Origin of the sequence: Actinokineospora cianjurensis (genome assembly GCF_003663795.1) — a bacterium.
In the GTDB taxonomy this organism is placed as follows: Bacteria; Actinomycetota; Actinomycetes; order Mycobacteriales; family Pseudonocardiaceae; genus Actinokineospora; species Actinokineospora terrae.
In genome coordinates, this window is record NZ_RCDD01000001.1 from 2,350,021 (window position 1) to 2,464,873 (window position 114,853).

At 71.5% G+C, this 114,853-nt stretch carries 103 protein-coding genes (2 of these 103 running past the window's edge); 52 read left to right on the forward strand and 51 right to left on the reverse strand.

What is annotated here, in order from left to right; all coding sequences use genetic code 11:
- The 4 genes from CLV68_RS10715 to CLV68_RS10730 form a co-directional block, all read left to right on the forward strand.
- On the forward strand, window positions 1-665 hold the 3' end of the coding sequence (locus CLV68_RS10715; RefSeq protein ID WP_121390204.1) for a carotenoid oxygenase family protein. 838 nt of this gene lie to the left of the window's left edge; 665 of the gene's 1,503 nt are visible here — the last part of the coding sequence; the start codon falls outside the window, past its left edge; it ends in the stop codon at window positions 663-665.
- A gap of 123 nt (window positions 666-788) precedes the next feature.
- Window positions 789-1,727: a winged helix-turn-helix transcriptional regulator gene (locus tag CLV68_RS10720; protein WP_121390205.1), complete on the forward strand. Its 939-nt coding sequence runs from the start codon at window positions 789-791 to the stop codon at window positions 1,725-1,727.
- A gap of 96 nt (window positions 1,728-1,823) precedes the next feature.
- Window positions 1,824-2,279, forward strand: a complete 456-nt coding sequence (locus CLV68_RS10725) for a hypothetical protein (RefSeq protein WP_147459934.1) — start codon at window positions 1,824-1,826, stop codon at window positions 2,277-2,279.
- 124 nt (window positions 2,280-2,403) lie between these two features.
- A complete protein-coding gene (locus CLV68_RS10730; protein ID WP_121390207.1) occupies window positions 2,404-2,964 on the forward strand; it encodes a hypothetical protein in 561 nt (186 codons plus the stop codon).
- A gap of 57 nt (window positions 2,965-3,021) precedes the next feature.
- Here CLV68_RS10730 and CLV68_RS10735 read toward each other — a convergent pair whose 3' ends face one another.
- Together CLV68_RS10735 and CLV68_RS10740 are read right to left on the reverse strand one after the other, a co-directional pair.
- Complete coding sequence (locus CLV68_RS10735) at window positions 3,022-3,417, reverse strand: VOC family protein (protein ID WP_121390208.1); 396 nt, start codon at window positions 3,415-3,417, stop codon at window positions 3,022-3,024.
- Entirely contained in the window at window positions 3,414-5,075 is a 1,662-nt protein-coding gene (locus CLV68_RS10740) for a fumarate hydratase (RefSeq protein ID WP_170224198.1), read from the reverse strand. The genes CLV68_RS10735 and CLV68_RS10740 overlap by 4 nt, the downstream gene beginning before the upstream one ends.
- Before the next feature lie 288 nt (window positions 5,076-5,363).
- Here CLV68_RS10740 and CLV68_RS10745 point away from each other — a divergent pair, with 288 nt between their 5' ends.
- Window positions 5,364-5,774 carry a helix-turn-helix domain-containing protein gene (locus CLV68_RS10745; protein ID WP_147459935.1) on the forward strand — a complete coding sequence of 137 codons (411 nt, stop codon included), beginning with the start codon at window positions 5,364-5,366 and terminating at the stop codon, window positions 5,772-5,774.
- A gap of 181 nt (window positions 5,775-5,955) precedes the next feature.
- Here the strand turns inward: CLV68_RS10745 and CLV68_RS10750 are convergent, their stop codons facing one another.
- From CLV68_RS10750 to CLV68_RS10765, 4 genes are all read right to left on the reverse strand, one after another.
- Window positions 5,956-6,933, reverse strand: coding sequence for a sigma-70 family RNA polymerase sigma factor (locus tag CLV68_RS10750; RefSeq protein WP_121390211.1), 978 nt, complete (start codon window positions 6,931-6,933; stop codon window positions 5,956-5,958).
- Window positions 6,934-7,203: 270 nt separating this feature from the next.
- Complete coding sequence (gene dtd / locus CLV68_RS10755; RefSeq protein ID WP_121390212.1) at window positions 7,204-7,629, reverse strand: D-aminoacyl-tRNA deacylase; 426 nt, start codon at window positions 7,627-7,629, stop codon at window positions 7,204-7,206.
- A gap of 37 nt (window positions 7,630-7,666) precedes the next feature.
- Window positions 7,667-9,163, reverse strand: a complete 1,497-nt coding sequence (locus CLV68_RS10760; RefSeq protein WP_121390213.1) for a DUF7782 domain-containing protein — start codon at window positions 9,161-9,163, stop codon at window positions 7,667-7,669.
- A 67-nt stretch (window positions 9,164-9,230) separates the two neighbouring features.
- Window positions 9,231-9,734, reverse strand: a complete 504-nt coding sequence (locus tag CLV68_RS10765) for a class I SAM-dependent methyltransferase (RefSeq protein WP_170224199.1) — start codon at window positions 9,732-9,734, stop codon at window positions 9,231-9,233.
- Between the two features lie 81 nt (window positions 9,735-9,815).
- Between CLV68_RS10765 and CLV68_RS10770 the strand changes: the two genes are divergently transcribed.
- A complete protein-coding gene (locus CLV68_RS10770; protein ID WP_121391105.1) occupies window positions 9,816-10,151 on the forward strand; it encodes a DUF3099 domain-containing protein in 336 nt (111 codons plus the stop codon).
- Here the strand turns inward: CLV68_RS10770 and CLV68_RS10775 are convergent.
- Complete coding sequence (locus CLV68_RS10775) at window positions 10,138-10,980, reverse strand: carbohydrate kinase family protein (RefSeq protein WP_121391106.1); 843 nt, start codon at window positions 10,978-10,980, stop codon at window positions 10,138-10,140. The genes CLV68_RS10770 and CLV68_RS10775 overlap by 14 nt on opposite strands.
- Window positions 10,981-11,093: 113 nt before the next feature.
- Here CLV68_RS10775 and CLV68_RS10780 point away from each other — a divergent pair, with 113 nt between their 5' ends.
- Genes CLV68_RS10780 through CLV68_RS10790 form a run of 3 tightly spaced genes read left to right on the forward strand, consistent with a single transcriptional unit; the run spans window position 11,094 to window position 13,652 of the window.
- Window positions 11,094-11,894 (forward strand): ABC transporter permease, encoded by an 801-nt coding sequence (locus tag CLV68_RS10780; protein ID WP_121390215.1) that lies wholly within the window; start codon window positions 11,094-11,096, stop codon window positions 11,892-11,894.
- Entirely contained in the window at window positions 11,887-12,699 is an 813-nt protein-coding gene (locus CLV68_RS10785) for an ABC transporter permease (protein WP_246009753.1), read from the forward strand. The genes CLV68_RS10780 and CLV68_RS10785 overlap by 8 nt, the downstream gene beginning before the upstream one ends.
- Window positions 12,696-13,652 carry an ABC transporter ATP-binding protein gene (locus CLV68_RS10790; protein WP_121390216.1) on the forward strand — a complete coding sequence of 319 codons (957 nt, stop codon included), beginning with the start codon at window positions 12,696-12,698 and terminating at the stop codon, window positions 13,650-13,652. The genes CLV68_RS10785 and CLV68_RS10790 overlap by 4 nt, the downstream gene beginning before the upstream one ends.
- On the opposite strand, the gene CLV68_RS10795 is transcribed toward CLV68_RS10790, so the two are convergent.
- Together CLV68_RS10795 and CLV68_RS10800 are read right to left on the reverse strand one after the other, a co-directional pair.
- Window positions 13,634-14,548, reverse strand: a complete 915-nt coding sequence (locus tag CLV68_RS10795; RefSeq protein ID WP_121390217.1) for a pseudouridine-5'-phosphate glycosidase — start codon at window positions 14,546-14,548, stop codon at window positions 13,634-13,636. The two genes, CLV68_RS10790 and CLV68_RS10795, sit on opposite strands and share 19 nt — an antisense overlap.
- A gap of 59 nt (window positions 14,549-14,607) precedes the next feature.
- Entirely contained in the window at window positions 14,608-16,344 is a 1,737-nt protein-coding gene (locus CLV68_RS10800) for a DEAD/DEAH box helicase (RefSeq protein ID WP_121390218.1), read from the reverse strand.
- Between the two features lie 205 nt (window positions 16,345-16,549).
- On the opposite strand from CLV68_RS10800, the gene CLV68_RS10805 reads away from it, so the two are divergent.
- Together CLV68_RS10805 and CLV68_RS10810 are read left to right on the forward strand one after the other, a co-directional pair.
- On the forward strand, window positions 16,550-17,629 hold the full coding sequence (locus CLV68_RS10805) for a YihY/virulence factor BrkB family protein (protein ID WP_121390219.1): 1,080 nt from the start codon (window positions 16,550-16,552) through the stop codon (window positions 17,627-17,629).
- Between the two features lie 170 nt (window positions 17,630-17,799).
- Window positions 17,800-20,907 (forward strand): efflux RND transporter permease subunit, encoded by a 3,108-nt coding sequence (locus tag CLV68_RS10810; protein ID WP_121390220.1) that lies wholly within the window; start codon window positions 17,800-17,802, stop codon window positions 20,905-20,907.
- 52 nt (window positions 20,908-20,959) lie between these two features.
- On the opposite strand, the gene CLV68_RS10815 is transcribed toward CLV68_RS10810, so the two are convergent.
- Entirely contained in the window at window positions 20,960-21,202 is a 243-nt protein-coding gene (locus CLV68_RS10815; RefSeq protein WP_170224202.1) for a DUF3039 domain-containing protein, read from the reverse strand.
- A 60-nt stretch (window positions 21,203-21,262) separates the two neighbouring features.
- Here CLV68_RS10815 and CLV68_RS10820 point away from each other — a divergent pair, with 60 nt between their 5' ends.
- Window positions 21,263-22,042: a sporulation protein gene (locus CLV68_RS10820; RefSeq protein WP_121390221.1), complete on the forward strand. Its 780-nt coding sequence runs from the start codon at window positions 21,263-21,265 to the stop codon at window positions 22,040-22,042.
- Here CLV68_RS10820 and CLV68_RS10825 read toward each other — a convergent pair.
- Both CLV68_RS10825 and CLV68_RS10830 read right to left on the reverse strand, forming a co-directional pair.
- Window positions 22,039-24,489: an NB-ARC domain-containing protein gene (locus CLV68_RS10825; RefSeq protein WP_121390222.1), complete on the reverse strand. Its 2,451-nt coding sequence runs from the start codon at window positions 24,487-24,489 to the stop codon at window positions 22,039-22,041. The two genes, CLV68_RS10820 and CLV68_RS10825, sit on opposite strands and share 4 nt — an antisense overlap.
- Before the next feature lie 228 nt (window positions 24,490-24,717).
- Window positions 24,718-24,954, reverse strand: coding sequence for a hypothetical protein (locus tag CLV68_RS10830; protein WP_121390223.1), 237 nt, complete (start codon window positions 24,952-24,954; stop codon window positions 24,718-24,720).
- A gap of 536 nt (window positions 24,955-25,490) precedes the next feature.
- Between CLV68_RS10830 and CLV68_RS10835 the strand changes: the two genes are divergently transcribed.
- The 4 genes from CLV68_RS10835 (at window position 25,491) to CLV68_RS10850 (ending at window position 30,118) form a co-directional block, all read left to right on the forward strand.
- Complete coding sequence (locus CLV68_RS10835; RefSeq protein ID WP_121390224.1) at window positions 25,491-26,612, forward strand: sugar ABC transporter substrate-binding protein; 1,122 nt, start codon at window positions 25,491-25,493, stop codon at window positions 26,610-26,612.
- A 69-nt stretch (window positions 26,613-26,681) separates the two neighbouring features.
- Complete coding sequence (locus tag CLV68_RS10840) at window positions 26,682-27,455, forward strand: ATP-binding cassette domain-containing protein (RefSeq protein ID WP_121390225.1); 774 nt, start codon at window positions 26,682-26,684, stop codon at window positions 27,453-27,455.
- Window positions 27,456-27,501: 46 nt separating this feature from the next.
- The gene (locus CLV68_RS10845) at window positions 27,502-28,917 is read left to right on the forward strand and encodes a sugar ABC transporter permease (RefSeq protein ID WP_121390226.1); all 1,416 of its coding nucleotides are present in this window, start codon (window positions 27,502-27,504) and stop codon (window positions 28,915-28,917) included.
- A gap of 25 nt (window positions 28,918-28,942) precedes the next feature.
- Window positions 28,943-30,118, forward strand: coding sequence for an ROK family transcriptional regulator (locus CLV68_RS10850; protein WP_121390227.1), 1,176 nt, complete (start codon window positions 28,943-28,945; stop codon window positions 30,116-30,118).
- Window positions 30,119-30,222: 104 nt separating this feature from the next.
- Here the strand turns inward: CLV68_RS10850 and CLV68_RS10855 are convergent, their stop codons facing one another.
- The 3 genes from CLV68_RS10855 to ppgK form a co-directional block, all read right to left on the reverse strand.
- Window positions 30,223-30,405 (reverse strand): DUF7455 domain-containing protein, encoded by a 183-nt coding sequence (locus CLV68_RS10855; protein WP_092782351.1) that lies wholly within the window; start codon window positions 30,403-30,405, stop codon window positions 30,223-30,225.
- Window positions 30,406-30,862: 457 nt separating this feature from the next.
- Window positions 30,863-32,158, reverse strand: a complete 1,296-nt coding sequence (locus tag CLV68_RS10860) for an RNA polymerase sigma factor (RefSeq protein WP_121390228.1) — start codon at window positions 32,156-32,158, stop codon at window positions 30,863-30,865.
- Window positions 32,159-32,348: 190 nt separating this feature from the next.
- On the reverse strand, window positions 32,349-33,110 hold the full coding sequence (gene ppgK, locus CLV68_RS10865; protein WP_121390229.1) for a polyphosphate--glucose phosphotransferase: 762 nt from the start codon (window positions 33,108-33,110) through the stop codon (window positions 32,349-32,351).
- Window positions 33,111-33,185: 75 nt separating this feature from the next.
- Here ppgK and CLV68_RS10870 point away from each other — a divergent pair, with 75 nt between their 5' ends.
- Window positions 33,186-33,971, forward strand: a complete 786-nt coding sequence (locus CLV68_RS10870; protein WP_170224204.1) for an inositol monophosphatase family protein — start codon at window positions 33,186-33,188, stop codon at window positions 33,969-33,971.
- A 28-nt stretch (window positions 33,972-33,999) separates the two neighbouring features.
- On the opposite strand, the gene cei is transcribed toward CLV68_RS10870, so the two are convergent.
- Window positions 34,000-34,689 (reverse strand): envelope integrity protein Cei, encoded by a 690-nt coding sequence (gene cei, locus CLV68_RS10875; protein ID WP_246009754.1) that lies wholly within the window; start codon window positions 34,687-34,689, stop codon window positions 34,000-34,002.
- A gap of 485 nt (window positions 34,690-35,174) precedes the next feature.
- On the opposite strand from cei, the gene CLV68_RS10880 reads away from it, so the two are divergent.
- Window positions 35,175-35,483, forward strand: a complete 309-nt coding sequence (locus CLV68_RS10880) for a DUF4193 domain-containing protein (protein WP_075973168.1) — start codon at window positions 35,175-35,177, stop codon at window positions 35,481-35,483.
- A gap of 225 nt (window positions 35,484-35,708) precedes the next feature.
- On the opposite strand, the gene CLV68_RS10885 is transcribed toward CLV68_RS10880, so the two are convergent.
- Entirely contained in the window at window positions 35,709-36,233 is a 525-nt protein-coding gene (locus tag CLV68_RS10885; RefSeq protein ID WP_121390231.1) for a DUF3093 domain-containing protein, read from the reverse strand.
- Between the two features lie 24 nt (window positions 36,234-36,257).
- On the opposite strand from CLV68_RS10885, the gene dut reads away from it, so the two are divergent.
- Both dut and CLV68_RS10895 read left to right on the forward strand, forming a co-directional pair.
- Complete coding sequence (gene dut / locus CLV68_RS10890; protein ID WP_121390232.1) at window positions 36,258-36,746, forward strand: dUTP diphosphatase; 489 nt, start codon at window positions 36,258-36,260, stop codon at window positions 36,744-36,746.
- Window positions 36,746-37,384 (forward strand): DUF3710 domain-containing protein, encoded by a 639-nt coding sequence (locus CLV68_RS10895; protein ID WP_121390233.1) that lies wholly within the window; start codon window positions 36,746-36,748, stop codon window positions 37,382-37,384. Before dut ends, CLV68_RS10895 begins: the two co-directional genes overlap by 1 nt.
- A gap of 44 nt (window positions 37,385-37,428) precedes the next feature.
- Here CLV68_RS10895 and CLV68_RS35985 read toward each other — a convergent pair whose 3' ends face one another.
- A complete protein-coding gene (locus CLV68_RS35985; protein ID WP_425454829.1) occupies window positions 37,429-37,869 on the reverse strand; it encodes a hypothetical protein in 441 nt (146 codons plus the stop codon).
- A 367-nt stretch (window positions 37,870-38,236) separates the two neighbouring features.
- Between CLV68_RS35985 and CLV68_RS10905 the strand changes: the two genes are divergently transcribed.
- Window positions 38,237-38,617, forward strand: coding sequence for an OB-fold nucleic acid binding domain-containing protein (locus CLV68_RS10905; RefSeq protein WP_092782378.1), 381 nt, complete (start codon window positions 38,237-38,239; stop codon window positions 38,615-38,617).
- Between the two features lie 13 nt (window positions 38,618-38,630).
- Window positions 38,631-39,398 carry a DUF3159 domain-containing protein gene (locus CLV68_RS10910; protein ID WP_121390234.1) on the forward strand — a complete coding sequence of 256 codons (768 nt, stop codon included), beginning with the start codon at window positions 38,631-38,633 and terminating at the stop codon, window positions 39,396-39,398.
- Between the two features lie 138 nt (window positions 39,399-39,536).
- On the opposite strand, the gene CLV68_RS10915 is transcribed toward CLV68_RS10910, so the two are convergent.
- Together CLV68_RS10915 and CLV68_RS10920 are read right to left on the reverse strand one after the other, a co-directional pair.
- Window positions 39,537-40,193: a potassium channel family protein gene (locus CLV68_RS10915; protein WP_121390235.1), complete on the reverse strand. Its 657-nt coding sequence runs from the start codon at window positions 40,191-40,193 to the stop codon at window positions 39,537-39,539.
- Window positions 40,193-40,858: a potassium channel family protein gene (locus CLV68_RS10920; protein WP_121390236.1), complete on the reverse strand. Its 666-nt coding sequence runs from the start codon at window positions 40,856-40,858 to the stop codon at window positions 40,193-40,195. The genes CLV68_RS10915 and CLV68_RS10920 overlap by 1 nt, the downstream gene beginning before the upstream one ends.
- Before the next feature lie 124 nt (window positions 40,859-40,982).
- Between CLV68_RS10920 and CLV68_RS10925 the strand changes: the two genes are divergently transcribed.
- Window positions 40,983-42,986: an APC family permease gene (locus CLV68_RS10925; protein WP_121390237.1), complete on the forward strand. Its 2,004-nt coding sequence runs from the start codon at window positions 40,983-40,985 to the stop codon at window positions 42,984-42,986.
- Window positions 42,983-44,215 carry a class I SAM-dependent RNA methyltransferase gene (locus tag CLV68_RS10930; protein ID WP_121390238.1) on the forward strand — a complete coding sequence of 411 codons (1,233 nt, stop codon included), beginning with the start codon at window positions 42,983-42,985 and terminating at the stop codon, window positions 44,213-44,215. Before CLV68_RS10925 ends, CLV68_RS10930 begins: the two co-directional genes overlap by 4 nt.
- Here the strand turns inward: CLV68_RS10930 and CLV68_RS10935 are convergent.
- The gene (locus tag CLV68_RS10935; protein WP_121390239.1) at window positions 44,212-45,093 is read right to left on the reverse strand and encodes a hypothetical protein; all 882 of its coding nucleotides are present in this window, start codon (window positions 45,091-45,093) and stop codon (window positions 44,212-44,214) included. The genes CLV68_RS10930 and CLV68_RS10935 overlap by 4 nt on opposite strands.
- Before the next feature lie 252 nt (window positions 45,094-45,345).
- Here CLV68_RS10935 and dxs point away from each other — a divergent pair, with 252 nt between their 5' ends.
- Window positions 45,346-47,265, forward strand: coding sequence for a 1-deoxy-D-xylulose-5-phosphate synthase (gene dxs / locus CLV68_RS10940; RefSeq protein ID WP_121390240.1), 1,920 nt, complete (start codon window positions 45,346-45,348; stop codon window positions 47,263-47,265).
- 55 nt (window positions 47,266-47,320) lie between these two features.
- Here dxs and CLV68_RS10945 read toward each other — a convergent pair whose 3' ends face one another.
- Window positions 47,321-47,971, reverse strand: coding sequence for a class II aldolase/adducin family protein (locus tag CLV68_RS10945; protein ID WP_092782401.1), 651 nt, complete (start codon window positions 47,969-47,971; stop codon window positions 47,321-47,323).
- Window positions 47,972-48,026: 55 nt separating this feature from the next.
- On the opposite strand from CLV68_RS10945, the gene CLV68_RS10950 reads away from it, so the two are divergent.
- Together CLV68_RS10950 and CLV68_RS10955 are read left to right on the forward strand one after the other, a co-directional pair.
- A complete protein-coding gene (locus tag CLV68_RS10950) occupies window positions 48,027-48,707 on the forward strand; it encodes a response regulator transcription factor (protein WP_170224206.1) in 681 nt (226 codons plus the stop codon).
- The gene (locus CLV68_RS10955; protein WP_121390241.1) at window positions 48,704-49,831 is read left to right on the forward strand and encodes a sensor histidine kinase; all 1,128 of its coding nucleotides are present in this window, start codon (window positions 48,704-48,706) and stop codon (window positions 49,829-49,831) included. Before CLV68_RS10950 ends, CLV68_RS10955 begins: the two co-directional genes overlap by 4 nt.
- Here CLV68_RS10955 and CLV68_RS10960 read toward each other — a convergent pair.
- The 4 genes from CLV68_RS10960 to CLV68_RS10975 form a co-directional block, all read right to left on the reverse strand.
- On the reverse strand, window positions 49,828-50,169 hold the full coding sequence (locus CLV68_RS10960; protein WP_121390242.1) for an HNH endonuclease: 342 nt from the start codon (window positions 50,167-50,169) through the stop codon (window positions 49,828-49,830). The genes CLV68_RS10955 and CLV68_RS10960 overlap by 4 nt on opposite strands.
- 371 nt (window positions 50,170-50,540) lie before the next feature.
- Window positions 50,541-52,646 carry a 3-hydroxyacyl-CoA dehydrogenase NAD-binding domain-containing protein gene (locus CLV68_RS10965; protein WP_121390243.1) on the reverse strand — a complete coding sequence of 702 codons (2,106 nt, stop codon included), beginning with the start codon at window positions 52,644-52,646 and terminating at the stop codon, window positions 50,541-50,543.
- A complete protein-coding gene (locus tag CLV68_RS10970; RefSeq protein ID WP_121390244.1) occupies window positions 52,646-53,872 on the reverse strand; it encodes a thiolase family protein in 1,227 nt (408 codons plus the stop codon). The genes CLV68_RS10965 and CLV68_RS10970 overlap by 1 nt, the downstream gene beginning before the upstream one ends.
- An 83-nt stretch (window positions 53,873-53,955) precedes the next feature.
- Window positions 53,956-54,621, reverse strand: coding sequence for a TetR/AcrR family transcriptional regulator (locus CLV68_RS10975; RefSeq protein WP_121390245.1), 666 nt, complete (start codon window positions 54,619-54,621; stop codon window positions 53,956-53,958).
- 143 nt (window positions 54,622-54,764) lie between these two features.
- Here CLV68_RS10975 and CLV68_RS10980 point away from each other — a divergent pair, with 143 nt between their 5' ends.
- Entirely contained in the window at window positions 54,765-55,232 is a 468-nt protein-coding gene (locus tag CLV68_RS10980; protein WP_121390246.1) for a nitroreductase family deazaflavin-dependent oxidoreductase, read from the forward strand.
- A gap of 22 nt (window positions 55,233-55,254) precedes the next feature.
- On the opposite strand, the gene CLV68_RS10985 is transcribed toward CLV68_RS10980, so the two are convergent.
- On the reverse strand, window positions 55,255-56,499 hold the full coding sequence (locus CLV68_RS10985) for a ribonuclease D (protein ID WP_121390247.1): 1,245 nt from the start codon (window positions 56,497-56,499) through the stop codon (window positions 55,255-55,257).
- 98 nt (window positions 56,500-56,597) lie between these two features.
- Window positions 56,598-57,314 (reverse strand): response regulator, encoded by a 717-nt coding sequence (locus tag CLV68_RS10990; protein ID WP_035282988.1) that lies wholly within the window; start codon window positions 57,312-57,314, stop codon window positions 56,598-56,600.
- A 257-nt stretch (window positions 57,315-57,571) separates the two neighbouring features.
- Between CLV68_RS10990 and CLV68_RS10995 the strand changes: the two genes are divergently transcribed.
- On the forward strand, window positions 57,572-58,723 hold the full coding sequence (locus CLV68_RS10995) for a dipeptidase (RefSeq protein ID WP_246009755.1): 1,152 nt from the start codon (window positions 57,572-57,574) through the stop codon (window positions 58,721-58,723).
- 241 nt (window positions 58,724-58,964) lie between these two features.
- Window positions 58,965-61,418 (forward strand): M14 family zinc carboxypeptidase, encoded by a 2,454-nt coding sequence (locus CLV68_RS11000; RefSeq protein WP_425454846.1) that lies wholly within the window; start codon window positions 58,965-58,967, stop codon window positions 61,416-61,418.
- Between the two features lie 820 nt (window positions 61,419-62,238).
- Here the strand turns inward: CLV68_RS11000 and CLV68_RS11005 are convergent.
- Window positions 62,239-62,799 carry a DUF3000 domain-containing protein gene (locus tag CLV68_RS11005; protein ID WP_121390249.1) on the reverse strand — a complete coding sequence of 187 codons (561 nt, stop codon included), beginning with the start codon at window positions 62,797-62,799 and terminating at the stop codon, window positions 62,239-62,241.
- A gap of 140 nt (window positions 62,800-62,939) precedes the next feature.
- Between CLV68_RS11005 and hemE the strand changes: the two genes are divergently transcribed.
- The 4 genes from hemE to CLV68_RS11025 all read left to right on the forward strand — a co-directional run bounded on the left by hemE (window position 62,940) and on the right by CLV68_RS11025 (window position 67,912).
- Complete coding sequence (gene hemE / locus CLV68_RS11010; protein WP_246009756.1) at window positions 62,940-64,007, forward strand: uroporphyrinogen decarboxylase; 1,068 nt, start codon at window positions 62,940-62,942, stop codon at window positions 64,005-64,007.
- The gene (gene hemG / locus CLV68_RS11015; RefSeq protein ID WP_121390251.1) at window positions 64,004-65,407 is read left to right on the forward strand and encodes a protoporphyrinogen oxidase; all 1,404 of its coding nucleotides are present in this window, start codon (window positions 64,004-64,006) and stop codon (window positions 65,405-65,407) included. Before hemE ends, hemG begins: the two co-directional genes overlap by 4 nt.
- A gap of 559 nt (window positions 65,408-65,966) precedes the next feature.
- Window positions 65,967-66,659: a hydrogen peroxide-dependent heme synthase gene (gene hemQ / locus CLV68_RS11020; RefSeq protein WP_121390252.1), complete on the forward strand. Its 693-nt coding sequence runs from the start codon at window positions 65,967-65,969 to the stop codon at window positions 66,657-66,659.
- Entirely contained in the window at window positions 66,656-67,912 is a 1,257-nt protein-coding gene (locus tag CLV68_RS11025; RefSeq protein ID WP_121390253.1) for a CoA transferase, read from the forward strand. The genes hemQ and CLV68_RS11025 overlap by 4 nt, the downstream gene beginning before the upstream one ends.
- A 116-nt stretch (window positions 67,913-68,028) precedes the next feature.
- Here CLV68_RS11025 and CLV68_RS11030 read toward each other — a convergent pair whose 3' ends face one another.
- Complete coding sequence (locus CLV68_RS11030; RefSeq protein ID WP_147459936.1) at window positions 68,029-71,250, reverse strand: S8 family peptidase; 3,222 nt, start codon at window positions 71,248-71,250, stop codon at window positions 68,029-68,031.
- Window positions 71,251-71,539: 289 nt separating this feature from the next.
- Between CLV68_RS11030 and CLV68_RS11035 the strand changes: the two genes are divergently transcribed.
- Entirely contained in the window at window positions 71,540-72,298 is a 759-nt protein-coding gene (locus CLV68_RS11035; protein ID WP_121390255.1) for a VOC family protein, read from the forward strand.
- Window positions 72,299-72,630: 332 nt separating this feature from the next.
- On the opposite strand, the gene CLV68_RS11040 is transcribed toward CLV68_RS11035, so the two are convergent.
- The 6 genes from CLV68_RS11040 to hisS form a co-directional block, all read right to left on the reverse strand.
- Window positions 72,631-72,963: an SCO6045 C-terminal-like domain-containing protein gene (locus tag CLV68_RS11040; RefSeq protein WP_121390256.1), complete on the reverse strand. Its 333-nt coding sequence runs from the start codon at window positions 72,961-72,963 to the stop codon at window positions 72,631-72,633.
- Between the two features lie 31 nt (window positions 72,964-72,994).
- The gene (locus CLV68_RS11045) at window positions 72,995-73,798 is read right to left on the reverse strand and encodes an MbnB/TglH/ChrH family RiPP precursor modification enzyme (RefSeq protein WP_121390257.1); all 804 of its coding nucleotides are present in this window, start codon (window positions 73,796-73,798) and stop codon (window positions 72,995-72,997) included.
- Window positions 73,799-73,835: 37 nt separating this feature from the next.
- Window positions 73,836-74,732 carry a TIGR04222 domain-containing membrane protein gene (locus tag CLV68_RS34675; RefSeq protein WP_121390258.1) on the reverse strand — a complete coding sequence of 299 codons (897 nt, stop codon included), beginning with the start codon at window positions 74,730-74,732 and terminating at the stop codon, window positions 73,836-73,838.
- A gap of 196 nt (window positions 74,733-74,928) precedes the next feature.
- The gene (msrB, locus tag CLV68_RS11055) at window positions 74,929-75,351 is read right to left on the reverse strand and encodes a peptide-methionine (R)-S-oxide reductase MsrB (protein ID WP_121390259.1); all 423 of its coding nucleotides are present in this window, start codon (window positions 75,349-75,351) and stop codon (window positions 74,929-74,931) included.
- Window positions 75,352-75,400: 49 nt separating this feature from the next.
- Window positions 75,401-75,733 carry a hypothetical protein gene (locus CLV68_RS11060; RefSeq protein WP_246009757.1) on the reverse strand — a complete coding sequence of 111 codons (333 nt, stop codon included), beginning with the start codon at window positions 75,731-75,733 and terminating at the stop codon, window positions 75,401-75,403.
- Between the two features lie 35 nt (window positions 75,734-75,768).
- Window positions 75,769-77,022, reverse strand: a complete 1,254-nt coding sequence (gene hisS / locus CLV68_RS11065; RefSeq protein ID WP_246009758.1) for a histidine--tRNA ligase — start codon at window positions 77,020-77,022, stop codon at window positions 75,769-75,771.
- A gap of 89 nt (window positions 77,023-77,111) precedes the next feature.
- Here hisS and CLV68_RS11070 point away from each other — a divergent pair, with 89 nt between their 5' ends.
- Together CLV68_RS11070 and CLV68_RS11075 are read left to right on the forward strand one after the other, a co-directional pair.
- A complete protein-coding gene (locus tag CLV68_RS11070; protein WP_121390261.1) occupies window positions 77,112-78,152 on the forward strand; it encodes a DNA polymerase domain-containing protein in 1,041 nt (346 codons plus the stop codon).
- A 371-nt stretch (window positions 78,153-78,523) separates the two neighbouring features.
- Complete coding sequence (locus CLV68_RS11075) at window positions 78,524-78,718, forward strand: hypothetical protein (RefSeq protein WP_121390262.1); 195 nt, start codon at window positions 78,524-78,526, stop codon at window positions 78,716-78,718.
- Between the two features lie 194 nt (window positions 78,719-78,912).
- Here the strand turns inward: CLV68_RS11075 and CLV68_RS11080 are convergent, their stop codons facing one another.
- Window positions 78,913-79,152 (reverse strand): hypothetical protein, encoded by a 240-nt coding sequence (locus tag CLV68_RS11080; protein WP_121390263.1) that lies wholly within the window; start codon window positions 79,150-79,152, stop codon window positions 78,913-78,915.
- Between the two features lie 104 nt (window positions 79,153-79,256).
- On the opposite strand from CLV68_RS11080, the gene CLV68_RS11085 reads away from it, so the two are divergent.
- Entirely contained in the window at window positions 79,257-79,874 is a 618-nt protein-coding gene (locus CLV68_RS11085; RefSeq protein ID WP_121390264.1) for a DUF6319 family protein, read from the forward strand.
- A gap of 13 nt (window positions 79,875-79,887) precedes the next feature.
- Here the strand turns inward: CLV68_RS11085 and CLV68_RS11090 are convergent, their stop codons facing one another.
- On the reverse strand, window positions 79,888-80,787 hold the full coding sequence (locus CLV68_RS11090) for an EamA family transporter (protein WP_425454830.1): 900 nt from the start codon (window positions 80,785-80,787) through the stop codon (window positions 79,888-79,890).
- A gap of 140 nt (window positions 80,788-80,927) precedes the next feature.
- On the opposite strand from CLV68_RS11090, the gene CLV68_RS11095 reads away from it, so the two are divergent.
- Window positions 80,928-82,463: an alpha/beta fold hydrolase gene (locus CLV68_RS11095; protein ID WP_121390265.1), complete on the forward strand. Its 1,536-nt coding sequence runs from the start codon at window positions 80,928-80,930 to the stop codon at window positions 82,461-82,463.
- Here the strand turns inward: CLV68_RS11095 and CLV68_RS11100 are convergent.
- Window positions 82,374-84,449: a caspase family protein gene (locus tag CLV68_RS11100; protein WP_121390266.1), complete on the reverse strand. Its 2,076-nt coding sequence runs from the start codon at window positions 84,447-84,449 to the stop codon at window positions 82,374-82,376. The two genes, CLV68_RS11095 and CLV68_RS11100, sit on opposite strands and share 90 nt — an antisense overlap.
- A gap of 374 nt (window positions 84,450-84,823) precedes the next feature.
- Here CLV68_RS11100 and CLV68_RS11105 point away from each other — a divergent pair, with 374 nt between their 5' ends.
- The gene (locus CLV68_RS11105) at window positions 84,824-85,963 is read left to right on the forward strand and encodes a substrate-binding periplasmic protein (RefSeq protein WP_170224208.1); all 1,140 of its coding nucleotides are present in this window, start codon (window positions 84,824-84,826) and stop codon (window positions 85,961-85,963) included.
- Here CLV68_RS11105 and CLV68_RS11110 read toward each other — a convergent pair.
- Window positions 85,960-87,045 carry an ATP-dependent DNA ligase gene (locus CLV68_RS11110; RefSeq protein ID WP_121390268.1) on the reverse strand — a complete coding sequence of 362 codons (1,086 nt, stop codon included), beginning with the start codon at window positions 87,043-87,045 and terminating at the stop codon, window positions 85,960-85,962. The genes CLV68_RS11105 and CLV68_RS11110 overlap by 4 nt on opposite strands.
- 17 nt (window positions 87,046-87,062) lie before the next feature.
- Window positions 87,063-87,881, reverse strand: a complete 819-nt coding sequence (locus tag CLV68_RS11115) for a pyrimidine reductase family protein (RefSeq protein WP_121390269.1) — start codon at window positions 87,879-87,881, stop codon at window positions 87,063-87,065.
- Here CLV68_RS11115 and zapE point away from each other — a divergent pair.
- Window positions 87,880-88,905 (forward strand): cell division protein ZapE, encoded by a 1,026-nt coding sequence (gene zapE, locus CLV68_RS11120; protein WP_121390270.1) that lies wholly within the window; start codon window positions 87,880-87,882, stop codon window positions 88,903-88,905. The genes CLV68_RS11115 and zapE overlap by 2 nt on opposite strands.
- A gap of 23 nt (window positions 88,906-88,928) precedes the next feature.
- Here zapE and CLV68_RS11125 read toward each other — a convergent pair whose 3' ends face one another.
- Both CLV68_RS11125 and CLV68_RS11130 read right to left on the reverse strand, forming a co-directional pair.
- Entirely contained in the window at window positions 88,929-89,111 is a 183-nt protein-coding gene (locus CLV68_RS11125) for a hypothetical protein (RefSeq protein ID WP_143073599.1), read from the reverse strand.
- Between the two features lie 36 nt (window positions 89,112-89,147).
- The gene (locus CLV68_RS11130) at window positions 89,148-89,816 is read right to left on the reverse strand and encodes a phosphatase PAP2 family protein (protein ID WP_147459938.1); all 669 of its coding nucleotides are present in this window, start codon (window positions 89,814-89,816) and stop codon (window positions 89,148-89,150) included.
- Window positions 89,817-89,897: 81 nt separating this feature from the next.
- Here CLV68_RS11130 and CLV68_RS11135 point away from each other — a divergent pair, with 81 nt between their 5' ends.
- Complete coding sequence (locus CLV68_RS11135; RefSeq protein ID WP_211346464.1) at window positions 89,898-91,532, forward strand: ABC-F family ATP-binding cassette domain-containing protein; 1,635 nt, start codon at window positions 89,898-89,900, stop codon at window positions 91,530-91,532.
- Window positions 91,533-91,763: 231 nt separating this feature from the next.
- Here CLV68_RS11135 and CLV68_RS11140 read toward each other — a convergent pair whose 3' ends face one another.
- On the reverse strand, window positions 91,764-92,762 hold the full coding sequence (locus CLV68_RS11140; protein ID WP_121390272.1) for a S1 family peptidase: 999 nt from the start codon (window positions 92,760-92,762) through the stop codon (window positions 91,764-91,766).
- Between the two features lie 125 nt (window positions 92,763-92,887).
- Between CLV68_RS11140 and CLV68_RS11145 the strand changes: the two genes are divergently transcribed.
- Entirely contained in the window at window positions 92,888-93,853 is a 966-nt protein-coding gene (locus CLV68_RS11145; RefSeq protein WP_121390273.1) for a LysR family transcriptional regulator, read from the forward strand.
- Window positions 93,854-93,930: 77 nt separating this feature from the next.
- On the opposite strand, the gene CLV68_RS11150 is transcribed toward CLV68_RS11145, so the two are convergent.
- The 6 genes from CLV68_RS11150 to CLV68_RS11175 all read right to left on the reverse strand — a co-directional run bounded on the left by CLV68_RS11150 (window position 93,931) and on the right by CLV68_RS11175 (window position 100,867).
- Window positions 93,931-94,893 (reverse strand): LysR family transcriptional regulator, encoded by a 963-nt coding sequence (locus CLV68_RS11150; RefSeq protein WP_121390274.1) that lies wholly within the window; start codon window positions 94,891-94,893, stop codon window positions 93,931-93,933.
- Window positions 94,894-94,920: 27 nt separating this feature from the next.
- Window positions 94,921-95,568, reverse strand: a complete 648-nt coding sequence (locus tag CLV68_RS11155) for a class I SAM-dependent methyltransferase (RefSeq protein ID WP_121390275.1) — start codon at window positions 95,566-95,568, stop codon at window positions 94,921-94,923.
- A 132-nt stretch (window positions 95,569-95,700) separates the two neighbouring features.
- Entirely contained in the window at window positions 95,701-96,918 is a 1,218-nt protein-coding gene (gene rocD / locus CLV68_RS11160) for an ornithine--oxo-acid transaminase (RefSeq protein WP_121390276.1), read from the reverse strand.
- 125 nt (window positions 96,919-97,043) lie between these two features.
- A complete protein-coding gene (locus CLV68_RS11165; protein WP_170224209.1) occupies window positions 97,044-98,030 on the reverse strand; it encodes a TolB family protein in 987 nt (328 codons plus the stop codon).
- The gene (locus CLV68_RS11170) at window positions 98,030-99,274 is read right to left on the reverse strand and encodes an MFS transporter (RefSeq protein WP_121390278.1); all 1,245 of its coding nucleotides are present in this window, start codon (window positions 99,272-99,274) and stop codon (window positions 98,030-98,032) included. Before CLV68_RS11170 ends, CLV68_RS11165 begins: the two co-directional genes overlap by 1 nt.
- A gap of 174 nt (window positions 99,275-99,448) precedes the next feature.
- The gene (locus CLV68_RS11175) at window positions 99,449-100,867 is read right to left on the reverse strand and encodes a CBM96 family carbohydrate-binding protein (protein ID WP_121390279.1); all 1,419 of its coding nucleotides are present in this window, start codon (window positions 100,865-100,867) and stop codon (window positions 99,449-99,451) included.
- Between the two features lie 276 nt (window positions 100,868-101,143).
- Between CLV68_RS11175 and trpB the strand changes: the two genes are divergently transcribed.
- The 3 genes from trpB to CLV68_RS11190 all read left to right on the forward strand — a co-directional run bounded on the left by trpB (window position 101,144) and on the right by CLV68_RS11190 (window position 103,920).
- A complete protein-coding gene (gene trpB / locus CLV68_RS11180; protein WP_211346465.1) occupies window positions 101,144-102,334 on the forward strand; it encodes a tryptophan synthase subunit beta in 1,191 nt (396 codons plus the stop codon).
- Window positions 102,331-103,086, forward strand: a complete 756-nt coding sequence (gene trpA, locus CLV68_RS11185) for a tryptophan synthase subunit alpha (protein ID WP_246009760.1) — start codon at window positions 102,331-102,333, stop codon at window positions 103,084-103,086. Before trpB ends, trpA begins: the two co-directional genes overlap by 4 nt.
- Window positions 103,087-103,176: 90 nt before the next feature.
- Complete coding sequence (locus tag CLV68_RS11190) at window positions 103,177-103,920, forward strand: GntR family transcriptional regulator (protein WP_170224211.1); 744 nt, start codon at window positions 103,177-103,179, stop codon at window positions 103,918-103,920.
- Between the two features lie 413 nt (window positions 103,921-104,333).
- Here the strand turns inward: CLV68_RS11190 and CLV68_RS11195 are convergent, their stop codons facing one another.
- Window positions 104,334-105,425 carry a S1C family serine protease gene (locus CLV68_RS11195; RefSeq protein ID WP_246009761.1) on the reverse strand — a complete coding sequence of 364 codons (1,092 nt, stop codon included), beginning with the start codon at window positions 105,423-105,425 and terminating at the stop codon, window positions 104,334-104,336.
- A 135-nt stretch (window positions 105,426-105,560) separates the two neighbouring features.
- Between CLV68_RS11195 and CLV68_RS11200 the strand changes: the two genes are divergently transcribed.
- From CLV68_RS11200 to CLV68_RS11225, 6 genes are all read left to right on the forward strand, one after another.
- Window positions 105,561-107,633, forward strand: coding sequence for a S9 family peptidase (locus tag CLV68_RS11200; protein WP_121390281.1), 2,073 nt, complete (start codon window positions 105,561-105,563; stop codon window positions 107,631-107,633).
- A gap of 995 nt (window positions 107,634-108,628) precedes the next feature.
- Complete coding sequence (locus CLV68_RS11205; RefSeq protein WP_121390282.1) at window positions 108,629-109,585, forward strand: LLM class F420-dependent oxidoreductase; 957 nt, start codon at window positions 108,629-108,631, stop codon at window positions 109,583-109,585.
- Window positions 109,586-109,676: 91 nt separating this feature from the next.
- A complete protein-coding gene (locus CLV68_RS11210) occupies window positions 109,677-111,131 on the forward strand; it encodes a pyridoxal phosphate-dependent decarboxylase family protein (protein WP_121390283.1) in 1,455 nt (484 codons plus the stop codon).
- A complete protein-coding gene (locus CLV68_RS11215; protein WP_121390284.1) occupies window positions 111,122-112,390 on the forward strand; it encodes a lysine N(6)-hydroxylase/L-ornithine N(5)-oxygenase family protein in 1,269 nt (422 codons plus the stop codon). The genes CLV68_RS11210 and CLV68_RS11215 overlap by 10 nt, the downstream gene beginning before the upstream one ends.
- A gap of 41 nt (window positions 112,391-112,431) precedes the next feature.
- On the forward strand, window positions 112,432-114,132 hold the full coding sequence (locus CLV68_RS11220; protein WP_121391119.1) for an IucA/IucC family protein: 1,701 nt from the start codon (window positions 112,432-112,434) through the stop codon (window positions 114,130-114,132).
- Window positions 114,129-114,853: the 5' portion of a type I glutamate--ammonia ligase gene (locus tag CLV68_RS11225; RefSeq protein WP_170224213.1), read on the forward strand. 628 nt of this gene lie beyond the right edge of the window; only the first 725 of its 1,353 coding nucleotides appear in the window; the start codon lies at window positions 114,129-114,131; the stop codon falls past the right edge of the window. Before CLV68_RS11220 ends, CLV68_RS11225 begins: the two co-directional genes overlap by 4 nt.

Genomic DNA, 114,853 nt, shown 5'->3' on the forward strand with positions numbered 1-114,853 from the left:
AGATCCGCTGGTTCGAGGCAGAGTCGACCTTCGTGCTGCACTTCGTGAACGCCTACGAGGACGGCGACGAGATCGTCGTCGAGGGCTTCTTCCAGTCCGACCCCGAGGGCAAGGCCGCGCGGTGGCCGGGTGATCCCGCTTACGCCCGCCTGTTCCGCATGCTCTCCCTCGACGGCATGGGGACCCGGTTGCACCGCTGGCGGCTCGACCTGACCACCGGCCGCACCCGCGAGGAGCGGCTCAGCGACGACATCACCGAGTTCGGCGTGGTCGACCAGACCCGCGCGGGCCGCCCGAACCGGTACGCCTACGCCTCGACCGGCGAGCCGGGCTGGTTCCTGTTCGACGGGATCGTCCGGCACGACCTGCGCACCGGGGCCCAACAGCGGTACCGATACGGTGCCGGGGTGTTCGGCAGCGAGACGGCCTTCGCTGCCGGGAGTGGTGACGGTCACCTGGTCACCATGACGACCGACGTGGCCGCCGACCGCTCCGAGTGCCTGGTGTTCGACGCCGCTCGCGTCGAGGACGGCCCGGTGGCGCGGATCCGGCTGCCGGAGCGGGTGAGCAGCGGTACGCACGCCACGTGGGCGCCGGGGGAGTCGTTGCCCGGGTGGCGGGACGCGGACGACCCGGCGGCCGCCGTCGGGCTGTCGGGGCGGTGACGGCGGCGTGTCGGCCGGTGCGGCGGGTGGTACGCCGCGTGGTGAGGCAGCCGCGCGGGGCGACGGGGGATGTGACGTGGGGGAGAGAGCTGTGGTCGCGGGGTCAGGCACGGTGCGCGGGGCATGATCCATCCGCCGGATCGGTCCAGTGCTCTCGGCGCTGGTGGGGACAACGCCATCGCTTACGCGATCGGCACCGTTGCCGATGAGTGGACGCTGTTGATCCTGCGGCACGCGTTGCGCGACGGCACTACGCGCCCGGCGGACTGGCAGCGGTTGTTACCGATCTCTAACGCTGTCCTGCTGTCGCGGTTGCGGCACCTGAGCGATGTCGGGGTGCTCGTACCGGTCGGTGACCGGCCCGGTCGCCGCGAGTTCCGGTTGAGCCCGCGCGGTGTCGGGCTCTGGCCGTTCCTGTTGTGCGTGTGGGGGTGGGAGCTCACGTGGGCCGGGGGCGTGCGCCCCGACCTGACCGAGATGCGGCACATCGGCTGCGGGGCGGTGTTCCGGCCGGTCCTGGTGTGCCGGGCCTGCGGGGTGCAGGTCGAGCCGCGGGAGGTGGACGCCGAGTTCGGGCCGAGCGGCTCGTGGCCGAGGTCGACGCCGACGGCGACGTCGCGGCGGCGCTCCAGCGGGTCGACCAGCCTGGGCGGCGGGTTCTTCCCGGAGACCAGGGCCGTGGTCGGGAACCGCTGGTCGGCGATCATGCTCGGCGCCGCCTACCTCGGTGCCCGGCGGTTCCCGGACTTCCAGCGCAGGCTCGGCGTGCCCGCCACCGTCGTGGCCGACCGGCTGCGCACGTTCAGCGAGCTGGGGGTCCTCGCCCCGTCCGGCGACCCCGACCGGGCGACCCGGTCGAGCTACCACCTCACCGACAAGGGCCGGGCGCTGTTCCCGGCGGTGATCACCGCGCTGGAGTGGGGGCAGCGGTGGTTCGTCGCCCCGGAGGGGCCCGCCGTGCTGCTCGACCACGGGGGTCACCGGTTCGAGGCGGTCCTGGTGTGCTCTGCCTGCGACGAGGCGCTGGCGGGTCGCTCGATCGAGGCCGTGCCCGCGCGGTGATCGACCCGCTCGTGCAACCCCGGCGCGGCCGGGATCCGTCCCTGGGGCATGAAACGCCTAGGAACCATCATTGGCGCAGGCGTTCTGCTCACGGTGATGACCGCGTGCGCGGGACAGGAGACCGCAGGCAGCCCGGACCCGACGTCGGCTCCCCCGTCGTCGACCCAGCCCGCTGAGACGTCCCTGCCGGGCGCCGTGCCACCGACCGAGCCGGATCGCCAGCCCGCCGTGGCACCTCCCACCGGGGGCACCGAGGTCCCCGCGGCGCAGATCGACGCTACCGGTGTCGCACAGGACTATCCGACGATGGTGTGGACCGAGGACGGTGGCACTGACGTCGGCGTTGTCGCCCAGGAAGGTGGCTGCGGCAAGGCGAGCGCGGAGGTCACCGAGCAGACCGCGACCCAGGTCGTGATCACTCTCGTGGAGACGCAACCGCCCAAGCCCGCGCAGTGCACGATGGACCTGCGCTTCCCGAAGCTGTCCGTCCACTTGGACTCCCCGTTGGCCGATCGCAAGGTCGTGCTCAAGAGCGAGCAGCGGGTTCGGTAAACCGCGTACCAACGCCCAAAACGACCATCTCCCCCCTGGTGCCCCGGTCGGTATTGCCCCGCCGACCGGGGCACCGCTCGTGCGTTCGTGCAACCGGGACGGCGTCGGCTACCGTCCTTGGTTCATGAAGACCATTCTGTCCACGGCTGTCGCGGCCCTGGCCGCCCTCGCGCTCGCGGGGTGCGGCGGTGCGGCCGACACGGCCGACCAGGCGCCCAGCTCGGGCGCGACCCCGCCCAGTTCGGCAGCCCCCACCGAGGGCGGCGCCCCCAACTCGCAGCCGCCGCAGACCGGCCCCGCGCCGACCAAGCCCCCGGCGCCCCAGGTGACCGTCGCCCCCGACGGCAAGGTGACCGTCCCCGCGGGCTACCGCGAGGTCCCCGCCAAGCAGGTCGACGCGAAGGCGCTGCCGGAGTCGTACAAGGAACGCCGCGTGTGGACCTCCGAGGACGGCAAGGCGTTGCAGCTCGTCGGGATCGCCAGCGACTCGTGCGCGGGTGTCGACGCCCAGGTCGTCGAGTCCACCGAGGCCGTCGTCAAGGTGTCGCTGAGCGCCATGACCTCGCCCCAGGGCGGCGGTGAGGGCGGCAAGATGTGCGCCATGGTGGTCACCCCGCGCCCGGTCGAGGTCCCGCTGGAGCAGCCGCTCGGCACGCGCACCGTCATCGTCGTCGCGGGCAACTAGCACCCCACCCGTCCCCGAGGTCGGGGCAAGCACCCTGCCTGCCCCGACCCCCGCGAGCTACCGGGTGGGCCAACCCCCGTAGGGGACCGTGATGGCCTCCAGGTTGTGGCCGTCCGGGTCCAGGAAGTAGACGCCCCGCCCGCCGTCGTTGGTGTTGATCCGGCCGGGGCGCGAGTGCATCGGGTCGGCCCAGTAGTCGATGCCCCGCTCGATGATCCTGCCGAGGATCTCGTCGAACTCCGCCTCTCCCACCAGGAACGCCAGGTGCGTGCTGGTGAGCGGGAGGCCGTAGTCGGCGTGGTTGGCGTAGTCGAGCGTGACGCCGTTGTCCAAGGCGACCACGACGAACGGGCCGAACGCCCTCGGGGCCTGCCTGCCGAGCATCTCGGCCAGGAAGCCGGCCCCGGCGTGCTTGTCGCTCGCCAGGACCACGGTGTGGTTGAACTGGATCACTTGCGGAACGTCACCTGCAGCGTCGGCGCGCTGGTGCCCGCGAAGAAGTCGTTGCCCTTGTCGTCGACCACGACGAACGCGGGGAAGTCCTCGACCTCGATCCGCCAGACCGCCTCCATGCCCAGTTCGGCGTACTCCAGCACGTCGACCTTCTTGATGCAGTCCTGCGCCAACCGGGCCGCCGGGCCGCCGATCGAGCCGAGGTAGAACCCGCCGTGCGCGGCGCACGCCTCGGTCACCTGCTTGGACCGGTTCCCCTTGGCCAGCATGACCATCGACCCGCCAGCGGCCTGGAACTGCTCGACGTAGGAGTCCATCCGCCCGGCCGTGGTGGGGCCGAACGAGCCCGACGCGTAGCCCTCGGGGGTCTTGGCCGGTCCGGCGTAGTACACCGGGTGGTCCTTGAGGTAGGACGGCATCGGCTCGCCCGCGTCCAGCCGCTCCTTGATCTTGGCGTGCGCGATGTCGCGGGCCACCACCAGCGGACCGGTCAGCGACAGCCGCGTCTTCACCGGCAGCGTCGACAGCGTCGCCCTGATCTCGGCCATCGGCCTGGTGAGGTCGATGCGCACCACCTCGTCGGACAGGTCGTCGCCGAGCACCTCGGGCAGGAACCTGGCCGGGTCGCGCTCCATCTGCTCCAGGAACACCCCGTCCGGGGTGATCTTGGCCTTGGCCTGCCGGTCGGCCGAGCAGGACACCGCGATGCCGACCGGGCAGGACGCGCCGTGCCGCGGCAGCCGGATCACCCGCACGTCGTGGCAGAAGTACTTGCCGCCGAACTGCGCGCCGATGCCGAACTCGCGGGTCATCGCGAGCACCTGCTGCTCGAGGTCGACGTCGCGGAACGCGTGCCCCAGCGGGGAACCCCCGGTCGGCAGCGTGTCCAGGTAGCGCGCCGAGGCGAGCTTGGCGACCTTGAGGTTCTGCTCCGCCGACAGGCCGCCCACCACGACCGCCAGGTGGTACGGCGGGCACGCCGCGGTGCCCAGGCCGCGCAGCTTCTCGTCCAGGAACGAGGCCAGCCGCTGGGGGTTCAGCACCGCCTTGGTCTCCTGGAACAGGAACGTCTTGTTCGCCGACCCGCCGCCCTTGGCCATGAACAGGAACTCGTAGGCGGGGTCGGTGCCCGGCTTGGTGTGGATGTCGATCTGCGCGGGCAGGTTGGTGCCGGTGTTCTTCTCGTCCCAGAACGTCACCGGCGCCATCTGCGAGTACCGCAGGTTCAGCTCCTGGTACGCCTCGTAGATACCGCGCGCCAGCGCCTGCTCGTCGGTGCCACCGGTCAGCACCGTCTCGGTGCGCTTGCCCAGCACGATGGCCGTCCCGGTGTCCTGGCACATCGGCAGCACGCCACCGGCGGAGATGCACGCGTTGCGCAGCAGGTCCATCGCCACGAACCGGTCGTTGCCGCTGGCCTCCGGGTCGTCCACGATCGCCCGCAGCTGCGCCAGGTGCGACGGCCTCAGCAGGTGCTGGATGTCCTTGACGGCCTCCTTGGCCAGCAGGGTCAGCACCGCGGGGTCGACCTCGAGGAAGCGCCGCCCCGCCGCCTCGACCAGCCGCACCCCCTCCTGGCTGACCAGCCGGTACTCGGTCGCCCGGTCGGGGCCGAGCGGCAGGACGTCGGTGTAGTCGAAGTTCGTGGTGGTGGTCACGATGAGCGGGCTCCCTTGCACGCGTCCGGATCCTGCAGAACGTACTCCTGCGCACCGGTCCCGCCGGTGTGATCCGCACGTGGCACTGGCCACGCCCCCGGCGCGGCCATCCCTGCCGCACACAGCATCGGATCGCATTCCGGCGCGCTGTCGGCTATTGCCACCCCACCAATGGCAGCCTTATTTAAGGCGTGATTGACGACTGCTTTAATCCTACTGTCGGGCGTGTTTCTCCGAATTGCGCAGCCGCTATTCTTTGCACTCGGCAGCCGAGCGCGGAGGAGTCACGTGGCGGGCGTTGTGGGGGACTGGGACGCCGTGTCGACCGAGATCCGGCGCCTGATGCACGAGCGGGAAATGAACCAGGCCACCCTCATCGACGAATCCGGGATCTCGAAAGTCGTCGTCGCCGAACTCCAGTACAACCGGGTGCGGCGGACCCGCTCCGACCACGTCCTGCGGGCCTTGTCCAACGCGTTGGGCGTGCACCCCGAACACCTGCGGGATATCGCGCACGGCAGGCAGCCGCAGCCGCTCGGCGAACCGCCGATCCGCTCCGCGACCGACATCGCGGGCAGGCTGGACGCGCTGGACTACCGGATGGCCGAGCTGACGCAGATCCTGCGCAGGCTGGAGAAGGCGATCCTCAAGAGCGCCCCGCCGCAGGCGGTCGACGCCAGGACCCCCGACCGCGACTAGCGTGCCGGAAGGCCGGGGCGGCCCCCGGCCGTCCCGACCTCCCGTCGCAGGCAGCGGGAACTCCAGTATCGAGTCCCGCGCCGCGTGGTTCGTGTGGGGTTGTAGAAGACAACGCTGCCGTGACTGAGGTCACATGTCAATGCGGCTATCCGTGTGAATCGCACCGCCCGCCGCGGGGGCGTCAGCTGGCGTACGCGCGCAGCTTCTCGGCGCGCTCGCCCTGGCGCAGCTTCGACATGACCTCGCGCTCGATCTGCCGGACCCGCTCGCGGGAGAGGCCGAAGCGCTTGCCGATCTGGTCGAGGGTGCGCGGCTGGCCGTCGTCGAGGCCGTAGCGCAGCCGGATGACCGACTGCTCGCGGTCGTCGAGGGTGGCCAGCACCCGGCGCATGTCGTCCTGCAGCAGGCCGGAGATGACGGCGCTCTCGGCGTCGACGGCCTCGCCGTCCTCGATGAAGTCGCCGAGCGGGGCGTCCTCCTCGGCGCCGACCGGCATGTCCAGGCTCACCGGGTCGCGGGCGTGGTCGAGCAGGTCGGCGACCTTCTGCGTGGTCAGCCCGGCCTCCTTGGCCAGCTCGTCCTTGGTGGCCTCGCGGCCGAGCTGCTGGTGCAGGTCGCGCTTGATCCTGGCCAGCTTGTTCACCTGCTCCACCAGGTGGACCGGCAGCCGGATGGTGCGGCCCTGGTCGGCCATGCCCCTGGTGATGGCCTGGCGGATCCACCAGGTGGCGTAGGTGGAGAACTTGAAACCCTTGGTGTAGTCGAACTTCTCCACCGCGCGGATCAGACCCAGGTTCCCCTCCTGGATCAGGTCGAGCAGCGGCATGCCGCGGCCGGTGTAGCGCTTGGCCAGCGACACCACCAGGCGCAGGTTCGCCTCCAGCAGGTGGTTCTTGGCGGTGAGCCCGTCGGAGATGAGGGCGCGCAGCTCGGCCCGGCGGGCGGGCGAGAGCGCCGGGGAGGTGTCGAGCATGTGCTGCGCGAAGACCCCCGCCTCGATGCGCTTGGCCAGCTCCACCTCCTGGGCCGCGGTCAGCAGCGCGGTGCGCCCGATGCCGTTGAGGTACACGCGCACCAGGTCGGCCGCGGGCCCCTGGGCGTCGAGGTCGGCAACCTCGTAGGTGAGTTCTTCCGGCTCACGCTGCTGCGGGACCGTCATGGTGGCTCCCTCCCCCTGTTGGTGGTTCTGCCTGTCAAACGTGGCGGGGGGTGGATTCGTTCCCATGCCCTCCCACTGTGATGACGTCACCGGGAGCTCGGGCGTTGTTCCACTTTGCCTGAGGTTTCGCTGAGAACTCCGGGGGTAGTCACCCGAGCACGGTGACAGTGCGGCATCCGGTGTCGCATCACCCTTCGGGTGGACGAACGCGTCAGTCGAGTGGGGTAGGACGACTGTCTAACGGCGACGGTCAGTGGTGCGCGCCGGTGCTCAGAGGTCGATCAGAACGGTGAACGGACCGTCGTTCACGCTCTCCACCGCCATGGTCGCGCCGAACCTGCCGGTGGCGACGACGGCACCCCTGGCGCGCAGTTCGGCGACGGTCGCGGACACCAGCGGCTCGGCCGCTTCCGGTCGGGCGGCCGCGATCCACGACGGCCGCCGCCCCTTTCGGGTGTCGCCGTAGAGTGTGAACTGACTCACCACGAGTAGCGGTGCGCCGGTGGTGGCGCAGGACTGCTCGTCGCGCAGCAGCCGCAGTTCGTGCAGTTTGCGGGCCATCGCCAGCGCGGTGTCCGAAGTGTCGTCGACGCGCACCCCGAGCAGCACCAGCAATCCCGGCTCGGTGATCTCGCCGACCACCTCGTCCTCGACGGTCACCCTCGCCCTGGTGACCCTGGCGACGACGGCCCTCATCCCGCCCGCCGGTACGGACCTGGGTCCGGTTGCCCGGTCACGCGAGTTCCTTCGGCAGCAGCATCCCGTGCGTCACCAGGTCGGCGACGACCGGCAGCGCGGCGCGCACCACCGCGTCGGTCGGCAGCCCGTGCGCGGCCGCCAGCAGGGCGAGCAGGTCGCCGAGCGGGACCTGGCCGCGGCAGCCCGCCAGCAGCGCCGTCACCAGCTCGTCGGTCTCCTGCTGCCAGCCGGGACCGTCGGTGCGGTGCAGCCTGCGCACGAGTTCGCGCCAGCCGTCCTCGGCGGGCTCCGACACCCGCTCCAGCACCACGGTCGGCGCCACGGTGAACTCGGTGGCCAGTACCCGCGCGGGGTCGCTGTTGGCGCGCAGCCAGGCGACCCGGTCGAGCCAGGTGCCCGCCTCGGGGCCCAGCGGGTCGTCGTAGGCGTGCCGCAGGTCCTCGCAGGCCACCTCGGTGTCGCTGTCGGTGGCGCGCAGCGTGACGAAGCCGAACCCGACGCCGACCACGTCGTTGGCGTCGAACCAGTCCAGCCAGGCCGACGCCTTGGCCGAGCCCTCCGCCGAGCGGGGGTCGATGCCCGCGTCGCGCAGCCAGGTGCCCACGTACATCGCGGGCTCGGCCACGTCGCGCTGCACGAACCAGGCGTCGATCCCCTCGTCGGGCAGCCACCCGGTGACCCGATCGGCCCAGTCCTCACCGCGCCGGTGCAGCCACGACGCCAGCAGCTGCCCGACCCCGCCGGGGGCCAGCACGGCCGGGAGCCCGCGCACGACCAGCGCGCTCGCGTCGTCGCCTGCCAGGCCGGAGTCGCGGTACACGTAGTCCACCCGCGGCGGGCCGACCACGAACGGCGGGTTGCACACCACCTGGTCGAACCGCCGACCCGCGACCGGGTCGAACCAGGAGCCGCGCGCGGTCTCCACGTCGAGGCCGTTGAGCCGGAACGTCGCCGACGCCAGCGACAGGCAGCGCTCGGACAGGTCGGTCGCGGTGACCCGGCCCGCGTGCCTGCTCGCGTGCAGCGCCTGCACCCCGCAGCCGGTGCCCAGGTCCAGCAGCGTGCCGACCGGCCTGCGCACGGTGGCCCTGGCCAGGCTCAGCGACGCGTGCCCGATCCCGAGCACGTGGTCGGTGCCCACCGGCGATCCCGACTGGTCGGCGTCGAGGTCGGCCACCACCCACCACGAGCCCTCGTCGTCGCCGTAGGGGCGCAGGTCGAGCCCGGCGCGCGCGGTGTCGTCGTCGAGGCGCAGCAGTCCACTGGTGACGGCGTCCGCCTCGTCGACACCCCGCAGCGCGGCGCGGGCCTGGGCGGCCGGGACCCGGTCGCCGACGAGGAACAGCCGGATGAGCGTCGCCAGCGGCCCGCCGTCGGTGGTCGCGCGGCGGGCGGGCTCCGGCTCGCCGCGGCCGAGCGCGGCGTGCGCCTGGTCGCCCAGCGCCGCCACCACCCCGTCGGCGTCGTAGTCGGCCACCCGCAGCGCCTCGGCCAGGCGCGCGCAGAACTCGTCCGAGAAATGGGGGAGCACGCCGGAATGCTCGCACGTGACCGCGTCGTCGACCCGGATGGGCCGCGCCCGCCCGGCGGCGGGTTGTCTAGAGGCGGGTGATGAGGTGGAAGTGCCCGGGGAGGCGGTAGCGGGCGATGATTTCCGCACCCAGTTCGGTCGCGGCGTCCCTGGCCTGTCCCGCGGACGGCAACGGGCCCAACAGCGACAGCAGGCCACCGCACCGCAGCGGCGCGGTCACCGCCCGCAGCAACGCGACCGGGTCTTCCGCGTAGTGCAGCAAGTCGTGGCACAGCACCACGTCGAAGTCGCCCGCGCGGAACAGGTCCGGCGCGTCCTCGGCGCCCGCCTGGGCCACGCGCACCGTCACACCGCGCGTGTACGCGTGGGCTAAGGCGTCGGCCAACATCGCGCCAGCCGGGTCGAGGATGGTGACCTCGTGGCCCAGCGCGGCCAGCGGGACGCCGTCCTCGCCGCGCCCGCCCGCCACGTCGAGCAGCCTGCACGGCTCGGTGAGGTGGCGGGCCAGGTTGGCCTCGGCCATGCGGTGTCGGGTGGACGCGCCGAACCCCTCGACCGCGAATCCAGTCATAAACACTCTTTTTACCGGCATCCGGGGGGTTTCCGGTCCAGTTCTACCCGGATGGCGCAGTTCGCCCGCGCAGGTGAGAGGATGGCGGGTGGAGGTGGTGTCGTGAAGGGCTCCGAGCGGGACGACACCCCGGTTCTGATCACCGAGGCCGAGCCGTCGTACGAGGACCAGTTCGCCGCGCGCAAGCGCAAATACATGATCATGATGGGCCTGCGCATCCCGTGCCTGCTGTTGGCGGGCCTCACCTACCAGGTCTGGTGGCTGGCGCTGGGCTTCGTCGCGCTGTCGATCCCGCTGCCGTGGATGGCGGTGCTCATCGCCAACGACCGCCCACCACGCAAGTCGGAGAAGGTCAACCGCTACCAGCGCGACCCCAAGGCCATCGAGGCCGCGGACCGCCAGGTCATCGACGGCTGAGCGGCTGGGCCCCCACGCGCGACACGGCCCGCGCCCCGGCCTCGGCACCCGCGCGCAGCACCGCACGTGGTGCCGCTCCGCGTAGCCACGCCTGTAGCGCTCCCGCGTTGAAAGCGTCACCGGCGCCGGTGGTGTCAACGCACTCCGTTGGCACCGCGGGCTCCTCGACCACTCCGTCGCGGTCGACCCAGTACGCACCGTGTTCGCCACGCGTCACCGCGGCCGCGGAGACCGCGTCGAGCACGTTTCGACCGCCCAGCGCGAGGTACTCGTCGTGGTTGGGCAACAGCAGGTCGACGCCCTGGACCGCGTCGAGGAACGTGTCGTCGACGAGGGCGGCCGATTGCGGGTCCACCGAGGTCGTCAGGCCGGACGCGCGGGCAGCGGCCAAGATCGCCATTCCTGCTTCGCGGGTGGCTTTGTCCACGAGCACATAGCCGGACAAATGCAGGTGTCGAGCCCCATCGAGTGGCGGTAGATCTGTCAGGCGGAGAAGTGCGTTTGTTCCTCTATCCGGAAACATCGTGCGCTGGCCGATGGCATCAACGAGAACGACTACACACCCCGTGCTGGCAGTCGAATCTACTGTGAACACACACTGAACGCCCCTAGCGGTGAGTTCTGCCCTCGCCTGGGTGGCGGCCGCGTCATCGCCCACACGTGACACCAAGGTGACCTGTTCGCCGAGGTGCGCCAGCCACGCGGCCGCGTTCGCGGCGGCGCCACCGGAGCGCAGCGTGGTCTCGCCGAGCGTGTCGTCCCCCCAGGCGATGGGCGTGGCGTGCCGGACCACCACGTCCAGCGCCGTGTCGCCGACCACGACCACCAGACTCACGGACACCTCCGGGAACGCACTCGCGCGGACACGGGACCTTACGGTAGAAAGGCGCCCCGCTCAGTCTGCGGCAACCCCGCGAAGACGACCTCCCAAGGAGCCCGGTGATGGCGCGTGTGCAGACCGCGCTGGTCGCCGCCGGGTTCCGCCGCTACGCCACCTACCGGCAGGCCACCCTCGCCGGGGCGTTCACCAACACCGTGTTCGGGTTCTTGCGCTGCTACATCCTGCTCAGCGTCGCCGCGGCCGCGGGCGGGGCCATGGTCGGCTACACCCGCCCGCAACTGGTCAGCTACGTCTGGCTGGGGCAGGGGCTGCTCGCGGTGGTGAACTCCTGGACGATGCTCGACCTGGCCGAGCGGGTGCGCACCGGGGACGTCGTCGCCGACCTGCTGCGCCCGGTCGATCCACTGTGGACGTACCTGTGGACCGACATCGGCCGCGCCGCCTTCGCCGCGTTGACCAGGTTCGTGGCGCCGCTGGTCGTGGGCGCCATCGCGTTCGGGCTCTATGTCCCGCAGAGCCTCTTGACCTATCCGCTGTTCGTGCTGTCCACCCTGCTCGCGATCGTCGTGTGCTTCGCGTGCCGGTACCTGATCGGTCTGACCGCGTTCTGGTTGCTGGACATCCGGGGCGTCACGATGTTCTGGGTGTTCGTGTCCGGCGCCGCCAGCGGGCTGTACTTCCCGTTGGCCGTCCTGCCGGAGTGGTTGAGCACCGTGCTGTGGGTGGCGACCCCGTTCCCGTCCCTGCTCCAGGCGCCACTGGACATCGCGGTCGAGCGAGGTGGCACCGGGCACGCGCTCTTGGTCTGTCTGGGGCAGGTCATGTGGATGGTGCTCTTGTTGCTCGCCTGTCGCTGGGTCCAGACGCGCGCGGTACGGAAGCTGGTGGTGCAGGGTGGCTGACATTCTCGACACCGCGCGGGTCTACGGGAGGGTGCTCCGCGCGCAGGTTCGCAGCCAATGGCAGTACCGCACGTCGATGGTGCTGGAGATCCTCGGCAGCATGGTCGTCAACGGCTTGGACATCGCCACCGTCTTCGTCCTGTTCTCCGTCACCGGCGCGCTCGGCGGGTTCGCAGGCACCGAGGTGCTCCTGATGGCCGCGCTGTCGGCGGCCTCGTTCACCGTGGCCGACCTGGTGGCCGGCAGCGCGGACAAACTGCGCGAGTACGTCCGATCAGGGTTGTTCGACTCGCTGCTGCTGCGACCCCTGTCAGCCCTCTTGCAACTAGCGGTCATCACCTTCGCGTTGCGCCGTATCGGCAGGGCAGTGCAAGGGGTCGTGCTCTACATCATCGCGCTGTGCGTGGCGGACATCCCGTGGACGGTCGAACGCGCGCTGTTCGCCGCCATAGTCCCGATCTCGGGCGCCGTGTTCTTCGCCAGCCTGTTCGTCGGGGGTGCCACGGTGGCGTTCTGGTGGGTCGAGTCCGGCGAGGTGGCGAACGCGTTCACCTATGGCGGGCGCGACTTCACCTCGTACCCGAGCACCATGTACGGCGGCTGGTTCCGCGACCTGTTCACCCTGGGCATCGGGTTCGGCTTCGTCGCCTACTTCCCGAGCCTCGTCCTGCTCGGCAAACCGGACCCGTTGGGCCTACCCACCGCCGTGGCGTGGGGTTCGCCGTTAGTCGCGGTCATCGCCGCCTGCCTCGCCACGCTCTTCTGGCGCGTCGGCGTCCGCCACTACCGGAGCACGGGGTCATGATCATTTCGGCGCGCGGTCTGCGCAAGGAGTTCACCGTTTCGCGCAAGGTCGGCCGGTTCCGCAGGGAGCGCCACGTGGTGTCCGCTGTGGACGGTGTCGACCTCACCGTGGAGCGCGGCGAGCTGCTCGGGTACATCGGCCCGAACGGCGCCGGTAAGTCCACCACGCTCAAGATGCTCACCGGCGTGCTCACCCCGAGCGCGGGCGAGGTCAGCGTCTGCGGTCTGGAGCCGGTGGCCAAGCGCACCACTCTCGCGAGGCGTATCGGCGTTGTGTTCGGGCAGCGCTCACAGCTGTGGTGGGACCTACCGCTCGAAGAGTCGTTCTCCCTACTACGGCACATCTACCGGGTTCCAGAGGGCGATCACGCCGCTCGACTGAGGCAGTGCACGGACCTGCTGGGGCTCGACGAGTTCCAGCGCACTCCCGTGCGTCAGTTGTCGCTAGGGCAACGCATGCGCGGTGAGCTCACCGCCGCCCTCTTGCACGGCCCCGAGGTGTTGTTCCTCGACGAGCCCACGATCGGTCTCGACGTGCTCAGCAAACAGGCCGTGCGGACGTTCCTCGCCGATGTGGACAAGCGCGGCGACACAACGGTCGTGCTCACCACCCACGACCTGGCCGACATCGAGAAGCTCTGCCGCAGGCTCGTGGTCATCGACCACGGCCGCGTGGTGCACGACGGCACCCTGGACGAGCTGCACGCCCGCTACCGCTCACGCCGCACGATCGTCGCCGATCTGGACAACCCGTGGCCCGAGGGTCTTACCCTGCCGGGCGCCGTTGTCACCGCGGTGGAAGCGGACGCACGGAGGGTCACGCTCACGCTCGACGGAATGGCAGCAGGAGAGGTCGTCGCGGCTCTAGCGCAAGCCGTCTCGCTCAGAGACCTCTCGGTGCAAGAACCCGACATCGAGGACGTCGTCGCGCGGCTCTACCGAGACGAGAGCTGAACCGCGACCTCGGCGGCCACGCGGGCGTTGTCCGCCACCAGTTCAGTGTTGGCGCTCAAGCTCGCCCCACCGCTGCCGTTGTGGAAGAACTCCAACAGCGCGGGCGTGACGTCCTTGCCCCGGATCCCGCGCTCTTGCAGCAACGCCATGCCCTCGCTGAGGAGCCTGTCGTGGAGTTCGCGGTCGAGTTCGTACTCCACCGGCACGGGGTTGACCAGCAAGACGCCCGAGGCCGTGAACGTGCTGTGCGCCGCGATCACCGCGGCCGCCTCCGCGGGGGTGTCCACCCGCCACGGCACCGTGTGCGCTGACTCGCGCAGGTAGAACCCGGGGAAGTAGTCAGTGCGGTACCCGACCACCGGCACTGACTTCGTCTCCAGCACCTCCACGGTCGCGGCGATGTCCAGGATCGACTTCACGCCGGAGCAGACGACGGTCACCGGCGTGGTCGCGAGGACGTCCAGGTCCGCGGAGACATCCCAGGACGCGCTACCGGCAGGAACAGAGAGATGCACGCCACCGAGGCCGCCGGTCGCGAACACCTTGATGCCCGCCTGGTGCGCTAGCGCTGCCGTGCTGGCCACGGTGGTAGCGCCATCGCGCTTGAGTGCGTAAGCGGGCCCGAGGTCACGCAGCGACAGCTTCGCGAGACCAGGGGAACACACGCGCTGGAGCTGCTCCGGCGTGAGCCCGATGTGCGCCACGCCGTCGAGGACCGCGATGGTGGCGGGCACGGCGCCCGCGTCCCGCACGATCCGCTCCAACCGGGCGCCGACCTCCAGGTTGCGCCCCTGGGGCAGCCCGTGGGCCAGCAGGGTGCTCTCCAGGGCCACCACGGCCCGCCCCTCGGACCGGGCGGCGGTGACCTCATCGGCGATGACCAGGTGTGGGCTCATCCCGACATCATGGCAAACGCCGCGGTTCCCGACCCGCTCGTCAGGCGGGACAGCAGGCGCTACCAGGAACGCAGGGTGACGATGCGTTCCTCGAGCTGCTCGATCGTGGCCATCGCGGTCGGCGGACCGCCGCAGGCGCGGCGCAACTCGCCGTGGATGAGGCCGTGGGGCTTACCGGTGCGGTGGTGGGCCATGCCGACCAGCGCGTTCAGCTCCTTGCGGAGGTTCGCCAAGCGCTCTTGCACTGACTGCGGCTGCGCCCGCGCCGCCGGTTCCTCCGGCTTCGCCTCCGCGGCCCTCCTGGATCTCGCCGCCACCTGCTGCTCTTGCCGCTGTCTCAGCAGTTCACGAACCTGGTCCGGTTCGAGCAGCCCGGGCAGACCGAGGTACTCCTCTTCCTCGACCGTGCCCGCCATGGCCGCGGTGCCGAACGACGAACCGTCGAAGATGACCTGGTCCAGCTCGGCGGAGGCGCCCAGGGAGGTGAACGCCTTCTCCTCCTCGCCCAGCTCGTCCTTGGTCCGGTTGGCGTCGGCGACCAGCTCGTCGTCCCAGCCCTCCTTCTCCCGGTGCGGCTTGCCCAGCACGTGGTCGCGCTGCGCCTCCAGCTGGCTGGCCAGGTCGAGCAGCACCGGCACCGACGGCAAGAACACGCTGGCCGTCTCACCCTGCCTGCGCACCCGCACGTACCTGCCGATGGCCTGGGCGAAGAACAGCGGCGTCGAGGCGCTGGTCGCGTACACGCCCACGGCCAGCCGCGGCACGTCGACGCCCTCGCTGACCATCCGGACCGCCACCAGCCACCGCGAGTCCGAGTCGGCGAACTCCTGGATCCGCCCCGATGCCTTCGGGTCGTCGGAGAGCACCAGCGTCGGCGCCTGCCCGGTCATGGTCTCCAGGATCTGCGCGTACGCCTTCGCCGAGACGTGGTCGGAGGCGATGACCAGGCCACCGGCGTCCGGCACGTGGTGGCGGACCTGCGTCAGCCGGGTGTCGGCCGCGCCGAGCACCGAGGGCACCCACTCGCCGGACGGGTCGAGCGCGGTGCGCCACGCCCGCGCGGTCTGCTCCGGGGTCAGCGGCTCGCCGAGGCGCGCGGTGAACTCCTCGCCCGCGCTGGTCCGCCAGCTCGCCTCGCCCGAGTACGCCAGGAAGATCACCGGTCGGACGACGCCGTCGCGCAGCGCGTCGGAGTAGCCGTAGGTGTGGTCGGCGCGGCTGCGCTGGAAGCCCTCGCCGTCGGGCTCGTAGTCGATGAACGGGATGGGGGAGTCGTCGCTGCGGAACGGGGTGCCGGTCAGCGCCAGCCGCCGCGCGGCCGGGGTGAACGCCTCGCGGACCGCGTCGCCCCAGCTCTTGGCGTCGCCGCCGTGGTGGATCTCGTCGAGGATGACCAGCGTCTTGCGCTGCTCGGTGCGCACCCTGTGCAGGCTCGGGTGCGCCGCGACCTGCGCGTAGGTGACCGCGACACCGCGGAAGTCGCGCGAGGTGGCGCCCATCGAGTTGGTGAAGTTCGGGTCGATCGGGATGCCCGCGGCGGACGCGGCCGCCGCCCACTGGTGCTTGAGGTGCTCGGTCGGCGCGACGATCGTCAGCGTCTCCACCGTGCGGTCGGCCAGCAGCTCGGCGGCCACCCGCAGCCCGAACACGGTCTTGCCCGCGCCGGGGGTCGCGACCGCGAGGAAGTCCTTCGGGCGGGTCGTCAGGTACTTCGTCAGCGCGCGCCGCTGCCAGTCGCGCAGCGGCCGCGCCGGGGCGCTCGCTCGGGAGTCCGGTTCCACCTCGGCCCGGGTCACGGGATGCCCCAGCTCCTCTCCACCTGCTCCGGACACGGTGATGCCCTCAGCTGGTCGGCACGGCGTCGAGCGCGGGACCGGGGTGAGGGCGCCGTCGAGGATACCGCCCGCCCGGCCAAGATCGCCGCAGGCCGCGACACGCCGGGGCCCGCTCGACGCCGGTGATCAAGCCGATCGGGTGGTCATGGACCATGCTTGACCCGGTATGACCGCGCAGCCAGCACCCCAGGACGGCCGCGACGGCACCCCCGGCGGCCCGCCCGCGCGGCGTGGTCCGTCCCGGCTGCTCAAGCGCACCCTGTCCAAGGCGTGGGAAGGCAACATCTTCTCCGAGGCGGCCGAGGCCGCGTTCTGGCAGGTCCTGTCCCTGCCGCCGCTGCTGCTCGGGCTGCTGGGCAGCCTCGGGTTCGTCGCCGAGTGGTTCGGCCCGGACGTGGTGCTCGCGGTGCAGGCCGACCTGATCGACATCTCGCGCAAGGCGTTCAGCGAGAACGTGGTGACGCAGATCATCGCGCCGACGGTGTCCGACATCCTCACCGTCGGGCGCGGCGAGATCGTCTCGGTCGGCTTCCTGATCTCGCTGTGGGCAGGCTCGTCGGCGATGTCGTCGTTCGTCGACGCGATCACCGTCGCGCACGGTCAGTACGGGGTCCGCCACGAGGTGTGGCAACGGATCTTCGCGCTGCTGCTCTACATGGCCAGCCTGGTGCTGCTGATCATCGGCCTGCCGGTGCTCGCGCTCGGCCCCGACCTGCTGCCCAACCTGTTCCCGGAGTCCTGGCAGCCGACCATCAACGCGTGGATCGGCACCGCCTACTACCCGGTGATCGGCATCCTGATCGTGCTCGCGCTCACCACGCTCTACAAGCTCGCCCTGCCCCGCAAGCTGCCGTGGCACCGCGGCGTGCCCGGGGCGATCATGGCGATGGCCGTGTTCGTGCTGTCCAGCATCGGGTTGCGCCTCTACATCGGCTGGATCACCACCACCGGCTACACCTACGGCGCGCTCGCCACCCCCATCGCGTTCCTGCTGTTCGCCTTCTTCATCGGCCTGGCCGTCGTGATCGGCGCGTACTTCAACGCGGCCATCGAGGAGGTCTGGCCGTCGAAGCTGACCAAGCGCCAGCGGCGGCGGTGGCGGCGGTTGGAGATGGAGAAGGCGGCGGGCAAGAACCGGCAGCGCGACACCGGTGGGACGGCAGCGCGAGCACCGGGTGAACACCCGACCGCGGACCTGCCGACGGAGTCCACCCGGTCGTGGGATCGGGACCGCAGCCAGGGGTGAGTCATACTTTTGTATGACTCGGCGCTGGTGGGAATAGCCCCGTGGGCTGAGTCCCTCCTCAGGCTCCCTGTGCCAGGCTTCCCCCAATCCACCGGTGATGTGGCCCGCCGAGCGCGCGCCAGGGGGTCGCCGGTGTCCACAGTGCTCGTTGTCCGAGGGGAACTACGCAGATGTCCGTGCTGGCACGACTCAGCCTGGGCAACCGGGGTCTGGTGGGCTTGCTCAGCCTGCTCATCATCGGCTTCGGCGCCATCGCGTTGCCGTCACTGAAACAACAACTCCTGCCCTCCATCCAGCTGCCGGGCGCGGTCGTCATCGCCGCCTACCCCGGCGCGTCCCCGGATGTGGTGGACAGCCAGGTCGCCGAACCGATCTCGGCAGGCGTGCGCGGCGTCGCCGGTGTGGAGAAGATCACCACCCGGTCCGCGGAGAGCTCGTCGACCGTGCAGGTGCAGTTCGTCTACGGCACCGACATGGACACCGCGATCAGCCAGCTGCAGCAGGCGGTCAACCGCGTGCGCCCGCAGCTGCCGCAGGGCGTGGAGCCGACGATCATGCAGGGCAGCACCGACGACCTGCCCGTCGTCGTGCTCGCCGCGACCTCGGGGCCTGACGAGGTCTCCACCGCCGCCCGGCTGCGCGCCGACGTGGTGCCCGCGCTGGAGGGGATCAGCGGTGTGCGCGAGGCCGGTGTCAGCGGCGCCCGCACCCAGCAGGTCACGGTCACCGTCGACTACGCCAAGCTCGGCGCGGCAGGCGTCGACCCGTCCGCGTTGGCCGCCACGCTGTCCACCGCGGGCGCGACGCTCCCGGCTGGCGCGGTCACCGAGTCGGACAAGACGCTCACCGTCCAGGTCGGCGGCCCACTGACCAGTGTGGACGATCTGCGCGCGCTCCAGCTGCCCGCACAGGGGAAGCCGATCACCCTCGGCGAGGTCGCGACTGTCGAGTCAGGACTCGCGCCTGCCACCGTGATCACCCGCACCGACGGCAAGCCCACCCTCGGCGTCACGGTCACCATGACCCGCGACGGCAACGCGGTCGAGATCTCCAAGGCGGTCAACGACAAGCTCGCCGACCTGGAGCGCTCCTCGGGCTCCGACCTCACCGTGGTGTTCTCCCAGGGACCGGAGGTGGAGAAGGCGATCAGCGGCCTGACCACCGAGGGCATGCTCGGCCTGGCCTTCGCGGTGCTGGTGATCCTGCTGTTCCTGCTCTCCATCCGCTCCACGGTCGTCACCGCGGTGTCCATCCCGCTGTCGGTGCTCGTGGCGCTGCTGGTGATGTGGACCGGTGACCTGTCGCTGAACATGCTCACCCTCGGCGCGCTGACCATCGCGATCGGCCGGGTGGTGGACGACTCGATCGTCGTGCTGGAGAACATCAAGCGACACCTGGAGTACGGCGAGGAGAAGCTGCACGCGATCCTCGACGGCACCAAGGAGGTCGCAGGCGCGGTGACGGCGTCCACCCTGACCACGGTGGCGGTGTTCGCGCCGATCGCGTTCGTCGGCGGTATCGCGGGCGAGCTGTTCGGGCCGTTCTCGCTGACGGTCACCGTGGCCCTCGTCGCGTCGCTGCTGGTGTCGCTGACCATCGTCCCGGTGCTCGCGTTCTGGTTCCTCAAGCGCCCGGCGGTCTCCGCCGACCCGGCCGCCGCCGAGCGCGCTTTGCAGGAGGCGCTGGACAAGGAGCGGCGCAGCCCGTTGCAGCGCGCGTACGTCCCGGTGCTGCGCTTCGCCACCCGCCGCCGCTGGGCCACGATCCTCGCCGCGGTGATGATCTTCATCGCCACCATGGGCCTGGCCGCGCGGCTGGAGACCAACTTCATCGACGACGACGGCGGCACCTCGGTTCGGCTGACCCAGGAACTGGCGCCCGGCACCAGCCTCGCCGCGCGCGACGCCGCGGCCAAGAAGCTGGAGGACGTGCTCGCCGCCACCCCGGAGATCGAGGTCTACCAGGTCACCGTCGGCGTCGACGACTCGTTGGCGGGCTTCGGTTTCGGCGGCGACGGCAACACCACCGTCGACGCCACCCTCAAGGCCGACATCGACCGCGACGCCGTGCTCAAGGGCATCAAGGACCGGCTCGGCACCGGCGCCGGCACCCTGGAGACCGGGGCCTCCGCCGCGGCGGGCGCCTCCTCGTCCATCGAGGTCGTCGTGACCGCGCCGGACGCCGCCGGCCTGACCGCCGCGACCAAGACCGTCCAGGACGCCGTCGCGGGCACCCCGGGGCTCACCGACGTGACCAGCGACCTGGCCCGCAGCTCACCGCGGGTGGAGATCGTGGTCGACCAGCGCGCCGCGGCGGCCAAGGGCCTGAGCAACCAGGTCATCGGCCAGTTCGCCGCCCAGGCGCTGCGCGGCACCCCGGTGGCCGAACTGCCCATCGGCGGCGCCCGCCAGCAGGTCGTGCTGCGCACCGGCGCCGCGCCGACCGACGTCGCCGCGCTCAAGGCGCTGCCGCTGCCCAGCGCGGCGGGCCCGGTCACCCTCGGGCAGGTCGCCAGGGTGTCCACGGTCGACGGCCCGGTCCAGGTCACCCGCACCGACGGCGACCGTAGCACCACCGTCACCGCCAAGTCGACCTCGTCGGACCTCGGCGCGGTCACCAAGGACATGACCAACCGGCTGGGCAAGGTCGCGCTGACCGGCGGCGCGAAGTACTCCGTCGGCGGGGTGAGCGCCGACCAGGCCGACACCTTCGCCGACCTGGGGCTGGCCATGCTGGCCGCGATCGCCATCGTCTTCCTGATCATGGTGGCGACGTTCCGCAGCCTGGTGCAGCCGCTGATCCTGCTGGTGTCCATCCCGTTCGCGGCCACCGGCGCCATCGGGCTGCTGCTGATCACCGGCACCCCGCTCGGGCTGCCCTCGCTCATCGGCATGCTGATGCTGGTCGGCATCGTGGTGACCAACGCCATCGTGCTCATCGACCTGATCAACAGGTACCGGGCGGACGGGATGAGCGTGCGGGACGCGGTCATCGAGGGCGGTCGCAGGCGGCTGCGCCCGATCCTGATGACCGCGGCGGCGACGATCTTCGCGCTGCTGCCGATGGCGGCAGGCATCACCGGCGAGGGCGGGTTCATCGGCAAGCCGCTGGCCCTGGTGGTCATCGGCGGCCTGATCAGCTCGACGCTGCTGACCCTGGTGCTCGTCCCGACCCTCTACACGATGGTCGAGAACTCCAAGGAGCGCCGCAGGGCCAAGCGGGCCGCCAAGCACGCGCCGCGCCCGGCCGCGGACGAGCCGGAGTTGCAGCGGGTCTGACCTCCCGCGCTCCCAAGGGCCGCCCCGGTGATCCGGGGTGGCCCTTGCGCGGTCACGCCTTCATCGACTCGTAGATCTTCTGGCAGTCCGGGCACACCGGCGAGCCCGGCTTGGGCGACTTCGTGACCGGGAAGACCTCGCCGCACAGCGCGACCACCATGGTCCCGGTGACGGCGCTCTCGACGATCTTGTTCTTCTGCACGTAGTGGAACATCTTGGGCGTGTCGTCGCCCGTGGTCTCGGTGCCCTCTGGCCGCGTGTCGACTTCCGGCCGGGTCTGCGTTGGTGCGCTCACCCGACCATTCTGACACCAGAACCGGTCCCCGCGATCGCCTCGGCCTGGCAGGATGCGCGCATGTTCCAGAAGGTCCTCGCTGGTTTCGGCGCCGGAGGCGCCAAGGTCGACGCCCAGATCCTCGACCGGGCCACCCGGCCGGGTGGGCTGCTGCGCGGAGAGGTGCACCTGCTCGGCGGCAGCGTCGACCAGCAGGTCGACGCACTCGGCGTGGCGCTGCTGGCCAGGGTCGACACCCCCGACGGGCCGCGTGACCTGCCGGTGCAGCAGGTGCACCTGGCAGGCAGCGAGCTGGTCAGGGCGGGCGCCAGGGTCACCGTGCCGTTCGAGGTGCGGCTGCCCTGGGAGACACCCATCACCTCGGTGCTCGGCAAGCACCTCACCGGCATGGCCGTCGGCCTGCAGACCACCCTCGACCTGTCCGGCTCCGTCGTCGACGCCCAGGACGTGGACGCCGTCGCCGTCGAACCGCTGCCCGCCCAGCACCGCGTCCTCGACGCGCTGAGCCGCCTCGGCTACACCTTCCGCACCGCCACCCTCGAACGCGACCGCGTCGACGGCCTCGACCAGCAGCTCCCGTTCTTCCAGGAGATCACCTTCGACGCGCCCGGGCCGTCGGGCCTGACCTCGCTGACGGTCACCTTCCTGGCCGGGCCGCAGGAGGTGCAGGTCGTGCTGGACGCGGTGAAGCAGGTCAGGGTCGCCAAGGGCGGCGGTCTGGGTGGCCGCTCGCGCTCGTTCCTGGGCACCTTCCCGGTGCGGGACGTCAACGCGCCGTGGGAGCGCCAGCTGGAGGGGTGGCTGCGGCAGGTCGCGGCGCCGCGCGGGATCTTCGACTAGCGCCACCACCCACCCTCGTGGACCAGCGACGAGCCAGGCCCGGCCTGCTCGTCGCCCGCCCACGAACGCCCCGGCGGCTCCGCGACCCCGCTGACGCCCTGGGCGGCGGCCTGCTCGCCGACCACCCAGGACAGCACCAGCGGCGACGGCGTCCTGGCCCGCAGCCGCTGCTCGGCCAGGACCGGTTCCAGCTGCGCCATCTGGATGCCGTCGAGCCAGAACCGCAGGTCCTCCTCGGTCGCCGCGGTGTCCGGGTGCTCGGCGCCGAGCACCCGCAGTTGGCCGTCGCGGACCTGTTCGAGGTCGCGCACCGCGCCTGCCGGGTCGCCGTCGTGCCCCCGGCGGTTGGCGATCAGCCGCCGGGTGGTGAGGGCGTCCGGGTGGTCGGGGCCGAGCAGCCGCGCGAGGTCGGTGAGCAGCGCGCCGAGGTCGGTGTCGTCGTCGCCGGTCTCGGCCAGCGCGAAGGCCAGCCACGCCCGGGTGGTCACCGTGTCGACGTGGTCGGGGCCCAGGACGGCGCGCAGGTCGGCCAGCACCTGCGCCAGGCCGTCCACCGCGGCCCCGGTGTGCCCGGCCTTGCCGTGCCAGCGGGCCGCCTCCGCCCTGGCCCGCAGCACGTCCGGGTGCGCAGGCGGCAGCACGGCCGCGGTCTCCACGGCGTCCTCGAAGTAGGTGATCGCCTCCAGCACGTGCTGGGAGTGCCCGAGGTTGGCGCCGGTGCGGAACACCAGCTCGGTCTCCCCGCTCGTCCACAGCAGCGACCCGGCGTGCGCCTGGAGTGCGACGCTGTTGGCCCGCAACGACCGCGCCAACCCGGTGTCGCTGCCGGAGTCGACCGGCCACAGCTCCACCAGTGCCCGCGCCGCGACCCGCGCCACCCGGGCCAGGTGCCGCGGCGTCATCCGGTCCCGCGACACCCGCTGCACCAACGGGTGGGTCTGCACGCCGTGCTCGGGCCGGAACAGGTCCACCATGGACAGGTTCAACCGCTCCAGGCACCGCACGGCATCCCTGGCGTCGTCCTGCCCGACCCGGCGGCCGGACTCCTCGCCCAGGTACGCCAAGACCGCCCCGGTCGCGAACAGCTCCACCGGGGCACCAGCGGCGTCCAGCACCGACATCAGGTCCAGCAGCGGCTCGGCGACGCCCACCGGGTCCAGCTGGTTGGCCAGCTCGATCGACAGCGACCACGCCGCGGCCAGGGTGCCGTGCAGGTCGTCGCTGACCAGGTCGATGACCTTCTTGCGCCGGTCGTTCCACCGCCGCCGGTACTCCGCGTAGGACAGCTCCCGGTCCACCATGTACGCCGCGGCCTGCGACAACGCCAGCGGCAGGTACCCCAGGTCGCTGGCCAGCGCACGGGCCTGCCCGTCCGGGTCAGCCCGGCCGGGCAGCCGGTCGACCAGGAACTCCGCCGCCTCCGGCGGGGTGAACAGGTCGACGGTGACCACCTGCCTGCGCGCGGAGATCAGCTCGGCGTCGCGCCTGCGGGTGGTGATCACCACCTGGTTGCCCTCGGCGGTCGCCGGTTGCAGCCCCCGCAGGTCCCGCGGGTCCCACAGGTCGTCGAGCACCAGCAGCCACCGCCGCGCCGTGGTGTTGAGCCAGGTCAACAACTGCGCCGCGGCGTGCTCGGGGTCCTGCGGCGGCGCGTTGAGCAGCGCCACCGCCGTCTGCGCGTAGTGCGAGATGATCTGCTCCCGCGACCCGGCAGGCGTCCAGATGACCACGTCCACCAGGTCCTGCGCCCACACCCGCCGCGCGTGCGTCGCCGCGATCTGGCTCTTGCCGACACCGGCCATGCCCGAGAGCACGATCTCGCGGTGCCCGCCCGCCCGCTCGAAGAACCGGTCGACCTCGCGCCGCAGGTGGTGCGCGGGCGCGGTCGGCACGGAGCCGTCGAGCAGCCTGCGCTCCACCGGAGAGGCCACGATCCCGTCCTCGATCGCCCGCTCGTAGAGCTCGATCCTGGTCTTCGCCTGCCGCCCCAGCTTCTGGTACTTCTCCCGCACCCGCCGCAGGTACTGGTGCACCGTCGGCGCCCGCACGTCCAGCTCACGGGCGATCCTGGCCACCGGCACGTCCGCGACGAACCGGCGCACCACGTCGCTCTCCCGGGGGCTCAGCTCCGGCTTCCCGTCCTGGCGCGCCCCGGCCAGCCTGCGCGGCTGCTCCTCGGCGTCACGCCCCAGCCACCGCGCCGCGACCCCGGCGCACCCCGCGCAGACCGCGATGACCGCCCCGGTCGGCAACTCCAGCGCGCCGGACGCCGGGTTCCCGCACGGGATCCCGCAGACCACGAACTCACAGCCCCTGGTCTGACCGGCCGCCGCTTCCCGCTGCCTGCGGGCGGCCGACCGGCAGGTGGCCGAGCAGAACCGGCGCGGCCTGCCGCGGGGGTCGGTCCTGGGCGGCAACGGGCGGCCGCACCGCGTGCACCCGGCCATGACCCTCCCCGGTTATTCCGTGCCGCCGCCCGGTCTGGACGATGTCGTGTCCGTCGCGGTGAGCTGCGTGGACTCCATTATTCCGTGCCGCGAACGGCGGTTGCGAGTGATGTCTACTGGTAGCCGGTGCGGCGGGTGATACTGGTGCGACCTGCGCACAGATGCGTGCGTACCTCCTCATCCAGAGGGGGTGCGGACCCGCACCTGGTTTGGTGCGGGCCCCCCGGGCTAACGCGGCCCTTCGTTTCGAGGCGTTATGACCGCGTCGCCCAACATCACGAGCGCCCTCGCCACCATGGCGGGGGTTTCGTGCTTGGTGAGCACGCATCCCGCCTCGGCGACCAGCAGAAGCCCGCGCATCGGCTTCCACTTTCCGCGGATCACTCGCTCGAACCAGTGGAGCCATCGCACCGCCCGGTTTGGCGGGCACCGCTCCGACGGTTCGTTGTGTTCCTCGTGGTCCACTCGCGTCCTCCTCGTCGTTCGGCCGGACTCGGCTGACTGCCGAATTCGTGCCGCGAGACGAGCCCGACCGGGTGAGTCGGAGAAGCGGTTGCACCCGTGGGAACGCGCGACTCATGTGCGCGCGCACATGTGCCACGGGCAAACGATCCCGTAGTACGCGCGGGCGCACAAGGGACCCGTGGGGCGGCTGCGGTGGATGTGCTGCCGGAGGCGGGCGGGATGCGGTGACCGGTAGGTCTACCGCGATGACAGGCACGCAAAGTGATGTCCGTGTCCCCGTTGCGGCGGTGTCAACGCGGGTGAAACCGCGCTACTCACCGGTTCGAACCAGGCCCCGACGGCCACCCGAAGATGACCTGAGAGTTTCCTGAGGGTTACCGGCGTTACCGGATCGTGTCCGCGCGACCGTGTCTGAATCGAACAAGTATGCTTTCGCTCACCGGATCGGGGGCATATGTTGTGCGGCACAACATTCTCATCAAACGAAAACCGCCAGGGCCCAGGTGGTGCGTCGTGTACGCGGAAGGGACTTTCCCATGCGGTTGGCACATCTGGCGGCGGTTACCGTCTGTGCACTTTCCCTGGTGGCCTGCGGGGCCAACCAAGCCACCCCGTCGGCGCCACCGGCCTCCGGCGGCGCGACGACCGCGGCCCCGGCCGGGGGCATCAAGGTCGGCGTGATCCTGCCCGAGACCGCCACCTCGGCGCGCTGGGAGGGCTTCGACAAGCCGATGATCGAGGCCGCGATGACGGCCCAGGGGCTCGACGCCGACGTGCAGAACGCCCAGGGCGACGTGCAGAAGTTCTCCACCCTGGCCGACGGCATGATCAGCCAGGGGGTCAAGGTCCTGGTGATCGCCGCCATCAACAGCGAGGTCGGCTCCTCGGTCGCGGCCAAGGCCAAGGCCCGCGGCATCCCCACCATCGACTACGACCGGCTCAACCTCGGCGGCAGCTCCGACTACTACGTCTCCTTCGACAACGTGAAGGTCGGCGAACTGCAGGGCAAGGGCCTCGCCGACGCGCTCAAGGGCAAGCCGGGCGCGCAGGTCATCGAGATCGAGGGCGCCCCGACCGACAACAACGCCACCCTGTTCCACAACGGACAGGAGAACGTGCTCAAGCCGCTCTACGACGCGGGCACGCTCAAGCTGGTGCAGTCCCAGGCGATCGACGGCTGGGACAACCAGAAGGGCGGCGTCACCTTCGAGCAGATCCTGACCGCCAACGGCGGCAAGGTCGACGGCGTCGTCGCGGCCAACGACGGCCTCGCGGGCGCGGTGATCACCGTGCTGCGCAAGAACGGCCTCAACGGCAAGGTCCCGGTCACCGGCCAGGACGCCACCCCGGACGGCCTGATGGCGGTGCTGCGCGGCGACCAGTACATGACCGTGTTCAAGCCGATCAAGGAAGAGGCGGAGGCGGCCGCCAAGCTCGCCGCCGCGCTCGCCAAGGGCGACACCGCCGCCGCCGACTCGATCGCCAACGCCAGCAGCGACGACACCAAGGCCAACCGCAAGGTCAAGTCGGTCCTGCTCGAGCCGAAGCTGACCACCAAGGACTCCGTCAAGGACGTGGTGGACCAGGGCTACGTCAAGGCGAGCGACATCTGCGGCGGCGACCTCGCCGCGGTCTGCAGCCAGCTCGGCATCAGCTGATCCCACCCGGCGCCGCCCGCCCGCGGTCGTGGGTGCCGCGGGCGGGCGCCCTCCCCGCAAGGAACCGCCATGAGCGAACCGATCCTGGAACTGACCGGGCTCAACAAGAGCTTCGGCCCGGTGCACGTGCTGCACGACGTGGACTTCACCGTCCGCGCGGGCGAGGTCACCGCGCTGGTGGGTGACAACGGCGCCGGTAAGTCCACTTTGGTCAAGTGCGTCGCGGGCATCCACCCGATGGACTCCGGCGCCGTCCACTTCAACGGCGAACGGGTCAGCATCACCGGCCCCCGCGACGCCGCCGACCTCGGGATCGAGGTCGTGTACCAGGACCTCGCGCTCGCCGACAACCTCGACATCGTGCAGAACATGTTCCTCGGCCGCGAACGCGGCAGCGGCTGGCTGCTCGACGAGGCCGCGATGGAGCAGGCCGCCCGCGAGACCCTCGCCTCGCTGTCGGTGCGCACCGTCAAGTCCGTGCGCACCCCGGTGTCCTCGCTCTCCGGCGGGCAGCGGCAGACGGTCGCCATCGCCAAGTCCGTGCTGTGGGAGAGCAAGGTCGTACTGCTCGACGAGCCGACCGCCGCGCTCGGCGTCGCGCAGACCAGGCAGGTGCTCGACCTGGTCCGCAGGCTGGCCGAGCAGGGCCTCGGCGTGGTCCTGATCAGCCACAACATGGCCGACGTGTTCTCCGTCGCCGACCGCATCGCCACGCTCTACCTGGGCCGGATGGTCGCCGAGGTCAACACCCGCGACGTCACCCACGCCCAGGTCGTCGAGCTCATCACCGCGGGCCGCTCCGGCGACCTGGGGCTGGCGCGCCCCGAGAGCGCCGCCATCTGACCCTCCCGTACCCCCCTTGCCACCCGAAGCCAACGAGCGAGGAACCATGACCAGTACCGCCACCCCCCGCGGTGAGGGGGCCATCGCCGACTTCGGCATCGACACCACGGCGCAGTCCACCGGCGAGGCCGTGCGCGACTACGCCGCCCGGCTGCGCGGCGGCGACCTCGGCTCGCTGCCCGCGGTGCTCGGGCTGGCCGCGCTGGTCGTCGTGTTCTGGGTGCTGTCGGAGGGCTTCATGACCCTCGACAACACCGCCAACCTGCTGGCCCAGGGCGCGGGCAAGATGATCATCGCGATGGGGCTGGTGTTCGTCCTGCTCCTGGGTGAGATCGACCTGTCCGCGGGCACCGCGTCCGGGGTGTGCGCCGCGGTGATGGCCATGCACTACGTCCGGTCGGGCAACCTGCTCGGCGGCATGGGCAACACCGTGTTCTCCGTCTTCGTGGGCGGCCTCGTCGTCGCCGCCCTGCTCGCGGTGCTCATGCGGATCTGGGCGGGCGCGGTCCTGGCGCTGGTGGCCATCGGCATCGCGCTGTCCGGCGCGGCCCCGAACCCGTGGCTGGAGATGCTGCTCGCGGTGTGCGTCGGCGCGGCCATCGGCGTGATCACCGGGTTCCTGGTCTCCAAGATCGGCATGCCGTCGTTCGTGGTGACGCTGGCGCTGTTCATCACCTGGCAGGGCGTCATCCTCCAGTTCATCGGCGACGGCGGCGTGTTCGGCATCGGCACCCAGCCGGTGCTGTTCGCCGTGGCCAACGGCAACATGTCGGTCGCGGGCAGTTGGGTGCTGTGCGGGGTCGCGGTCGGCGGCTACGCGCTGGTCGTGCTCGGCGAGCACCTGGGCAGGCTGAACCGGGGGCTGGTCACCGCGCCGACCCCGATCGTCGTCGCCAAGATCGTCGCGGTCGCCGCACTCGCCGTGCCCGCCACCTACGCGCTGACCCTCAACCGGTCCTCCAACGACTTCATCGTCATCCAGGGCACCCCCTACGTGGTGCCGATCGTGCTCGTCCTGCTGGTCGTGGGCACCTACGTGCTCAACAGGACCCGCTACGGCAGGCACATCTACGCCGTCGGCGGCAACGCGGAGGCGGCTAGGCGCGCGGGCATCAACGTCAGCCACATCCGGGCCAGCGTGTTCGTGGTCGCCTCGGCCACCGCCGCGCTCGGCGCCATCGTCTACTCGTCCAAGGTGGGGTCGGTCGACCCGCAGGCGGGCGGCCTCAATACCCTGCTGTTCGCCGTCGGGGCGGCGGTCATCGGTGGCACCTCGCTGTTCGGCGGGCGCGGCAAGGTCTTCCACGCCGTGGTCGGCGGCCTGGTGCTCGCGGTGGTGGAGAACGGGTTGGGCCTGCTCAAGCAGCCCGCCGCCGTGGTGAACATCGTGACCGGGCTCGTACTGTTGCTCGCGGCCACCGTCGACGCGCTGTCGCGGCGCAGGGCGGCGCTGAGCAGGTAGGACGGTCGGCGGAGGGGCGAGCAAGGTGAGCAGCACACCCACCGCGGGCGCGCGCCCGGACGAGGTGCGCAGGCACAACCGCACCGCGCTGCTGCGCAGGCTGCACGTCGTCGGACCGTGCACCAGGGCGGCGCTGGCCACCGAGCTCGGCCTCAACCGCAGCACCATCAAGGCCCTCGTCGACGGGCTCGCCGAGTCCGGGGTCGTCGAGGAACGGGTGCCCCGCGCCCGCTCCGGCGCCGGGCGGCCGTCGCTGCTGGTGCTGCCGCAGCCGCTGGCCGCGGTCGTGCTCGCCGTCGACATCCGGGTCGAGCAGGTCGCCATCGCGCTGGTCGGCCTCGGCGGGCAGCTGCTCGGCCGGGACAGCTGGAACCTGCGCGGCCGGGCAGGCGAACCCGCGGAGATCATCACCAGGATCATCGAGTCGACCAGGCTGCTGGCCGAGGAGCTCGGCGTGCGGATGGTCGGCGCGGGCGTCTCGGTCCCCGGCGTCGTCCGCCGCGGCGACGGCCACGTGCACGAGGCGCCCAACCTGAAGTGGACCGACGTCCCGCTCGGCGACCGGCTCACCGGCGCGTTCGGCGTCCCGGTCCGCGTCGGCAACGACGCCGAGATCGCCGCCCTCGCCGAGCACCTGCGCGGCGCCGCCCGCGGCTCCCTCGACGCCGTCTACGTCTCGGCCGACATCGGCGTCGGCGGCGGCGTCATCTCCGACGGCACCACCCTGCGCGGCACCGCGGGCTACGTCGGCGAACTCGGCCACATCGTGGTCAACCCCGACGGCCGCGCCTGCTACTGCGGCAGCCACGGCTGCTGGGAGACCGAGGTCGGCGAACTCGCCCTGTGCCGCGCACTCGACCTGCCGGAGCACTCCCCGCGCGGCATCGTCGTCGCCGAACTGCGCGCCCTGTCCGCCGACCCCGACCGGGTCGCGGCCACCCTCGGCGACTTCACCCGCTGGCTCACCCTCGGCCTGATCACCGTCGTCAACGTCTTCGGCCCCGAACTGGTGGTCCTCGGCGACCTGTTCACCGCCCTGCCCCCCACCCTGGTCACCGGCGTCGCCGCCACCATCGCCGAGCGCAGCCTGGTCAGCAGGGCCATCGGCGGCACCAGGGTGGTCACCTCCACCATGGGCGCCGACGTCAAGCTCATCGGCGCCGCCGAACTCGCCTTCGAACCGGTCCTCGACCTGGTCTGACCCGCCTGGGAACGCTGTGCCCGGGAACGCGGGAACGGGCGGGGCCCGTCGGCCCCGCCCGTTCCCGGTCGGTTCTGTCGTTGGAGTCGTGTCCGCCGGGCTTCTCAGCCCTTCTGCAGCTCCGCGGCCATCTCGCGCAGCCTGTCCTCGTGCGCACGGGCGTGGTGCCCGCAGAACAGGAGCTCGCCTCCGGAGGGAAGTACGGCGCGGACCTGGGCCGCCGCTCCGCACCGGTCGCACCGGTCGGCCGCGGTCAGCTCGGGGCGGGTGAGCGTCGTAGTCGTCATGGGAGTTCTCCCTCCGTCCCGGCACCGGTGAGGCCCGGTGCCCTTTTCGGCTGCGGTCACGGAGGCGAACTCTCCGCCGTGGTCGCTCTTCCTACTCTTACAGACGCTCGAGCCTCCGGCAGTGTTCCCGCGCCCGTTCTCCGAGAGCGGGCCCACGGATTAACCCGGATGGCCCAGAGCTACCTGGAATTTCGGCCCCACGCTGGGCTTCTCCCGGCGCAGAGTTGGTGCGTACCCGTCGTTCTGCCCTACGTCGTTCACCATCGGCGAACACGGCGCCAACCGTAGGAAAACCGAAAACGCCACACCTGAGTGTTGCCGCACAGCCCTCCCGATGTCCACAGCCCACTCCAGGTAGCCGCACGACCCCCACGAGCGACATCCGGGCCAACGCCAAGGGGCTGCCCGCTCAGGTGAGTGGGCAGCCCCTTGGTAGGTCGGCTTGGGTGTCCTCGGTTTATTCGAGGTAGTCGCGCAGGACCTGCGACCGCGACGGGTGGCGGAGCTTGGACATGGTCTTGGACTCGATCTGGCGGATCCGCTCGCGGGTGACGCCGTAGACCTGGCCGATCTCGTCGAGGGTGCGGGGCTGGCCGTCGGTGAGGCCGAAGCGCAGCCGGACGACGCCTGCCTCGCGCTCGGACAGCGTCGCCAGGACCGACTGGAGCTGGTCCTGCAGGAGGGTGAAGGAGACCGCGTCGACGGCGACGACGGCCTCGGAGTCCTCGATGAAGTCGCCGAGTTGGCTGTCGCCCTCGTCGCCGATGGTCTGGTCGAGCGAGATGGGCTCCCGGGCGTACTGCTGGATCTCCAGCACCTTCTCCGGGGTGATGTCCATCTCCTTGGCGAGCTCCTCCGGGGTCGGCTCGCGGCCGAGGTCCTGGAGCAGTTCGCGCTGGATGCGGCCGAGCTTGTTGATGACCTCGACCATGTGCACCGGGATGCGGATGGTGCGGGCCTGGTCGGCCATCGCGCGGGTGATCGCCTGGCGGATCCACCACGTCGCGTAGGTGGAGAACTTGTAGCCCTTGGTGTAGTCGAACTTCTCCACCGCGCGGATCAGACCGAGGTTGCCCTCCTGGATGAGGTCCAGGAACGCCATGCCGCGGCCGGTGTAGCGCTTGGCCAGCGACACCACCAGGCGCAGGTTCGCCTCGAGCAGGTGGTTCTTGGCCCGCTCGCCGTCGCGCACGATCCACCGCAGGTCGCGGCGCATCTGCGGCTGGAGCTTCTCGTTCTCGTCCTCGGACTTGCGCACCCGCTCCGCGGCGTAGAGACCGGCCTCGATCCGCTTGGCGAGCTCGACCTCCTCCTCGGCGTTGAGCAGGGCGACCTTGCCGATCTGCTTGAGGTAGGCGCGGACCGAGTCGGCGGAGGCGGTGAGCTCGGCGTCCTTGCGGGCCTGCCGCAGCGCCTCGGACTCCTCCTCGTCCCAGACGAAGTCGCCGTCCTTGCCCGACTCCTTGGGGTCCTTCTCCTCGGGTTCCTCGACGGGCTCCTCGACCGGCTCGACCTCGACCTCTTCCAGGTCGGACAGGTCGGGGTTCTCCAGGTCCTCGGGCTCCTCGCCCTCGGGCCCGTCGCCAGCCTTCTTGGGGCCGCCCTTGGCCGCGACGGCCTTCTTCGGGGCGCGCGCGCCCGCGGCCTTCTTGGCCGCGGCGCCGGTCGTCTCTTCGTCCTCGGCGCCCTTGGTCGTCTTGGCGGCGCTGGCCGACGCCGTCGAGCGTCGGGTTGCGGTTCGTGCGGCTGCCACGTACGCCCTTTCACAACAGTCCATCGCGGCCGCGGCCTGAAATGGTGCGATGACCAGGCCGTTGCCGGGAGTTCGGGGGAGAGCCCTCTGGCTTGTTCCGCCGTGGGCCGTGTTCCATTGTAGCGACGTACGGCGTGTCCCCGGGAAACGCCAAGGCCGAAATGTCTCGACCGGTGTCGCGAGGGGGGTGCTACCCCGCTGTGACCTGGCGCGCGGCGTACGCGGCGCCCACGATCCCGGCGTCGTTTCGCAGCTCCGCCGCCACCACCGTGGTGCGCACCTTGAGCAGCGGGAGCCACTTGTCGGCCTTCTTGCTGACCCCGCCACCGGCGATGATCAGGTCGGGCCAGATCAGGTCCTCGAGCCCGGAGACGTACCGGCTCACCCGGTGCGCCCACTCCTCCCACGACAGGTCCTTCTCCTCCTTGACCGAGGCCGCCGCCCTGGTCTCGGCGTCGTGGCCGTCGATCTCCAGGTGGCCGAACTCGGTGTTGGGCACCAGCCGCCCGTCGAGGAACAGCGCGCTGCCGATGCCGGTGCCGAAGGTCAGCAGGACCACCACGCCGTCGCGGTCGGCTGTCCGGCCGTAGTTGATCTCGGCGATCCCGGCGGCGTCGGCGTCGTTGAGCACCACGACCTCGCTGTCGGGGCGGCCGAGCCGCTTGGCGAACAGGGCGGCGGCGTCGGTGCCGATCCAGCCCTTGTCGATGTTGGCCGCCGAGTGCGCGACCCCGCGCTTGACCACCGCGGGCAGCGTCACGCCGACCGGCCCGGTCCAGCCGAACCGCTCGACGATGTCGGCCACCACGTCGGCCACCGCGTCGGGTGTCGACGGCACGGGGGTCGGGATCCGCAGGCGGTCACCGACCAGCGCACCCGCGTCCAGGTCGACCTCGCACCCCTTGATGCCCGATCCGCCGATGTCCACGCCGAAGCCGCGGGCTGCACCCATCCCCGGTCCTCTCGTACTCGATTCAGTCCTTGGGCAGACCCTAGCCGCCGGGTCGTGGTGTGGTCGGATAGCCGGGTGCGTGACCTAGCTGAGATCGCGGTGGCCGTCGCCACCGAGGCGGGGGAGTTGGCCAGGTCGACCCGCGAGAACGCCATCCGCGACGTCGACACCAAGAGCACCGGCACGGACGTGGTCACCGCCGCGGACAAGGCCGCCGAGGAGCTGATCCGGGATCGACTCGCGGAACTCCGGCCGGGTGATGCTTTCCTGGGCGAGGAAGCAGGTGGCGCTACCGGATCCGGTGTCACCTGGGTTGTTGACCCCATCGACGGAACAGTGAACTACCTGTACGGCTACCCCTGGTACGCGGTCTCCGTGGCTGCCCAGATCGAGGGCATCTCGGTCGCAGGCGCGGTCGTGGAGCCCGCGTCCGGCCGGACCTGGTGGGCGGCACAAGGGGCCGGGGCTTGGCTCAACGGGGAGCGGTTGAGCGTCTCGGCTCCGGTGGACCTGTCGGTGACGTTGATGGCCACGGGCTTCGCCTACTCCGCCGAACGTCGGCGCGCGCAAGCCGCTGCGGTCGCGAACCTGATCGGGACAATCCGGGACATCCGCCGCAATGGGTCCGCTGCTCTGGACCTCTGCGCGGTGGCCGCCGGGTGGGTCGACGCCTACTGCGAGCGCGGCCTGTCCCGCTGGGACTGGGCAGCGGGTGCCTTGATCGCGGCCGAGGCCGGAGCCGTGGTGGAACTGCCGGGCGCGACCACCGACCTGGGCGCTGACGCGATCTTCGCCGCCTCACCCGCGATCGCCGGGCCGCTGCGGACCGCCCTGGTCGAGGCGGGCATGGGCGCCTTCTAGCGGCGCGAGCCGGACCCGAGCGGTCGGGTCAGCAGTTGACCTGGCGGGCGGAGTCCAGCAGGGACTGGTCGATCGGGGCCGCGGTCGAGCCGTCGTTCTGCAGGCCGCCCTGGGTGTCGGGGTTGGCCTGGGACCACTCGGTCAACTGCTCCAGCGCGCGGCGGGCGGCCGGGGTGGGCTGGAGGTGGTCGAAGCGCTTGCCGAGTGCCAGGTCGACGGTGGCGTCCTGGCGCTCGTCGCGGACCAGTTCGGCACACGGGTCGACCAGGCTGAGGGTGCGGGCGACGCCCATGCCCTGCTGGCCGAAGCGGATCTGGGCGCGGCAGCCGAGGGTGCCGTTGGGGTAGATGGCGTCGTTGCCCGGTTCGCCGATCTGGGTGAAACCCAGGTCGCGCAGCGACTCGGTGACCGCGCCTGCCAGCCGGTTCTGGCCGCTGGCGTTGATCACGCGGACCAGGGCGCCAGGCGCGGGGCTCGGCGGGGTGCGGTCCAGGGCGTCGGTGGGCAGTTGCTGGCCCAGCGTGGGCAGCGGCTGGCCCTCCACCGGGACCACGGTCGGCGGCGGGGCGCATGCCTGGGCGGTGGTGACCGCGCCGTCGGACTGGATCACCCGCAGCCACACGATCCCGGCGACCAGCCCGAGCACCGCCATCAGGATCACCGCGGGCAACGGCCGCCGCCTGCGGTAGCGCTGGGTCCTCAGACCGCCTGTCGACACGCGCGGACCCTCCCTACGGACCCCATGGCCCCACCCCCCTGGACGCGCGGCCCGGGTCGCACACCAGGGCCGTCAGACGTCGCTGCTCAGCCTATTCGTTTCGACGCGGGACGCGGCACGGACCCGCCGGTGCGCTGGCGTGCCGCGCGCGACCGGTCGGTGGCGGGACGTCACCCCCGGGCATCGCACCACGCGCGACCGGCGCGGGGCAAGCGGGTTCGCCCGGTTCGCGACACGCCGGACACCCGGCGTCACCACGGCGGACACCCCCAGCAGGGTGACGCTGTGCGCGCCGTGGTCCGCCATGGGCTACCCTCTGCCCGCTCCAGTCGCCGAGGACGGCCCGCGGAATCGATTCCGACGGGCGGGCGGACCCGACGCGGCCTGCGAGACCTCCGTCACTCGGGTGGCGGGCACAAACCGGGGCGCTGGAACGTTGTCCAGCGGCACGACCCACATCCTGAAGGACCGCAGGGGTGAAATAGATGGCGACCGACTACGACGCACCACGGCGCAGCGAGGCCGACGATCTCGCGGAGGACTCCCTCGAGGAGCTCAAGGCGCGCCGCAACGAGAACCAGTCCGGAGTCGTGGACGTCGACGAGACCGACACCGCCGAGAGCTTCGAGCTGCCCGGTGCCGACCTCTCCGCGCTCTCCGGCGAGGACCTGACCGTCCGCGTGGTGCCGAAGCAGGCTGACGAGTTCACCTGCTCGAAGTGCTTCCTCGTGCACCACCGCAGCAGGCTGGCGGAGGACAACGGCGGCGTGTTCGTCTGCCGCGACTGCGCCTGAGACCGAGGACCTCGGTGCCCCGCGCGGGCACCGGGGGAGTTTGGGCTGGGGAACAGCCGGGTCGCCCGCGGATCCAGGGGCACCCGGCTGTTGCTGTCCCCAGGTTCGGCCCTGCCCGCGAGCCTGCGGCGGGTCGGTTCAGCGAAGTGCCCCGAGCTGGGCCGCCGTGCCGGGCGGCTCAGTCCTCGGCGCGCCTAGTCCCTGATGGATCCAGTCCCGATGCGTTCAGCTCTCGGTGCGCCCGGCCCGGCCCGCGGCGATGGCCTCGGCCAGCTCCCGCGGCCGCCGGGTGCTGAACACCCAGTACGGGGTCGGGTCCTCCGGGTCGGTCACCCGCACCCGCAGCAGCGGGCGCACCCAGCCGCGGTGCAGCAGGAACGCGGCCGGGTCCAGGTGCGGCCCGAGCACCTTGCGCTTGGCGGCGGCCTGCCCGCTCGCCCCGACCACGTCGAAGACCTCGACCTCGCCCGCGTGCTCCAGCGGCAGGTGCGCGTCGCCGACCCACAGCTCGCCGTCGACGACGGCGACCCGGGTCGTGCCAGCGCGCAGGATCAGCACCAGGGTCAGCGGGATGATCACCACGTACGGCAGCCAGGCGCGCACGCCCGGGTGGCCCATGTGGATCTCGGCGGCCAGCAGCGTCGCGGCGACCAGCGGCAACGGCCACCAGTACCAGGTGACGTACAGCCGTTCCCGGTAGGCGGCGCGCGGCGGCGCCGCGGTGGCTGCCGTGCCTGAGGTGTCGGTCACGGGCCCAGGGTAGTCTCGCCGCTCGTGCCCAGCGTGGAGGTCCTGCTCACCCGTACCGATCCCGGAGTCCCCATCCCGGCCTACGCCAGGCCGGGTGACGCCGGGGCCGACCTGGTGACCACATCGGACGTGGTCATCGCGCCGGGGGAGCGGGTGGTGGTGGGCACCGGTGTCGCCATCGCGCTGCCGGAGGGGCACGCCGGGTTCGTGCACCCGCGTTCGGGACTGGCCGCGAGGCTGGGGCTGAGCGTGGTCAACACCCCGGGCACCATCGACGCGGGCTACCGCGGCGAGATCAAAGTCTGTTTGATCAACCACGACCCGCGCGAGTCCATCGCGCTGCGCCGGGGCGACCGGATCGCGCAGCTGGTGGTCCAGCGGGTCGAGCACGCGGTGTTCCGCGAGGTCGCCGAGCTGGGGTCGTCCCAGCGCGGTGACGGCGGGTACGGGTCGACCGGCGGGCACGACGTGCTCGTGGGTTCGGCGGGGTCGGGAAACACGACGGAGGAGTAGTGGCACTGTTCGGGCGCGGTAGACGCGGGCGCGACGAGGACGTCGAGGTCGGCGCCATCACCGATGAGGACGACGTCGACCTGCCGGTCGCGGTCGAGGCACCGGACGGCCCCTACGACGAGGCCGACGCCCCCGACGACGACTTCCCCCGGCTGGACCTGGGGTCGGTCCGGGTCCCGGTGCCCGACGGCGCCCAGCTCCAGGTGGAGATGGACCCGTCCGGCTCGGTCCGCGCGGTGCACGTGCTGACCCCGGTCGGCCAGGTGACCCTCAACGCCTACGCCGCGCCCCGCTCCGGCGGGCTGTGGCGCGAGGTGTGCGGTGAGCTGGCCGAGCAGCTGCGCGGTGACGGCGCCACGGTCCGCAGCCACGCGGGCGACTGGGGCCAGGAGCTCAGCGCCTCCCTCGGCGAGATGAGCCTGCGCTTCGTGGGGGTCGACGGTCCCCGCTGGATGCTGCGCGGCGTGGTCGCCGGTCCCCCCGAGCTGGCGGACACCAGCGCGGCCGCCCTGCGCGAGCTGGTCCGCAACTCCGTCGTGGTGCGCGGCCAGCAGCCGATGCCGGTCCGCACCCCGCTGCAGATCGACCTGCCGAAGGCGATCGCCGAGCACATCGCGGCCCAGCAGCCCGCCGAGTAGTCCGCAGGCGGGCGCGCGGCGTCGAGCGGCGCGCCCGGCCGGGCTCAGCGGGTGGAGCGGGCCTGGAGCCAGGCCAGCACGGTGGCGCGACCGAGGGATTCGCGGTCCGCGCCGAGTGCGGCGAGCGTGGTCGTGCCCAGGTGGGCTCGCGGGAGCGCGTCGACCCACGTCCGGGCGATCTCGGACGGGTGAATCGGGTCGTCCGTGCAGCACGCCACCCCGGCCGGGACGTCCAGGGACGCCAGGTCTGCCACTGTCGGCGCGGGCTGATCGGCCGCCACCAGCAAGGAGTCGGCCAACCCGGCGCCGTGGGCGGGCCACGCGCGGGACAGCTCCGCGGCCAGCCACGGGTCCACCCCGGCCACGGCGGCCGCCAACGCCGTCTCAGTACCTCTAGCGCGCACGTCAGCAGCGCTGTACCGCGCCGCGACGGCCGCAGGTGCGTCGCCAGGTTCACCGGTCCAGGCAGGTAGGGCTAGCAGCAAACCAGCGCACCGCTCGGGATTTCGCGCCGCCCACAAAGCCGCCAGGTGTGCGCCGAGGGAAATACCGCCGACCAAGACTGGGCCTGTTGTAGCGTCCAGCGCCTCTAGATGGCCCCTGACCAGGTCTTTCCCCGGTCGCGGATCAGGAGCACGCAGGGTCACGCCGACAGCGGCAAGAGGTCCGGCGAAAACGGACCGAACGAACATTGCGTCCGAGCCGGTACCCGGTAGTAGTACCGCCATTAGCGGCTGGGTCACACTCACGCCGCGATCCTTGTCCAGTGACCACCCGGCGCGGTTACGCTGATTCGGCATGGGCCGCGAAAAGCTAGTCGGGGACGGCCCCCTCACGGGAGAAGACTGCGCTATGGCCACCAAGGGGGACGGATACTGGCACCGTCTCGTCAAGCGGCTCACGGTCGACGTGGACCAGCTCGACGCGGACGACCTGTCCACGCACGCCGAGGCCCAGGGTGCCAGGCGGGCCTGCGACTGCCGATCCGGCGAGGAGGTCACCGTGTTCGGCCGGTTACGCACCGTCGAACTGTGCCCGAGGGACGCCGCGGCCACGCTGGAGGCGGAGCTGTTCGACGGGACCGAGGGCGTGACACTAGTGTGGCTCGGGCGTCGCCGTATCCCGGGCATCGAGCCTGGCCGGACCGTCAAGGCCCAGGGCAGGATCGCGGTCAGGGACGGGCGCAAGGTGCTCTACAACCCGTACTACGAGCTGCAGACCACGGCTCCCTGACGAAACCGGTGCCATGACCAACCCGGCCGCACATGTCAACGGTTCGGGTGACCCCGACCGTCGCGACGACCTCGACGAGCAGCGGGACCCCGGCGAGCAGGGCACCGAGGAGACCGAGGAGCCGCAGCCCACACTGCTGGAGCAGATGGGCGGCATCAGCGGTCTGATCTACTCGTCGCTGCCGGTCCTGGTGTTCGTCCTGGCCAACCAGCTGGGCGGGTTGACCGTCGGCATCTGGAGCGCGCTGGGCAGCGCCGTGCTGATCACCGTCATCCGGGTGGTCCGCAAGGAGCCGCTGCAGCCCGCGATCTCCGGGTTCTTCGGGGTCGGCATCGCCGCGTTCATCGCCTACCAGACCGGGTCGGCGAAGGGGTTCTTCCTCTTCGGCATCTGGACGAGCCTGGTCTACGGCGGGGTGTTCGCGCTGTCCATCCTGTTCCGGTGGCCGCTCGTCGGCGTCATCTGGTCCAGTTTGAACGGGCACGGTCAGGGCTGGCGCAAGGACAAGAGGTCGGTCTTCGCCTACGACCTGGCGACGGCCACCTTCGTGCTCATCTTCGCCGCCCGCTACGTCGTGCAGAAGTGGCTCTACGACGAGGACCTCACGGGCTGGCTCGCCGCCGCCCGCCTGGCGATGGGGTACCCGCTGTTCGCGGTGGCCCTCGTGGTCACGGTGTGGGCGGTCCGCAAGGCCAAGCTGCGGCAGGAAGAGCTGGAGCAGACCGAGACGGTCGACGACGAAACCGTCGAGGCGGCCCTACGCGCGAAGTACTCGGACTGACTTCTCCCGCCACCCACCCCGTCATCCCCGCCCGGCACGGTTCCCGACTTGGTCGGTCAGCTCGCCCGAGGCGCCCCCGACCCGGTCGCCGGGAACGATGCCGGGTGGGGACGAGGGGGTGGTGGCAGGAGGTGTGTCTCAGTGTCCCAGCGCGTTGCGGATCTCGCCCTCGACGTGCGCGGATGCCACGAACAGCAGCTCGTCGCCGCCCTCCAGCGGGTCGTCCGGCTGCGGCACGATCACCCGGCCGCCGCGCAGGATCGTCACCAGAGCGGCGTCGCGGGGCAGCTTCACGTCCCGCACCGGTCGGCCCGCCCAAGGCGTGTCGTCCGGCAGCGTCATCTCGACCAGGTTGGCCTGCCCCTGCCGCAGCGTCAGCAGCTGCACGAGCCCGCCAACGCTGACGGCCTCCTCGACCATCGCGGCCAAGACCCTCGGTGTCGACACGGCGACGTCGACGCCCCACGCGCTGGTGAACAGCCACTCGTTGCTCGGGTCGTTGACCCTGGCGACCACGCGCTTGACCGCGAACACGGTCTTGGCCAGCAGCGACACCACCAGGTTCACCTTGTCGTCGCCGGTGGCGGCGATGACGCAGTCGCACAGCTGCACGCCCGCGTCCTCCAGCGAGGCCAGCTCGCAGGCGTCGGCGAGCACCCACTCGGCCTGCTCGACGGTGTGCGGTTCGAACTGGGTGGCCTCGCGCTCGATGAGCATGACCTGGTGGTCCCCGCCCACCAGCTCCGCGGCGATGGAGCGGCCTACCGCGCCCGCTCCGGCGATGGCGACGCGCATCAGTTGCTCTCCTCGGGTGCCTGTGCCGCGGCCGCGGTGACGTCGCTGAGGGTGCCGGACAGGGCGGCGACGTAGACGTGGTCGTCGGACTGGATGACGGTCTTGGCCACCGGCAGCACGGCGGTGCCGAACCGCATCACGAACGCGACCCGGCAGCCGGTCGCGCCCTGGAACTCCTTGACCGTGTGGCCGATCCAGTCCTCGTGGTAGGGCACCTGCAGCACGGCGACCCGGCCGGTGGGGTCGCGCCACGCGGAGGCGACCCCGTCGGGCAGCAGCGTGCGCAGCAGCCGGTCGGTCGTCCACGGCACGGTCGCCACGGTCGGGATGCCGAGGCGCTCGTAGACCTCGGCGCGCTTGGGGTCGTAGATGCGGGCCACCACGTGCTCGACGCCGAAGGTCTCCCTGGCCACCCTGGCGGAGATGATGTTGGAGTTGTCGCCGCTGGACACCGCCGCGAACGCGGCCGCCCGCTCGATGCCCGCCTCGATGAGCACCTGCCGGTCGAACCCGGTGCCGACGACCTGCTGGCCGTGGTAGTCCGAGCCGAGCCTGCGGAACGCCTGCGCGTCCTTGTCGATCACCGCCACGCTGTGGTCGAGCCGCTCGAGGGCCGCGGCCATCATGGCCCCGACCCGGCCGCAGCCCATGATCACCACGTGCACGCCAACCGCCTCCTCGCTCCGGTGAACCCGATCGGCACCCACCGCGGGTGATGCTGCCCGATCGTGGACGAACCTACCGGTGGGTGCGCCGGATCGGTGATGTGACCGCCTACGCTGTGCGTCCGTGTCCAAGTTCTCCACGGCGGCGAAACGACTGGTGGTCGGGCGTCCGTTCCGCAGCGACCGGCTGGCGCACACGCTGCTGCCCAAGCGCATCGCGCTCCCGGTCTTCGCCTCCGACGCGATGTCGTCGGTCGCCTACGCGCCGGAAGAGATCTTCCTCATGCTCTCGGTGGCCGGGCTCTCGGCGTACACCTTCGCGCCCTGGGTCGGCGTGGTGGTCGTCGTCGTGATGCTCACCGTGGTCGCCAGCTACCGGCAGAACGTGCGCGCGTACCCCTCCGGCGGCGGTGACTACGAGGTCGCCACGGTCAACCTGGGCAAGCAGGCAGGGCTAACGGTCGCCAGCGCCCTGTTGGTCGACTACGTGCTCACGGTGGCCGTGTCCATCGCCTCCGCCGCGGCCAACATCGGGTCCGCGATCCCGTTCGTCGCCACCCACAAGGTGGAGTTCGCCGTGGTGGCGATCGTGGTGCTCACCGCGATCAACCTGCGCGGCATCCGCGAGTCCGGCGCCGCGTTCGCCGTCCCGACCTACGCCTTCATGGCAGGGATCGTCCTGATGATCGGCTTCGGCCTGTTCCGCGGCCTGGTGCTCGGCGAGGACATGCGCGCCGAGAGCGCCGACCTGCAGATCAACGCCGAGCACGGCGAGCTGGCCGGTCTCGCGCTGGTGTTCCTGGTCCTGCGCGCGTTCTCCTCCGGCTGCGCCGCGCTGACCGGCGTCGAGGCCATCAGCAACGGCGTGCCCGCCTTCCGCAAGCCCAAGTCGAAGAACGCGGCGACCACGCTGCTGCTCATGGGCGGCATCGCGGTGGTCATGCTGATGGGCCTGATCGTGCTCGCCCAGCTCACCCAGGTCCGGGTGGCCGAGGACCCGGCCACGCAGCTGGTCAACGCCCCGCCCGGCTACGAGCAGAAGACGATGGTCGCCCAGATCGCGGGCGCGGTGTTCGACGGCTTCCCGGTCGGGTTCTTCTTCATCACCATCGTCACCGCGCTGATCCTCGTGCTGGCCGCCAACACCGCGTTCAACGGCTTCCCGGTGCTCGGCTCGATCCTGGCCCAGGACCGCTACCTGCCCCGCCAGCTGCACACCCGCGGCGACCGGCTGGCCTTCTCCAACGGCATCATCGGCCTGGCCGGGTTCGCGATCGTGCTGGTCATCGCCTTCGACGCCGAGGTGACCCGGCTGATCCAGCTCTACATCGTCGGGGTGTTCGTCTCGTTCACCATGAGCCAGACCGGCATGATCCGGCACTGGAACCGCAAGCTGGCTGGCGAGACCGACCCGGTCGAGCGGCGCAGGATGCGCCGGGCGCAGGCCATCAACGCCTTCGGCCTGGCGATGACCGGCTCGGTGCTGGTGGTGGTGCTGATCACCAAGTTCCTGCTGGGCGCCTGGATCGCGATCGCCGCGATGGCGGGCATCTACCTGGTGATGACCGGCATCCGCAGGCACTACGACCGGGTGGCCGCCGAGCTGGCCCGCGCCGAGGAGGAGGGCCCGTTCGTGCTGCCCTCCCGGATCCACACGATCGTGCTGGTCTCCAAGTTGCACCTGCCGACCCGCCGGGCACTGGCCTACGCGCGGGCCACCCGGCCGGACGTGCTGGAGGCGATCACCGTCAACGTGGACGACGTGGACACCAAGAAGCTCGTGGCCGAGTGGGACAAGGAGCGGTTCTCGGTGCCGCTGAAGGTCATCGAGTCGCCCTACCGGGAGATCACCAAACCGGTGCTCGACTACGTCAAGAGGATCCGTACGGACAACCCGCGCGACGTCGTCACCGTGTTCATCCCCGAGTACGTCGTCGGCCGCTGGTGGGAGCAGGTCCTGCACAACCAGAGCGCGCTGCGGCTCAAGGGCAGGCTCTTGTTCCAGCCAGGCGTGATGGTGACAAGCGTGCCGTGGCAGCTGGCGTCGTCGGAGAAGGTCGCCGAGCGCGACCTGATCGCTCCCGGCGCCATCCGTCGTGGCCTTACCGGTAAGGACGCACCGAAATGACCAGCGGGACAGTGGCGGATTGGACCGGGCGCCGGTTCGAGGTCGAGGTCGGCGCGGTGGCCCACGGCGGCCACTGCGTGGCCAGGGCCGACGGCCGGGTCGTGTTCGTCCGGCACGCGCTGCCGGGGGAGCGGGTGGTCGTCGCCATCACCGAGGACAAGGGCGGCTCGTTCTGCCGGGGTGACGCCGTCGAGGTGCTGTCCGCGTCGCCGGAACGCGTCGAGCCGCCGTGCCCGCTGGCTGCCCCAGGCGGCTGCGGCGGGTGTGACTGGCAGCACGCCTCGGCCGACGAGCAGCGCAGGCTCAAGGCGGCGGTCGTCGCCGAGCAGCTGGAACGCCTGGCCGGGGTGCGGTGGGACGTCGAGGTCGAGGAGTTGGCAGGGGGCCTGGAGCACTGGCGCACCCGGACCCGGCTCGCGGTGGACCGCTCGGGACGCGTGGGGTTCCGCGCGCACCGTAGCCACAAGATCGTGCCGGTCGCGGACTGCGTGATCGCCGCTCCCGGCACTGTGGACGTCCTCGCCGGGCAGGAATGGACTCCTGGCGCGGAGCTAGAGGTGTCCGTTGACGCCACCGGTCGTACCCACGCCAGCGAGCTCCTGCCGGACAAGGGGCGGCTGCGCAGCGGTAAGCCTGTCTTGCGCCCGCACCGGGTGTTGGGGTCGTCGATCGCCGTGGAGCAGGCCGCCCGCCGGGAGTGGCGGTTGGACGCGCACGGGTTCTGGCAGGTCCACCCGGACGCCGCTGACGTGCTCGCCGAGGTGGTCGCGGACTGGACCGGTCTTGCCGAAGGTGGCGCGGCCTGGGACCTCTATGCCGGTGTCGGCCTGTTCGCGGCCGTCTTGGCTGGGCAGGTAGGCGAAGACGGCACGGTGGTCGCGGTCGAGTCGTCCCGCCGGGCAGCCGAAGACGGCGCGGAGAACCTGGCCGACCTTCCCCAGGTCCGGGTGTTCGCGGGCAAGGTCGAAGACGTCCTCGCCGACGGCGACCTACCCGCTCCTGACGTGGTCGTCCTCGACCCGCCGCGCAAGGGCGCCGGACGCTCGGTCGTCGACGCCATCGCAGCCCGTGAGCCCGCTCGCGTCGTCTACGTAGCCTGCGACCCCGCCGCTCTAGCCCGCGACGTGGCTACCTTCGCCGACCACGGCTATGCCCTGACGAAGCTGCGAGCCTTCGACACCTTCCCCATGACCCACCACGTGGAGTCCGTGGCGCTGCTCCAGCGCTAGCGGCCGTTGTCGTCCACTGGCCCGGGTGGACCGAACGGGCGCGGTCCACTCACCGGAGGGCGTCCCGGGCCTGCCGCGTGCCTGCCCGGTCCACCTGACGGTGCCGGGTTCTCCCACGGCGGTGGTGGGGCCGCGTGCCTGCCGCCCTGCGGTCCTGGAGCCCCGTGCGGTGGGGTTGCCTGCGGGGACTGCTGCACGGGCCTGCCTTGCGGCGGCTGGCCCGTGGGTGGCCTGCCCTGGGGCGGCTGGGTGGCTGGTTGGCCACCGGGTGGTGTCGCCTGCGACAGGGGGATGCCGTGCGGGGGCGTGCCCGCCGACTGGGTCTCCGCGGAGACGGCCGGGGGCATGCCCGCGCGGGCCCGGAACCAGTCCGGGATGAACTCCTCCGAGCGCGGGAACGAGCGCAACTCGTCGACGAACCCGACCGGCGGCGGCACGCGGCGCCAGGTCGGCTCCACGTCCGGGTCGAACTCGCACTCGAAGGTCCCCGGTGGCGCGATCTCGTACACCGCGCCGATCCAGGTGCCCCGACCTGGCCGGTACATGCCCGCGCGCAGCCTGGCCAGGCCGTCGACCACCTCGGCGGGCGGCCGCACCGGGCGCGCCACCCCGTCCGGCCCGGTCACCAGCAGGTCCGCCTCGACGTGCCGCCCGACCGACCGGTACTCCGCGCGCACCCTGGTCCACCCCTGGCCCGCGGCGCGCACCATCTCCCTGCCGACCGCCTTGGTCATCCGGTCCAGCTCGGCCCGCGCCACCACTGGTTCCACCCCGGTCACGCCGCGCCCCCCGAAGACGCTGATGTCGCCCGAGGTGGTGATGCCGCCCCAGGCGGGGATGTCACCAAAGACACAGCAGAAGCCAAGCCCACCGGTCACTTCCCCCTGTCCAGCCCCCACGACGTGTCGCGAACCCTACCCAATCGGGGCCGCGCGCACGGCCGGGTCCAGCAGGAACAGCGTGATCAGAACCGCACCCCGGTGACCCGGATGGGCGATCGCCGGACGCGCTCCCGGCGCCGATACCGGAAGTCGGGGGTGCCCGACCGCTCGTAGACTGGGTCGAAAGCCCGCTCCCGCTGCCGACATCACGACCCCACACGACACCGCTCTCCGACGAGGTGACGACGCGTGACCCTGCTGGACTCCGTGCACGGACCGGCCGATCTCCGGCGGATGACCCACGAGGAACTCGACCGGCTCGCGGTGGAGGTCCGCTCGTTCCTCGTCGACAAGGTCACCAGAACGGGCGGGCACCTGGGGCCGAACCTGGGGGTGGTCGAGCTGACCATCGCGCTGCACCGGGTGTTCGACTCGCCAGCCGACGGGCTGATCTTCGACGTCGGCCACCAGGCGTACGTGCACAAGATCCTCACCGGTCGCCGCGACGGGTTCGACGAGCTGCGCCAGCAGGACGGCATCTCCGGCTACCCGAGCCAGGCCGAGAGCGAGCACGACCTGGTCGAGAACAGCCACGCCTCCACCGCGCTCTCCTACGCCGACGGCATCGCCAAGGCCCACGAGCTCCGCGGCGAGAAGCGCACCGTTGTCGCTGTCGTCGGCGACGGGGCCCTCACCGGCGGTATGTGCTGGGAGGCGTTGAACAACATCGCCGCCGGGACCGAGCGGTCGGTCGTCATCGTCGTCAACGACAACGGGCGCTCTTACTCGCCCACCATCGGTGGCCTGGCAGACCACCTGGCCACGCTGCGCCTGCGTCCCGGGTACGAGCGCGCGCTCGAAGGCGGCAAGAGGGTCCTCCAGGGCACCCCGGTCGTCGGCAAGCCCCTCTACGCGGCCCTGCACGCGGCCAAGCGCGGCATCAAGGACGTGCTGAGCCCGCAGGCCATGTTCGAGGACCTGGGCCTGAAGTACCTGGGCCCGGTCGACGGGCACGACCTGGAGGCGCTGGAGGCCGCGCTGCGCCGGGCGAAGGACTTCGGCGGGCCGGTGATCGTGCACGCGGTCACCCGCAAGGGCAACGGCTACCCGCTCGCCGAGAACGACGAGCTCGACCAGATGCACCAGACCGACCCGATCGACCCGGTCACCGGCAAGCCGCGCAAGTCCAAGGGCACGGTGTGGACCTCGGTGTTCGCCGAAGAGCTGGCCGCGATCGGCGCCGAGCGCGAGGACGTCGTGGCGATCACCGCCGCGATGCTGCGCTCCACCGGCCTCGCGCCGTTCGCCGAGCGCTTCCCGGAGCGGGTGTTCGACGTCGGCATCGCCGAGCAGCACGCGATCACCTCCGCGGCGGGCATGGCGATGGGCGGGCTGCACCCGGTCGTCGCGATCTACTCGACGTTCCTCAACCGCGCCTTCGACCAGATGCTGATGGACGTCGCGCTGCACAAGCAGCCGGTGACCGTCGTGCTCGACCGCGCGGGCATCACCGGACCGGACGGCGCCAGCCACCACGGCATGTGGGACCTGTCCATCCTCGGCGTCATCCCGGGCATCCACATCGCCGCGCCCCGGGACGCGGCCACCCTGCGCGAGGAGCTGCGCGAGGCGGTCGCCATCGACGACGGCCCGTCGGTGCTGCGCTTCCCGAAGGCCACCGTCGGCGACGACATCCCGGCGCTGGAGCGGCTCGGCCCGGTCGACGTGCTGCGCCGCGACGACTGCCAGGACGTGCTCCTGGTGACCGTCGGCTCGTTCGCCGCACTGGGCCTCGCCGCCGCCGAGCGACTGGCCGACCAGGGCATCGGCGTCACCGTGGCCGACCCGCGCTGGGTCACCCCGGTCCCCGCCGAGCTGGCCGCCCTGGCGCGACGGCACAAGCTGGTCGTCACCGTCGAGGACAGCGGCCGCCACGGCGGCTTCGGCTGGGCGCTGGCCGCCGCCCTGCGCGACGCCGACGTGGACGTCCCCCTGCGCGACCTGGGCATCCCCAACGAGTTCCACGCCCACGGCACCCGCGACGAGGTCCTCGTCCGCCTCGGCCTCACCGCCCAGCACATCGCCCGCCGCGTCACCGGTTGGGCCTCAGACCTGATCGGCACCGCGGTAGCCCCAACCGAGCAGACAGAGTCAGCCGACCGGAGCTAGAGCCAGCTGCGCCGGGGGTTGTGTGAACCCCCGGCGCTTGCTCTAAGCGCTAGACCTAGTCGAGTTCGCGGGTGACGCCGTAGCGCAGGCGGGCGACCTGGCGTTCGTAGTCGGCGCGTTCGGTGCGGTCCAGGGTGCGTGGCTTGCCCAGCAGCGACGCGCGCCAGTACAGCTCGCAGCCCCACTCCAGCAGCAGGGCCCGGTGTGCGGCGGTGGCCAGGTCGGCGCCGAAGGTGATGCCGCCGTGGTTGGCCATCAGTGCCGCGGTCCGGCCGTCGAGGGCCTCCAGGACGGCGTCGGCCAGTTCGGTGGTCCCGAAGGTCCGGTACGGCGCGACCGGGACTGTCCCGCCCAGCTCCACCAGCTGGTAGTGCACACACGGCAGCTCGTCGACGACCAACGACAGCGCCGTTGCCATCGGGGCGTGGGTGTGCACTACCGCGCCCGCGCGGAACCGTCGGTAGACACCCAGGTGAAGGTCCAGTTCGGACGTCGGCGCGAGTGTTCCCTCGACTACGCCGCCGTCCTGGTCCACGACCGTCACGTGTTCCGCGCGCAGGTCCGCGAGCCGGGCGCCGGTAGGGGTAACCGCGACCAGGTCGCCCTGACGGGCGCTGATGTTGCCCGCCGTGCCCAGGACCAGTCCCGCCTCGGCCAGCGCCCTGGCGTGGGAGGCCACCTGTTCGCGCAGCGAGCGCAGCATCATGGGGTGATCATGCCCGACGGGAGGGGCCGGTCGGGGCGTGTGGCACCGTGGTGGGGTGCGGATTCTGATCGTGGAGGACGAGGCCGCCCTCGCCGAGGCCGTGGCCCGGGGGCTGCGGCGCGAGGGCATGGCCGTCGACATCGCCCTGGACGGGGACGAGGGGCACGAGAAAGCCTCGGTCACCCGCTACGACGTGGTGGTGCTCGACCGGGACCTGCCCGGTATGCACGGCGACCAGCTGTGCCGCGAGATCGTCGCGTCCGGCGCGCTGACCAGGGTGCTGATGCTCACCGCCAGCGACGCGGTCGCCGACCGGGTGGAGGGCCTCTCGCTCGGCGCCGACGACTACCTCGCCAAGCCGTTCGCGTTCCCCGAGCTGGTGGCCAGGGTGCGCGCGTTGGCCCGCAGGGCGACCCCGGTCACCCCGCCGGTGCTGGTCGCGGGCGATGTCGAGCTCGACCCGGCCCGGCGCACGGTGACCAGGGCGGGGCGGCCGGTGGAGCTGACCCGCAAGGAGTTCGGCGTGCTGGAGGTGCTGCTCGCCGCGCGCGGGTCGGTGGTCAGCAGCGAGGAACTGCTGGAGCGGGTGTGGGACGAGAACGCCGACCCGTTCACCACCACCGTCCGGGTGACCGTGATGACGTTGCGCAAGAAGCTGGGCGACCCGGGGGTGATCGACACCGTCGTCGGTTCCGGGTACCGGGTGCCCGCACCGGCCGGTGAGCCGGGGGTGTGACCGACCGCAGGCGCGGCCCGGGGCTGCGGGCCAGGATCACCCTGCTGGCCACCGGGCTCGTGGCCGTGGTCAGCGTCCTGCTGCTGTGGCTCGGGTGGGTGCTGGCGGGCGAGGTCGTCAACTCGGTCCCGTCGCTGCCGTCCGGTACGACTGTCGTGGTCGGTGGGATCAGTGTCGAGGCGGATCAGTTGGCGGAGGCGCTGTCGAACGACGCTAGAGACCGCCTGCTGCTGGCTGGCTCGGTGGCGTTCGTGTGTGTGGTGGCGGCGACCGCGTTGTTGGCCTGGGTGATCACCGGGCGGGTCTTGCGGCCACTGAGGGAAGTTACGGCTACCGCGCACCGGTTGTCCGTGGAGTCGCTGGGGGAGCGGATCAACCACCAGGGCGCGCGCGACGAGGTGGCCGAGCTTGCCGACACGTTCGACGCGATGCTCGACCGGCTTCAGGCGGCGTTCTCGGCGCAACGGCAGTTCGTCGCCAACGCCAGCCATGAGCTGCGCACGCCTCTAGCCGTTATCCGCACCGAGCTAGACGTGACTCTGTCCGATCCGGACGCTGACACTGCCGAGTTGCGCCGCATGGCCGACGTCGTGCGCACCGCGACCTTGCGCGCCGGCGACCTCGTCGAGGCGCTGCTCGTCTTGGCCCGTACCGACGGCTTGGGCGTTGGCGCTACCGGCCCGGTCGAGCTTCCCGTCGTCGTCTCCGGTGCCTGGCGCTCCACGCGAGCCGACGCCGAACGCCGCGGCATCACCGCCCGCTTCCACCACGACCACGCCACCGTCACCGGCGACACCGCCCTGCTGGAACGCGTCGCGGGCAACCTCCTGGAGAACGCCGTCCGCCACAACCTCGACGGCGGCTGGATCGAGGTCCGCACCACCAGCGGTCCACAGTGGACCACCCTGGAGGTCGCCTCGTCCGGCCCGGTCATCCCCCCCGACCGCGTCCCCGAACTCTTCGAACCCTTCCGCCGCGGCGGCGTCGACCGCACCTCCCACACCGGCACCGGCCTGGGCCTGTCCATAGTCCGAGCCGTAGCCCGAGCCCACGGCGGCACCGTCCAAGCCACCCCAGTCCCGTCCGGCGGCCTCCGCGTGGTCGTGACCTTCCCGTCCCTCTAGAGCTTCGCCACCCGCCTGAGCTGCCCCTCGACATATGCCCGTGCCCGCCGCTGCCCACCCCGCACCGCGATGGCAACCTCCAACTCCCGCAACACCTTGACGACCCGCTGGCCATCCGGCGCCCACCCGAGCCGCTGACACTCGACAAGCCAATCAACCGGACTCGTATGCCCCCGCAACCGATTACACCCGCGACAAGCCGCGACCTCGTTCTCGACCCAGGAAGGCCCACCTTTGACGCGCGGTACTAGGTGGTCGGTGGTGGGGACAGCCTGACCGCGGAACGGGCGCGCGCACCAGATGCAGGTAGCGCCATCACGGCCCAGAATCAGGTCCATCCGCTCAGCGCGCCCGACATTCACAACCTGCTGGCCAGCGCTTGAGCGTCACGCGGCGTGCGCGTGGAAGTTCGCCACTCGCACCGCCAAGTCCCCACCCGCACATCGCCACCCATGCATCCATCCTCCGTCACTCCTGCTGAGATCGCAGCCCAGTGGGAGGGTTGTGTAGGCGTTCGGCTAGGCCGAGTGCGTAGAAAGTCCCGTGACCTCCATCGTGGCCAACCGCTGCGCCAGGTACGCCAACTCGTCGCGCATGCCGCGGGGGTAGAAGTCCCCACGCCACGGGCGGTAGGTCCAACCGGAGGTGCCGACGTGGATCATTGCTCCGTGGTGGCGGAGTTGATCACGGTCCGCACCTCCGGCTCACCTCACGCCGGGACCGAGGCCACCCCCGGGGCCAGGAAGGGCTTGCCGTGCACGCGTTCGGACACCCCGGCCCGGTCCAGGTACGGGGTCACGCCGCCCAGCCAGAAGGGCCAGCCTGCGCCGAGGAGTAGGCACAGGTCGATGTCCTGGGCCTCGGCGACCACGCCCTCGTCGAGCATGATGCGGATTTCCTCGGCCATCGCGTCGAGTACCCGGTCCAGGACCTCCTGCGCGGTCAGCGGGTTCGGCCCGAACTGCCACAGTGCGGCCACTTCCGGGTCGACCGACTGGTTGCCCGCGCTGTCCCACGTCCACACCGCGTTCTTGCCCGCCGCCACGAACCGGCGCATGTTGTCGCTGACGCCGAAGCGGTCCGGGTATGCGCGGTGCATGGTCTCGGCGACGTGCAGGGCGACGGGGGCGCCGACGAGTTGGAGCAGTACCAGTGGGCTCATCGGCAGCCCGAGCGGCTCGGTCGCGCGGTCGGCCACCTCGAACGGGGTGCCCTCGTCGATCGCGCGGACCACCTCGCCCATGAACCGGGTCAGCAGCCGGTTGACCACGAACGCGGGCGCGTCCTTGACCAGCACCGACGACTTGCGCAGTGCCTTGCCCACCGCGAACGCCGTGGCCAGGGTCGCGTCGTCGGTCCGCTCGGCGCGGACTATCTCCAGCAGCGGCATCACCGCGACCGGGTTGAAGAAGTGGAACCCGACCACCCGCTCCGGGTGCGCGAGACCGGCGGCCATCTCGGTGATCGACAGCGACGAGGTGTTGGTCGCCAGCACGCACTCCGCGCTGACGTGCGCCTCCACCTCGGCGAACACCCGTTGCTTGACGCCGAGTTCCTCGAACACGGCCTCGATCACGAAGTCCGCGTCCGCGAACGCCGCCTTGTCCAGCGACCCGGACACCAGTGCCCGCAACCGGTTCACGCCGTCCGGTGACAGCTTTCCCTTGGCGCCCAACTTGTCGATCTCGTCGTGCACGTACGCCACGCCCTTGTCGACGCGGGCCTGGTCGATGTCGGTCAGCACGACCGGGACCTTGAGCTGCCGCACGAACAGCAGCGCCATCTGGCTCGCCATCAGCCCGGCGCCGACGACGCCGACCTTGGTCACGGGCCGCGCCAACGACTTGTCCGGCGCGCCCGCGGGTCGCTTGGCCCGTTTCTGCACCAGGGTGAACGAGTACAGCCCGGCCCGCAGCGGGTCGGTCATCAGGACGTCGGCCAGTGCCTCGGTCTCGGCGGCGTACCCGGCGTCGAGGTCGTTGGCGCGCGCCAACTCCAGCAGCTCCAGCGCCTTGAGCGCGCCGGGCGAGGCGCCCTTGGTCCTGCCGTGGACGATGCCCTTCGCGCGCTCGACGGCCGCGTCCCAGCCTGCGCCTCGGTCAATCTCCTTGCGCGGAACGGAAACCACGTCATTGACCACATCGGACGCCCACGCCAGCGACCGCTCGATGAAGTCGGCCGACCCGAGCAGCACGTCGGTGATCCCGAGCTCGGCGGCCTGCGCGGGCTTGAGCACCCGGTTCTGGCTCAGCGCGTTCTCGAAGATCACCGTCACCGCGGCGTCCGGCCCGATCAGGTTCGGCAGCAGTTGCGTGCCGCCCCACCCGGGGAACAGGCCCAGGAACACCTCGGGCAGCGCGATCGCGGCCGTGTTGTCCGACAGGGTCCGGTAGTGGCACGACAGCGCCAACTCCAGGCCGCCGCCCAGCACCGCGCCGTTGACGAAGGCGAAGGTCGGCACCGGCGACTCGGTGAACCGCCGGAACACGTCGTGCCCGGTCTGCGCGATGTCCACGGCGGACGACCGGTCGGCGACCTGCTCCACACCGGACAGATCGGCCCCGACGGCGAAGATGAACGGCTTGCCGGTCACCGCGATCGCCGAGGGGTCCGCGGCGACGGCGGCGTCGAACGCCGCGTTCAGGCTCACCAGGCTCTGCGGCCCGAAGGTGGACGGCCGGGTGTGGTCGTGGCCGTTGTCGATGGTGATCAGCGCGACCGGCTTGGCCAGCCCGGCGACCCGCACCAGCCTGGTGACCGCCTTGGTGACCACCTCGTCCGGGAACGCCTTCGCGGCCTGCTCGTGGGTCAGCATCACTTGCCCCCGTCCCAGTTCGGGTTCTCCCAGATCACGGTGCCGCCCATGCCGATCCCGACGCACATGGCGGTGATCCCGTACCGCACGTCCGGCCGCTCGGCGAACTGCCGCGACAGCTGCGTCATCAGCCGCACCCCGGACGAGGCGAGCGGGTGCCCGCAGGCGATCGCCCCGCCCCACACGTTGACCCTCGGGTCGTCGTCGGCGAGCCCGAAGTGGTCGAGGAAGGCCAGCACCTGCACGGCGAACGCCTCGTTCAGCTCGAACAGCCCGATGTCCGAGATGGACAGACCGAAGCGCGCCAGCGCCTTCTCCGTCGCCGGGACCGGCCCGATCCCCATGACCTCCGGCTCGACCCCGACGAACGCGTAGCCGACCAGCCGCATGCCGATCGGCAGGCCCAGCTCCCGCGCGGTCTCCTCGGCGGCGAGCACGCACCCGGTCGCGCCGTCGTTGAGCCCCGCCGCGTTGCCCGCCGTCACCCGGCCGTGCGGCCGGAACGGGGTCTTCAAGCCCGCCAACGCTTCCACCGTCGTCCCCGGGCGCGGCGGTTCGTCCTCTGTGGCCAGTCCCCAGCCGAGTTCGGCCGAGCGGGTCGCCACCGGCACCAGTTCCGGCCCGATCTTGCCCGCCTTCACCGCGTCGGCGAACTTCTCCTGGCTGCGCGCGGCGTAGGCGTCGCAGCGCTGCTTGGTCAGGTCCGGGAAGCGGTCGTGCACGTTCTCCGCGGTCTGCCCCATCACCAGCGCGGTCGGGTCGACCAGCTTGTCGGCGATGATCCGCGGGTTCGGGTCGACGCCCTCGCCCATCGGGTGGCGGCCCATGTGCTCGACCCCGCCCGCGATGACCACGTCGTAGGCGCCGAACGCGATGCCGCTCGCGGTGGTCGTCACCGCGGTCATCGCGCCCGCGCACATCCGGTCGACGGCGAAGCCGGGCACCGACTTGGGCAGCCCGGCCAGCAGCGCGGCGGTGCGGCCGATGGTCAGGCCCTGGTCGCCGATCTGCGTGGTCGCCGCGACCGCCACCTCGTCCACCCGCTCCGGCGGCAGCTCCGGGTGGCGGCGCAGCAGCTCGCGGATGACCTTGACGATCAGGTCGTCCGCGCGGGTCTCGGCGTAGACGCCCTTCGGGCCCGCCTTGCCGAACGGCGTCCGCACGCCGTCGACGAAGACGACCTCGCGGGCGGCGCGCGCGGCTGCGGGGGCAGCGGGTGCGGCCACGGGTGCTCCTTGGCTCGATCTGGCTCGATGGGGCTACCGCGTGGTAACCCAGGTCCACTCTACCGCTTGTTACCGGCGGGTAATCAGACGATCCCGACCTGTTCGGCCATCCGGTCCACCGCGAACCCGAAGAACGCGTCCGCCGGGTCCGCGCTGCCCACGAGCTGGCCGAACAGTTCGAAGCTGACCATCCCGAACAGCTGCGTCCAGGCAAGCACGACCCGGGCGAAGGCGCCCGTCGGCACGGTGACCGGCACGGCGTCGGCGATCGCGTCGAACTGCCCGCGCAGCACGGCCGGGATCTCGCTGTCGCCGACCCCGGCCGCCGCCGCGATTCCCAACAGGACGATCGGCACCCGGACCGCGGCGGCGACGGTGTCCTGCGGCGCCTGGTAGCCGGGGATGGGGGAGCCGTAGATCAGCGCGTACTCGTGCCGGTGCGCCAGCGCCCACTCCCGGACCGCGGTGCAGGCGCCGCGCCAGCGCTCGACCGGGGTGTCGCCGCGGTCGGCCCGCTCGACGGCCGCCCCGAGCGCGTCGTAGGCGTCGATGATCAGCGCCGTCAGCAGGTCGTCGCGGCTCGGGAAGTACCGGTACAGCGCCGAGGACACCATGCCCAGGCTGCGCGCCACCGCCCGCAGGGAGAGCTGGTGCGCGCCGTCGGTCGCCAGCTGCCGCCTGGCCTCGTCCTTGATCTCCCTGGTCAGCTCGTGCCTGGCCTTGTCGCGTGCCGTTCGACCTGCGCTCATGCCGTCAGTCTGACACCGACGAGAGCGCTGAACAAATTTGAGAGCACTGCTCTTGACAAGCCGCGCGCCGCCGCGTTGACTACGACCGACAGAGAGCGCCGATCGCAAATGAGATCACCGCTCTCGCCACGGGAGGAGTCACCATGACCGACAAGGCCACCAACGCCCGCTACCTGCGCCCCGGCCGGATCGTCCGGCTGCTGCGGTTCGACGCCATCGTGTCGTTCCTGGTCCGCCGCGGCTTCGACGTCTGGGGCGCCCGGGTCCTGTCCGTGCGGGGCCGCAAGAGCGGCGAGCCGCGCAAGACCCCGGTCAACCTGCTCACCATCGACGGCGTGCAGTACCTGGTCGCCCCGCGCGGGCACACGCAGTGGGTGCGCAACCTGCGGGCGGCGGGGGAGGGCGAGCTGAGCGTCGGCAAGCGGGTCGAGCGGTTCACCGCGGAGGAGCTGCCCGACGAGGTGAAGCCGCCGATCCTGCGCGCCTACCTCAAGCGCTGGGCGTTCGAGGTGGGCGCCTTCTTCGACGGCGTCAACGCCAAGTCGACCGACGCCGAACTGCTCGCCGCAGGCCCCAGCCACCCGATCTTCCGCGTGACGACGGCGGCATGACACCGGCGTCGGCGCGCGAGACCTAGCCCGCCGACGCCTTGAGGGCCGTGGTCAGCGCGTCCAGCGTCAACCCGACCTGCCAGTTCCTGGCGCCACCGGCGAGCAGCACCTCGGCGACCGACCCCTCGTCGATGTCGGCGGGCGGCTGCCAGCAGGTCCGCCGGACCAGGTCCGGCTGGAGCAGGTTCTCCACCGGCAACCGGTGCGCCTCGGCGATCTTGCTCAACGCGCCGCGCGCGGCCGCGAGCCGGGCAGCGGCCTCGGGGTCCTTGTCCGCCCAGCGGTTGGCGGGCGGTGGGCCGTCGGCGGGCGGGGCCGGGTCGGGCAGGTCGGCCTTGGTCAGCGCCGCGGCGGCGCGCAGAGCCCGCATCCAGGTGTTGGCCAGCCTGCGCTGCGCCCGCCCCTTGAACACCGGGAGCTGCAGCAGCGCCTGCTCGTCCTGCGGGTTCACCGACGCCGCCTGGATGATCGCGCTGTCCGGCAGCACTCGGCCGGGGGCGATGTCGCGCTCGCGGGCCATGCCGTCGCGGGCCTCCCACAGCGCCCGGATGGCCGCCAGCCCGCGCGGGGTCCGCACGCTGTGGATGCCCGAGGTGCGCCGCCACGGCTCCTTGCGCGGCGGCGCCGGGTCCGCGGTGCGCAGCGCCTCGAACTCCTCCAGCGCCCACTCCAACTTGCCCTGCTCGCGCAGCTCGGACTCCAGCGCGTCGCGCAGCTGGATGAGCAGCTCGACGTCGAGGGCGGCGTAGTTCAGCCAGTCCACCGGCAGCGGTCTGCGCGACCAGTCGGCGGCGCCGTGGCCCTTCTCCAGGTGGTAGCCGAGCAGCAGCTCGACCAGCGTGCCGAGGGCGACCCGCTCGAAGCCCGCGAGGCGACCGGCCAACTCGGTGTCGAACAGCTTGGCGGGGCGCAGGCCGAGGTCGGACAGGCAGGGCAGGTCCTGCGACGCCGCGTGCAGCACCCACTCGTCGGTGGCGAGCGCGGCGATGAGGGCGTCGACCTGGTCGTCGACGGCGACCGGGTCGATCAGGAAGGTCCCCGCGCCCTGGCGGCGCACCTGCACCAGGTAGGCGCGTTGGGAGTAGCGGTAGCCGGACGCCCGCTCGGTGTCCACGGCTATCGGGCCGTGACCAGCGGCTATGCGGCCTGCCGCGCGGTCGAGGGCCGCGAGGTCGACGACGACGTCGGGGGTGCCCTCCGCGGGCTCGGTGAGCAGGACCGGAGCAGGCGGGTCGGCGGCGCTGGGTCCTGAGCCGGGGATCGTCACGGCCGATGACCCTACGGCACGACCGGTGCCAATCGTCGGAGATCAGCAGCAGTCGTGTGGCTGGGCCATGCCCAGCCCAGCCACACGACTGCTGTTGTCTACCGGATGACGCCTGCCCGCATGGCCAGCGCGACCATCTGGGCCCGGTCGCCGGTGCCCAACTTGCGGCCGATCCGCGAGAGGTGCGACTTCACCGTCAGCGCCGAGAGGTTCAGCGCCTCGCCGATCTCCTTGTTGGACTGGCCGTCGGCGACCAGTTGCAGCACCTCGACCTCGCGCGCCGACAGCTCGCGCGGGGTGTTGTCGGTGCCGGGGACCCTGGTGCCGGTGGCGAGGACCGGGGCGACACTCGGGTCGGCGTAGACGCCACCCTCGAGCACCCTGCGGACCCCGTCGGTCACCACGACCGGCGACGCGGACTTCAGCAGGTAGGCCTGTGCGCCTGCCTGGAAGGCCGATCGAACGGCGTACGGGTCGTCGGACGAGGCGAGCACGACGATGCGCGGCCAACCGTGGCTACGCAGCTCCGTGACCAACTCGATCCCGCTACCGTCAGGCAGACCCAGGTCGAGGATCGCCAGGTCGCACGGCCCGGTGGCCTGCGCTCGCGCCCTCGCCTCGGCCACCGTGGCGGCCTCGTGCACTGTGCCCGCGCCCATCTGTGTGAGCCGAGCCGCTATCGCCTCCCTCAACAGTGGGTGGTCGTCGACCACCAGCACTGAGAACAGCTCCTCCCGCGGGTGCGGGACCATGTTCGCCGGCAATGAGCCGGCTGGCGTGGTTCGAACGGCCTGACCTAAGCCGACGGCAGCCACGTCACTACCTCCCTGGAGTCGGTCGTTGCCCCCCGACCGGCACTGGGACTTTCGACCAAACAGCCGCGCCGCCGTTGGACCGAAAGTGGTGTCGACGAAGGCAGCCTAGCCGCCCAAGCGGGTTAGCGGGACGATCAATCGGGTAAGTATCCGATCGGGTTGTGACTGAAGCCGGGGCGTGTCACACGATCGGGTGAGTCCCTAGACGGTGACGTAACGGACGGCCTCCGCTACGCGATGAAATGGAGTCACGGGTAGTGCACACCCCCTCAGTCGACTGGGCCCGACAGCTGCTGGCCCGGACCCCGCTCGTCGACGGTCACAACGACCTGCCGTGGGCCCTGCGTGACCGCCATGGGAGCGTTCCCGCCGTCACCGCCGCCCGCAGCGACCTGCACAGCCACCTCGACGGCCTGCACACCGACCTCGGCCGGCTGCGCGACGGCGGTGTCGGCGCCCAGTTCTGGTCGGTCTACGTCCCCTGTCAGCTTGCCGGACACGAGGCCGTCTCCGCGACCATCGAGCAGGTCGAACTCGTGCACCGCCTCGTCGCCGCCTACCCGGCCGACCTGGGCCTGGCCACCACCGCTGACCAGGCAGAATCCGTTTTCGCCTCCGGCAGGGTCGCCTCGCTGATCGGCGCCGAGGGCGGCCACAGCATCGCGGGCTCGCTCGGCGTCCTCGGCGCCCTGCACCGGCTCGGCGTGCGGTACATGACGCTGACGCACAACGACAACACGCCGTGGGCCGACTCCGCGACGGACGAGCCCGCCGTGGGCGGCTTGTCCGATTTCGGCCGCGAGGTGGTCGCCGAGATGAACCGGCTGGGGATGCTGGTCGACCTGTCCCACGTGGCCGCCACGACCATGCGCGACGCCCTGGACGCCACCACGGCACCGGTCATCTTCAGCCACTCCTCGTGCCGCGCGGTGACCGAGCACCCCCGCAACGTGCCCGATGACGTGCTCGAACGCCTCCGCGGCAACGGCGGCGTGCTCATGGTGACCTTCGTGCCCCGGTTCGTCTCACCCGCCATCGCGGCCTGGGACGCGCGGATGGCCGAGGAGATGGCGGCGGTCGGCCGCAAGCACGCCGACCTCGCCGACCGCGAGCGCTTCCACGAGACCTGGGAAGGCCGCCACGAGCAGCCGGTCGCGACCCTGGAGGACGTCGTCGCGCACCTGGAGCACGCGCGCGAGGTCGTCGGGGTCGACCACATCGGCATCGGCGGCGACTACGACGGCTGCCCCGAGATGCCCACCGGGCTCACCGACGTCGGCGGGTACCCGACGCTCTTCGGCGCGCTGCTCGACCGGGGCTGGAGCGAGGACGACTGCGCGAAGGTTGCAGGGCGTAACGCCCTGCGGGTCCTGCGTTGCGCCGAAGAGGTGGCCGACACCGCCGAATAACTGGCAAAAGGTAATAAGTCATGAGCGTCCGGTAATCGGACAGCGCGCCGGATTCGGCCAATTCCCGTCGTGGCCCCATCGGCGCAACGCCGTTGCGCTGACTCCCAACTGGCAACCGGTAACGCATTTCGCCGTTTCGATCGTGGCTACCGTCACGCTCGATCGCCCCCGCGCGCGCGAGGGCGGCGTTCGGGAGGAGACGAGCTTGAGCCCTTCATCCAGACGTTTACCGCCGTGGCGGGTGCTCGCCGCGGTCGGGCTGAGCGGGGCCGTCGTGTTCGGCCTGACCGCCGCCACGGCGACCACCGCGGCCGCCGCCGACAACGTCCTGCGCAGTGACGCCGACGTGGCCCGCTCCTGCTTCGAGCGGCTGCTGCCCACCGGCACCAGGGGCACCGCGCACCGCGAGGTCACCTCGTCGGTCACCGGGCTCGTGCAGGCCAGGCTGACCGCGCACGGCTCGGGCACCGGCGACTGGGACCTCGCGGTGTTCGACAAGAAGACCGGCGCCGTCGTGGCCGCCTCCGCCGCGCTGCGCAGCGCGGAACTCGCCGAGAGCTTCGTGGCCAAGGACCAGCAGCTGGTCGTGCAGGCGTGCCGCTACGCGGGCACCTCGCGCACGGTGAAGCTGGGCGTCGACTTCCTCGCCATCAACAACCAGGGCGGGCCGACCACCACGCCGCGCGCGGAGATCGTGCGCGTCGAGACCCCCGACCGCCAGCAGAAGGACCGACTGCTCGCGCTCGACCTCGACGTCACCGAGAAGGCCGACGCCACCGGGGTCGAGGTCGTGCTCGCCGACGACGCCGACCGCAAGACCCTCGCCGACAGCGGGCTGCGCTCGACCGTCGTGCAGGCCGACCTGACCGCGCGGTCGATCGCGAACGCCAAGCAGGACAAGGACTTCGCCGGCCGGGGCAAGGCGTCGGTGCTGCCGTCGGGGCGCACCTCGTACCGCCACCTCTACGAGTACGACTACGAGATCAAGGACCTCGCGCGCCGCAACCCCGGGCTGGTCAAGGCGTTCACCCTGCCCAACGCCACCTGGGAGGGGCGTGAGGTCAGCGCGCTGGAGATCGCGACCGACGTCGACAACGCCACCGACGGCAAGGCCGTCAACGTGCTCATGGGCGTGCACCACGCGCGCGAGTGGCCCGCGGGCGAGCACGCCATCGAGTGGGCGCACGAGCTGGTCAAGGGGTACCGCTCCGGCGGTGAGATCCGGGCGCTGGTGGGCAAGACGCGCAACATCGTCATCCCGATCGTCAACGTCGACGGCTTCTCCATCTCCCGCGAGGCCGAGCCCAAGGGCGACTTCACCCGCTTCGACTACGAGATGAAGCGCAAGAACTGCAACGTCAACGACTCCCCGGAGGCATTCCGCACCGGCGTGTGCAAGGCCAACCCGGCGGGCCGCCAGCGCGGCACCGACCCCAACCGCAACTACGCGGGCTTCTGGGGCGGCGCGGGCGCCTCGACCGCGTGGAGCAGCGACACCTACCGCGGCTCCGCGCCGTTCTCCGAGCCGGAGACCCGCAACATCCGCGCGCTGGTGTCCACCCGCCAGGTCACCAACCTGATCACCCTGCACACCTACTCGAACCTGGTGCTGCGCGTGCCGGGCGTCGCCGACGTGCGCCCGCCGCTCGACGAGCCGGTGTACAAGGCGCTCGGCGACAAGATGGCCTCCCGCAACGGGTACACCAGCCAGCCGTCGTGGGCGCTCTACGACACCACGGGGTCCACTGAGGACTGGTCGTACTTCGCCACCGGTGGCTACGGGTTCACCTTCGAGATCGGCACCAGCGAGTTCCACCCGCCGTACGAGACCGGCGTCATCGCCGAGTACGCGGGCATCGCCCCGGCGCCGGGCGCGGGCAAGGGCGGCAACCGCCAGGCGTTCCTGGACATGCTGGCCAACGCCGCCGACCCGGCCGCGCACTCGACGCTGATCGGCTCGGCCCCCAAGGGCTACCAGTTGCAACTGCGCAAGGCGTTCCAGACGCCGACCTCGCCGGTGGTCAACGCCGACGGCACCGTCGGCCCGCCGCTCTACGTCGCCGACACGCTGACCTCGAACCTGACCAGCACCGGCGGCCGCTTCAGCTGGGCGGTCAACCCGTCCACCCGCCCGTACGTCGCGGGCCGCTGGGGCCGCGACCCGAAGGGCCCGGCGCAGACCGGCGTGACGCTGCCCAACCCGCCCGGGGTCCCGGCCGCGAACACGAACTTCCCGGAGGACATGACCGCCGAGCGCATCCCGTTCCACGTGGACGGTCTGCCGAAGGTGGACAACGGCAAGCTCCAGGTGTCCATCAGCTGGGCCACCCCGGCCACCGACTGGGACCTCTACATCTTCGACGCCGCAGGCAACGTGGTGACCTCCTCGGCCAGCGGCGGCACCACCGCCGAACACGCCGTCCTGCTCGACCCGCCCGCTGGCGACTACACCGCCGCCATCGTCAACTACTCCCAGGCGGGCCCCGAAACCGACGACTGGACCAACCTCCGCGTCGACTTCGCCTCCCCGCTGCCGACCACCTACGGCCCCAAGGAGCCCTACCAGCTCACCTGCTCCGACAAGCGCGGCCGCCTCATCGGCCTGACCGACGTCTACATCGACCGCTCCCAGACAATCGACGTGGGCGACATCTGCCAGCGTTCCGCGCGCACCAACAAGGAACGCAAGCGCTGATCCTGCTTTTCCGCACGGGCCGCCCTTTCCGGGCGGCCCGTGCCCTTTTCACGCCCAATCCCAACCGGACCAACACCACGCCTCGCGGCGCTTTCACGGCAAAAGCATCTCGTCCGCAGCGGTTCTCTCGCCCCACGCCGGGCTCTTACCCCCACCGAACCCGCTTCGCGCGCCCGCGCCAGTCCGGCCCCAGCCCCCACCCTCTCCGGGGGGCGTCCCAGGTCCCACTCTACCGGCACCCACCGACAGAGGATCTTGAAACGGGCCGCCGAAGATCCACATGTGGATGACTTTTGTCGCTGAACCGGGTGAACATCCGAGCACGGCAAAACACAGAAAGCCTGCTCAGCGCCCAGGAAAGCACCGCCCCACCGGCAATACCGGCCTACGGCACCCAAGCGATTTCGATCATGCCCCGACCACCTTGCCCGACAGCGAGCGCCACAGGGCCGAGCGCGCCGCACAAAGCCACCACTCGATATCCCCAAGCGCGCCAACCCATCCGTGTAAGCCCGCAAGGCCCGGTAACGCCACCACGCCAAGCCAGCCCAACCGGTCACGGATTCCCTATCGCAGCCGCTTCGCGCGCACGCGGTCCCGACCCTGCCCAGCCCCCGCCCACACCGGGGGGCGTCCCAGTGCCAGTCTACCGGCACCCCCCGACAGAGGATCTTGAAACGGGCCGCCGAAGATCCACATGTGGATAACTTTTGTCGCTGAACCGGGTGAATTGCCGCCACCTTGCCGTGCTGTTCCAGCAGGTCAAAGGCAGGGGAGGGCGAGGAGAGCGGCGGGGCCGGGCCAGGTCGTGGAAAAGGAGCTACTCGCCCTTGCGCTGTTCGAAGAGGGCGACGCCGACCGGGGGGAGGCCGACGACGCTGGCCATGAGGTCGAGGAATGCCTCGCCGTGGGGGTGGAGGTCGCCGGTGGGGGTCCAGGAGGCGCGGAGTTCGAGGTCGTCGGTGCGCTCCGGGCCCGCGATGTCGCCGAAGCGCGCCGAGGAGGTGTCGGTGACGGTGCCGCCGAGGGCGGTGAACTCGGCGCCGGACGCCTCGAGGGCGTCGGTCAGCCAGGACCAGCCGACGCTGGGCAGCAGGGGGTCGTCGGCGAGTTCGGCGTCGAGTTCGGCGCGCACGTAGGCGACCACCCGCAGCACCCCGTCCCACGCCTGCTGGCCATCGGGGTCGTGCAGCAGGATGAGCCGCCCGGTCGCCTGGACCTCGGCCGGGCCGGTCGCCTCCGCGGTCAGCGCGAACGCCCAGGGGGCCAGCCGCTGGGGTGGCCGGACCTCGGCCAGTTGCAGTTCTGGCCGGGGCCGCAGCGACTTCAGCGCCTGGACGGCCTGGGTGAAGAGTTCAGGCGCGGTCGACGTTCCAGTCACGACTGGTAACTGTAGGACCACCCGAGTCGGTGAGCGGGGAGGGCGCGCCGACCACGCACACCAGGTTCACGCCACCGACAGTGTGACCTTCTGCCCACGCGAACGGGGACGGGGGTGGTCGTGGGACCATGGCGGACGCGATGACTGAACTAATCACCCCGGCCGCCGCGCGCCGCCGGAGCCTGCCGACCGCACCGTTCCTGGTGGCCGCGCGTGGTGGCGTACCGGACCGGGTCCCGGTGTGGTTCATGCGCCAGGCCGGCCGCTCGTTGCCCGAGTACCGCGCGTTGCGCGCCGGTACCGCGATGCTCGCCGCGTGCTTCGACCCGGCAATGGTCACCGAGGTCACGCTCCAGCCCGTTCGCCGCCACGGTGTCGACGCCGCGATCCTGTTCAGCGACATCGTTGTGCCGTTGGTCGCCGCCGGTGTCGACCTGGACATCGTGCCCGGCACCGGCCCGGTCGTCGCCGCACCGTTGCGCGATGCCAAGGCCGTCGCCGCACTGCCGAGGCTGCACGCGCACCAGGTGGACGCCGTTGCCGACGCCGTCCGCCTGCTGACCGTCGAGCTGGGTCAGACACCGTTGATCGGCTTCGCAGGCGCGCCGTTCACGCTCGCCTCGTACCTGGTGGAGGGCGGCCCGAGCCGCAACCACGAGCGCACCAAGGCACTGATGTACGGCGACCCGGTCACCTGGCACGCGTTGCTCGACAACCTCGCCGACACCGCACTGGAGTTCCTCCGAGCGCAAATTGCCGCCGGGGTCGACGCGGTGCAGTTGTTCGACTCGTGGGCGGGCGCGTTGTCACTGCGGGACTACCGCGAGTACGTCCTGCCGCACTCGACGAAGGTCCTGTCCGGACTCGTCGACGCGGGCGTCCCGAGGGTCCACTTCGGCGTCGGCACCGGCCACCTGCTCGGCGCGATGCGCGAGGCGGGCGCCGACGTGGTCGGGGTGGACTGGCGCACCCCGCTCGACGTGGCCGCGCGGGCCGTCCCCGGCGCCGCCGTGCAGGGCAACCTGGACCCGGCCGCGCTGTTCGCCGGTGACGAGGTGCTGCGCCGCGAGGTCACCAGGATCGTCGCCGAGGGCAGGTCCGCCGCCGGGCACGTGTTCAACCTGGGCCACGGCGTGCTGCCGGACACCGACCCGGATGTGATCACCCGCACCGTCGCGTTCGCGCACAGCCTGTCGACCCCGCGGTGAGGGTCGCGGTCGTCGGCGGCGGGATCTCCGGCCTGACCGCGGCCCACCGCCTGCGCGTCCTGCTCGGCCCGACCGCCGAGATCACCGTGGTCGAGCAGTCCGACCGGCTCGGCGGCAAGATCAAGACGGCCGAGCTGGCTGGCAGGCGGTTCGACGTCGGCGCCGAGGCGTACCTGGTGCGCCGCCCCGAGGTGAGCGCCCTGCTCGACGAACTCGGCCTCGCCGACGGCGTCGCGCACCCGACCGGCGCCCGCTCCACCGTCCGCGCGGGCGGGGTGACCAGGCACATCCCCGGTCGCCACGTCATGGGCGTGCCTGCCGACCCGGCCGCGCTCACCGACCTGCTGACCCCCGAGGGCCTGGCCAGGGTCGCCGCCGAACCGGACCTGCCGCCGCTGACCCTCGACGGCGACACCGCGCTCGGCCCGCTGCTGCGCACCCGCTTCGGCGACGAACTGCCCGAGCGCCTGGTCGACCCGCTGCTCGGCGGCGTCTACGCGGGCGGCGTCGACGCCCTCGGCCTGCGCGCCACCCTGCCCGCCATCGCCTCGGCCCTCGACGCGGGCGCGACCTCGCTCACCGAGGCAGCCGCCCGCTCGTTGCCCACGCCCACCGGCCAACCTGTCTTCGGCACCCTGCGCGACGGCCTCGGCACCCTGGTCGATCGCCTCGCCGAGTCCGCCACCGTCCGCCTCGGCGTCCCGGTCCGCGAACTCGCCCGCACCGCCACCGGTTGGCGCCTTACCCTCGGCGCCAACGCCCCCGCCCACCAGCCGCCCGACCCGGTCCTCGACGTCGACGCCGTGGTGCTCGCGGTCCCGGCCCCCGCCGCCCGCAAGCTGCTCGACGGCGTGGTGCCGGTCGCGTCCGCCGCTTACGGCCGGGTCGAGGTCGCGTCCATGGCCGTCGTCGCTTTCGCGCTGCCGGAGGGCACGGAACTGCCCGGGACGTCCGGGGTGCTGCTCGGCACGGCCGAGCGGCGACTCGACGGCACGCCGTTCGCGGTCAAGGCGTTCACCTTCTCCGCATCGAAGTGGACCCACCTCGGCGGCGAGTCGGTGATCGTCCGCGGCTCGGTCGGCCGCTTCGGCGACCCGGGCGCCCTGAAGGCCGACGACGCCGAACTGACCCGCCTGGTCCGAGCCGACCTCATCGAACTCACCGGCGTCGCCGCACCCCCCATCGACACCGCCGTCACCCGCTGGGGCGGCGGCCTCCCCCAATATGGCCCCGGCCACACCGACCTGGTCGCCGAGGTCGAACGCGCCATCGCCGCCGAACCCGGCCTGGCCGTGGCAGGCGCCACCCTGCACGGCGTCGGCATCCCCGCCTGCGTGGCCACCGGCACCGCCGCCGCCCACCGCATCGCCACCCACCTGCACGACCGCCGCGCCGGGTAGTTCACTTGCCCGGCAACCGCGCCGGGTGGTTCATCGGTGACGTGGTCGTGCGGTGACGTGGTTGCCCGGTGGTCGCCGGTCAGGCCACTGCGCATCCGACGGGACCCCACATCGTCACCCGGCGCCGAGTTCGGCCACACCCACAGCGCCCACCCGACCGCAGCGCCCACCCGACCGCAGCGCCCACCCGACCGCAGCGCCCACCCGACCGCAGCGCCCACCCCACCTCAGCGCCATGGCCACAATTGCGCAACGCCCACCCCCGGCACCGCCCCGAGCCCGCCGCCGACCAAGATCAACTCCGCGACCGGGGCCCGCCCTCCCGGGGTCCGGGGTCCCACTTCTGAGAATATCGGAGTTCGGGTGCTGTCAAGAGGGCCGCGCGCGGCCTGTGGATGGTGCGCGGGGTTGTGGACAACTGCGCGGAGCCCGGCCTCCGTCCGCGCGCCTGGACTTCGTGAACGCCTGCACGCCGACCGGGGCACGGGGGCGACCGATCGGCGTGTCGCGGGCCACCTGCGGCGGCGGGAGGTCGGGGGAGGGTGCGACGATAGTCGGCATGGCGCGTCTGAACTATGCCGAGCTCAACGACACCATCCGGTACACGATGTGGTCCGTGTTCCGGATCGAGCCGGGGCGGCTGCCCGATGATCGGGGGAGCGCGGCCGCGGAGACCACGGAGTTCCTCGACGCGTTGGCGGGCAAGGGGGTCGTGGTCCGCGGGGTGTACGACGTCGCGGGGTTGCGGGCCGACGCGGACTACATGATCTGGTGGCACGCCGAGGAGATCGAGCAGGTGCAGGCCGCCTACACCGGGTTCCGGCGGACCGCGCTGGGGCGGGCGTCCACGCCGGTGTGGAGCCAGGTGGCGTTGCACCGGCCCGCGGAGTTCAACCGCAGCCACGTCCCCGCGTTCCTCGCCGGTGAGGAGCCGCGCCGGTTCATCTGCGTGTACCCGTTCGTGCGGTCCTACGAGTGGTACCTGCTGCCCGACGACGAGCGCCGCAAGATGCTGGCCGACCACGGCAAGGAGGCCCGCGACTACCCGGACGTGCGCGCCAACACCGTCGCGTCGTTCGCGCTGGGCGACTACGAGTGGATCCTCGCCTTCGAGGCCGACGAGCTGCACCGGATCGTGGACCTGATGCGGCACCTGCGCGGCACCGAGGCCCGGCTGCACGTCCGCGAGGAGATCCCGTTCTACACCGGCACCCGGGTGCAGCCCGCCGAGCTGGTGGCGAACCTGCCGTGAGGCTGGTCGGCGACGAGCGGGTCGTGGCGGGGCCGTACCGCGTGGCGCACCTGGCCGCGCGGTGCGTCGGCCTGGTCACCACCCTCGCCGCCGACCTGCTGCGCGAGCGCGGCACGGAGCCGGGCGAGGTGTCGGTCGACCTGCGGCACGCGGCGGAGGCGTTCCGCAGCGAGCGGCACCTTCTTGTCGACGGCGCCCCGGTCGGCGACCTGTGGGCGCCGTTGTCCGGGGACTACCGCGCCGCCGACGGCTGGCTGCGGCTGCACTGCAACTACCCGCACCACGAGGCCGCGGTCCGGTCCGTCCTCGGCGACGACGTGACCGCGGCCGTCGCGGCCAGGCAGGCGTCGGAGGTCGTCGAGGCCGTCCTGGCCGCCGGTGGGGCCGCGGCGCAACTGAGGTCGCCCGCGGCGTGGGCGGACCACCCGCAGGGCCGCGCTGTCGCCACGGAGCCGCTGGTCGCGGTGGAACGGATCGGTGACGGTCCGCCGAGGCCGCTGCCGCCCGCCGACCGCCCGCTCACCGGGGTCCGGGTCCTCGACCTGACCCACGTGATCGCAGGCCCCGTGTGCGGCCGCACCCTCGCCGCGCACGGCGCCGACGTGCTGCACGTGGGCGCCGAGCACCTGCCGGTCATGCGCCCGGCGCTGGTCGACACGAGCTTCGGCAAGCGCACCACGTGGCTGGACCTGCGCGACCCCGAGAACGCCACCAGGCTGCGCGAGCTGTGGGCCGACGCTGACGTGCTCGTCCAGTCCTACCGGCCGGATTCGTTGTCCCTCAGGGGCTTCGGCCCGGACGATGCTCCACAAGGGACGATCCTGGTGTCCCTGTCCGCCTACGGCCACACCGGGCCGTGGCGCGCCCGCAGGGGTTTCGACAGCCTCCTGCAACTGGCCACCGGCATCGCCCACCGCGGCGACAGCAAGCCCGTCCCCCTCCCGGCGCAGGCACTCGACCACGGCACCGGCTGGCTCGCGGCCTCCGGCGCCCTCACCGCCCTGCGCCGCCGCGCCACCGAGGGCGGCACCTGGCACGTCAAGGTCTCCCTGGCCCGCACAGCCCACCTGCTCGACTCCCTAGGCTGGATCGACTCCGTCGAGGACGACTCCCCGGTCGACGCGTACCTGTCCGAAGTGGACGCACCGATCGGCCGAGTCCGGCACGTCCTGCCGCCCGGTGGTCTCCCGGCTGCTCCGCCGCGCTGGGACCACGGTCCGCGCGTGCCCGGTTCCGACCCCGCCACGTGGTGAAACGGCCGCCGCCGCGCTGGGGTCATGGACCGCGCCTGCCAGGTTTCGACCCGCCACGTGGTGAAACGGCGGCCCACCCCGAAAAGGGGTGGACCGCCGCGTTCATCCACTGAGGACTAGTGCTTGTTCACCAGGTAGGCGCGGATGATCGTCTGTTGGACCGTCCCGCCTCGCCCGTCCTCGGCCTTGGCCTGCAACGACACCGAGGTGGCGCCGCGCGGGTGGTCGAGTACGAGTTCGTTGCCCCGGACCTGGGCCCTGCGCCAGGTCTTGCCCTCGTCGTAGGACACGTTCACCGACAGGTTGCGCGGGTCGACGTGGCTGCCGTTCTCCAGTTGCAGGGACACCGGGATGGTGAACCTGCCGACCGGGGCGGAGTTGTCGTCGCGCAGCGGGGCGTGGAAGCGCACCGTCGACAGCGGAACGGTCGTCTGCCGGGAGTCGGAGCGGAACGTCCAGGCCGCCGAGACCTTGGTGCTCACGCCGAACGCCGGGTCGCGGGTCGCCTCGGTTTCCAGTCGGTAGTTCGCCGCCCCTTGCGGCACGGTGAACTGGCCGCTGCCGGGATCAGCCGTCTCGCCGACCTTGACCCCGTTGCGCGACAACGTGGTCTTGGCCGAGGTGACCGCGCTGCTGCCCGCGTTGCCCCCGCCGTCGCCCCACAGGCCGATGCCGAACGCGAGGGTGTCGCCGTCGCGCTCGGCCCACGGGTAGGCGGAGCGCGGCAGCGCGGGACCGAACACGCCGAAGTTGACCCGGTTGCGGTGGGTCTGCCCGGCCTTGGACCGCACGGGCTCGGCCACGAAGTACAGGTCGACCTCGGGCTGGTCGCGGCGGCCGAAGAAGATCGAGCCCTCCCACTGCACGGTCCCCGCGTTGACGTACTCGACGACCTCGTCGCCGTCGAAGGTGCGCCCGACGCCGAGCAGCCCGCCGCGACCGGTCAGCGACGTGGCGAACAGCGCGCGCCCGCTGGTGCTCCCCGGCAGCGACGGTCCGACCTTCGTCCGCAGCGTCGCCAGGTCCTTGCGGTGCACGGTCCTGACGAACCCGGTCGGCACGGACTTCTCCTGGTACCAGGCGAAGTTGTAGAAGTCGCCCGTGTTGGCCTGGGCGTCGTAGTACACCGCCGACAGCGACCAGATGAACACGTTCGCGGGCAGTTCCGGGCCGATCTGCCCGGTGCTGAACCCGTCGAACAGCGCCCCGCCGATGCCGATCCCGATGTCGTAGCCCTCGATCGTGGTCACCTGGTAGCCCGCGACCGCCACCCACAGCGGGACCCTCGGGTCCGGCGGCGTCACCTTCACCGGCTTGGTCTTGCGGGCGTCGACGACGACCTCGGTCGCCCCCTTCACCTCGAACGCCGGGTACGGCAGGCTCCGCAGGTCCTGCTTGCCGCCGGTCGCCTCGTACAGGTTGTCCAGGATGTAGGACCCCTTGGGTAGGCGGAGCGTGACCGCGCCCGAGGCGTCCGGCACGGCACCGGTGAAGAAGTCGGACCCGAGGCCGATCGCCAGCGTCCGCCAGTCCTTGCTCGGTTTGCCGTCCGGCCCCAGGTAGCGCAGCCGCACGTCGTAGCTCTCGACCTCCCGGTCCAGCGCGACCGGCGTGCGCAGCGACTGGCCGGGGCCCGACGCGACGACGCTGCCGGAGTACGCGCCGTCCGCGGTGCCCACCCGGGCGTCACCGGTGACCTCGACCGTCGCCGACCCGCCCGCGGGTACGGTCACCCTGGCCGGGGTGACGCCGAAGAACCCGGCAGGCGCGGGCTTGCCGTCCGGCCCGGTCCCCTCGACCTTGACGTCCAGGGTCACCGCGGTGGCGGAGCTGTTGCGGTAGGTCAGGTCCTTGGTGACCGCGACGTCGTCCTGGTGCGGCCACAGCTGGGTGCCGAGGCTGACCGAGCCGGGCGTGGTGGTCAACGACTGGGTCAGCGCCCTGGCCACGTCGACCCGACCCGAACCCTGGGCGAACGCGCCCGCACCGGCGGTCGGCTTGGCCGAGGCGGTCAGCACGGCCTTGAGCTGCGCGCCGCTCCAGTCCGGGTGCTGCTGGGCCAGCAACGCCGCGGCACCGGCCACGTGCGGCGCGGCCATCGAGGTGCCCGAGAGCGCCACGTAGCCGGGCTCGACCTCGTCGCCGATGAACCCGTTGGCGGCCTTGGCGGCCACGATGCCGGAGCCGGGCGCGGTGATGTCCGGCTTGATCGCGCCGTCACCGACGCGCGGGCCGCGGCTGGAGAAGGGCGAGACCGAGTCGTCGCGCTCCACCGAGCCGACGGTCAGCGCCGCGTCCGCGCTGCCGGGGGTGCCGACGGTCTGCGCGCCGGGGCCGGAGTTGCCAGCCGAGATGACGAACAGCGTCCCCTTCTCCGCCGAGAGCCGGTTGACCGCCTCCTCCAGCGGGTCCACCTCGGGGGTGTCGCCGCCGCCGAGGCTGAGGTTGACGATCTTGGCGCCCGAGGCCACCGCCCACTCGACGCCCGCGATGATCCACGACAGCTGGCCGCCGCCGGAGGCGCTGAGCACCTTCGCGTCGATCACCTTCGCCCCGTGCGCGACGCCCTTGTACTTGGCGCCGCCGCCCGCGACGGTCGACGCGACGTGCGTGCCGTGCCCGACCTGGTCCTCGGTGGTCGGGTCGTCGGTGAAGTTGCGCTCGGCGACCTCGCGGCCCGCCAGGTCGGGGTGGGTCTGGTCGACGCCGGTGTCGACGACCGCGACCGTCACGCCTGCGCCGGTGAGCCCGGCCTGCCAGGCCGCGGGGGCGCCGATCTGCGCGGTGCTGCGGTCCAGGGTGGCCTCGACCTTGCGATCCAGCCACACCTTGCCGCCAGCGGCGGTCAGCGAGCGCCAGGAGTCGGCCAGCGCGGCCTTGTCCGCCGCGAGCGCCCTGGCGCCGACGACCGGCAGTTCCCGCACCGACCGCACGCCGGCGGAGCGGGTGCTCGGGCCGGTCTGGATCAGCGGCAGGTCGCCGCGCCGGTCGTCGTAGCCCGCGTCGGCGAGCGCGGTGACGTCGAACAGCTGCCGGTCGAGCACCCCGGAGAGCACCAGCGGCAGCGCGTCGGACGGGAAGACGTAGGTGTGGCCGCCGCGGGTGTAGGTCTGGAACACGACCCCGGCGCGGCGCGCGTCGGGCAGGATCGCCGGTCTCCTGGTGCCGCCGGAATCGGTGCCGACGAGCACCTTGTCGCCGGTGAGGAGGGTGACGGTGGCCGCTGGGCTGCCCGCCCGGCCGCCGGACGGCTCGGCCGCCGCCTGGGCTGTCGTCGCGAGCGCCATGCCCAGGACGAGCGTTGTCGAGGTGAGTACCGCTGTCGTGCGGATTCGCATGGGAGTACCCCGGTCCTTGGTCGGAGAAGGGGAACACTGAAGGGCCGGATCACCGGCAGTGGAAAAGGAATGTCGAATGTCTGGCCCCAGTGCCGAAGAAGCTATCCAGGGCCGACCCCGGATCGCAATCCGCCAAGTGACTGATCGCCCCGACCGCGAATAGCGCACCGGCGGTTCCCACTGGTTGGGAATGGTCCACAGGCGACAACGTGGTCAGGTGCCGGTGCCCGGCGTTAGCGTGGCCCGGTCCGCGCCACCGGCGGACGAGTTGCCCACCAGGAGGTACCCCATGGTCGTCCGCACCACCGCGTGGCCCGTCGGCACCCCGTGCTGGGTCGATCTCGGCACGGACGTCGAGCGCGCCGCCGCGTTCTACTCCGCCCTGTTCGGCTGGCGGGTCGAGATCGGGCCTGCCGAGTTCGGCGGCTACGCGAACTGCTACGTCGGCGAGCACCCGGTCGCCGGTCTCGGTCCGCTGCAAGAAGGCCAGGCCAGCGCCTGGGTCACCTATCTGTCCACTGAGGACGTGACGGCGGGCGCGGCCGCGATCGAGGCCGCCGGCGGCCAGGTCGTCGCGCCACCGATGCCGATCGGCGCACTGGGGGCGATGACGGCGGCGGTCGACCCCACCGGGGCGTTCTTCGCGCTCTGGCAGTCGGGCACGCACACCGGCTCCGACCTCACCGCCGAACCCGGCTCCCTCGTCTGGGCCGACCACCTCAGCGCCGACCCGGCGGCGGCGAAAGCCTTCTACGGCAGCGTTCTCGGCCACACCTACCGCGAGGTCCGGCCTGATCCACACTACTCGACGGCGCACCTGGGCGAGGCGGACGAGCCGGTCGCCGGACTCGGTGCCGCCGCACCGGGAACCCCGCCGCGCTGGACGGTGTACTTCGAGGTGCAGGACGCCGACGCGGCCGTGACCAAGGTCATCGAGCTGGGCGGTTCGGTGCAGGAGGGGGTGACCGACACCCCTCACGGCAGGCAGGCGGTGGTGTCCGACGATCAGGGTGCGCGGTTCGTGGTGAACACCTCACCCGAGTCCTGACCCGGGACGCGGTGGGTGGTGGCCGTACCCCAGTAGCGGCCGCCACCCACCAGCCCCCGGTCGCGTGCCCCTGGCGCCGGTCCGACGGCGAGGAGGTCGCGTTGAGCAGGTGGATCGGTTGCCGCGCCCCGGTTTCCGGGCGTGCGGGCAGGCGGAGGCAGGTGGTGTGGTCCATCGGGTCGATGCTGCCGAGACCGCCACGAGAACCCAGGGCACTGACGATGATCGTGTGCGGCGCGCGTTCTCGGTAGTAGGCCGCACCGGGCAGCAGGGGCCCGACGACGGCGGTTGCCCGACCGGCCTGGTGACGCCCCCGAGCACCACCAGGCCGGTCACCGCCCCTTCCGCCACCAGCGACGCCTGGCCCGCGGCAGGTGCCCGTGCTCGACCGCCCACTCCGCGAAAGCGGCCGCGTCCTCCCGGAATCGCGAACCGGACCGCCGCGGATTCCCGCGCGCGTAGTCGGCGAACAATTCAGCGAACCGCTCCCCGAGCGCCCCCGCCGTTTCCGGATCGATGTCCCGCACAATCCGCCGCCGTTTTCCCAACAACGCCGCCGCCTCCACCCGAACCACCTCGGCGTCGAATCCGGGCGGCACATCCGCCCCCGCCAGCACAGCCCGCAACAACGCCCCCTGCGCCGCCGCCACGTCCTCCCGGCTCACCTGGTCACCTCGGAGACGGACCTGCGGCGGCTCATCGGTCGACCACCGCGCGGATCGCGGCCAGTTCGTCGGCCAGCACGGTGTCGGCGGGGTAGTGGTCGTCGCGTTCGAGCAGGACGCCCGGGGGGCGGACGCGGTCGCACAGTTCGCCGAGCAGGTCCAGGACGCCCTGGGGGACGGCGTGGGCGTGTGTGTCGTGGTAGACGCCGTCCACCTCCATGCCGCCCGCGACGTGGACGTAGGCGAGGCGCTCCAACGGGAGGCCGTCGAGCAGGGCTACCGGGTCGGCGTCGAGGTTCTTGGCGTTGGCCCACATGTTGGCCACGTCGACCAGCAGCAGGCAGTCGGTGCGCTCGACCAGTTCCCGCAGGAACCGCGCCTCGGTCAGCTCCGCGTTCGGCCACTCCAGCAGCGCGGCGATGTTCTCCAGCGCCAGCGGCCTGCCCAGGATCGACCTCGCCTCGGTCACGTTGGCCACCAGCACCTCCAGCGCGTCGCGGGTGCGCGGGACCGGCATCAGGTGTCCGGAGTCCAGCCCACCGGCGCGCACGAAGCACACGTGGTCGCTGACCAGCGGCGCGTCGAGCAGGTCGGCCACCGCGGCCAGGTGCTCGACCCGGTCGGTGTCGAGCGGCTCGGCGCCGCCGAGGGACAAGGAGACGGCATGGGGGAGCACCGGGAGCCCCCTCGCGCGCAGCACGCGCAGCGACTCCGGGAGGTGGTCGCGGTGGATGTTCTCCGCGACGACCTCGACGAAGTCGACCCCCAGCATCCGCTCGACGGTCAGGTCGATCTCCGACCGCCAGCCGATGCCCACTCCCAAGTGCTCACCCATGCCGTCATCCTCCCCCTACCTCCCCACCCCGGGGCGTCTAGACACCTCCACCGCCTCCGCAGCCCCCACAACCCCCGCCGCCTCCGCAGCCCCCGCTGTGGCCGCCGGAGTCACCGCCGCCGCAGCCCGCCGAGTACGCGCCGGACGAGCCGTCCGCGGTGCTGTGGGTGCGGGAAGCCGTCGCGAAGCGCGCGACCGTCTCGTCCGGGTGCCCGGCCAGGCCCGCGAACACGACCACCCCGACGGACCCGGTGAACACGTACTGGTCGGCCGTCGGGCTCCCCGTCCGCCTGGCCTGCCTGGTCTCCCGCAGTACCCGCTCACCGGCGTAGGTCCGCTCCGGCACCGGCACCGACGCGATGAGCACCGCCAGCCCGATCGCGCCGATGACCGCGAGGGTCAGCCAACCGGGCTCGGACTCACCGCCGACCTCGCCCACCCAGCGCGCCACGCCGACCGCGGCCACGACCGCCATCGGCAGCGCCGAGCGCCGCGCCCACCGCCGCCGTCCCCCGACGACCAGGCCCTGGCGCGCCAGCGCCGCGCCGATCGCCGTCACCACACCCCGGCCCGCCACCGCCGACACCAGCACCCAGGTCGACCCGTGCCCGCGCTGCTGGATGACCCGCAGCACCGCGGCGTCGACCTCGTCGTCCCGCTTGCCCGCCTTGGTGCCGGAAACCACCGACAACCGGCCGTCGCGGGTGGCCCGCAGCTTCCCCTTGTCCAGCAGCCGGGTGATGGCGAGCTCCACCACCCGCCGCGCGCCGCCCGCGAGGTAGGCCAGTTCCTCCACGCTGAGCCTGGCCTGGCCCTCGACCCTGCCGCCGCGCGCCTTGATCCGCACGGCGGCGGCGAGCAGTGCCGCGAACGCGATCGCGACCAGGTACAGCCGAAGGAAGTCAGGCCCTGAGACACCCCATGGTCGATCCATCTCTCCCCCTACCCCGGGGAGCGCCCACCCTCGGCTTTCCCCTGTGTCCCACCGGGTTTCCGCTCCCGGTCGCTGACCATGCTCGGGGTCGTGTGACCGGCGGCACAAGCGTGCTTGAGCAAGACTTAGGGGTACCGAGGGCTGGATTTAGGCTTCTTGACCCCGCCTTGATGTGACCCGCGGGTAGGGGTGCGGCTCAGGCGTCGGGCACCAGGGTCAGCGACACCGAGTTGATGCAGAAGCGCTGATCGGTCGGCGTCGGGTAGCCCTCGCCCTCGAACACGTGGCCCAGGTGGCTGTGGCAACTCGCGCACAGCACCTCGGTGCGCACCATCCCGTGCGCGCGGTCCTCGCGCAGCACGATGCTCTCGCCTGCCAGCGGCGAGAAGAACGACGGCCAGCCGCAGTGCGACTCGAACTTGGTGTCGCTGCGGAACAGCTCGGCACCGCACGCGCGGCACCGGTACACCCCGACCGTCTTGGTGTCGGTGTACTCGCCGGTCCACGCGGGCTCGGTGCCCGCCTGGCGCAGCACCGCGAACTCCTTGGCCGACAGGTGCGCGCGCCACTCCTGCTCGGACTTGACCACGCGCGGGGTCGCGCCGACCACCGGTTCCATAGCCACTTGTGCGCTCACTCCTCACTCACGGGGGCAGATCGCCGACGGGTCAGAACAGGACGCCCGCGATGAACACCAGGGCGTCCCACGCGGCGACCACCACGCCCAACAAGATGAGCGCCGCGAGTATGCCCGCGGTCAGCCGGTAGTGGCCGCCGAGCCGGTTGGCCGACTCGGCGAAGTCGCGCACCCCGCCCAGGTAGCCCTCGACGGTGTAGCTCGGGCGGACCTGCTCGACCCGGTCCAGGTGCTCGGCGAACTCGCGCGCCTCCTGGTCGGCGGGGTCGAGACCGACCAGGTCGTCGTGGAACCGGTTCGCGCGGGCGCGGCGCACCGCGTCGCCGGACTCCTCCGAGTCCCCGAACGTCCCTGTCTCGGCCATGTGTCCACGGTAACCCGGCGGTCCAGTGACCGGGCTTACCTCTCGCCGAGTGGGCGCTCCTCGGGGGGCGTCACCGCGTCCTTGACGTGCAGCACGGAGGTGAAGCCCCACTCCTGCAGCTTGCCGAGCTGCGCGCCGAACTTGCCGCGCCTGCGCACCGCCGACGCCGTGCGGCCGCCCTGGCGCACCTCCCGCGCGGTCGCGGTGACCACGGGCAGTGGCACATCGGACTCGTAGAGCACCGCGACGGCGTCGGTGGCCGTGGTGCCCTCGATCAGGTCCACGATCCGCTCGAAGCCGATGGAGAAGCCGCAGGCGGGCACCTCGCGGCCCAGCGAACGGCCGATGAGCCTGTCGTAGCGCCCACCGCCCGCGATGGAGCCCTTGCTCGCCGGGTGGGTGATCTCGAAGATCTGGCCGGTGTAGTACCCCATGCCGCGCACCAGGGTCGGGTCGAACTCCCAGGCCAGGCCGTCCACCCCGGCCAGCGCGGTCGCGGTGTCGGCGAGGTCGGCCACCACCTGCTCCGGGAGCCCCGGCAGCGCGTCGAGCAGGCGCTTGTCCAGCGTCGTCTGGTCGCCGCCCTGCAGGTCGGTGATGCTCGCCTGGAGCCGGTCGACCGCGGCGTCGTCGAGGCCGCGGCCGGACAGCTCGGCGCGCACCCCGTCCCAGCCGATCTTGTCGAGCTTGTCGAGGGTGATGAACAGCCCGGCCCACTCCGGCTCCGGCAGCCCTACCGAGGCGGCGAGCGCGGAGAGGAACCGGCGGTCCGACACCCGCACCGTGGCGCCGCTCAGGCCGGCGGCGGCCAGCGCCTCGGTCGTCGCCTCGATCAGCTCGACCTCGGCCAGCACGGTCTCCTCACCGAGCAGGTCGATGTCGCACTGGTAGAACTGCCGGTAGCGGCCCTTCTGCGGGCGCTCCGCGCGCCACACCGGGCCGAACTGGAACGACCGGAACGGCTGCGGCAGGCTCGCCTGGTTCGCGCCGTAGAAGCGGGTCAGCGGGACCGTCAGGTCGTAGCGCAGGCCCAGGTCGACCAGGTCGGTCAGCGCCGTGTCGGCGGCGACGGTCTCGTCGAGGCCGCGGCGCAGCACCCGGTAGATCAGCTTCTCGTTCTCGCCGCCCTGCCCGCCGGTGAGCCTGTCGATGCCCTCCAGCGCCGGGGTCTCGATGCGCTGGTAGCCGTACCGGTGGTAGACCTCGGTGATCCTCGCCAGGACGTGGTCGCGCACGGCGACGGTCGCGGGCAGCAGGTCACGGGTGCCCCTGGCGGGGCTGTTGTCCATCTTCACCGGTGGTGGTCCTTCGTCGTCGAGGTGTGACCACGTTACCGAGCCGCGCGCGCGGTTTTCCGGCCGCCCGTAGGCTTGGCGGCATGGCGCCAGCGGAGGAGATCGAGGTCGGCGGGCGGACCGTGCGGGTGTCCAATCCGGACAAGCCGTACTTCGCCGAGCTGGGCATCGTCAAGCGGCAGGTGGTCGAGTACTTCCTGGCGGTGGGCCCCGGCATCCTCGGCGCGCTGCGTGAGCGCCCGACCACGCTGGAGCGCTGGCCGGGCGGGGTGGTCGAGGGCGCCAAGCTCTCCACGCGCGCCGACCACACCGGCGACGCCTTCTACCAGAAGCGGCTGCCCAAGGGCGCCCCCGACTACGTCGAGTCCGCGCGGATCACCTTCCCCAGCGGCCGCCCCGCCGACGAGGTGTGCCCCACGGAGCTGGCGGTGGTCGCCTGGGCGGCGAACCTGGGCACCCTCACCTTCCACCCGTGGCCGGTCTCCCGCCCCGACGTCGACCACCCGGACCAGTTGCGCGTCGACCTCGACCCGCAGCCGGGCACCGACTTCGCCGACGCGGTCGCCATCGCGCACGAGGCGAGGGACCTGCTGCGCTCCCTGGACATGGACGCCTTCCCGAAGACCTCCGGCGGCCGCGGCGTGCACCTCTACATCCCGATCGAACCGCGCTGGACCTTCGTCGAGGCCAGGCGCGCGCTGATCGCCCTGGCCCGCGAGCTGGAGCGGCGGCTGCCGGAGCGGGTCACGGTGAACTGGTGGAAGGAGGAGCGCGGCAGCCGCGTGTTCATCGACTACAACCAGATGGCCCGCGACCGCACCATCGCCTCGGCGTACTCGATCCGCCCCACCCCCCGCGCCCTGGTGTCCGCTCCCGTGACCTGGGACGAGCTCGGCTCGGTCCGCCCCGAGGACTTCTCGGTGCTGACCATGCCCGCGCGCTTCGCGGAGGTGGGCGATCTGCACGCCCCCGTGGCCGACCACGCCTACTCCCTCGAACCCCTCCTCGACATGGTCGCCCGCGACGAACGCGACCACTCCCTCGGCGACCTCCCCTATCCCCCCGAGTACCCCAAGATGGCGGGCGAGCCCAAGCGCGTCCAGCCCTCCAAGGCCCGCGACTGACCCACGGCGCCTGCGGGCCCGGGTGAGGCGGTCTGGTGCCCTGGACCGGAAGTCGGGGCCCTCGGCGGTAACACCCGTTCGGGGGCGAACGACCTTCCCCGTGACCTCACTGGGTTGTCGCGCCGTTTCCGGGCGGGGGCGGCGGGCGATCCCGGTGGGTTGGCTCCACTGTGGTCGAACGCGGCCACGGCCGTCCACAGGGGTGCGCGTGCACCGCCGCGGCAGTCCACGATACGCGGGAACCGCCGTGCCCGCACCGATGTTGCTCCATCCGGTGGACCGCGTCCGATCCGGCGGATCCGGACCAGCCGAAACGTCGCCCGCAGCACTTACACTGCCCCGATAGGCCCGAGGCGGAAGGGGACGAACCCATGTCGGAGACCTACCTCGTCCGCTACGTCGGCGGCCCCCTCGACGGCCGCGTGGACACCCTCGACGGCGCCCCGGACGACCCCCGCTCCACGGTCACCCACGTCCACTTACACGGCGGCCCGAAGATCGTGCACCACTACGACCTCGAATACGCCCTCGAATACGGCTGCGAGTACCGCGTCCGCGAACCCTGAGTCCTCACAGGACAGACCCCCGGGCGGCTACTCGCGTGGCCCCCACCGGGCAGGCCCCACTGAACAGGCTCCACTGAGCAGGCCCCTGGGACTGAGCCCCACGGGGCAACCCGCTACCTGGCAGCTCCCACGGGACTGCGTCGCACGGGACGGGCTCTCACCGGACGGACCAGCCACCGGATGGCGGCTGCGCACTACGCCTCAGCCGAACCTGTGGATGACTGCAGGGGTTGTGGAAGGACGGGCGCGCCGATGATGAGCAGGCAGAGGTGGCAGCGGGGGCCGTCGGTGGTGCCGCCCGCGAGGTCCGGTGGTGCGGCGTGGGTGCAGGAGGCGCGGTAGTGCTGGTGGGACAGGCGGGTGCCCGCCGCCATCGGGAAGGCGTGGAGGACGCCGTCGTAGCAGCTCCGCCACCACAGGTACCGGACGCTCATCACCGTGAAGCTAGGTGCCGTCGCGCACGGTGGCACCTCGGGCCGCCCGAACGAGTGACTGTCGGTGCCACCCGGCACACTCGGCACCCGGAGAAGGGGGACGCGTGGCGGAATCGGGTGCGCTCGGGCCGGACGAGGTCGAGCGGTTGCGGGTGGCGTTGGCGGAGGGCAAGCCGACGCCGGTGTGGTTCACCTCGGTCGCGGTCGGGGTCGAGGCAGGCTTGCAGGCGAAGGTGGTGGCGTTCGACGAGCCCGCGGAGGGTGACTTCATCCAGGTCCGGCCGCACGGGTCGCGCGATGTGCTCGCGTTCTCGCCCGCGGAGCTGACCACGGTCAAACCGAGGCCCAAGCCCGCGCGGATCGCGCCGCCACCACCGCAGGAGCCGGAGCCGCTCACCGTGGTCCAGGGCATCGAACCGGCCGAGCCGAGCAGGCCGCGGCAGCGCGCCAAGCAGCAGCAACCGGTCGAGATCACCGTCACCCTGCACGCCACGCCCGACGGGGAGTGGAGCGTCGACGTGCTGGTCGGCAAGAAGCGCACCGTGCGCTGGGTGCCGGTCCCGGCGGGTGACATCGCCAGGGTGGCCAAGTCGCTGCCCGCCGAGGTGGGGGCGGCGATCGCGTTGTCGCTTGACGCGGCGCGGGAGCGTCAGCTGCGGCGGGTCGCGGAGCTCAAGGCCGAGCTGGAGGCCGCCCAGCGGGCGCTGCGCGACCTGGGCTGACCGTCCACAGTGGTCACTGGCGGGCGTACCTGGTCGCCCCGGCCGACGCGGCGACCACGCACACGATCGCGATCCACTGCGGCGGCCGGAGCTGCTCGCCGAGCACGAGCAGACCGGCGACGGCGGCGACCGCGGGTTCGAGGCTCATCAGCACGCCGAAGACCCGCGGCGGGATGCTGCGCAGCGCCTTGAGCTCGAGGGAGTAGGGGATCACCGAGGACATCAGCGCGACGCCGAGCCCGGCGAGCAGCACGCCGGGCGCGAGCAGCGCCGTCCCGGCCCCGGCGATCCCGAACGGCGCCACCAGCAGCCCGGACACCACCGCGGCCAGCGCCAACCCGGAGCCGTCGGTGGTCCGGCTGCCCAGCGCGGCGCTGAGCAGGATGTACCCGGCCCAGCACGCGCCCGCCGCCAGCGCGAGCAGCAGCCCGACCACCGACACGTCGCCGCCGGTGTTGGCCAGCAGGACCACGCCCGAGGCCGCCAACAACGCCCACAGCCCGTCGAGCCACCGCCGCGACCCGGCCAGCGCGACCGCCAACGGCCCCAGGAACTCGACCGTCACCGCTATGCCCAACGGGATCCGATCCAGCGCGGCATAGAAGCACAGGTTCATGACCCCGAGCACGACCCCGTAAGCCACGATCACCGGGATCGCGCGCCGGTTCGCGCGTAAGGACGGTCGCCACAGCGCGACCAAGACCACCGCCGCTAGGACTAACCGCAGCGTCACCGTCCCAGCTGTTCCCGTGGTCGCGAACAGTTGCTTCGCCAGCGCCGCACCCACCTGCACGCTGACGATCGCCGCCAGCACCTGCACCGTGGGTGGCGCTGCTCCGACCATCCTGGGCACCCCGGAGAGGACTGCCGACCAGCGCGGCACCGGACTGCGATCAACCTGCGCGACCACCACGCCCGCACACTACGACAGCGCCCCCGGATTCATCCCATGTGTTTCGGTTGGCGCTGCTCACGGGGCCGCTCACCGGGTTCTCACCCGGGCCGTGCCAAGGTGGGGGTGTTCGGTCGGCGAGGGAGAGGGACGGCGCAGGCGTGAGGGTTGGTCGCGGTGTCTTGCTGCTGCCGCTGGTCCTGCTGGCCGCCTGCACCGCGGGGCCGTCGGTCCGACCGGGCATCGTGGTCAACGACGGCGGCGACCCGGGTGTGTCGACCTCGAGCGCTGCCCCAGGTCCCGCTCCGGTGCCGCAGCTGAACCAGCCGAACCCCGGGCGCTCCATCTGGGGACCGTGCGGGCCCGAGGTGCTGGCGGCGTTCCCCGCACCGGCCAAGGTGGACATCGCCTGCGGGAAGATCACCGGCACCCTCGACTCCCCGTACGCGCCCGGTCGCGGCGGTGTGCGGCTCCAGGTGCTGAAGGCGGGCACGGGCCCGATCCCGCTCGTGGTCGTCAACGAGGTCGACGGGCTGCCGGGGACCGTGTACGCCGCGCGCCTGGCCGAACTGCTGCCGCCCGAGCTGCTGGCGAAGTTCTCCCTGGTCGGGATCGACCGGCGCGGGACGGGCAACTCCGACGCCGTGCGGTGCGTGCCGGAGGAGGTCCGGTTCGCGCTGCTCGACGCCGACCCGCGCGCGCTCGACGTCGAGGGCCTGGTCGACCAGGCGCGCACCGCGGGCCAGCAGTGCTCGATCGCGCTCGAGTCCCGACTGCCCGCCATCGACACCTGGCGCACCGCCGCCGACGTCGAGTCGCTGCGGGTCGCCCTCGGGATGGACCGCCTGCACGCGATCGGTCACGGCGAGGGTTCCCGGGTGCTCGCCGTGTACGCCGACCGCTACCCGGACCGGGTCGGCCGCGTGGTGCTCGACGGCGCCCCGGACCCGAACGAGGACGCCGTCGTCGCGCTGGAGGGGGTCGCGGCAGGTGCCGACGCCACCTTCGCCGCGTTCGCCGACGACTGCGCGAAGCGGGCCTGCGAGCTGGGCGCGAACGCCAGGCAGGCGTTCGCCGAGGTGCTCAACCAGGCCGCGAGCGCCCCGCTGGCCACCGACGACATCGACCTGACCCCCGGCCTCATCCTCCGCGCCGTCCAGGCCGCCCTCGCCGACCGCGCAGGCTGGCCCGCCCTGTCCAGGGCGCTGGCCGATGCCCGCGGCGGCAACCCGACCGCCCTCGCGGCGCTGGTCACCCCGCTGGTCCTGGAGTCCGAGGAGGTCCCCGCGACCTTCGACGCCACCCTGGTCACCCGCTGCAACGACACCAAGTCCCGACTGTCCACAGAGGCCCTGAACGCGGCCGCGAAGGACTGGAACACCCGCTACCCCTACTTCGGCGCCCTGACCGCCGAGTGGCTGGCCGTCTGCAGCCCCTGGCCGGTCCCGTCGCACCCGGTCAGCACCCCCACCGCGCCGACAGCCCCGCCGATCGTCGTGCTGGCCACCGCCACCGACCCGCTGACCCCGTTGTCGGGCACCGAGCGCGCCGCCCAGCAGCTCACCACCGCCACCCTCATCACCTGGCAGGGCACCGGCCACGGCGCCCTAGGTCATTCCCCCTGCGCCACCGAAGCCGCCCAGTCCTTCCTCCTCAACGCCACCGCTCCCCGCGACGGCACCGTCTGCCCCCCGTGACCCCTCCTCGCGAGGCGTGACGGAGCGGTAGTAGGACATCAGCGCGAGCAGTGCCATGGCGACCTCCGCCGCCGTGTGCACCGCCTGGATGGCCGAGTTGTGGGCGTACGGCTGCACCGCGCTGACGCTCATGATCAGCCCGCCCAGCGCGCCCACACGAGCGAGCAGCAAGGGCCGGGGCACTCCGTCGAACGCCACCTGGGCGAGCAGCACCCCGACGGTCACGGAGGTGTACGCCGCCACGGCAGCCGAGTCGTCGAGGTCCAGGAGCACCAGGTTGGCGTTGATGAGCAGCAACGCCAGGAAACCGCCGTCGAACCCCACCCGCTCACCGCGGCTGCTCCGCCGCAGCAGGTCGCCGATCGAGCACCCGGCCAACAGCACCACGCAGAGCACCAGCGCGACGGTGAGGTAGAGGTGCTCGCCGTCCTGGATCCACCTGGGAGCCAGGGCGTTGATGACCACCCCGGCCATCCCCGAGGCCAGGAGCACCAGCCTGCGCACCGACAGCTGCCCGGATCCCTTGCCGGGTGGGCGCGTGGTGAAGGCGACCAGAACCCCAGCGGCCGCGCCGATCGCGATCGCCCAGAACGCCAGGCCGACGACGGTGCCCCCGTGCCGGAACCACAGCTTGGTGAGCAGTATCAACAGCACTATCCCCGACCCCGCCAGCACGCCGGGCGACCAGCGCTGGGAGCGGTGTCCGGTCGGGACGGTCGCGAGGACGAGCGCCACGACCACCGAGGTCACGAGCGCCAGCACCGCCAACGGACCCAGCTCGGCGAACCTGGCGTTGCCCACCGGTACCGCCAGGCCGATCGACAGCGCCAGTGCCGAGGCGGCACTCACACCCCGGGCCCACCTGTTCGGCGTGGCGGACTCCGGGGCCTCGGGACCGGTGTTCCCGGGCCGGGGATCAGCCGCGCCCTCACCGGTGCCGGGAGTTGGGGTGACCAGGACCGGGTCGGACGGCTCCCCGTACCCGGCGTCGGCCAACGCCGCCTTGGCAGCGGTGCGGACCATGTCGCTGTCGTCGGTGGTCAGGATCTCCAGCGCGAGGCGGGCCGCGAGCGCTATGCCCCGGTGCTCGGCCGTGAGGAGTTCGGCCATCTCCCGCACACCCGCCACCCGGATGTGGGCGAGCCTGCTGGAGGTGGCCAGCAGGATGTCCTCGGGCAGCGTCGCGGGCCGCACCGCGGGATTGCGGGCGACGTGGAACTCGCCCTCCAGTTGCGCGGCCCACCAGCTCGGTGTCTGGCTCGGCGAGCGGCTGCGGACGTGCTCGAACACGTAGTCGTACAGCTCGACCAGGCTGACCAGCCCGTCCCGGTTCTGGTCGGCGTCGCCGGTGCTCAACCCCTCGACGAGGGCGTGGGTGAACACCGAGGGGCTCGGGGTGTCGCCATCGGCCAGGGTGCCCGCCTCGAAGGCGTACTCGAGTGCGCTGGACGCGGTGATGACCGCCCGACCCCGACCCTGGAAGTCGCCGCGCATGTCGATCGCGCCGCCCGCCCGCGCGGTCATGTTCCTGCCGAACGCACCGGAGTAGCAGCAGTCGAGCAACAACACGACCTGACGGGCCCGGGTTCGGTTCATGAGCTGGTTGACGGTGTGGGCCGGAACGGCCGTGCCCGCCAGCCTGCGCAGTTTCGTGGAGGACGAGGCGAAGTAGAGGTCGCCGTTCTCGTCCTTGATTCCGTGGCAGGAGAAGTAGAGCAGGAGCACGTCGGTGGAGAGCCGGTCGTCGAAGAACTCCTCGACCGCTTCCATGACCTCCGGGGAATCGCCGTCCAGGATGGTGCGGACGTCGAACCCGCCGATCCGGGGATCGCGCAGCACCGCCGCGAGTTGCTCGGCGTCCTGCGCGGGCGCGTGGAGTTGGCTGAGACCCGCCTGGCTGTAGGTCGAGTTGGCCACGATCAACGCGTACCTGTTGCGGATTGCGGGTTGCGCGGTGGCCGATCCCGGGGTGTTCGCCGTGCTCATCGACTACTGGTCTCCTCGGGCATTGTCGGCGCGCAGTTGTGGAAAGTGAAAGTCTCTCGCCGCAGGAACCGTAGTCTACCGAGTTGTCCGCGATGACCAGGACTGATTGTCGAAAGGTTGCGACGCCGTACGAGGAAGCGCGTCGTTCGCACCGGGTTGCGCGTTACGCGCCATCGCGCGTCCATTTGAGTGAAGGTGTCGGATAGCGCGGTCGGATATGGGTGCCGCCAGGTCACGATTGGTCCGAAGGGCGCTTGCGGCGGCAGCTGAACCGATACTCTGCGCCGATGGCTGATGATGTCGACAGACGGCGGAGACGGAATCCGGGAGCACTCCTCGGCGAGTTGCTCTGGGTGGGACCCGCACTCGGCCTGGTGGCCGTCCTGGTGGTCGTCGGGTTCACCCTCTCGAACTCGGGTAGCCGATTGGCGGCCGTGGGAATCGCGGTCACCGGCTTTTGTTCGATCGTCTTCATCGCGGCCTACCGGGTGCGGCTGGCGCACGAGGTTGGCACCGCCTCGATCGCCCGCTGGCGGTGGCCTTCCCTTGGGGTGACAGTGGCCCTCGTGGTCGCGGGCGTCTTCGTGCCCCAGGCCATCGCGGTCGACTCCCCGCCGCACGAGGAGTCCAGCCCAGCAGGCCCGATCATCGTCGGTTCGAGCGACGACGGCGCGGCGTCCTACCTCGCCGCGGACAAGACAGTGGTGATCGGGATCAACGGAAACCTCCCCGGGTGGAGTTTGGAGTCGAACGGCACTTACTCCGGCTTCGACGTGGACCTGGCGAACTTCCTGAAGCAGAAGTACGGATTCACCCTGAGGTTCAAGAAGCTCACGCAGCAGGAACGGCAGAAGCAGTGGGATGGGGTGACCAAGGATCCGGCGGATCTGGTCATCTCGGCGTTCTCGATCACCGAGGACAGGCGCGCTGCCTTCGGCATGGCAGGTCCCTATTATATTGACATGTCGACCATGTTGATCAGTGGTCCCAAGCCGGAGGAGGTCAACGGCAAGTCCTACGGCTGTGCGGTGCCGGGCACCACCGGCTACACGGCCATGGTGAATTTGAAGACGCGGAAGGAGAGGGAATTCCGCACTCCGCTGGTGATCGACGAGTCGCAGATCGATCTGGCGGGTTGTCTCGCGAAGTTCTTCGCCATCGATGATGACACGGCTTTCATCTTCTCCGACTGGAGCATCATCCGGGCGAGCAAACCCGAGGTCTCCATTGTCAGGTACGAGGACAAGAGCCCGCTCTTGGACATAGGCCCTGCATCGTCGAGTTCGTCGACGGAGAGATATGGCATCGCGTTCCGGCCGGGACATCCCCAGTTGTGCCGGGATCTCACGAAGGCGATCGACGAGTTCATCGCCGGTGGGGGCGCGAGCGCGTGGACGAAGGCGTACAACGCCAACCTGAAGGATCGCTCAGTGCTCAACACCGACGACTGGCACCACCCTAAGGTGACCGAGGAGCGCTTTTGCGGCTTGCCCGGCCCGGGTGGCTCGGACTAGCGGGCGCGCACATCCCCCCGCAGAACAGCCGCGAGGTCGTAGTTCGCAGGCTCCTCCAACTGGTCATACGTACAAGACTCCGGCGTCCGGTCCGGGCGCCAGCGCACGAACTGCGCTGTGTGGCGGAAGCGGCTCGGGTACCCGCCCTCCGTGTGTTCGTACGCGACCTCCACCACCCGTTCGAGCCGCAGCGGTACCCAAGGCTGCTCGGTGGTCCGCCATCGGGAGATCGCGCCGGGGACCCGGGCCTGGTCCACCTGTTCCCCGCTGATCCACGGGTGGTTGGCCGTTCCCCCGACCATCAGCTCCGCCAGTTCGACCGCGAGCGCGCGCCGGTTGGCCGCCGTGAAGGAGCCCACCACGCCCACGTGGTTGAGGTTGCCGGTGCGGTCGTAGATGCCGAGCATGAGGGAGCCGATGGCCTCGCCCGGGGTGGTGCCCTTGTGCCAGCGGATGCCGGAGACGACGCAGTCGGCGGTGCGGGAGTGCTTGAACTTGAGCATGGTGCGCTTGTTCGGGGTGTACGGGCCGCCCGCGGGTTTGCCCATGACGCCGTCGAGGCCCGCGCCCTCGAAGAGGGTGAACCACTGCCTGGCCAGGTCGGCGTCCATGGTGGCCGGGGTGAGGTGGACCCGGTCGGTCGGGGTGATGGCGTTCTCCAGGAGGCGGCGGCGGTCGTAGCCGGGGGCGTCCATGAAGAGGTCGTCGTCGAGGGCGAGCAGGTCGAAGGCGATGAAGCGGGACGGGGTCTTCTCCGACAGCATGGTCACCCGGCTCGCGGCCGGGTGGATGCGCTCGGCGAGTGCGTCGAAGTCGAGCCTGCCGTCGATGTCGACGACCAGTTCCCCGTCGACCACCACCCGGTCCGGCAGTGCCTCGCGCAGCGCCACCAGCGCCTCCGGGAAGTACCGGTTGAGCGGTTTGCCCGACCGCGACTGGAGGGTGGCCTCCGGGCCGTCGCGGAACACCAGGCAGCGGAAGCCGTCCCACTTGGGCTCGAACACCAGGCCCTCGCCGTCGGGGATCGACTTCGACGGCTTGGCCAGCATCGGTTGGACCGGCGGGGTCAGCGGTAGCGCCACGGGGCCATCTTGCCTCGTCAACGCCCGTCGCGCTGCCCCTCGCGGCGGTAGCGCAGCATCAGGAACCCCTCATCGGTCAGCACCGACGCCAGTGATAGTGCTACCGGCACCGTCTCCGGCCCCGTGGCGGCCCGCCCGGAAGACCCACCGGCCAGGACTGGCGACACGGTCAGGCACATCTGGTCCACCAGGTCTGCCGCGATCAGTGACCCCAGCAGGCGGGGCCCACCCTCGCAGTTGACTCTGCGCAGCCCACGCGCCGACAGCTCCGCTAGCGCTACCCCCAGGTCGACCTCGATCTCACCCGCCACGATCACGTCGACCCCCGCGTCGACCAGCGCGGCACGACGGTCAGCCGGTGCCTGCAAGGTCGTGATCACCAGAGGTGGGACAACCGTGTCCCGGACCAGATGCGAGTCCGGTTCCACCGACCCGCGCGCGGTAACCACGGCGATCGGCGGTAGCGCACTCAGCCCGAGTCGAGCCCGCCGCGTCGCGCGCACCTCCGTGGCCTTCACGCCCCGGTAGCGCTCCGCGCGCGCGGTGCCCCACCCGACCAGGATGACGTCGGCCAGGTCCCGGCCAAGAGCGAGGATGCGCTTGTCACCCGGGCTCGACAGTCCTGCCGACCGCCCGTCGACCGATACCGCGCCGTCGGTGCTGGTGACGAAGTTGCTCTGCACCCACGCGCGGTCGAGGGCGGGCGGGTAGTCGTAGATCCGCTCCAGCTCGGTGTCGTCCACCACATCGGGTGAAGCCTGACCTGGGGAAACGCGGGTGGGGGGCCACAGCCTGTGCACGGCACCATCAGAGCACGCCGTTACGCTCGCTCGCATGTCCGCTCACCTGGTCGACCGGGAGCCCGTGGTCGGCGCCGAGGAACTGGTCGCCGAGCTGGTCCCGCCGCCGCGCTTCGGCGTGGTCCGGTTCGACACCTACCTGCCCAACCCGCAGGAGCCGTCCCAGGCGGCGGCCGTCACCGCGTGCGCGGCCTTCGCCGACCGGGTGACGGGGGCGGACAAGGGCCGGTCCCTGCTGCGCCGGGTCTTCGGCGGCGGCAAGCCCGACGGCAAACCCGGCCTCTACCTCGACGGCGGCTTCGGCGTCGGCAAGACGCACCTGCTCGCGTCGGTGTGGCACGCGGTCCCCGGCCCGAAGGCGTACGGCACCTTCGTCGAGCTGACGAACCTGGTGGGAGCGCTGGGTTTCCGGGAGGCCGTCGCCCGCCTGAGCGAGCACCGGCTGCTGGCCGTCGACGAGTTCGAACTCGACGACCCCGGCGACACGATGCTGGTGACCCGGCTGCTGGCCGAGCTGACCGACGCGGGCGTCTCGGTCGCGGCGACCTCCAACACGCTGCCGGACAAGCTCGGCGAGGGCCGCTTCGCCGCCGACGAGTTCCTGCGCGAGATCCAGGCGCTCTCGGCCCGGTTCACCGTGGTGCGGGTCGACGGTCCCGACTACCGCCACCGCGGCCTGCCCGACGCGCCGCCCCCGGTGTCCGACGCGGAGTTGGCCGCGCGCGCCGAGGCCACCGCGGAGTCCACTGTGGACGACTTCGGCGCGTTGTGCGCGCACCTGGCCCGGTTGCACCCGTCCCGCTACGGCAAGCTCGTCGACGGCGTGCGCGCGGTGCACCTGCGGGGTGTGCGCCCGCTGTCCGGGCAGGACGTGGCGCTGCGCGTGGTGGCCCTCGCGGACAGGCTCTACGACCGCGCGATCCCGGTGGTGGTGTCCGGCGCGCCGGTGTCGGAACTGTTCACCGCGGAGATGCTGCGCGGCGGCTACCGCAAGAAGTACCTGCGCGCGGTGAGCAGGCTCGTGGCGCTCTCCCGCGACGCGGCGACCCTGACCGGCTGAGGATCAGGCGGCGGGGGCAGGACTCAAGAACGGCGGCGTCCGCCACCGCTGGGCTTCTCCGGCGGGCGGTGCTCGTCGATCAGCGCCCAGACCGAGACGCCGGTGCCGGACTCCGGCTGGCCGCGCTTGCCGCCCTGCGGTGGGGGTTCCTCGGCCTTGGCGCGCAGTTCCTGGCGTATCTGGTCGTAGATGGGTGTGTCGGTCACCGCCATCCTTTCCGTTCGCACGAGGGCACTGCCAGGTTACGCACGGTACGCCTGTTCGCGCCGCAGGCGAAGCGCCGGGTGTCGGCCCGGCAGCAGGTCGAGGACCGCGGCCACGGTGATCACCGCGCCGATGGCCCAGCAGGAACCACCGACCGTGTCAGTCAGGTAGTGGTAGCGCAGGCCCACAATCGCGCTCACCGCGGCACCGGTCAGCACCAGGCACACCACCGCCGTCGCGGTGGTGGCGCGCAGCCGCCGCCCCTGGGCCGCGTTCGACGCCGTGACCAGCGTGAACACCGTGAGGATCGAGACGAGGGCGGTGGTGTGCCCGCTGGGGTAGGCCAGGTACCCGTCGAGTTCGCGGCCGACAACCGGCTTGAGCACCCAGGCGTTGAAGGTGACCGCGACCGCCGGGCCGAACACGGCCAGTAGCGCGACCCGGGGTCGGCTCACCCGATGGGCCACAATCGCCATGAGCATGATCACACCGATCAGCGCGACCGGGTGGGTGGCGTAAGAGAGCGGCTCCGCGATACCGGGCACGGCGGTGAACACCCGGTCGGCGGCCGCGAACCCCAGCGAGTCCACCTCGGGCACCGGGCCGCTCACCTCGCGACCCACCAAGCCGACGACGCCGAAGCACGCGGTCGCCACCCCCACCGCGGGCAGCACCATGAACCTGGGCATCAACCGGTGCGCTTCCACGCCCACCACTATGCCCGGCGGCCGCTCTTGGCCAACCGGCTGCCGAAAGTCATTCGCCGCCGCGTCTCGGAGTGAGCGACTATGCACACCGTGGGTCATCTTGAGGCGAACGGACTGTCTTACACCTTGCCGGACGGGCGGGTGCTCTTCCGGGACGCCGGCCTCAAGGTCAACGCCAACCAGGTTGTCGCGCTGGTAGGTGAGAACGGCGCGGGTAAGACGACCATGTTGCGCATCATCTCCGGTGAGCTGACCGCGCCCGACGGGTCAGTCTCCGCGCGTGGCGGTATGGCCGTCATGCCGCAGTTCGTGGGTTCCGTCCGCGATGACCGTTCCGTCCGCGACCTGCTCCTCGCGGTCGCACCGGCCCCACTGCGCAAGGCAGCGCAAGAGCTGGACGACGTCGAGATGGCGCTCATGGAGACCGACGACGAGCCCACCCAACTCCGCTACGCCGCCGCGCTGGTGGACTACGACGAGGCCGGGGGATACACAGCCGAAGTCCTCTGGGACACGGTCACCATCGCTGCTCTAGGCATGCCCTTTGACAAGGCGCGGTTCCGCGAGGTTCGCACGCTCTCCGGCGGTGAGCAGAAACGCTTGGTCCTGGAGGCGCTGCTAAGAGGACGCGAACAGGTCCTCTTGCTCGACGAGCCGGACAACTACCTAGACGTACCGGGCAAGCGTTGGCTGGAAGAGCGACTGGCCGAGACAGACAAGGCCGTCCTGCTCATCAGCCACGACCGCGAACTGCTCAACGCCGTGGCCACCCACGTCGTCACCGTGGAGGCGGGTACCGCGTGGACACACGCGGGCAAGTTCGCGACCTGGGCCGAGGCGCGCGAGGCCCGGTGGGACCGGATCGCCGAGCAGCAGCGGCGGTGGGACGAGGAGCACGAGAAGCTCAAGGAACTGGTCCGCTCATTGCAGCGCGCGGCCACCATGAGCGACGGCATGGCCAGCCGCTACCGCGCGGCGCAAACGCGGTTGCGCAAGTTCGAGGAAGCCGGTCCGCCGCCGGTGCCGCCGCGTCCGCAACGGGTTACCCCACGGCTCACCGGTGGCCGTACCGGGGTCAGGGTCATCACCTGCGAGCAGTTGGAGCTGACCGGGCTGATGAAGCCGTTCGACATGGAGGTCTTCTATGGCGACAGGCTCGCGGTGCTGGGCTCCAACGGTTCCGGCAAGAGCCACTTCCTGCGGCTGCTCTCCGAAGAGGACTCGGTAGCGCACACGGGGGTTTGCCGGCTCGGCGCCAGGGTCAACCCCGGGCTGTTCGCGCAGACCCACCAGCACCCCGAGTGGGTCGGCCGCACCCTCGTCGACATCCTGTGGCACGGCGACGACACCCGCCCCGGCCTCGACCGCGGCGCCGCCGCCTCCGCCCTGAGCCGCTACGGCCTGGCCGCGGCAGGCGAGCAGCGGTTCGAGACGCTGTCGGGCGGCCAGCAGGCCAGGCTGCAGATCCTGCTGCTGGAACTGTCCGGCGCGACCCTGCTGCTGCTCGACGAGCCGACCGACAACCTCGACCTGCACTCGGCCGAGGCGCTGCAGGACGCGCTGACCGCTTACTCCGGCACCGTCGTCGCGGTCACCCACGACCGCTGGTTCGCCCGCTCGTTCGACCGGTTCCTGGTGTTCCGCTCGGACGGTCGGGTGTCCGAAGTGGACCGGCCGGTGTGGGACGAGCGCCGGGTGGTCCGGGAACGCGGATGACCGGGCGGGGCGGCTCCTGCCACCGCCCCACCCGGCTCCCCACCCCTGACCAGCGCGGGCCGACGCGCTGTCAGACCTTCACCTGGCCAGTGCCTCCCCCGGCGCACCGTCCGCGCCGGGAGAACCCGGGGAACACAGGCGAGTCGCCCGTGTGAGGGCTCCCGGGTCCGGCCCGATAGCCGTGCGGTGGGGTGCCTACCACCGCACGGCTACCGCTGGTCGTCAGGACTATCAGCGGCGGGCGCAGGTCCCGACGCGCTGCCAGTTGTAGCTGTACCCGGGGGTCTCCCGGTAGCTCCACGTGCTGTTGCGCCACTCGTAGCCCTGGTAGGACACGCTCGACTGCGGCGGGTACTGGGTGTAGGAGTTCCACGCCTGCGCGGAGCAGGTGGGCGGCTCCGGGTCCGGCCCGGGACCGCTACCGCCCACGTACTGGTTGACCCACGAGCGGTACGCGGTCACGTCGGTGTAGATGGTGGCGTTGCCGGTACCGCAAGTGCTGCCGTTGGCGCCCGCGCGGCTGGTAGCCCCAACGAGTCGCCACGCGGTGCCGACCTTGACCACGGCAGGGCCACCGGAGTCGCCGTAGCACGCGGTCTGGCTGGTCGTGCTGTAGATGCAGAGCTCGGTCGAGGCGTTGAAGCTCTGCGAGCACATGTTGTCCGGGTTGATCCGGGTGTCGAGCTGCTTGAGCGTGGTCGACGCCCCACCGCAGCCCTGTTGCGGGCAGGTCTGACCGAAGCCGATGAGCCTGGTCGACGCCTGCGCCGCGGGGGAGGAGTCGTTGATGCTGATCGGCGCCTGCGACACGGTGCTGGAGAGCTTGAACAGGGCGATGTCACCCGGCCCGACCTGACCGCTGTAAGACGGGTGGCGCACCACCTGCGAGACGGAGGCGAGAGTGCCGCCGCTGCCGGTGTTGGTGGAGCCGATCCGGATGCGGAACTGCGACGCGGGCATGATCTGGCCGTTCTGCCCGGTCACGCAGTGCGCCGCGGTGACCATCCACTGCGACGCGATGAGCGAGGCCCCGCAGCCGTGGCGGCCGTTGACCTGCATGGAACCCATGAACGAGTAGGTCTCGGTCGCCTGGCTGCCGCCGACGATCGCGGGCGACATCGTGGGCGGGTCGGACGGCGGCGGTGCCGCCAGCGCGCTGGGCATGGCCACGGCCGCGGCGGCGAGAACCGCCGGGATGAGGGCAGCCCGCAGCAAGGTGCGGATTTTCATGAGGAGGTTTCCTTTGACGCAGGGAGAAATCTCGTCCGCCCGGTACCGGGGTGGCCGGGCGTGGAACCAACTATGTGCGGCGCGTGAACTACCGAAACAATCCCAACGTTGCATAGGGTCCGCCTATGGACATGGAACTGCGCCAGCTGCGTGCCGTTCTCGCCATCGCCGAGGCGGGCACCCTCACCGCGGCGGCGACCAGACTCGGCGTGACCCAGCCGTCGGTCAGCGAGTCGTTGCGCCGCGCCGAACGCGTCGCCGGGGGCGCGTTGTTCCAGCGCGGCCCCGGGGGTGCGGTACCGACCGCGCTCGGCGAGGTCGTCGTGGCGCACGCGATGGCGGTGCTGGAGGCGATGGACCGCTTCACCGCCACCGCCGAACGCCACCACCCGGCCCAACTGCCCGCCGCGGTCCGGTTCGCCTGCTCACCCGGGATGCTGGTGGCCAGCCTGTCGGTGCTCGACCCCGCGGTGCTCGGCGCCCCGGTGTCGGTGCGCACCATGGCCGAGGTGGGCGCCCAGCTGGAACTGCTGGTCGACCACCGGGTCGAGGCGGCGCTCGTGGTCGAACACCCGCACTGCCTCACCGAACCACCGCCCCGGGTGCGCAGGCGGGTGGTCGCGGTGGAGCCGATGTTCGCCGCGGTGCGCGAGGAGCACCCGCTCGCCCACCTGCCGGAAGCCCCCATCACCGCCCTGGCAGGCGAGACCTGGTGCGTCGGCGAGTCCCACGACGACGGCCTCGCCGAGAACCTCGCCGCCGCCTTCGGCCCGACCACAGTGGACATCCGAGTCGGCGTCGACCACACCACCGCCCTGCAACTGGCCGAACTCGGCGAGGCCGTCCTGGTGGCCATGCCCGGCTCCCGCCACCGCGCGGGCCTGGTCCAACTCCCGTTGACCGGCACCCCGTTGCGCTCCACCACCAGTCTCCTGTGGAACACCGACGGCCCCCTGGACCCCACCCACATCGACCGCCTCTGGCTCGAACTCGTCCGAGCCCAGCACGAGGTCGTCGAACAAACCCCCGCCTACCGCCAGTGGCTCACCCGCCACCCCGAGTGGACCACCACCCCCGCCGACCACTCGTAACGCCCACCAGGACCCGAGTCGTCAGCTGGGAAGTCGGGCCGCCGGGAGCCGAGCCGTCGACTGGGGTGACGGGTCCGTCAGGAGCCGAGCCAGCCGGGGTTGGCTGACCACCAGCCGGGGAGGCGGCCTTGGGTGGGGATCATGGCCCGGTAGGTCTCGACGAGTTTGTCGCGGATCTGGGTGGCGTGGTCGGCGACGACGCCGTTGGTGGGCCACAGGAGTAGGTGGCGGACGCGCAGGGGCGAGCCGCGCAGGGGGCGGACGACGCCGGGGAGGGTGACGCCGCTGCTGATGGCCTGGACGGGGAAGGCGACGGGGTCGCCGCGGCGGATGAGTTGGGCGGCGACGAGTTGGTCGAACTCGCGGACGGTCACCCGGCCCGCCCCGGCGCGGTCGCACTCGGCGATCAGGTGCCGGTTCATCTCGTCGTCGCCGCTGGCCCACAGCAGCCAGGTGACCCCGGCCAGGTCCATCAGGTCCACTTCGGACTTGGCGGCGGCCGGGTGCGACTCGGGCAGCAGCACGAAGATCGGCTCGGTCCCGACCACCGTCATCCGCGTGCCGGGCGGCGGGACCGTCTCCCGGCCGGGGAAGTCGACGTGCAGCACCAGGTCGACCAGGCCGTTGGCCAGCGCGCTCAGGCAGGGCGCCTGCCGGTCCAGCACGGTCAGGTCGATCAGCCGGTCGCCGAAGACCTCGCCGACCACCTCGCAGAACCGCGACGCCAGCACCGTGGAGCGGGTGCCCAGGCGCAACATCGGGGTGCTCGGCCCGTCGTGGGCGCGGCGCACCGCCTTGGTCAGCGCGTCGAGCGCGGCCAGCACCTCGCGGGCGTGCGGCAGCAGCACCCGGCCCAGCGTGGTCGGCCGCGCACCGTGCCTGCCCCGGTCGAACACCGGGCTGCCGAGCACCTGCTCGATCCGGCGCAGCTGCGCGGTCAGCGACGGCTGCGACAGTCCGAGCGCCACCGCCGCCTGGGTCACGCTGCCCGCGGTGCCCACGGCGTCGATGTAGCGCAGGTGGCGCACCTCGAGCTCCATCCGGACCACTATGCCGTGGCGCTCGGACTACTGGAAGCGGCGCAGCAGGAATCCGTGCTCGACGAGGTCGTCGAGGCCGAACTTCTCGACCATCCGGTGCTCGGGGCGCGGCTCGGCCAGCAGGTGGTCGATCTCGAACCGGTCGCCGAAGTAGGCGTCGACGTCGGCGGGGCCCACCGAGAACGGCGGCGACGGCAGCGCGGGCCGGTACTCCACGGTGTTGATGAAGTACCAGGCGCCCGGCGCGGTCAGCGCGGTCACCGCCTCGACGTAGCGGTGGCGCATGTCCTCGGGGAAGGCGATCAGCGACGCGCGGTCGTAGACCAGGTCGACCGGCCCGATGTCCTCGGGCGCCAGGTCGAACAGGTCGCGGTTGAGGATCGTCAGGTTGCCGACGGTGAACACGCCCGGCTTGGGCTGCCGCGGGCTCAGGTCGTTCTCGGCGATGAACTCGTCGATGGCCTTGGCGACGAGTTCCACCCCCACCACGCTGCGCGCGTGGGCGGCGAAGAACAGCAGGTCGGCGGTCTTGCCGCAGAGCGGGACCAGGACGGTGGCGTCGTCGAGCAGGCCCCGGTCGGCGAGCAACCGCGCGTGCGGGTGGACCGAGGGCAGGTGGAAGCTCGTCTTCGAGCCGCCCTCCTGCCAGGAGTCGATCCAGAACTGGGTTTCCACCCGGGGGATTGTGAACACGCGCGGGCCCGATCGGCAGCCCCGGCCGGTTGGACTATCGGGTGACGCGCGGTCACCCGCCGTGAGGGGACCGCGTGGCGGCCGGGGCCCTCGTGCCCGGCCGCCACGGGGGGATCAGTGGCCCGCGACGACCTCGGCGATGACCTCGACGCCCCGGTCGACCTCAGCCTCGGTGATCACCAGCGGCGGCGCGACCCGCAGCGTGGTCTCGTGGGTCTCCTTGCACAGCACGCCGCGCGCCATCATCGCCTCGGACGCGGCCCGCCCGGACGGACCGCCGGGGGCGATCTCCACACCGGCCCACAGCCCGCGCCCGCGCACCTCCGCGACGCCCCGGCCGACGAGTTCGTTGAGCGAGCGGTGCAGGTGCTCGCCGAGCACCCGCGAGCGCTCCTGGTACTCGCCGGTGGCCAGCAGCCGCACCACGGCGCGGCCGACCGCGCAGGCCAGCGGGTTGCCGCCGAAGGTCGACCCGTGCTCGCCCGGCTTGAGCACGCCGAGCACGTCACCGCGCCCGACCACCGCCGACACCGGCAGGATGCCGCCGCCGAGCGCCTTGCCCAGGGTGTAGAGGTCGGCGCGGACGCCTTCGTGGTCGAGCGCGAACAGGGTGCCCGTCCTGGCGAGCCCGGACTGGATCTCGTCGGCGACCAGCAGCACGTTGTTCTCGTCGCACAGCCGCCGCAGCTCGCGCAGGTACCCGGCAGGCGGCACGACGACCCCGGCCTCGCCTTGCACGGGCTCGACCAGGATGGCGGCGGTGCGGTCGGTGATGGCCGCGGCGACCGCCTCGACGTCGCCGTACTTGACCGCGGTGAAACCCGGGGTGAACGGGCCGAAGTCGGCGCGGGCCACCTCGTCGGTGGAGAACGACACGATCGTGGTGGTGCGGCCGTGGAAGTTGGACCCGGCGACGATGATCTGCGCGGTGTCCTGCGGCACGCCCTTGACCTGGTAGGCCCACTTGCGGGCGATCTTGACGGCGGACTCGACGGCCTCGGCGCCGGAGTTCATCGGCAGCACCAGGTCGGTGCCGGTCAGCTCGGCGAGCTCCCGGCAGAACAGGCCGAGCTGGTCGTGGTGGAACGCCCGGCTGGTCAGCGTGACCCGGCCGAGCTGCTCGACGGCGGCGGCGACGAGCGCGGGGTGCCGGTGGCCGAAGTTGAGCGCGGAGTAGCCCGCGAGGAAGTCCAGGTAGCGCTGTCCCCGCACGTCGGTCACCCAGGCGCCCTCGGCCTCGGCGATCACCACCGGCAGCGGGTGGTAGTTGTGCGTGCTCCACCGCTCGTCGAGCTCGATGAAGTCGGCCGTGGTGGGTGCGACAGCAGTCATGACCCCAGGCTAGGTCCCCCCGCTGACGATTTCATCCGCTGGGCATTGCTTCTAGCGCCCGTTCGTTGCGCCATCACACACAGATGAGGTGAAACGTTGCGTCACACCACGATCTGGTGAACGACCTAGTGCGTCAGGGATGGCGAGTTCGCGCCCTCCACCACCAGTTTGGGCTGTCCGGACCCATCAGCGGAAATCGACCACACGTCGTTGACCCCGTCGTCGCGCTGGAGTGCGTACGCGACGGTGGCGTCATCGAGCCAGATGGCCTGGTCGTCCACACTGCGGGTCTCACCTAGAGGGGTGCTGCTCAGCGTCGACAGGTCCATCACCGACAGCCGCCACCCCTTCTTCGGGTCCGCGTCGATAGCGGACTTGTAGGCGATGCGTTTTCCGTCCGGCGAGAGAGAGGGACATTCCACGTTGGCCGTCAGCGTTCGCACTGTCCGCGCCGCTAGGTCTCCCTCGACCAGGTAGCGCTTACCGCCGGTTCCCAGGGTCGCGTAGAAGCGATTGTCGTCGGCGGTGAAAGTGACACCCCAGTAGTTGAAGTCGACGGCCTGGTGCGGCTTGCCCTCGACGGTCGCGGCGAACTCCTCCAGTGAGTGCACTACCGCGTCGGTCTTGGTGTCGAGAATGCCGGTCTGCGTCGAGAAGCCGGTGGTGGCGTAAGAGTGGCCGTCCAGGAAGACCGTCCACGACACCATGCGGCCGCTCGCGGACACCTTCAACCGGTTGGGGAACCCGGTCAGCGGCACTGACTTGATCTCGTTGTCCTTGATGTCCAGCAGCGACAACTTCGTGCCTACGAGCGCGTCGACCGGTCGTAGGCACGCGACCGTGCGTGCCGCTTGATAGGCGCGGTCGCACCGCACGGTGGACAGACCGCGGGGTGAGTGCGGGTCGGTCGCCGAGGCCCACCCCAGCACGCCGTTCGTGAGCACCTGGAGGGAGCGCCGGTCGACGCCGTCGTCGGGAGGCGCCACGGACGCCATCCGCGGCACCTGCGCCGCCGAGGGCGGTGTGGATGTGCGGGCCACGTAGAACAGGGCGGCGCCCGCCAACAGCGCGGCCGCGGCGAGGGCGACGAGGATCCTGGTCTTGACGGTCATCACGGCTGCACGCTCCGGTTCACCCGCGCGAAGATCAGCGCGGTCACGACGATGGTGACGACGACAGCGCCACCTGCCGCGGCACACGCCGCGGTCGGTCCCCACAGTTGCCAAGACAGGCCGAACAGCACCGAGGAACCCAGGTACGCCAACGCCTGCCCTGTTTGCACTAGTGCCATGCCGGTGGCCCGTAGTTCCTTCGGCAGGACTCGCCCGGCCAGCGCCATCAGCACGCCATCGGTCGCGGCGTAGAAGAAGCCATAGAGAACCAGAACGAGGACGATCAGCGCGATCCCGTCGATAGGACCGATCAGCGCGAGATAGACCAAAGCGAGCGCGGAATACCCACCGAGCATGACCTTCGCCCGGCCGATCTTGTCGGCCAGAACGCCTAGAGGGGTCGCCAGCAGCAGGTAGACCAGACTCGTGCCGACCGCCAGAAGCGGGAACCAGCCCATGGACAGGTCACCGCGCTTCTGGAGCAAGAGGTAGACGAACCCATCGCCGACCACTACGAGTCCCAGCAACGACGCGGCCAGCAGCAGCGCGCCCACGCCCTTGTGCCGTACCAGCCCCAGTGCCGCACGGATGTCCACGGCCTTCGGCTTGGCCTTCTCCCGATGGTCACGCACGAACAGCACCAGGACCACGACGCCGAACGCGGCAACGAGGAAGCTGATGAAGAAGACCGCGTCGAACTCCTGCGATCCCGCCCACATCAGCACGCCCACCGCCGCCAACGGGCCGATGAACGCGCCCAGGGCGTCCATCGAGCGGTGCACGCCGAACGCGCGGCCCAGTTGGTCCTCCGGGGTCGACAGGGTGATCAGCGCGTCCCGCGGCCCGGTGCGCAAACCCTTGCCCGCCCGGTCGGCGGTGATGGCGGCCCCGATGCCCGCGAGGGAGTTCCCGGCCGCGATCAGACCCAGCTTCGCCACCGCGGCAAGACCGTAGCCGACGCCCGCGACCGTCTTGTGCCGCCTGGTGCGGTCGGCGACATAGCCACCGACGAGCCGCAGCAGCGCGGTCGCACCGGTATAGAGGCCATCGATGGCCCCGTAGGCGAGAGGGCTCATGCCCAGTCCCACCACGAGGTATAGCGGTAAGACAGCAGTGACCATCTCGGAGGAGATGTCGGTGATGAGGCTGACCGCGCCGAGCGCGATCACATTGCCACTCACTCTCCTCTTGAGACGGTTGGGCACCTCGGTGACCTCCGGTCGACTCACCGTGGACAGGTACACGCGCAACCTCCGTGGTGGGGTGCTGCCGGGTCACCACGGGAGAACCATGGTGACCCGGCAGCACGGTGGTCGTCTAGCAGCGCTCGCTACCCCGAGGACCCTGCGAAGGTCGGCTCGCCAGGTCGGGAACGATGCCGGGCGGGGACGGCGGGGTGGGTCGCGGGAGGAGTGTTACTAGTGACAGGCGTTGGAGCCGCTGTCGTTGTAGGTCTTGCCTGCCTGCGGCACGAACTCCCAGTTGTAGCTGTTGGCGTGCAGGGTGAACTTCAGGACGCCGAAGGTGTTGTTGTTGCGCGCCTCGCTGTTGGGCTGGATGGTGCCGAAGTTGTAGAAGCCGGCACCGCCCATGCCCGCGACGAAGTGCCGGATGCCGCGCGACGAGTCCGCCGAGCCGCTGGGGTTCATCGGCGCGAACCGCTCGTAGTGGTGGTTGTGGCCGGTGACGATGACCTCGGCGTTGTAGTCGTAGAGCGCCTGCACGAGCGGGCCGGTCGCGGTGCTCGGCGCGTGGTCCGCGCCGGAGGTGAACCGCGGCTTGTGCCAGTACGCGAGGGTGCACGGCTTGCTGCTGGCGGCGAGGTCCGACCGCAGCCACTGCTCCTGCGCCGAACCGGTCGACATGCTGATCTCGCTGTTCAGCGACACGACGTGCCAGGTGCCGAGGTCGTAGGAGTAGTAACCGCGACCGGACGGGCCTGCCTGCGCGCCGAAGTAGCTGTAGTAGCCAGAGGCGCCGGAGGTGTTGTAGTCGTGGTTGCCCGGCGCCGGCTTCGTGCGCGCCTTGTGCCTACCCCACGTCGGGTTGTAGTAGTTGTTGAACTCGGTGGTGGTGCCGTCGTTGTAGACGTTGTCACCGGTGGTGTAGACCGTGCCCGGGATGTTGTCCAGGAGCGCGGCGGTGGCGGTGTCACCCGAACCGGAGTTGGAGATGTCACCGGCGCCGACCAGCACGGGGTCACCCGACGGCTGCGACGTGGTGGTGGTCGGCGGGGTGGTCGTGGTGGGGGTGTCAGTGCTGACGATCAGCTGCGGCGCGGTGGCCGAGCCGGACTCGCGCGAGTCGTAGTCGGCACCGTCGCTGTTGGTCGAGCTGATGGCGATGCTGTAGGTGCCGTTACCGGTGACGACGGCGCCCACGTTCACCTCGTACCAGGCGTTGCGGCTGACCGCGCCCAGGGTGCCGAGGGTGGCACCGTCGATGGTCGGCTGGTTGGCCCAGGTGGTGCCCGTCTCCGACCAGCTGGTGCTGCTCAGCGCCCGGAAGGTGCCGCCAGCCGGGCTGTTGGACCCGCTGACGTCGTCGGTGTGCACGCGCAGCTTCGCGCCGGTGACCTGGCCGGTCACGCCGCTGACGGTGAACCGCAGGAAGGCCCGCTTGACCGGGGAGCCGTCCACCCCGAGTTGGCCGGTGGTGCCGTAGTTGGTGCTGGTGGCGCTGTTGTCGACGTAGGTGTCGGCGACCGGGGTGAACGTGGTGGTGGCCGCGGCGGCGGTGGGTGCGGTGGCGACCGCGACGACGGTGGCCGCCGCGATGGCGACCGCCCCGGCCACCGCCCCGGTGACCCTGGCCGTCCTGGCTCTGCGACTGGACATGTCCAAGCCTTTCCCTGCTTCGGTAGTCCGTTCGGGCCCTCCAACCTTTCTGGCAGCCGCCAAACGATCACCACGTGGTTCCGGACCGTCAGATGACCTGCGGGTGAACAGTGCGGTCGGCGGCAGCGGCGCTGACCGGCCAATACCACGTCAGGGGGTCGCGGGGCCATGACCAGGGACGCACAGTGATCAGGCGATAGCTCTAGAACTCATATTCCAACAGTTCTAGAACTAATAGCTTGACGGCGGTGTGCGAGATCAGTGAACATCTCTGCCATGAGCAACCTGACGATGGGGCCGCCGACCGCGCGGGGGTACTTCGGGCGCTTCGGCGGGCGGTTCGTCCCCGAGCCGGTCGTGCCCGCCTGCCGCGAACTGGAGGCGGCCTTCACCGACGCGTGGGCCGACCCCGCGTTCCGCGCCGAACTCGACCACCACCTGCGCCACTACGCCGGGCGGCCCTCACCGGTCACCGACTGCCGCGGCCTGGGCGCCGCGCTGGGGGTGCGCGTGCTGGTCAAGCGCGAGGACCTCAACCACACCGGCTCCCACAAGATCAACAACGTGCTGGGTCAGGCGCTGCTGGCCAGGCGGATGGGCAAGCGGCGGATCGTCGCCGAGACCGGCGCGGGCCAGCACGGGGTGGCGACCGCGACCGCGTGCGCGCTGTTCGGGCTCGAGTGCGTCGTCTACATGGGCGAGGTCGACGTGGCCAGGCAGCGGCTCAACGTCGAGCGGATGGAACTGCTCGGCGCCACCGTCGTGCCGGTGACCTCGGGGAGCCGGACGCTCAAGGACGCGGTCAACGAGGCGCTGCGGCACTGGGTCGCCGCCGTCGACGACACCCACTACTGCATCGGCTCGGTCATGGGCCCGCACCCGTACCCGTGGCTGGTGCGGGAGTTCCAGCGGGTGATCGGCGAAGAGGCCAGGGGACAGTGCGCCGACCTGCTCGACGGTGGCACTCCCACGCACGTGATCGCCTGCGTCGGCGGTGGCTCTAACGCTGCCGGGACGTTCGCGGGCTTCGCGGACACCGACGCTGAACTGATCGGTGTCGAGGCGGCCGGTGGCGCTGCCATCGGGAGTGACCTCGTTGGCGTTGTCCACGGCTCCAAGAGCATGTTGCTGCAAGACGACGCCGGGCAGGTTCTTGAGGCGTACTCGGTCTCCGCCGGTTTGGACTACCCGGGGATCGGACCCGAACACGCGCACCTGTCCGACATCGGCCGTGCGCACTACCCGTCGGTGACCGACGACGAGGTCATCGAAGCCGTTCGCGTTGTCAGCCGGACAGAGGGCCTCATCCCGGCTCTTGAGTCCGCGCACGCGTTCGCCTACCTGCTCCGCGAAGCCGGTAGGGCTATCCCGCATGGATCGACGGTGCTCGTCACCCTCTCCGGCCGCGGTGACAAGGACATGGAACAGATCAGCGACCTGCTCGCCCAGCGCAAGGAGTCCCAGTGACCGCCCTCATCGACAGCCTGCGCGAGACCGGTAGGCCCATCCTGATCCCTTACGTCACCGGCGGCGTCACCGAGAACTGGATGGATCACGTGCACGCGGCGGTCCACGCCGGCGCCGACGCCGTCGAGATCGGAATCCCCTTCAGCGACCCGGTCATTGATGGCCCGGTAATCCAAGCCGCGTCCGTCCAAGCCCTCGAACGCGGCACCACACCGGACACGGTGTTGCGCGACCTGGCCTCTTACCGCGGAGCAGTCCCCCTCGTCGTGATGACCTACTACAACCTCGTCCACCGCTACGGGCACGACGCCTTCGCCCGCCGACTCGCCGACGTGGGCGTCACCGGCGTCGTGCTCGCGGACCTGCCCATCGAGGAATCCGCCGAGTGGACCGAGGTCGCCGACGCGGCCGGGGTGGCGACCGTGCAGATCGCCGCACCCAGCACCCCGGACGGTCGGCTCGCCGAGGTGTGCGAGCGCAGCCGCGGGTTCGTCTACGCGATGGGCGTCATGGGCGTGACCGGGGAACGCGCCGTGCTCGCCGACTCCGCCTGCGCCATCGCCCGCCGGGCCAAGGCGGTCACGGACAAACCGGTGCTGGTCGGGGTCGGGGTGTCCACCCCGGAGAACGCCGCCGTGGTCGCCGAGCACGCCGACGGGGTGATCATCGGCGCGCCGGTGATGCGGCGGATCGCCGAGGGCGGGTCGGTGCGGGACCTGGTCGGCCGGTTCCGGGCGGCGCTGGGCTGCTGAACCCGGGTGTTCGGCGAAGGGGGTCCAGAGTGGAGCCGCCCGGGAGTACGGTGTGCCACGCAAGCGGGTCCCGAGTGGGAGGGTGCGGCTGTGGCGCCGAAGTACGTCGCGATCCAGGACGACCTGGTGCGCCGCATCGCCGCCGCGGAGTTCCGGGCGGGCAGGCCGCTGCCGCCGCAACGCGAGCTGAGCGAGGAGTACGGGGTCAGCCTGATGACCCTGCGCCAGGCGTTGCGCGCGCTGGAGGACGAGGGCGTCGTCGAGCAGGTCGCTGGCAAGGGCACCTACGTGCGCGCCCACCGCGTCCCCTACCTGGCCGCGGGCCTGGGCAGCATCGTCGACGACCTCGCCGCGCAGGGCATCGCCATGACCACCGTCCAACTCCGCGCCGAGGTCGTCACCCCCACCCCGGACATCGCCCGCCGCCTGCGCGCCGACCGCGTCCTGGAAGTCGAACGCCTCCGCCTGGTCGGCTCCCACCCGGTCGTGCACCAACTCTCCCGCATCCCCGCCGCCCTCGGCACCGCCCTGCTCGACGCCGACTTCCGCACCAGGTCCCTCTACCACCTGCTCACCGAGCTCTGCGGCAAGATCCCCGCCAGAGCCACCGAGACCATCACCCCCGTCGCCGCCACCCCCGACCTGGCCGCGCTCCTCGCCGTCCCCCCGGGCACCCTCTGCCTGCGCAGCACCCGCCTCACCCTCGAACGCGACGCCACCCCGCTGGTCGACGACGAGGCCACCCTGGTCAGCGACCGCATGGAGGTCTGCATCGAACGCGAGACCACCACCCGCGAGTTCCGCTACCGCCTCGGTACCTCCACACAGGACTAGTCCGCCGCTGCGGCTGCTCCCACCCGGTCATTCGGCTACGGACGCCCGGTCGCCAAGCTGTGGATCCGGGGACAGTCGCGCTGTGTTGCCCGATGCGCAGGTGTTTCGCTGGGGTGCACTTGCCGACCTTGTCAGTGACCGGCACGACGACGCCTCCGCACGCGGTCGCGAAGGTGTGTCCAGGCATGTGGCCGCTAGCCGCCTTGCTGAACCGCCATCGCCGGACGCCCGCAGGTCTCGCCTGCGGTAGGGAACCGCCCATGAGCAGCGCGCAAGGGGCGAGGGTTGGTGGCGCGTCGCCGCGCACCCGCCACCGCCGTGGGCGCTGACCACGGTCGAGCCCTGCCCGTCCCCGGACGCGGGGAAGGGCCGTGCGGGTGGGGCGCCCGCACGGCCGGTCCGTCCCCGGGTGGTCAGCTGATCTTGGCGATCACCTCCTTGGCGGTGTCGATCGGGATGCTGAAACCGATGCCGACGCTGCCCGCGGCACCGTCCACGCTGGACACCGGTGAGTAGATGGCCGAGTTGATGCCGATGACGTGGCCGAGGGTGTCGAACAGGGGGCCGCCGGAGTTGCCCTGGTTGATGGAGGCGTCGGTCTGGATGGCCTTGTAGGACACGGCGGTGGCGGTGCTGCCGCGCATGCCGCGGGTGCCGGTCTCCGAGGGGATGGAGACGTCGCGGTCGAGTGCGCTGACGATGCCGGTGGTGACGGTGCCCTGCAGGCCCGCGGGGGAGCCGATGGCGATGACCTCGTCGCCCACCCGCAGCTGGGACGAGTCGCCGAGCACGGCGGCGGTGAGGCCGTTCACGCCCTGGGCCTGGATGACCGCCAGATCGGCGTTCGCGTCCGTCCCGACCACCTCGGCGGCCGCGGTCTTGCCGTCGGCGAAGGTGACGGTGATCTCCTTGGCGCCGTCGACGACGTGGTTGTTGGTGAGGATGCGGCCGTCCGCGGTCAGGACCACCCCGGAGCCGATGCCCTGGGCGTTCGCGGTGCGGGTGCTGATCTCCACCACCGTCGGCATGACCTTCGCCACCACCGCGCTGACGTCGGTCGGTGTGGTGGCCGCCACGGTCTGCGCGCTGGTGGCCACGGTCGCGAACGGGGTCGACGCGCCGTCCGAGCCGAAGTACGCGCCCGCCGCGCCGCCCAGCACACCCGCGCCGAGCACCGCCGCGGCCACCAGGCCCACCGCGCCCCGCCGGATCTTGCTGCGCGGTTGCGGTAGCCCCGGCGTCAGGTACGGGGGCTGACCGTGGCCCAGCGGGAACCGCGGGTCGAAGGGGCTCCCCGAGCCGTGCGGACCACCCGGCGGCTGAGCACCTGCGGACCGGGTGCCCGGCGACTGCGTGGTGGCGGCCTGAGACTGGGTACCGAGCGGGTGCGTGCCGTGCGTGTGCGTATCCGGGTACCCCGCGCCCGACCCCTGCGACATCGGCGGGGTGTACGGGGACTGCGGCGTCTGGGGGGACTGGGGCGGCAGCTGGGGGTGTTCGTTCATGGGTCCAACTCTCGGACCGGCGCATGTGAGGAACCTGTGGAATCCCAAGGGTTTTGCCAAGAACCCGGGCGGGGCCGTCCACCGGGCGGGAGCACGGGCTGCCGCGCGGGTGCTCGTGCGGATAGGTTGTCCGGCGTGACCAGTGAGAACTCGTTCCTGCGCCTACAGGCCAGGACCCAGCGCTTCACCCTCGGCTCCCCGAGGGAGTTCCGGATCGCCCCGGACGGCACCCACCTGCTGTTCCTGCGCTCGGGCTCCGGGGAGGACCGCGTCCACGCCCTGTGGCAGCAGGACCTCGCGACCGGGCAGGAGACCCGCCTGGGTGACCCGGTGGCCCTGCTCGGCGGCGCCGAGGAGCTGTCGCCGGAGGAGCTGGCCCGCCGCGAGCGCACCCGCGAGCAGGGTGGCGGCGTTGTGGGCTACGCCACCGACAGCTCGGCCAGGGTCGCCGCGTTCGCGCTGTCGGGCAGGCTGTTCACCGCCGACGCGCTCACCGGCGACACCCGCGAGCTGCCCGCCGCGACGCCGGTCGCGGACCCGAGGCCGAACCCCACCGGCACTCACGTGGCCTACGTCGCCGACAACGCGCTGCGGGTGGTCGCCGTCGACGGTACCGACGACCGCGCGCTGGCCACCCCCGACGGCGAGGACCGGGCGTGGGGCCTGGCCGAGTTCGTCGCCGCCGAGGAGATGAACCGCACCCGCGGCTACTGGTGGTCGCCGGACGGCACCCGCCTGCTGGTCGCGCACACCGACAAGCGCGAGGTCCAGCGCTGGTACATCGCGGACCCGGCCAACCCGGGCAGCGAACCCGCCGTGGTGGCCTACCCGGCCGCGGGCACCCCGAACGTGCGCGTCAGCCTGGCCGTCATCTCCCTCGACGGCACCAGGGTCGAGGTCGACTGGGACGGTGTCGACCTGCCGTACCTGGTGACCGCGCACTGGTCGACCGGTGGCCTGCCGCTGATCGCGGTCCAGTCCCGCGACCAGCGCACCGTCGAGATCCGCACCGTCGACCCCGACACCGGCGCCACCGAGGTCCTGCACACCGAGACCGACGAGCACTGGATCGAGATCACCACGGGCATGCCCGCCTGGACCCCGTCCGGCGAGCTGGTCCGGGTCACCGCCCGCGACGGCGCGAACCGCCTGCTCGTCGGCGACACCGTGGTCAGCGGCGACCTGCAGGTCCGCTCGGTCCTCGACGTCGCCGACGACGTGCTGTTCACCGCATCGGCGGAGGACCCCACCCAGGTGCACGTCCACGCGGGCGACCGCCGCCTGTCCACTGTGGACGGCGTGCACGGCGCGGCCCGCGCCGGTGGCGTGACGGTGCTGACCTCGTGGTCGCTGGAGTGGTCCGGCCCGCGCGTCCAGGTCCTGCGCGACGGCGCGGCGGTCGGCGAGGTCGCCAGCCTGTCGGTGGACCCCGGCGTGGTCCCGAACGTGCGGCTGCTGACCGTCGGCGAGCGCGACCTGCGGGTGGCGCTGCTGTACCCGACCGGTCACGTCCCGGGCAGCCGCAAGCTCCCGGTGCTGATGGACCCCTACGGCGGTCCGCACGCCCAGCGCGTCCTGTCGACCCGCAACGCGTACCTGAACCCGCAGTGGCTCGCCGACCAGGGCTTCGCGGTCGTCGTCGCCGACGGTCGCGGCACCCCGGGTCGTGGCCCGGTCTGGGAGCGGGAACTCGCCTTCGAACCCGCCGACATCACCCTCACCGACCAGGTCGACGCCCTGCACGCGGTCGCCGCCACCGGCGCCGACCTCGACCTCACCAAGGTCGCCATCCGCGGCTGGTCCTACGGCGGCTACCTCTCGGCCCTGGCCGTCCTGCGCGCCCCCGACACCTTCCACGCCGCCATCGCAGGCGCCCCGGTCACCGACTGGAGCCTCTACGACACCCACTACACCGAGCGCTACCTAGGCCACCCCACCACAAACCCCGACGCCTACACCCGCAACTCCCTCATCGACGACGCCCCCAAACTCACCCGCCCCCTCCTGATCATCCACGGCCTGGCGGACGACAACGTGGTGGTCGCCCACTCCATCCGCCTCTCCAGCGCCCTGGTCGCGGCAGGCCGCCCCCACACCCTCTTGCCCCTTCCCGGCGTCACCCACATGACCCCCCAGGAAGACGACGTGGCGGAGAACTTCCTCCTCCTCCAGGTCCGCTGGCTCAAGTCCGCCCTGGGCGTGGACTAGTCAGCCGCGCACCACCCCTTCGGCACGGGTGCGGCCTTTCCCCACCGGAAGGCCGCACCCCACTGCCGTCTCTCTCTCCCCCCCGCACACCCCCGGCCCGCCCCCGCCTCCGTTCAAGATCAACTCCGCTCCGGGGGCCCACCCTCCCGGGGCCCGGGGCCCCATCTCTGAACCTATCGACCCTGGCGGTGTGTCAATAGGGCTCGGCGGGCGGTTGTGGATGGTTGGCAGGGTTGTGGACAGGTACCTGTCTTTGACCGTTCGTCGGCGCGAAGCCGCCGGTCCAAGCCGATCGAGACTCAGCGACGTTGGCCCTCACCCGGCCTTCACGATCGTTGGCCCAACGTGCCCCTCTACGACGTTGGCCCCAACGTGCCCTCTCAGACGTTGGCCCAACGTGCCCCTCTACGACGTTGGCCCCAACGCGCCCGCCACAGGCGTTGGTCCTCGCGCGCCCCTCTCAGACGTTGGCCCACAACCGCACCTCTCAGACGTTGGCCGACAACCGCTCCTCGGATCCGCTGGTGCCAGGCCGGCTCGATGGGGCGGACTTGTTTTGTGTGGGGGGACGGCACCCGTAGCGTCGCTCACCGTGGCAGGGCCTGCTCTTGGGCCCCTGCTTTGTGGTTCTGCCCGGGTGTCGTAGGGGCCCCGCGCAAAACAAGTTCGCCGCATCGAGCAAAGCTCGAAACTCGCGCCCCGGCCAATGCCGAAGGCGAGGCGTTGACCGTCGACGCCGCAGGCGAGCACGAGAGCCGGAACACCCTCAGCCCAAGATCAAACCCGCCACAGCACCCCCCGATATACAGCTTACCGACCAGCGCCGACAACCCAGGCCGAGCAAGCGACCGCCCTGTGGACAACCCACCCCCAACCCCCCACCCCACCACCGATTTGTCCAACTCCGGCAATCCACTCGTGTGTCGTCCTGCCTCCACCCACCCCCCGCGCCGGTAGCGTGCACCGTGAGGTTCGTGCTGGTTGGGAGGGGTGGCATGTCGTCGAGGTGGGGGCTTTCACTGCCGTTGACCGGGATTCCGCTCCCCGCGCACCGCGACCTGGTTCGGGAGTTGCCGGATCTGGGCTACACCGATGCCTGGTCGGCCGAGACCGCCGGGTGTGACGCGTTCACCCCGTTGGTCCTAGCGGCTGAGTGGGCGCCGCAACTCAGGTTGGGGACCGCGATCGCGCCTGTCTTCACCAGGGGGCCGGGTGTGTTGGCGATGAGTGCGGCGAGTGTCGCGGAGATGGCGCCCGGGCGGTTCACGTTGGGGGTCGGGGCTTCGTCGTCGGTGATCGTGGAGGGGTGGAACGGGGGTGTGTTCCGCAGGCCGTACCAGCGGGTTCGGGACACGGTGGCGTTCCTGCGGGCGGCGTTGGCGGGGGAGAAGGTCAGCGCGGACTACGACACGTTCTCCATCTCGCGGTTCCGGCTGGAGCGGCCGCCCGCGACGCCGCCGGAGATCATGGTGGCGGCGTTGCGGCCGGGGATGTTGCGGTTGGCGGCAAGATTGGCCGATGGCGCTATCACGAACTGGTTGGCGCCCAGTGACGTAGCCAAGGTCAAGGCTGAGTTGAAGCCCGACACCGAACTCGTGGCGCGCATCTTGGTCTGTCCGACGACGGACAAGGACGCGGCGCGCGCGTTGGGCAGGTTGCTCATCAGCAGTTATCTCACTGTGCCCGTCTATGCGGCGTTCCACGAGTGGCTCGGGCGGGGTGAGGTGCTCCGGCCGATGCAAGAGGCGTGGGCGCGCGGTGATCGAGCGGCTGCGAACGCCGCGATCCCGGACCACGTGGTGGACGAGTTGATCGTGCACGGCCACCCCGATGAGTGCCGCGAGCGGGTGTCCTCCTATGTGGACGCCGGGGTGTCCGTGCCGATCCTGTCGCTGCTGCCCACCGGCGACGACCCGGTCGGGCTGGTGCGTGCCCTGGCGCCCGCGCGCTGAGCCAAGCAAGATCCCCAGGAGGGCTCGAACAGGCCGGAGGTGACCGCCGACTATCTTGGTAAGGATAGGCAAACCTAAGAAAGGCGCGGGGATGGTCCGGGTGCACGCGAACGGGCTCGACTGGGTGCCGGGTGGGGTGAGCGGCGGTGATCGCACGGCCGCCGCCGCGCTGGCGGGTGCGGAGACGGTGGGTGGGCTGGTGTCGGTGGCCCTCGCGGCCCTCGGGGCCGGGGTGCGGGAACGCGGCGGGCCGTTGCCCGCGGGTGGTCCGGCCGCGGTGGCCAGGGCGGTCGCCGGGTTCGACCCGCTGCCGGTGGACGGGGTGGGGGCCGAGGCCGCCATCGCCGAGTTGTCCGCGGTGCTGGCCGCCGGGTCCGCCGATCCGGTCGACCCCTGGTGCACCGCGCACCTGCACTGCCCGCCGCTGGCCGTGGCCGCCGCCGCCGACCTGGTCGCCAGCGTGCTCAACCCGTCGATGGACTCCTGGGACCAGGCCCCGGCCGCAAGCGCGCTGGAACGATCGCTGACCGACAGCGTCGCGCGGTTGTGCTACCCGGCGGCCGCGAGCCCGGACGCCCTGGTCACCAGTGGCGGCACCGAGTCGAACCTGACCGCGATGCTGCTCGCCAGGGAGACCCTCGGGCCCGACGTCGTCCCGGTGTGCGGCGCGAACGCCCACCACAGCGTCGCCCGCGCTGCCTGGCTGCTCGGCCTCCCGCGCCCCGTGGTCGTCCGCACGTACCTCGACAAGGTCGACCCGCGCGCGCTCGCCGACGCTCTAGCGGAGTTGGACCGACCTGCCGTCGTTACCGCTACCGCAGGCACCACGAACTCCGGCGCGATCGACCCCCTTACCGAGATCGCGGACATCGCCCACGCGGCGGGCGCCTGGTTGCACGTCGACGCGGCCTACGGTGGCGCGCTGCTCTTCAGCGCCCGCCGACACCAACTAGCGGGCATTGACCGCGCCGACTCCATCGCGCTAGACCTGCACAAGCTGGGGTGGCAGCCGATCGCGGCCGGAGTGCTCGCCTGCCGCGACACCGCTCTAACCGCCAGACTCGCCACCAACGCCGACTACCTCAACGCCGACGACGACACCGAGGCAGGACTACCGGACCTGCTGGGCCGTTCGCTGCGCACCTCCCGTAGACCCGACGCGTTCAAGATCGCCGTGACCGCGCGTGCGCTCGGTACCGCGGGCATCGGTGAACTGGTCGACCGCTGCTGCGACACCGCGACCCACGTCGCGCGCGCCGTCGCGTCTCACACCGCCCTGCGCCTGTGGGGAGAGCCGACGCTGTCCACGATCCTGCTGCGCCCGCGCGTGGCAGACCTGTCAGACGACGGTGACGCGCTCGTCGCCGCTGTCCGAAGAGGACTCCTCGACGACGGTGCCGCTGTCCTGGGCCGCGCCACGATGCCGGACCACGACGGCACGCCGAAGCTCTGGCTGAAACTGACCCTGCTGCACCCGCACGCGACCCCCGGGGACTACCTGCCGTTGCTGGACCTGGTGGCGGACAAGGCGGAACGGTGCCGCTAGACCTCGTCGGTGTCGGCATCGGTCCGGCGAACCTGTCCCTGGCCGCGCTCGCGTCCGGGGTCGGCGGCCTGCGCGCGAGGTTCCTCGACCGGTCGCCCGAGTTCCGGTGGCACCCTGGTCTGCTCATCGACGGCACCACCCTCCAGGTCCCGTTCCTGGCCGATCTCGTCTCCCTCGTTGACCCAACGCACCCGTTGTCGTTCTTGGCCTACCTGCGCGACAAGGGCCGTCTGTTCCCCTTCTACTTCGCCGAGCGCTTCCACATCCCCCGCGCGGAGTACGACGACTACTGCCGCTGGGCTGTCAAACGTTTGCCCTCGTGCACCTTCGGGCAGAACGTCACCGAAGTCCGCTGGTCGGCAGCACAAGAGGCGTTCGAGGTCGTCACCGAGCACGAGACCCTCTTAGCCCGCAACGTCGTCCTCGGCGTCGGTACGGAACCGGTCATTCCCGGCGCGCTGGCTGGCTTGGCTCACCACTCGGCGGACTACTTAGACGTCAGAGACAGCCTCTTAGCCCTAGACGACGTCACCGTGGTGGGATCGGGGCAATCAGGCGCGGAGGTCTTCCTCGACCTCTTACGCAGACGCCAAGGTGGTCTGCGCTGGCTCACCCGCACCCCAGCCTTTGCCCCCATGGAGTACTCGAAACTCGGGCTAGAGCAGTTCACCCCCGACTACACCCGTTACTTCCGTGGCCTCCCCGAACCCACCCGCGACGCCCTCGTCCCCGCGCAGTGGCAGCTCTACAAGGCGATCAGTGCCGACACCATCGCCGAGATCCAGGACGAGCTCTACCAACGCACTGTCGGCGGCGGCTGGCCCGATGTCACTCTCACCCCGGGCGTTGAGGTTACCGCCGCCCGAGGTGATGACGGGACCATCGAGTTGACTCTCCGCCATGACCATCAAGGCGCTACCGCCATCGTGAAGACCAACGCCGTCGTCTGCGCTACCGGCTACGCCGAGCGCGACATCACCGGCATTCTCGGCCCGCTCGTAGGCGCCAAGGACGCGGCAGGCAGGTACACCGTGGACGCCGAGTTCCGCGTCGGCCTCGCCCCGGGCGTCACCGGGTCGGTGTTCGCGCAGAACGCCGAACGGCACACCCACGGGGTCGGCGCGCCCGACCTGGGCCTGACCGCCTGGCGGTCGGCGACCATCCTCAACGCCGTGTCCGGGCGGGCGGTCCACCCGCTGCCCCAGCGCACCGCGTTCACGACGTTCGGACTGGTGCGGGAGACGGGGAGGGCGATGTGACGGCTGCTTGGCGGGACGCGGGTGCGCTGGTGACGCACAAGATGCTGGGGGAGCTCAGCTACGAGGGCCTGCTGCGGCCGGAACCGGACGGGCCGGACGGCTGGCGGCTCGACCTCGGCAGCGGCACCGAGTACCGGTTCGCGGCGCGGCGCGGCGCGTTCGAGTCCTGGGCCGTGCGCCCGGGCAGCGCGACCCGCGACGGCGAACCAGCCGACGACCCCAGGACCCTGGTCGTCGACGCCCGCGCCGAGCTCGGCCTGACCGGGCTGCGGCTGGCCGACGTGCTCGCCGAGCTGACCGCGACCGTCACCAACGAGGCGGCCAGGCTCGGCCACGCCCCTACCGCCGCCGAACTGTCCACGATGGACTACGACGAGGCCGACGGGCACCTCACCGGCCACCCCAGGCTGGTGCTCAACAAGGGCAGGGTCGGCTTCTCCGCGCACGACCGGGCCAAGTACGCCCCCGAGTCCGGCGCCGGGTTCGCCCTGCCCTGGCTGGCCGTGCACCGCGACCACGCCACCTTCAACTGCGTGTCCACCCTGACCGAGGAGAAGCTGCTCACCGCCGAACTGGGCGCCGACAAGCTGGCCGCGTTCCGTGCCAAGCTCGCCGACCCCGGCGACTACGTGCTGGTCCCCGTGCACCCGTGGCAGCTCGACGAGGTCGTCGGCACCCTCTACGCCAAGGAACTGGCCACCGGCGTCGTCGTCCCGGTCGGCGAGAGCACCGACCGCTACCGCCCGCACCAGACCGTGCGGACCCTGGCCAACGCCTCGCACCCGACCAGGCTGGACGTCAAGACGGCCGTGTCCGTGCGCAACACCCTGGTCTACCGGGGCCTGGCGTCCGCGGCGACGCTGGCCGCGCCCGAGGTCACGACCTGGCTGCGCGCGGTGCACGAGAGCGACGAGCTGCTGCGCGACCGCTACCGGTTCGACCTGCTCGGCGAGATCGCCAGCGTCTCGGTGCGCCACCCGCTCTTGGCCTCCGTCGACGAGCTGCCCTACCGCTTCCACGAGACCCTCGGCGCGCTGTGGCGGGAACCGATCCGCACCCGCCTCGCCGACGGGGAACGCGCCATCTCCTTCGCCGCCCTGCCCTACCGCGGCCCCGACGGCGTCTCGGTGATCGCGCACCTCATCACCACCTCCGGCCTGTCCACCGAGGACTGGACGCGCGGGCTGCTCGACATACTCCTGACGCCCCTGCTGCACTGGCTGCTCGAACACGGCGTCGGCTTCTGCCCGCACGGGCAGAACCTGGTCCTGGTCGTGGGCGCGAGCGGCAAGCCCAAGCACGTCGCCATCAAGGACTTCGCCCAGGGCGTCGACCTGCTCGACGAGCCGCTGCCCGGCTACGACCGGCTCGGCGCGGCCGCGGGCGCCGACATGCTGCGCTGGCCCGCGCACCTGCTGGCCCAGTCGCTGTTCAGCTCGGTGTTCGCCGGTCAGCTGCGGTTCCTGGCCGAGGTGCTCGACGAGGAACTCGGCTTCGCCAGGCCCCGGCTGTGGGCGCTGGTCCGCGAGATCGTCTCCGCCTACCGCGACACCCACCCCGAGACCGCGGCCCGGTTCGACGCGTGCAAGCTCTTCGCCCCGGACGTGGAGCGGGTGTGCCTCAACCGCGAGCACCTGGCCGGTCAGGGCTTCGACAAGGTCGACCGCGACGACGAGTTCGACGTCCGGTTCGGGCGGGCGCTCAACCCCCTCGCCGGACCGGACCCCGAGGGGGCGTGGTGAGCGTCGAGCACACCAGACCGGTCGGTCCGCGGACCCTGGCCGAGCGCGCGCAGGCGGCGTCCGCGCTGTCCGGGGCGTTGCGCGGCGCGGTCGCGGCCGGGTCGGTGCGCCGCGTCGTGTGCCTGGTGCCGGACCCGCACGCCCGCTTCGCCGCCGTCGAGCTGTCCGCCGGGTACTTCGTCGACACGGTCCTGAGCAGCGGGTACGGCATGTGCGCCTACGTGTTCGGCTGGAACCCGGCGCGCCAGGCGGTCAACGCCTCCGCGGTCGACCAGTTCCTCGGCGGCTACGGCGACCTGCGCATCCGGCCCGACCTGGCGACCCTGACCCCGGACGGGCCCGACACCTGGCTGGTGGTGTGCGACGTCGAGTGGCCGGACGGCCGGTCGGTCCCGGAGGCGCCGCGGACCACGTTGCGCGAGCAGGTCGTGATGGCGGAGAAGCTGGGGCTCGTCGCGTCGGTGGGCATCGAGCACGAGGTGACGTTCACCTCGCCGGACGGGGTCCCGCTGACCGGCGGCGGGCTCGACTACGCCGTGGGCGGGCTGTCGCCGATGTCCGGGCTGCTGGCGGACGTGCGGTCGGCGCTGGACGGCCTGGGGCTCGGTGTGGAGTCCGCGCGCGGGGAATGCCACCCGGGCCAGTTCGAGGTGGTCCAACGACACCGCGACGCTCTTGCCGCGTGCGACGACGCGATGCTGCACCAGCTGGTCGTCCGTAG

Bases quoted from the DNA above. Each gene is read 5' to 3' on its own strand.
- CLV68_RS10810 (WP_121390220.1), top strand. From the start codon at position 17,800: ATGTCCGTGCTGGCACGACTCAGCCTGGGCAACCGGGGTCTGGTGGGC.
- CLV68_RS11145 (WP_121390273.1), top strand. From the start codon at position 92,888: ATGGACATGGAACTGCGCCAGCTGCGTGCCGTTCTCGCCATCGCCGAG.
- CLV68_RS11210 (WP_121390283.1), top strand. From the start codon at position 109,677: ATGGTCCGGGTGCACGCGAACGGGCTCGACTGGGTGCCGGGTGGGGTG.
- CLV68_RS11100 (WP_121390266.1), bottom strand. From the start codon at position 84,449: ATGAGCACGGCGAACACCCCGGGATCGGCCACCGCGCAACCCGCAATC.
- dtd (WP_121390212.1), bottom strand. From the start codon at position 7,629: ATGAGGGCCGTCGTCGCCAGGGTCACCAGGGCGAGGGTGACCGTCGAG.
- CLV68_RS11220 (WP_121391119.1), top strand. From the start codon at position 112,432: ATGCTGGGGGAGCTCAGCTACGAGGGCCTGCTGCGGCCGGAACCGGAC.
- CLV68_RS34675 (WP_121390258.1), bottom strand. From the start codon at position 74,732: ATGGATCGACCATGGGGTGTCTCAGGGCCTGACTTCCTTCGGCTGTAC.
- zapE (WP_121390270.1), top strand. From the start codon at position 87,880: ATGTCCGCTCACCTGGTCGACCGGGAGCCCGTGGTCGGCGCCGAGGAA.
- rocD (WP_121390276.1), bottom strand. From the start codon at position 96,918: ATGACTGCTGTCGCACCCACCACGGCCGACTTCATCGAGCTCGACGAG.
- CLV68_RS10805 (WP_121390219.1), top strand. From the start codon at position 16,550: ATGACCGCGCAGCCAGCACCCCAGGACGGCCGCGACGGCACCCCCGGC.
- CLV68_RS11140 (WP_121390272.1), bottom strand. From the start codon at position 92,762: ATGAAAATCCGCACCTTGCTGCGGGCTGCCCTCATCCCGGCGGTTCTC.
- CLV68_RS10750 (WP_121390211.1), bottom strand. From the start codon at position 6,933: ATGACGGTCCCGCAGCAGCGTGAGCCGGAAGAACTCACCTACGAGGTT.
- CLV68_RS10845 (WP_121390226.1), top strand. From the start codon at position 27,502: ATGACCAGTACCGCCACCCCCCGCGGTGAGGGGGCCATCGCCGACTTC.
- CLV68_RS10840 (WP_121390225.1), top strand. From the start codon at position 26,682: ATGAGCGAACCGATCCTGGAACTGACCGGGCTCAACAAGAGCTTCGGC.
- CLV68_RS10910 (WP_121390234.1), top strand. From the start codon at position 38,631: ATGACCAACCCGGCCGCACATGTCAACGGTTCGGGTGACCCCGACCGT.
- CLV68_RS10725 (WP_147459934.1), top strand. From the start codon at position 1,824: ATGACCGCGTGCGCGGGACAGGAGACCGCAGGCAGCCCGGACCCGACG.
- CLV68_RS11205 (WP_121390282.1), top strand. From the start codon at position 108,629: ATGTCGTCGAGGTGGGGGCTTTCACTGCCGTTGACCGGGATTCCGCTC.
- CLV68_RS10880 (WP_075973168.1), top strand. From the start codon at position 35,175: ATGGCGACCGACTACGACGCACCACGGCGCAGCGAGGCCGACGATCTC.
- CLV68_RS10855 (WP_092782351.1), bottom strand. From the start codon at position 30,405: ATGACGACTACGACGCTCACCCGCCCCGAGCTGACCGCGGCCGACCGG.
- CLV68_RS10790 (WP_121390216.1), top strand. From the start codon at position 12,696: ATGATCATTTCGGCGCGCGGTCTGCGCAAGGAGTTCACCGTTTCGCGC.
- CLV68_RS11135 (WP_211346464.1), top strand. From the start codon at position 89,898: ATGCACACCGTGGGTCATCTTGAGGCGAACGGACTGTCTTACACCTTG.
- CLV68_RS10980 (WP_121390246.1), top strand. From the start codon at position 54,765: ATGACCGACAAGGCCACCAACGCCCGCTACCTGCGCCCCGGCCGGATC.
- CLV68_RS11195 (WP_246009761.1), bottom strand. From the start codon at position 105,425: ATGAACGAACACCCCCAGCTGCCGCCCCAGTCCCCCCAGACGCCGCAG.
- msrB (WP_121390259.1), bottom strand. From the start codon at position 75,351: ATGGAACCGGTGGTCGGCGCGACCCCGCGCGTGGTCAAGTCCGAGCAG.
- CLV68_RS11075 (WP_121390262.1), top strand. From the start codon at position 78,524: ATGTCGGAGACCTACCTCGTCCGCTACGTCGGCGGCCCCCTCGACGGC.
- CLV68_RS10835 (WP_121390224.1), top strand. From the start codon at position 25,491: ATGCGGTTGGCACATCTGGCGGCGGTTACCGTCTGTGCACTTTCCCTG.
- CLV68_RS11150 (WP_121390274.1), bottom strand. From the start codon at position 94,893: ATGGAGCTCGAGGTGCGCCACCTGCGCTACATCGACGCCGTGGGCACC.
- CLV68_RS10795 (WP_121390217.1), bottom strand. From the start codon at position 14,548: ATGAGCCCACACCTGGTCATCGCCGATGAGGTCACCGCCGCCCGGTCC.
- CLV68_RS10825 (WP_121390222.1), bottom strand. From the start codon at position 24,489: ATGGCCGGGTGCACGCGGTGCGGCCGCCCGTTGCCGCCCAGGACCGAC.
- CLV68_RS10765 (WP_170224199.1), bottom strand. From the start codon at position 9,734: ATGACTGGATTCGCGGTCGAGGGGTTCGGCGCGTCCACCCGACACCGC.
- trpB (WP_211346465.1), top strand. From the start codon at position 101,144: ATGAGCAACCTGACGATGGGGCCGCCGACCGCGCGGGGGTACTTCGGG.
- CLV68_RS11165 (WP_170224209.1), bottom strand. From the start codon at position 98,030: ATGACCGTCAAGACCAGGATCCTCGTCGCCCTCGCCGCGGCCGCGCTG.
- CLV68_RS11035 (WP_121390255.1), top strand. From the start codon at position 71,540: ATGGTCGTCCGCACCACCGCGTGGCCCGTCGGCACCCCGTGCTGGGTC.
- CLV68_RS11030 (WP_147459936.1), bottom strand. From the start codon at position 71,250: ATGCGAATCCGCACGACAGCGGTACTCACCTCGACAACGCTCGTCCTG.
- CLV68_RS10915 (WP_121390235.1), bottom strand. From the start codon at position 40,193: ATGCGCGTCGCCATCGCCGGAGCGGGCGCGGTAGGCCGCTCCATCGCC.
- CLV68_RS11175 (WP_121390279.1), bottom strand. From the start codon at position 100,867: ATGTCCAGTCGCAGAGCCAGGACGGCCAGGGTCACCGGGGCGGTGGCC.
- CLV68_RS10770 (WP_121391105.1), top strand. From the start codon at position 9,816: ATGGCGGGTGGAGGTGGTGTCGTGAAGGGCTCCGAGCGGGACGACACC.
- CLV68_RS10930 (WP_121390238.1), top strand. From the start codon at position 42,983: ATGACCAGCGGGACAGTGGCGGATTGGACCGGGCGCCGGTTCGAGGTC.
- CLV68_RS11060 (WP_246009757.1), bottom strand. From the start codon at position 75,733: ATGGCCGAGACAGGGACGTTCGGGGACTCGGAGGAGTCCGGCGACGCG.
- CLV68_RS10820 (WP_121390221.1), top strand. From the start codon at position 21,263: ATGTTCCAGAAGGTCCTCGCTGGTTTCGGCGCCGGAGGCGCCAAGGTC.
- hemQ (WP_121390252.1), top strand. From the start codon at position 65,967: ATGGCGCGTCTGAACTATGCCGAGCTCAACGACACCATCCGGTACACG.
- CLV68_RS10780 (WP_121390215.1), top strand. From the start codon at position 11,094: ATGGCGCGTGTGCAGACCGCGCTGGTCGCCGCCGGGTTCCGCCGCTAC.
- CLV68_RS10905 (WP_092782378.1), top strand. From the start codon at position 38,237: ATGGCCACCAAGGGGGACGGATACTGGCACCGTCTCGTCAAGCGGCTC.
- CLV68_RS11080 (WP_121390263.1), bottom strand. From the start codon at position 79,152: ATGAGCGTCCGGTACCTGTGGTGGCGGAGCTGCTACGACGGCGTCCTC.
- CLV68_RS11070 (WP_121390261.1), top strand. From the start codon at position 77,112: ATGGCGCCAGCGGAGGAGATCGAGGTCGGCGGGCGGACCGTGCGGGTG.
- CLV68_RS10945 (WP_092782401.1), bottom strand. From the start codon at position 47,971: ATGATGCTGCGCTCGCTGCGCGAACAGGTGGCCTCCCACGCCAGGGCG.
- CLV68_RS10975 (WP_121390245.1), bottom strand. From the start codon at position 54,621: ATGAGCGCAGGTCGAACGGCACGCGACAAGGCCAGGCACGAGCTGACC.
- CLV68_RS11045 (WP_121390257.1), bottom strand. From the start codon at position 73,798: ATGGGTGAGCACTTGGGAGTGGGCATCGGCTGGCGGTCGGAGATCGAC.
- CLV68_RS10965 (WP_121390243.1), bottom strand. From the start codon at position 52,646: ATGCTGACCCACGAGCAGGCCGCGAAGGCGTTCCCGGACGAGGTGGTC.
- CLV68_RS10720 (WP_121390205.1), top strand. From the start codon at position 789: ATGATCCATCCGCCGGATCGGTCCAGTGCTCTCGGCGCTGGTGGGGAC.
- CLV68_RS10730 (WP_121390207.1), top strand. From the start codon at position 2,404: ATGAAGACCATTCTGTCCACGGCTGTCGCGGCCCTGGCCGCCCTCGCG.
- hisS (WP_246009758.1), bottom strand. From the start codon at position 77,022: ATGGACAACAGCCCCGCCAGGGGCACCCGTGACCTGCTGCCCGCGACC.
- CLV68_RS11115 (WP_121390269.1), bottom strand. From the start codon at position 87,881: ATGCGAGCGAGCGTAACGGCGTGCTCTGATGGTGCCGTGCACAGGCTG.
- hemE (WP_246009756.1), top strand. From the start codon at position 62,940: ATGACTGAACTAATCACCCCGGCCGCCGCGCGCCGCCGGAGCCTGCCG.
- ppgK (WP_121390229.1), bottom strand. From the start codon at position 33,110: ATGGGTGCAGCCCGCGGCTTCGGCGTGGACATCGGCGGATCGGGCATC.
- CLV68_RS10960 (WP_121390242.1), bottom strand. From the start codon at position 50,169: ATGGACCTGATTCTGGGCCGTGATGGCGCTACCTGCATCTGGTGCGCG.